This window comes from Paraburkholderia mimosarum LMG 23256 = NBRC 106338 (assembly GCF_000739815.1).
Classification (GTDB): Bacteria; Pseudomonadota; Gammaproteobacteria; order Burkholderiales; family Burkholderiaceae; genus Paraburkholderia; species Paraburkholderia mimosarum.
Genome location: NZ_BBJJ01000017.1, coordinates 1 through 111,692 on the forward strand (window position 1 = coordinate 1; position 111,692 = coordinate 111,692).

The 111,692-nt window shown below is 65.8% G+C and carries 108 protein-coding genes, 5 tRNA genes and 1 pseudogene (1 of these 114 running past the window's edge); 51 read left to right on the forward strand and 63 right to left on the reverse strand.

Going from position 1 to position 111,692, the window contains the following annotated elements; all coding sequences use genetic code 11:
• The coding region (locus BMI01S_RS42570) for a hypothetical protein (RefSeq protein WP_042289629.1) at positions 1-270 on the forward strand (270 nt) is incomplete at its 5' end.
• A 93-nt stretch (positions 271-363) separates the two neighbouring features.
• On the opposite strand, the gene BMI01S_RS14490 is transcribed toward BMI01S_RS42570, so the two are convergent.
• Positions 364-594 carry a tyrosine-type recombinase/integrase gene (locus BMI01S_RS14490; protein ID WP_028214503.1) on the reverse strand — a complete coding sequence of 77 codons (231 nt, stop codon included), beginning with the start codon at positions 592-594 and terminating at the stop codon, positions 364-366.
• A 386-nt stretch (positions 595-980) separates the two neighbouring features.
• Here BMI01S_RS14490 and BMI01S_RS38995 point away from each other — a divergent pair, with 386 nt between their 5' ends.
• Positions 981-1,283 carry a VF_A0006 family four-cysteine protein gene (locus BMI01S_RS38995; protein WP_081723445.1) on the forward strand — a complete coding sequence of 101 codons (303 nt, stop codon included), beginning with the start codon at positions 981-983 and terminating at the stop codon, positions 1,281-1,283.
• Between the two features lie 977 nt (positions 1,284-2,260).
• On the opposite strand, the gene tnpC is transcribed toward BMI01S_RS38995, so the two are convergent.
• The 7 genes and pseudogenes from tnpC to BMI01S_RS14520 form a co-directional block, all read right to left on the reverse strand.
• Entirely contained in the window at positions 2,261-3,793 is a 1,533-nt protein-coding gene (gene tnpC, locus BMI01S_RS14495) for an IS66 family transposase (protein WP_028231336.1), read from the reverse strand.
• Positions 3,794-3,855: 62 nt separating this feature from the next.
• Positions 3,856-4,212, reverse strand: coding sequence for an IS66 family insertion sequence element accessory protein TnpB (gene tnpB / locus BMI01S_RS14500; protein WP_154671284.1), 357 nt, complete (start codon positions 4,210-4,212; stop codon positions 3,856-3,858).
• Positions 4,188-4,580, reverse strand: coding sequence for an IS66-like element accessory protein TnpA (gene tnpA / locus BMI01S_RS14505; RefSeq protein WP_036045259.1), 393 nt, complete (start codon positions 4,578-4,580; stop codon positions 4,188-4,190). The genes tnpB and tnpA overlap by 25 nt, the downstream gene beginning before the upstream one ends.
• Before the next feature lie 1,290 nt (positions 4,581-5,870).
• Positions 5,871-6,004 (reverse strand): annotated as a pseudogene (locus BMI01S_RS42990) (IS3 family transposase); the annotation flags it as partial.
• An 820-nt stretch (positions 6,005-6,824) separates the two neighbouring features.
• Positions 6,825-7,289, reverse strand: coding sequence for a DUF2214 family protein (locus tag BMI01S_RS14510; RefSeq protein ID WP_028212962.1), 465 nt, complete (start codon positions 7,287-7,289; stop codon positions 6,825-6,827).
• 81 nt (positions 7,290-7,370) lie between these two features.
• The gene (locus tag BMI01S_RS14515; protein ID WP_028212961.1) at positions 7,371-8,354 is read right to left on the reverse strand and encodes a hypothetical protein; all 984 of its coding nucleotides are present in this window, start codon (positions 8,352-8,354) and stop codon (positions 7,371-7,373) included.
• Positions 8,355-8,557: 203 nt separating this feature from the next.
• Positions 8,558-9,622: a glycosyltransferase family 4 protein gene (locus BMI01S_RS14520; protein WP_028212960.1), complete on the reverse strand. Its 1,065-nt coding sequence runs from the start codon at positions 9,620-9,622 to the stop codon at positions 8,558-8,560.
• A gap of 778 nt (positions 9,623-10,400) precedes the next feature.
• Here BMI01S_RS14520 and BMI01S_RS14525 point away from each other — a divergent pair.
• Positions 10,401-12,236, forward strand: coding sequence for an ABC transporter ATP-binding protein (locus tag BMI01S_RS14525; RefSeq protein ID WP_028212959.1), 1,836 nt, complete (start codon positions 10,401-10,403; stop codon positions 12,234-12,236).
• A 112-nt stretch (positions 12,237-12,348) separates the two neighbouring features.
• On the opposite strand, the gene otsA is transcribed toward BMI01S_RS14525, so the two are convergent.
• Positions 12,349-13,779 (reverse strand): alpha,alpha-trehalose-phosphate synthase (UDP-forming), encoded by a 1,431-nt coding sequence (otsA, locus tag BMI01S_RS14530; RefSeq protein ID WP_042289638.1) that lies wholly within the window; start codon positions 13,777-13,779, stop codon positions 12,349-12,351.
• Positions 13,780-13,894: 115 nt separating this feature from the next.
• The gene (otsB, locus tag BMI01S_RS14535; RefSeq protein WP_028212958.1) at positions 13,895-14,647 is read right to left on the reverse strand and encodes a trehalose-phosphatase; all 753 of its coding nucleotides are present in this window, start codon (positions 14,645-14,647) and stop codon (positions 13,895-13,897) included.
• Positions 14,648-15,011: 364 nt separating this feature from the next.
• Between otsB and BMI01S_RS14540 the strand changes: the two genes are divergently transcribed.
• The 3 genes from BMI01S_RS14540 to BMI01S_RS14550 all read left to right on the forward strand — a co-directional run bounded on the left by BMI01S_RS14540 (position 15,012) and on the right by BMI01S_RS14550 (position 17,192).
• Entirely contained in the window at positions 15,012-15,662 is a 651-nt protein-coding gene (locus BMI01S_RS14540; protein WP_407669027.1) for an SCO family protein, read from the forward strand.
• Between the two features lie 79 nt (positions 15,663-15,741).
• Positions 15,742-16,209, forward strand: a complete 468-nt coding sequence (locus BMI01S_RS14545) for a copper chaperone PCu(A)C (protein WP_028212956.1) — start codon at positions 15,742-15,744, stop codon at positions 16,207-16,209.
• Positions 16,210-16,307: 98 nt separating this feature from the next.
• Positions 16,308-17,192 carry a cytochrome c oxidase assembly protein gene (locus BMI01S_RS14550; RefSeq protein WP_042289697.1) on the forward strand — a complete coding sequence of 295 codons (885 nt, stop codon included), beginning with the start codon at positions 16,308-16,310 and terminating at the stop codon, positions 17,190-17,192.
• Between the two features lie 35 nt (positions 17,193-17,227).
• Here BMI01S_RS14550 and BMI01S_RS14555 read toward each other — a convergent pair whose 3' ends face one another.
• The 6 genes from BMI01S_RS14555 to pgsA all read right to left on the reverse strand — a co-directional run bounded on the left by BMI01S_RS14555 (position 17,228) and on the right by pgsA (position 19,414).
• Positions 17,228-17,716 (reverse strand): GNAT family N-acetyltransferase, encoded by a 489-nt coding sequence (locus tag BMI01S_RS14555; RefSeq protein WP_036019622.1) that lies wholly within the window; start codon positions 17,714-17,716, stop codon positions 17,228-17,230.
• A gap of 70 nt (positions 17,717-17,786) precedes the next feature.
• Positions 17,787-18,059 (reverse strand): DUF2164 domain-containing protein, encoded by a 273-nt coding sequence (locus BMI01S_RS14560; RefSeq protein WP_028212953.1) that lies wholly within the window; start codon positions 18,057-18,059, stop codon positions 17,787-17,789.
• A gap of 124 nt (positions 18,060-18,183) precedes the next feature.
• Positions 18,184-18,257 (reverse strand) — tRNA-Cys (locus BMI01S_RS14565).
• Positions 18,258-18,387: 130 nt separating this feature from the next.
• Positions 18,388-18,463, reverse strand: a tRNA-Gly gene (locus BMI01S_RS14570).
• A 67-nt stretch (positions 18,464-18,530) separates the two neighbouring features.
• A tRNA-Gly gene (locus tag BMI01S_RS14575) sits at positions 18,531-18,606 on the reverse strand.
• A gap of 217 nt (positions 18,607-18,823) precedes the next feature.
• Positions 18,824-19,414: a CDP-diacylglycerol--glycerol-3-phosphate 3-phosphatidyltransferase gene (gene pgsA, locus BMI01S_RS14580; protein ID WP_028212952.1), complete on the reverse strand. Its 591-nt coding sequence runs from the start codon at positions 19,412-19,414 to the stop codon at positions 18,824-18,826.
• On the opposite strand from pgsA, the gene BMI01S_RS40805 reads away from it, so the two are divergent.
• Positions 19,404-19,580, forward strand: coding sequence for a hypothetical protein (locus BMI01S_RS40805; RefSeq protein WP_154671285.1), 177 nt, complete (start codon positions 19,404-19,406; stop codon positions 19,578-19,580). The two genes, pgsA and BMI01S_RS40805, sit on opposite strands and share 11 nt — an antisense overlap.
• Here BMI01S_RS40805 and uvrC read toward each other — a convergent pair.
• Positions 19,545-21,785, reverse strand: coding sequence for an excinuclease ABC subunit UvrC (gene uvrC, locus BMI01S_RS14585; RefSeq protein ID WP_028212951.1), 2,241 nt, complete (start codon positions 21,783-21,785; stop codon positions 19,545-19,547). The genes BMI01S_RS40805 and uvrC overlap by 36 nt on opposite strands.
• A 223-nt stretch (positions 21,786-22,008) precedes the next feature.
• Here uvrC and earP point away from each other — a divergent pair, with 223 nt between their 5' ends.
• From earP to BMI01S_RS14605, 4 genes are all read left to right on the forward strand, one after another.
• Positions 22,009-23,208, forward strand: coding sequence for an elongation factor P maturation arginine rhamnosyltransferase EarP (gene earP, locus BMI01S_RS14590; protein ID WP_028231339.1), 1,200 nt, complete (start codon positions 22,009-22,011; stop codon positions 23,206-23,208).
• 234 nt (positions 23,209-23,442) lie between these two features.
• The gene (gene efp / locus BMI01S_RS14595) at positions 23,443-24,000 is read left to right on the forward strand and encodes an elongation factor P (RefSeq protein ID WP_028212949.1); all 558 of its coding nucleotides are present in this window, start codon (positions 23,443-23,445) and stop codon (positions 23,998-24,000) included.
• Between the two features lie 251 nt (positions 24,001-24,251).
• Entirely contained in the window at positions 24,252-24,461 is a 210-nt protein-coding gene (locus tag BMI01S_RS14600; RefSeq protein ID WP_028212948.1) for a CsbD family protein, read from the forward strand.
• Positions 24,462-24,792: 331 nt separating this feature from the next.
• Entirely contained in the window at positions 24,793-26,178 is a 1,386-nt protein-coding gene (locus BMI01S_RS14605; RefSeq protein ID WP_028212947.1) for a sigma-54-dependent transcriptional regulator, read from the forward strand.
• Positions 26,179-26,260: 82 nt separating this feature from the next.
• Here the strand turns inward: BMI01S_RS14605 and nagZ are convergent, their stop codons facing one another.
• From nagZ to BMI01S_RS14715, 22 genes are all read right to left on the reverse strand, one after another.
• Positions 26,261-27,301 carry a beta-N-acetylhexosaminidase gene (gene nagZ, locus BMI01S_RS14610; RefSeq protein WP_028212946.1) on the reverse strand — a complete coding sequence of 347 codons (1,041 nt, stop codon included), beginning with the start codon at positions 27,299-27,301 and terminating at the stop codon, positions 26,261-26,263.
• A 44-nt stretch (positions 27,302-27,345) separates the two neighbouring features.
• Positions 27,346-27,756: a holo-ACP synthase gene (gene acpS, locus BMI01S_RS14615; protein ID WP_028212945.1), complete on the reverse strand. Its 411-nt coding sequence runs from the start codon at positions 27,754-27,756 to the stop codon at positions 27,346-27,348.
• Positions 27,757-27,829: 73 nt separating this feature from the next.
• Positions 27,830-28,594 (reverse strand): pyridoxine 5'-phosphate synthase, encoded by a 765-nt coding sequence (gene pdxJ / locus BMI01S_RS14620; RefSeq protein WP_028212944.1) that lies wholly within the window; start codon positions 28,592-28,594, stop codon positions 27,830-27,832.
• Positions 28,591-29,619: a DNA repair protein RecO gene (gene recO, locus BMI01S_RS14625; protein ID WP_036019583.1), complete on the reverse strand. Its 1,029-nt coding sequence runs from the start codon at positions 29,617-29,619 to the stop codon at positions 28,591-28,593. Before recO ends, pdxJ begins: the two co-directional genes overlap by 4 nt.
• An 18-nt stretch (positions 29,620-29,637) precedes the next feature.
• Positions 29,638-30,543: a GTPase Era gene (gene era, locus BMI01S_RS14630; RefSeq protein ID WP_028212942.1), complete on the reverse strand. Its 906-nt coding sequence runs from the start codon at positions 30,541-30,543 to the stop codon at positions 29,638-29,640.
• 54 nt (positions 30,544-30,597) lie between these two features.
• Positions 30,598-31,770, reverse strand: coding sequence for a ribonuclease III (gene rnc / locus BMI01S_RS14635; RefSeq protein ID WP_028212941.1), 1,173 nt, complete (start codon positions 31,768-31,770; stop codon positions 30,598-30,600).
• Between the two features lie 240 nt (positions 31,771-32,010).
• Positions 32,011-32,904, reverse strand: coding sequence for a signal peptidase I (lepB, locus tag BMI01S_RS14640; RefSeq protein ID WP_028212940.1), 894 nt, complete (start codon positions 32,902-32,904; stop codon positions 32,011-32,013).
• A 21-nt stretch (positions 32,905-32,925) separates the two neighbouring features.
• On the reverse strand, positions 32,926-34,719 hold the full coding sequence (lepA, locus tag BMI01S_RS14645) for a translation elongation factor 4 (RefSeq protein WP_028212939.1): 1,794 nt from the start codon (positions 34,717-34,719) through the stop codon (positions 32,926-32,928).
• Between the two features lie 175 nt (positions 34,720-34,894).
• Positions 34,895-35,218: a glutaredoxin family protein gene (locus BMI01S_RS14650; RefSeq protein ID WP_042289652.1), complete on the reverse strand. Its 324-nt coding sequence runs from the start codon at positions 35,216-35,218 to the stop codon at positions 34,895-34,897.
• A 17-nt stretch (positions 35,219-35,235) separates the two neighbouring features.
• Positions 35,236-36,768 carry a DegQ family serine endoprotease gene (locus BMI01S_RS14655; RefSeq protein WP_028212938.1) on the reverse strand — a complete coding sequence of 511 codons (1,533 nt, stop codon included), beginning with the start codon at positions 36,766-36,768 and terminating at the stop codon, positions 35,236-35,238.
• A 22-nt stretch (positions 36,769-36,790) separates the two neighbouring features.
• Complete coding sequence (locus BMI01S_RS14660; protein ID WP_028212937.1) at positions 36,791-37,855, reverse strand: MucB/RseB C-terminal domain-containing protein; 1,065 nt, start codon at positions 37,853-37,855, stop codon at positions 36,791-36,793.
• 5 nt (positions 37,856-37,860) lie between these two features.
• Positions 37,861-38,511, reverse strand: coding sequence for a sigma-E factor negative regulatory protein (locus BMI01S_RS14665; RefSeq protein ID WP_028212936.1), 651 nt, complete (start codon positions 38,509-38,511; stop codon positions 37,861-37,863).
• Positions 38,512-38,603: 92 nt separating this feature from the next.
• A complete protein-coding gene (gene rpoE / locus BMI01S_RS14670; protein ID WP_027795258.1) occupies positions 38,604-39,203 on the reverse strand; it encodes an RNA polymerase sigma factor RpoE in 600 nt (199 codons plus the stop codon).
• Positions 39,204-39,315: 112 nt separating this feature from the next.
• On the reverse strand, positions 39,316-39,690 hold the full coding sequence (locus tag BMI01S_RS14675; protein WP_051381434.1) for a hypothetical protein: 375 nt from the start codon (positions 39,688-39,690) through the stop codon (positions 39,316-39,318).
• A gap of 119 nt (positions 39,691-39,809) precedes the next feature.
• Positions 39,810-41,051 (reverse strand): beta-ketoacyl-ACP synthase II, encoded by a 1,242-nt coding sequence (fabF, locus tag BMI01S_RS14680; protein ID WP_028212934.1) that lies wholly within the window; start codon positions 41,049-41,051, stop codon positions 39,810-39,812.
• A gap of 192 nt (positions 41,052-41,243) precedes the next feature.
• Entirely contained in the window at positions 41,244-41,483 is a 240-nt protein-coding gene (acpP, locus tag BMI01S_RS14685; RefSeq protein ID WP_004197638.1) for an acyl carrier protein, read from the reverse strand.
• A gap of 169 nt (positions 41,484-41,652) precedes the next feature.
• Positions 41,653-42,402: a 3-oxoacyl-ACP reductase FabG gene (gene fabG, locus BMI01S_RS14690; RefSeq protein WP_028212933.1), complete on the reverse strand. Its 750-nt coding sequence runs from the start codon at positions 42,400-42,402 to the stop codon at positions 41,653-41,655.
• Between the two features lie 34 nt (positions 42,403-42,436).
• Complete coding sequence (fabD, locus tag BMI01S_RS14695; protein ID WP_028212932.1) at positions 42,437-43,375, reverse strand: ACP S-malonyltransferase; 939 nt, start codon at positions 43,373-43,375, stop codon at positions 42,437-42,439.
• Between the two features lie 126 nt (positions 43,376-43,501).
• On the reverse strand, positions 43,502-44,491 hold the full coding sequence (locus BMI01S_RS14700; protein ID WP_028212931.1) for a beta-ketoacyl-ACP synthase III: 990 nt from the start codon (positions 44,489-44,491) through the stop codon (positions 43,502-43,504).
• Positions 44,491-45,630 carry a phosphate acyltransferase PlsX gene (gene plsX / locus BMI01S_RS14705; protein WP_028212930.1) on the reverse strand — a complete coding sequence of 380 codons (1,140 nt, stop codon included), beginning with the start codon at positions 45,628-45,630 and terminating at the stop codon, positions 44,491-44,493. Before plsX ends, BMI01S_RS14700 begins: the two co-directional genes overlap by 1 nt.
• Positions 45,631-45,776: 146 nt before the next feature.
• On the reverse strand, positions 45,777-45,956 hold the full coding sequence (gene rpmF / locus BMI01S_RS14710; RefSeq protein WP_018441573.1) for a 50S ribosomal protein L32: 180 nt from the start codon (positions 45,954-45,956) through the stop codon (positions 45,777-45,779).
• A gap of 157 nt (positions 45,957-46,113) precedes the next feature.
• Positions 46,114-46,755 carry a DUF177 domain-containing protein gene (locus BMI01S_RS14715; RefSeq protein WP_028212929.1) on the reverse strand — a complete coding sequence of 214 codons (642 nt, stop codon included), beginning with the start codon at positions 46,753-46,755 and terminating at the stop codon, positions 46,114-46,116.
• A gap of 409 nt (positions 46,756-47,164) precedes the next feature.
• Here BMI01S_RS14715 and BMI01S_RS14720 point away from each other — a divergent pair, with 409 nt between their 5' ends.
• Together BMI01S_RS14720 and BMI01S_RS14725 are read left to right on the forward strand one after the other, a co-directional pair.
• Positions 47,165-47,803: a Maf-like protein gene (locus BMI01S_RS14720; protein WP_028212928.1), complete on the forward strand. Its 639-nt coding sequence runs from the start codon at positions 47,165-47,167 to the stop codon at positions 47,801-47,803.
• Complete coding sequence (locus BMI01S_RS14725; RefSeq protein WP_028212927.1) at positions 47,800-48,522, forward strand: SAM-dependent methyltransferase; 723 nt, start codon at positions 47,800-47,802, stop codon at positions 48,520-48,522. Before BMI01S_RS14720 ends, BMI01S_RS14725 begins: the two co-directional genes overlap by 4 nt.
• Positions 48,523-48,623: 101 nt before the next feature.
• On the opposite strand, the gene BMI01S_RS14730 is transcribed toward BMI01S_RS14725, so the two are convergent.
• Genes BMI01S_RS14730 through BMI01S_RS14745 form a run of 4 tightly spaced genes read right to left on the reverse strand, consistent with a single transcriptional unit; the run spans position 48,624 to position 51,824 of the window.
• Positions 48,624-49,628, reverse strand: coding sequence for a S49 family peptidase (locus BMI01S_RS14730; RefSeq protein WP_028212926.1), 1,005 nt, complete (start codon positions 49,626-49,628; stop codon positions 48,624-48,626).
• Between the two features lie 16 nt (positions 49,629-49,644).
• The gene (locus BMI01S_RS14735; protein ID WP_028231340.1) at positions 49,645-50,061 is read right to left on the reverse strand and encodes a Rieske (2Fe-2S) protein; all 417 of its coding nucleotides are present in this window, start codon (positions 50,059-50,061) and stop codon (positions 49,645-49,647) included.
• Positions 50,058-50,717 (reverse strand): HAD-IA family hydrolase, encoded by a 660-nt coding sequence (locus tag BMI01S_RS14740; protein ID WP_028212924.1) that lies wholly within the window; start codon positions 50,715-50,717, stop codon positions 50,058-50,060. Before BMI01S_RS14740 ends, BMI01S_RS14735 begins: the two co-directional genes overlap by 4 nt.
• A gap of 33 nt (positions 50,718-50,750) precedes the next feature.
• On the reverse strand, positions 50,751-51,824 hold the full coding sequence (locus BMI01S_RS14745; RefSeq protein WP_042289658.1) for an RluA family pseudouridine synthase: 1,074 nt from the start codon (positions 51,822-51,824) through the stop codon (positions 50,751-50,753).
• 847 nt (positions 51,825-52,671) lie between these two features.
• On the opposite strand from BMI01S_RS14745, the gene BMI01S_RS14750 reads away from it, so the two are divergent.
• The 6 genes from BMI01S_RS14750 (at position 52,672) to BMI01S_RS14775 (ending at position 60,138) form a co-directional block, all read left to right on the forward strand.
• On the forward strand, positions 52,672-55,941 hold the full coding sequence (locus BMI01S_RS14750) for an Rne/Rng family ribonuclease (protein WP_028231341.1): 3,270 nt from the start codon (positions 52,672-52,674) through the stop codon (positions 55,939-55,941).
• Positions 55,942-56,103: 162 nt separating this feature from the next.
• Complete coding sequence (moaA, locus tag BMI01S_RS14755; RefSeq protein WP_028212922.1) at positions 56,104-57,225, forward strand: GTP 3',8-cyclase MoaA; 1,122 nt, start codon at positions 56,104-56,106, stop codon at positions 57,223-57,225.
• Between the two features lie 15 nt (positions 57,226-57,240).
• Positions 57,241-57,864: a molybdenum cofactor guanylyltransferase MobA gene (mobA, locus tag BMI01S_RS14760; protein WP_028212921.1), complete on the forward strand. Its 624-nt coding sequence runs from the start codon at positions 57,241-57,243 to the stop codon at positions 57,862-57,864.
• 108 nt (positions 57,865-57,972) lie between these two features.
• The gene (gene moeA, locus BMI01S_RS14765) at positions 57,973-59,298 is read left to right on the forward strand and encodes a molybdopterin molybdotransferase MoeA (protein ID WP_028212920.1); all 1,326 of its coding nucleotides are present in this window, start codon (positions 57,973-57,975) and stop codon (positions 59,296-59,298) included.
• A gap of 67 nt (positions 59,299-59,365) precedes the next feature.
• A complete protein-coding gene (locus BMI01S_RS14770; RefSeq protein WP_028212919.1) occupies positions 59,366-59,641 on the forward strand; it encodes a hypothetical protein in 276 nt (91 codons plus the stop codon).
• Entirely contained in the window at positions 59,641-60,138 is a 498-nt protein-coding gene (locus tag BMI01S_RS14775) for a GNAT family N-acetyltransferase (protein ID WP_028212918.1), read from the forward strand. The genes BMI01S_RS14770 and BMI01S_RS14775 overlap by 1 nt, the downstream gene beginning before the upstream one ends.
• Positions 60,139-60,231: 93 nt before the next feature.
• Here BMI01S_RS14775 and rmuC read toward each other — a convergent pair whose 3' ends face one another.
• The 5 genes from rmuC to pncB all read right to left on the reverse strand — a co-directional run bounded on the left by rmuC (position 60,232) and on the right by pncB (position 66,240).
• A complete protein-coding gene (rmuC, locus tag BMI01S_RS14780; RefSeq protein WP_407669031.1) occupies positions 60,232-61,755 on the reverse strand; it encodes a DNA recombination protein RmuC in 1,524 nt (507 codons plus the stop codon).
• Between the two features lie 14 nt (positions 61,756-61,769).
• A complete protein-coding gene (locus tag BMI01S_RS14785; protein WP_028212917.1) occupies positions 61,770-62,759 on the reverse strand; it encodes a 2-hydroxyacid dehydrogenase in 990 nt (329 codons plus the stop codon).
• 92 nt (positions 62,760-62,851) lie between these two features.
• Positions 62,852-64,300: a sodium:proton antiporter gene (locus BMI01S_RS14790; protein WP_036045263.1), complete on the reverse strand. Its 1,449-nt coding sequence runs from the start codon at positions 64,298-64,300 to the stop codon at positions 62,852-62,854.
• Positions 64,290-64,952: a LutC/YkgG family protein gene (locus tag BMI01S_RS14795; RefSeq protein WP_028212915.1), complete on the reverse strand. Its 663-nt coding sequence runs from the start codon at positions 64,950-64,952 to the stop codon at positions 64,290-64,292. Before BMI01S_RS14795 ends, BMI01S_RS14790 begins: the two co-directional genes overlap by 11 nt.
• 52 nt (positions 64,953-65,004) lie before the next feature.
• A complete protein-coding gene (gene pncB, locus BMI01S_RS14800) occupies positions 65,005-66,240 on the reverse strand; it encodes a nicotinate phosphoribosyltransferase (RefSeq protein WP_042289665.1) in 1,236 nt (411 codons plus the stop codon).
• Between the two features lie 323 nt (positions 66,241-66,563).
• On the opposite strand from pncB, the gene fdxA reads away from it, so the two are divergent.
• From fdxA to BMI01S_RS14845, 10 genes are all read left to right on the forward strand, one after another.
• Positions 66,564-66,887: a ferredoxin FdxA gene (fdxA, locus tag BMI01S_RS14805; RefSeq protein ID WP_028212914.1), complete on the forward strand. Its 324-nt coding sequence runs from the start codon at positions 66,564-66,566 to the stop codon at positions 66,885-66,887.
• Between the two features lie 156 nt (positions 66,888-67,043).
• A tRNA-Asn gene (locus tag BMI01S_RS14810) sits at positions 67,044-67,119 on the forward strand.
• 82 nt (positions 67,120-67,201) lie between these two features.
• Positions 67,202-67,277 (forward strand) — tRNA-Asn (locus tag BMI01S_RS14815).
• Between the two features lie 160 nt (positions 67,278-67,437).
• Positions 67,438-67,710 (forward strand): CopG family ribbon-helix-helix protein, encoded by a 273-nt coding sequence (locus tag BMI01S_RS14820; RefSeq protein ID WP_028212913.1) that lies wholly within the window; start codon positions 67,438-67,440, stop codon positions 67,708-67,710.
• Positions 67,698-67,991 (forward strand): type II toxin-antitoxin system RelE/ParE family toxin, encoded by a 294-nt coding sequence (locus BMI01S_RS39005; protein WP_028231343.1) that lies wholly within the window; start codon positions 67,698-67,700, stop codon positions 67,989-67,991. The genes BMI01S_RS14820 and BMI01S_RS39005 overlap by 13 nt, the downstream gene beginning before the upstream one ends.
• A 94-nt stretch (positions 67,992-68,085) precedes the next feature.
• Entirely contained in the window at positions 68,086-68,586 is a 501-nt protein-coding gene (locus BMI01S_RS14825) for a CreA family protein (protein WP_028212912.1), read from the forward strand.
• A gap of 29 nt (positions 68,587-68,615) precedes the next feature.
• The gene (locus BMI01S_RS14830) at positions 68,616-69,563 is read left to right on the forward strand and encodes an AraC family transcriptional regulator (RefSeq protein WP_028212911.1); all 948 of its coding nucleotides are present in this window, start codon (positions 68,616-68,618) and stop codon (positions 69,561-69,563) included.
• 211 nt (positions 69,564-69,774) lie between these two features.
• Positions 69,775-70,494 (forward strand): AzlC family ABC transporter permease, encoded by a 720-nt coding sequence (locus BMI01S_RS14835; RefSeq protein WP_081716081.1) that lies wholly within the window; start codon positions 69,775-69,777, stop codon positions 70,492-70,494.
• Positions 70,491-70,814: an AzlD domain-containing protein gene (locus BMI01S_RS14840; RefSeq protein ID WP_028212910.1), complete on the forward strand. Its 324-nt coding sequence runs from the start codon at positions 70,491-70,493 to the stop codon at positions 70,812-70,814. The genes BMI01S_RS14835 and BMI01S_RS14840 overlap by 4 nt, the downstream gene beginning before the upstream one ends.
• Before the next feature lie 140 nt (positions 70,815-70,954).
• Positions 70,955-71,716, forward strand: coding sequence for a DUF4088 family protein (locus tag BMI01S_RS14845; protein ID WP_028212909.1), 762 nt, complete (start codon positions 70,955-70,957; stop codon positions 71,714-71,716).
• 117 nt (positions 71,717-71,833) lie between these two features.
• Here BMI01S_RS14845 and BMI01S_RS14850 read toward each other — a convergent pair whose 3' ends face one another.
• The gene (locus BMI01S_RS14850; RefSeq protein ID WP_028212908.1) at positions 71,834-73,969 is read right to left on the reverse strand and encodes an ATP-dependent helicase; all 2,136 of its coding nucleotides are present in this window, start codon (positions 73,967-73,969) and stop codon (positions 71,834-71,836) included.
• A 331-nt stretch (positions 73,970-74,300) separates the two neighbouring features.
• On the opposite strand from BMI01S_RS14850, the gene BMI01S_RS14855 reads away from it, so the two are divergent.
• The 4 genes from BMI01S_RS14855 to fumC all read left to right on the forward strand — a co-directional run bounded on the left by BMI01S_RS14855 (position 74,301) and on the right by fumC (position 79,775).
• Positions 74,301-74,522, forward strand: a complete 222-nt coding sequence (locus tag BMI01S_RS14855; RefSeq protein ID WP_028212907.1) for an RNA-binding S4 domain-containing protein — start codon at positions 74,301-74,303, stop codon at positions 74,520-74,522.
• Positions 74,523-74,691: 169 nt separating this feature from the next.
• The gene (locus BMI01S_RS14860; protein WP_028212906.1) at positions 74,692-76,101 is read left to right on the forward strand and encodes an MATE family efflux transporter; all 1,410 of its coding nucleotides are present in this window, start codon (positions 74,692-74,694) and stop codon (positions 76,099-76,101) included.
• A gap of 283 nt (positions 76,102-76,384) precedes the next feature.
• Positions 76,385-78,094 (forward strand): phospholipase D family protein, encoded by a 1,710-nt coding sequence (locus BMI01S_RS14865; protein WP_081716078.1) that lies wholly within the window; start codon positions 76,385-76,387, stop codon positions 78,092-78,094.
• Between the two features lie 292 nt (positions 78,095-78,386).
• A complete protein-coding gene (fumC, locus tag BMI01S_RS14870) occupies positions 78,387-79,775 on the forward strand; it encodes a class II fumarate hydratase (RefSeq protein WP_028212904.1) in 1,389 nt (462 codons plus the stop codon).
• 87 nt (positions 79,776-79,862) lie between these two features.
• Here fumC and BMI01S_RS14875 read toward each other — a convergent pair whose 3' ends face one another.
• The 3 genes from BMI01S_RS14875 to BMI01S_RS14885 all read right to left on the reverse strand — a co-directional run bounded on the left by BMI01S_RS14875 (position 79,863) and on the right by BMI01S_RS14885 (position 81,897).
• Complete coding sequence (locus BMI01S_RS14875) at positions 79,863-80,366, reverse strand: acyl-CoA thioesterase (protein ID WP_407669032.1); 504 nt, start codon at positions 80,364-80,366, stop codon at positions 79,863-79,865.
• A gap of 142 nt (positions 80,367-80,508) precedes the next feature.
• On the reverse strand, positions 80,509-81,576 hold the full coding sequence (locus BMI01S_RS14880; protein ID WP_042289674.1) for a GlxA family transcriptional regulator: 1,068 nt from the start codon (positions 81,574-81,576) through the stop codon (positions 80,509-80,511).
• Between the two features lie 87 nt (positions 81,577-81,663).
• Positions 81,664-81,897, reverse strand: coding sequence for a hypothetical protein (locus BMI01S_RS14885; protein ID WP_036019577.1), 234 nt, complete (start codon positions 81,895-81,897; stop codon positions 81,664-81,666).
• A gap of 109 nt (positions 81,898-82,006) precedes the next feature.
• Here BMI01S_RS14885 and BMI01S_RS14890 point away from each other — a divergent pair, with 109 nt between their 5' ends.
• Positions 82,007-82,729 (forward strand): ArsR/SmtB family transcription factor, encoded by a 723-nt coding sequence (locus BMI01S_RS14890; protein WP_028212902.1) that lies wholly within the window; start codon positions 82,007-82,009, stop codon positions 82,727-82,729.
• A 262-nt stretch (positions 82,730-82,991) separates the two neighbouring features.
• Positions 82,992-85,655: a DUF6600 domain-containing protein gene (locus BMI01S_RS14895; RefSeq protein ID WP_028231344.1), complete on the forward strand. Its 2,664-nt coding sequence runs from the start codon at positions 82,992-82,994 to the stop codon at positions 85,653-85,655.
• A gap of 98 nt (positions 85,656-85,753) precedes the next feature.
• On the opposite strand, the gene BMI01S_RS14900 is transcribed toward BMI01S_RS14895, so the two are convergent.
• Complete coding sequence (locus BMI01S_RS14900; protein ID WP_028212900.1) at positions 85,754-86,725, reverse strand: thymidylate synthase; 972 nt, start codon at positions 86,723-86,725, stop codon at positions 85,754-85,756.
• A gap of 302 nt (positions 86,726-87,027) precedes the next feature.
• Positions 87,028-88,413, reverse strand: a complete 1,386-nt coding sequence (locus tag BMI01S_RS14905; RefSeq protein ID WP_028212899.1) for a sigma-54 dependent transcriptional regulator — start codon at positions 88,411-88,413, stop codon at positions 87,028-87,030.
• Between the two features lie 548 nt (positions 88,414-88,961).
• Between BMI01S_RS14905 and BMI01S_RS14910 the strand changes: the two genes are divergently transcribed.
• The 9 genes from BMI01S_RS14910 (at position 88,962) to BMI01S_RS14950 (ending at position 98,056) form a co-directional block, all read left to right on the forward strand.
• Positions 88,962-89,567: a hypothetical protein gene (locus tag BMI01S_RS14910; RefSeq protein WP_042289680.1), complete on the forward strand. Its 606-nt coding sequence runs from the start codon at positions 88,962-88,964 to the stop codon at positions 89,565-89,567.
• Between the two features lie 123 nt (positions 89,568-89,690).
• Complete coding sequence (locus tag BMI01S_RS14915; RefSeq protein WP_028212897.1) at positions 89,691-90,200, forward strand: hypothetical protein; 510 nt, start codon at positions 89,691-89,693, stop codon at positions 90,198-90,200.
• On the forward strand, positions 90,197-90,838 hold the full coding sequence (locus BMI01S_RS14920) for a hypothetical protein (RefSeq protein WP_028212896.1): 642 nt from the start codon (positions 90,197-90,199) through the stop codon (positions 90,836-90,838). The genes BMI01S_RS14915 and BMI01S_RS14920 overlap by 4 nt, the downstream gene beginning before the upstream one ends.
• 27 nt (positions 90,839-90,865) lie before the next feature.
• Positions 90,866-92,449: a hypothetical protein gene (locus BMI01S_RS14925; RefSeq protein WP_028212895.1), complete on the forward strand. Its 1,584-nt coding sequence runs from the start codon at positions 90,866-90,868 to the stop codon at positions 92,447-92,449.
• Positions 92,450-92,572: 123 nt separating this feature from the next.
• Positions 92,573-93,292, forward strand: coding sequence for a C39 family peptidase (locus BMI01S_RS14930; RefSeq protein ID WP_028212894.1), 720 nt, complete (start codon positions 92,573-92,575; stop codon positions 93,290-93,292).
• Positions 93,293-93,305: 13 nt separating this feature from the next.
• The gene (locus tag BMI01S_RS14935; RefSeq protein WP_028231345.1) at positions 93,306-94,262 is read left to right on the forward strand and encodes a hypothetical protein; all 957 of its coding nucleotides are present in this window, start codon (positions 93,306-93,308) and stop codon (positions 94,260-94,262) included.
• A 150-nt stretch (positions 94,263-94,412) separates the two neighbouring features.
• Positions 94,413-95,894 carry a hypothetical protein gene (locus BMI01S_RS14940; protein ID WP_154671288.1) on the forward strand — a complete coding sequence of 494 codons (1,482 nt, stop codon included), beginning with the start codon at positions 94,413-94,415 and terminating at the stop codon, positions 95,892-95,894.
• Between the two features lie 16 nt (positions 95,895-95,910).
• Positions 95,911-97,440, forward strand: coding sequence for a sigma-54-dependent transcriptional regulator (locus BMI01S_RS14945; protein WP_028231346.1), 1,530 nt, complete (start codon positions 95,911-95,913; stop codon positions 97,438-97,440).
• Positions 97,441-97,558: 118 nt separating this feature from the next.
• A complete protein-coding gene (locus BMI01S_RS14950; RefSeq protein WP_028212890.1) occupies positions 97,559-98,056 on the forward strand; it encodes a dihydrofolate reductase in 498 nt (165 codons plus the stop codon).
• A 107-nt stretch (positions 98,057-98,163) separates the two neighbouring features.
• Here BMI01S_RS14950 and pmbA read toward each other — a convergent pair whose 3' ends face one another.
• A complete protein-coding gene (pmbA, locus tag BMI01S_RS14955; RefSeq protein ID WP_028212889.1) occupies positions 98,164-99,534 on the reverse strand; it encodes a metalloprotease PmbA in 1,371 nt (456 codons plus the stop codon).
• Between the two features lie 266 nt (positions 99,535-99,800).
• Between pmbA and yjgA the strand changes: the two genes are divergently transcribed.
• Positions 99,801-100,415 (forward strand): ribosome biogenesis factor YjgA, encoded by a 615-nt coding sequence (yjgA, locus tag BMI01S_RS14960; protein ID WP_272945665.1) that lies wholly within the window; start codon positions 99,801-99,803, stop codon positions 100,413-100,415.
• Positions 100,402-101,025, forward strand: a complete 624-nt coding sequence (mog, locus tag BMI01S_RS14965) for a molybdopterin adenylyltransferase (protein ID WP_036019575.1) — start codon at positions 100,402-100,404, stop codon at positions 101,023-101,025. Before yjgA ends, mog begins: the two co-directional genes overlap by 14 nt.
• Before the next feature lie 69 nt (positions 101,026-101,094).
• On the opposite strand, the gene orn is transcribed toward mog, so the two are convergent.
• Positions 101,095-101,754, reverse strand: a complete 660-nt coding sequence (gene orn / locus BMI01S_RS14970; protein ID WP_028212886.1) for an oligoribonuclease — start codon at positions 101,752-101,754, stop codon at positions 101,095-101,097.
• Positions 101,755-101,866: 112 nt separating this feature from the next.
• On the opposite strand from orn, the gene BMI01S_RS14975 reads away from it, so the two are divergent.
• Genes BMI01S_RS14975 through BMI01S_RS14985 form a run of 3 tightly spaced genes read left to right on the forward strand, consistent with a single transcriptional unit; the run spans position 101,867 to position 104,434 of the window.
• Positions 101,867-103,144: a M48 family metallopeptidase gene (locus BMI01S_RS14975; protein WP_028212885.1), complete on the forward strand. Its 1,278-nt coding sequence runs from the start codon at positions 101,867-101,869 to the stop codon at positions 103,142-103,144.
• Positions 103,141-104,082 (forward strand): ribosome small subunit-dependent GTPase A, encoded by a 942-nt coding sequence (gene rsgA, locus BMI01S_RS14980; protein WP_028212884.1) that lies wholly within the window; start codon positions 103,141-103,143, stop codon positions 104,080-104,082. Before BMI01S_RS14975 ends, rsgA begins: the two co-directional genes overlap by 4 nt.
• A 28-nt stretch (positions 104,083-104,110) precedes the next feature.
• Positions 104,111-104,434 carry a putative signal transducing protein gene (locus tag BMI01S_RS14985; RefSeq protein WP_028212883.1) on the forward strand — a complete coding sequence of 108 codons (324 nt, stop codon included), beginning with the start codon at positions 104,111-104,113 and terminating at the stop codon, positions 104,432-104,434.
• A gap of 79 nt (positions 104,435-104,513) precedes the next feature.
• On the opposite strand, the gene BMI01S_RS14990 is transcribed toward BMI01S_RS14985, so the two are convergent.
• From BMI01S_RS14990 to rpsP, 6 genes are all read right to left on the reverse strand, one after another.
• Positions 104,514-105,452 carry a CobD/CbiB family protein gene (locus tag BMI01S_RS14990; RefSeq protein WP_028212882.1) on the reverse strand — a complete coding sequence of 313 codons (939 nt, stop codon included), beginning with the start codon at positions 105,450-105,452 and terminating at the stop codon, positions 104,514-104,516.
• Positions 105,453-105,621: 169 nt separating this feature from the next.
• Positions 105,622-106,374, reverse strand: a complete 753-nt coding sequence (locus BMI01S_RS14995) for a CoA pyrophosphatase (RefSeq protein WP_028212881.1) — start codon at positions 106,372-106,374, stop codon at positions 105,622-105,624.
• Positions 106,375-106,461: 87 nt separating this feature from the next.
• Positions 106,462-106,857, reverse strand: coding sequence for a 50S ribosomal protein L19 (gene rplS / locus BMI01S_RS15000; RefSeq protein ID WP_028206741.1), 396 nt, complete (start codon positions 106,855-106,857; stop codon positions 106,462-106,464).
• A 159-nt stretch (positions 106,858-107,016) separates the two neighbouring features.
• Positions 107,017-107,784: a tRNA (guanosine(37)-N1)-methyltransferase TrmD gene (gene trmD, locus BMI01S_RS15005; RefSeq protein WP_028212880.1), complete on the reverse strand. Its 768-nt coding sequence runs from the start codon at positions 107,782-107,784 to the stop codon at positions 107,017-107,019.
• A gap of 68 nt (positions 107,785-107,852) precedes the next feature.
• The gene (gene rimM / locus BMI01S_RS15010; RefSeq protein WP_028212879.1) at positions 107,853-108,605 is read right to left on the reverse strand and encodes a ribosome maturation factor RimM; all 753 of its coding nucleotides are present in this window, start codon (positions 108,603-108,605) and stop codon (positions 107,853-107,855) included.
• Positions 108,606-108,708: 103 nt separating this feature from the next.
• Positions 108,709-108,972, reverse strand: a complete 264-nt coding sequence (rpsP, locus tag BMI01S_RS15015) for a 30S ribosomal protein S16 (protein ID WP_028206744.1) — start codon at positions 108,970-108,972, stop codon at positions 108,709-108,711.
• Between the two features lie 239 nt (positions 108,973-109,211).
• On the opposite strand from rpsP, the gene BMI01S_RS15020 reads away from it, so the two are divergent.
• Positions 109,212-110,372: a PQQ-dependent sugar dehydrogenase gene (locus tag BMI01S_RS15020; RefSeq protein ID WP_420329977.1), complete on the forward strand. Its 1,161-nt coding sequence runs from the start codon at positions 109,212-109,214 to the stop codon at positions 110,370-110,372.
• Between the two features lie 170 nt (positions 110,373-110,542).
• Complete coding sequence (locus BMI01S_RS15025; RefSeq protein ID WP_028212877.1) at positions 110,543-111,016, forward strand: NINE protein; 474 nt, start codon at positions 110,543-110,545, stop codon at positions 111,014-111,016.
• Positions 111,017-111,034: 18 nt separating this feature from the next.
• Here BMI01S_RS15025 and BMI01S_RS15030 read toward each other — a convergent pair whose 3' ends face one another.
• On the reverse strand, positions 111,035-111,692 hold the 3' portion of the coding sequence (locus BMI01S_RS15030; protein ID WP_028212876.1) for a PA0069 family radical SAM protein. 503 nt of this gene lie beyond the right edge of the window; the window shows 658 of its 1,161 coding nt (coding positions 504-1,161); its start codon lies beyond the right edge, outside the window — the gene reads right to left on this strand; it ends in the stop codon at positions 111,035-111,037.

Consider the following 111,692-nt stretch of genomic DNA (forward strand, 5'->3'; position numbering starts at 1 on the left):
ACGCTTAGATCGCTGCCCGCGCTTCTGGACTACGCTGATGGATCGCGCCGCAGGATACTGTGTGTCGCGATGCAGTTGCTGTGGATGGCGGACGGAGACGCGAGGTCAGACGAGGAGCATGCCGATTTTGCGCAGGCTATGATCGCGCGAAGGCAACGCGGCGAGCCGGGATGCCCCGCTGCGACAAGTTCGCTAGCGCATCATCTCGACCACCTCCCACGCTTGAAGGTGCGTATAGCGCTGCAGCATCCGGATATCTTTGTGGCCTGAGACCACCGATATGTGAATCGGGCTAAGAGACAATAGGGCGTAACGCGCGATGGCTGTGTACCGAAGGTCATGGAACCGCATATCGCGAAATCTTCAGTTTGCGCACGAGCCGAAGGCGCGTTCGATCACCTCGGCGGACATCAAGCCCTCCCCACGCTTCAGACGATCCGGCGCGGCTGCGCGGCTGTCGCGAGCGGCATCGCGCGGTAAACCGTTTTTGCTCGCATGGAGGCGCGCAACTTTTTTCGACCAGTCGATATCGGCCCACTTGAGCGCTGCTATCTCGCAATACCGCATTGCGGTCGCCAGCGCGAACTCGTTCATGTGGCGGAACTGCCCGAGGTTGCCAAGAGAGAGTCACGGACTACGGAGTTCTGCCGCGTCATAATCCGAACTGGTTGCCGCCCGCGCCCGCGATCAGCACAACCCTTGTTCCTACACAAGCCTTCCTGTTAGCGGTGCATCGATTTTGTCACCGTTGCAACAATAATGTGCCAATCTGCGGTAGCTTGGCGTTCTGACAAACCCCCAACCTTGCTGCACTTGGCTTGGGCCACGCGAACTAAATGTCTCAGCGACCGGTCAGAAGCAATACCCATCCGATGCACATCGGTCAGCAGTCGGCCACAACCGGTCGATCGACAGCGATTCAGGCATCGCTGTCGATCCATTACTGCCCGCCGTGATGTCCGTGAGTCTCGGCCACAATCATGCTCAAACTCGCCTATCTGTTTGTCTCCATCACGCTCGCCGCCCCGCTCTCGACCCCTGTGTACGGTAGTGATAATCCAGACTACGATCAATGCATCCTGCGTTCGTTGGGAAACAGTCAGAGCAGCTTTGCGGCACAACAAATCAGCAACTCTTGCAACGCGCTTTACAGAAACGGTGCCATGCTGTTGCCCCGCGAAAGAGCGTATCACCTGTGTGTCCTGCAAAATGTGCAAACCGTGAGAGGAGCATTTGCGGTCAACGAGATACTGCATGCATGCCGACGTCAAAATCGCATGTAGGACTGACATCGTTGACGATTGCAGCACGTGACATTCGCACGATCTTAATGTTGATCGCGTTCATTGCACTTGCCCCGTCGAGACGTGACGTGACGCTCGCGTAAACTGCCGCTTCCCGAAAATGCCAAGGTCTGCTTCATGTCATAGAATCAAACCGCCGGCGCGCTACGGTGCTCCGGCTGAGCATGGCGCATCATGAGGGGTCTTCCGGCGAAGCTCCGACAATTGACGCAATGCGCCCGAGCGCAACGTCAAGCGCACTTCTAATCCAATGACGGCTTCGGGGGCTCGTTGGCGTTTGCAGTCAGCAAGGATCAGTACGTCATACGGCCCGTTGTTACGCACGTGCGACGATCGCAGACGTTCGTCGGGAATATCCAGTATTCGTTTCTTCGAGGATCGGATCGGGACATCGTATAGAGTTCTCATTGGATTCGACGCCGAAGGAAGTCTCGCTGGAAGCCTCCGAGAAAGAACTGGGGTGCCTTTGCGTCGGCAGTGAACTATCTACCGAGTAATATTAAGAGTAATGTCTCGCGTCTGACAGGTTAACAACGGCGTACAGACTTGAATGGAAACGGAAGACTGCTTTATAACCGCGTTAGTCCGACATTCAACCGTAACACCGTAGGAAATCGGCATAGTCGGCTGCTTGTAGGCGACGTACGGCCCCGGTGTTGCCTTACACCACGCATCCGGTGAATTCGTGAACACGCTCATGTTCCCGCGTATGCTCGATGTGATCCAAAGAGCAGTGGGGATGTCAACGGTTGACGCGTATTTAGCGCTTACCGGCGACGGAGCCACGATTGCAACCTGTTCACAGTTGCACTGTATGGTGCGGTCGGGTATTCCCTGTGGCAAAACGGCAGGTGCAGCAGATCCTGACACTGCATATACGACTTGAAAAATACTTGATTTTCTATCGATTTTCGTAAGCACCCGGTGAAGGCATCCCCGGGCGTCCTCGCCGTAAATCAAACGGCGGCAGGCGCCCAGCGATGCGGTAGAAGCGCGGCGATGTCGTCGGCTCGATGGGTGGGCAATCGATTGAGGACGTCGTTCAAATAGACGTAGGGATCATGGCCGTTGAGCTGCGCGGATCGAATCAGGCTCATGATCGCCGCAGCGCGTTCTCCAGCGCGCAACGAACCGGCAAACAACCAGTTCGACCGACTGATGGCCCAAGGACGGATCTGGTTCTCGAGCCAGTTGTTATCAATGGGCACGTGCCCGTCGTCCAGATAACGCGTGAACGCCTCCCAGCGCCTGAGGCTGTAGTCGAGCGCTTTGGCGATCGCCGATCCCTCGGAGACGAGTTTGCGTTGGGCGAGCATCCATTGATGTAACGCATCGGCGATCGGCCGAGCGCGCTCCTGGCGCACTTCCCGTCGGTGATCAGACGTGATCTCTGCAACATCGCGCTCGACCGCGTAAAGTTCGCCGAAGTATTTCAGCGCCTGCTCGGCGATTGCACTCTTGTTGCTGGCGTGCAGCTCAAAGAACTTGCGTCTTGCATGGGCAACACATGCGATCTCGGTGATGCCCAACTCAAATCCGGCCTTGTAGCCGCTATGATCGTCACAAACCAGCTTGCCGCGCCAGTTGCCGAGGAACTTGCGAGCATGTTCGCCCGCGCGGCTATCGGCGAACTCGTAGACGACGGCGCGCACGTCGGCGAACTGCGTCGTCGCGTATGCCCATACATACGCACGCTGCGTCTTTCCTTTGCCGGGAACGAGCATTTGCACCGGCGTCTCGTCGGCGTGCAGCACATCGTGCTGGAGAAGCACTTCGCGAAGCGCGTCGACCAGCGGCTGTAATCGCACGCCGCATGTGCCGACCCACTCACCGAGCGTTGACTGGGGGATGGCCAGACCCGCGCGTTCAAAGATGCGTTCTTGACGGTACAGCGGTAAGTGATCGCCGTACTTGGCGACCAACACTTGGGCGAGCAACCCGACGGTGGGAATGCCCTTGTCGATCACATGGGGAGGAACGGGTGCCTGAATCAGCGTCTCGCACGCCTTGCAGGCCCATTTACCGCGGATGTGACGCTCAACCGTGAACACGCCGGGCGTATAGTCCAGCTTCTCGCTGATGTCCTCGCCGATCCGCACACGCTGGCAGCCGCAGGCACAGGTGATGTCGTCGGGTTCATGGTGGATGTCGGTACGCGGCAAGTGTGCCGGTAACGGCGCACGCTTGGGCTGCTGGCGCTGCTTGTCCTCAGGCGTATTCGACTGCAGCTGCTCGAGCTCAACTTCGAGTGCGGCCAGGTCGGCGTCGATGGCTTCGTTGAGCAAGCTCATCTGCTCGACGTTCAGTTGCTCGCTGCGTTTGCCGAAATGCAGGCGCCTGAGCGTAGCAATCTCGTGCGTGAGCTGGTCGATACGCGTCTGGCGGTAGCGCAGTTCCCGCTCGTTCTCGCCAACCTGAGCCATCAACTGCGCAGCCAGCGTGCGCAGTTCGTCGGGACTCATGGCGTCGAGATTGGCGGATAGGTTCATGCGGGCAGTCTGCCAGAACCCACCGCGCCTCGGAAGCAAGCCAGTTTACGGCTTTAGGGACATTACACGACCGTGATCGCGTGATCGTGGGCAAGCGTGCGCCAGGGCAGCCCCATCACCAGCGCCTGCAATTGCTCGGGATTGAGCGCGGTGGCGATCATCAGCTCCCCATTCGTCCAGACGAACCGCCCCTTGTTCAGACGCCGAGCGGCCAGCCAGATACCCAAACCGTCATAGACGAGCACCTTCATCCGCGTCGAGTTCTTGTTGGCGAACAAATACGCGTGATGCGGGCGCGCCGCGCCGAAGACCTTGACGACACGCGCGAGGATCGTCTCCGTGCCGGCGCGCATATCCAGCGGTTCGGTCGCCAGCCAAATCGCCTCGATGCGAATCACCGCAGCCAGCCTTGCAGCCATGCGCCGCAGTCGCCCGCGGCCGACAACGGCCAACGCACCGTGATCGTCGTCGCCCCACGGCGCACTTCCACCTCGATTGCGCCGGACGCTGGCGCGGCACTCAGAGGCGCAGGGAGTTGCAACGGAACAAATTCAGCCGGCGACACATCGGTTGAATGGCTTGCTTGCGTACCGCCTTGGCGCTTGGCTTGCCGGGTAATCCAACTGCGGACCAAATTGGCATTGAGACGGTAGTGCAGCGCTACCGCTGCGATCGACACGTGCGGCTGCATCGCCGCACGCATCACTTCCGCCTTGAATTCTTTGCTATGCCGGCGGCGCCGAACCGGCTGCACCGCGCCTTCGGGATTCGTTGCGAGTTCTTCCATCGTGTACACGTGTCCATTAAAAGTTAATGGACACGATGCTCGCGTTAGAACACTTGGGCTTCAAGGTGCCTTTGCCGGGTGCTTACCGATTTTCACAAGCATCTCCTATAGAAGTGTCAGTGCGGCGTCCGAGACACGAGTGAACTGCTCGGGATATGTCTTCGCCGATCAACCGCGTGACTTTTCCGCACAGTGGCCAGCACGGATCGAGTTCGAGCGAATGCTCTTCGCACGACGCATGGCATGACAGCGCCTCCTGCGGCGACGCGTTGACGCTAGACGTACTCGCGATCGATACGTGGACTCGGCATACATTGGCGACGCTGCGCCGGGCAGCGAGGTCCTCAAGCTCGGTTTCGAGCCGAGCGATCTGCCGGTTAAGCACTCGATCTCGAGTTCCCTGTCGGCCATGTCCCGCAGCAACCGCTCGATCTCACCCTCCGTTCGGCAAGCGACGCGCCAGGCCTGAAGCGCGCGGACACCCTCAGGGAGATGCGCGCCGTTCGACATGAGGCGCAGTTTGCGAGGCCTCAGCGCGGTACAACATCGACAGCGCCGCAGTGCGGCGCGGTTGCCGCCAGCCGATGCCCTCAAGCAATATCGACAAGTTGACTGGAGGTCGGGAAAACCTTCCGCCACAGGTCTGCGGCCTGATGAAACTCCCTCGCTCCAACCGTTTCGTGAGAGTCTAGAGCCCTGCTTTCTCAGTTATCCAAAGTATTCTCACGAGATCGCCGCCGGCGCACACCTTAGATGAAGACGTTGCCGTCCAGCGGGTATCTCAGCGTCGACAATACCGTCGACTCTAACCGCTTCCCGGCCGATCCGAACTTCGATTGAACCAGCGGGCACAGCTGGCATCACGATCGGAGGCTCCGGCAGACGCACGAGGTTCATTGACCGATGATGCCTCCCTCACGATCATCACCGAAACGAGTCGCACCGCCTCGGCTTGCTGTTCAGCCAGATACCGGCGTCGCCCCGTAACTACACGCTCGCGTTCAAGACGTTCTCTCGGGTCAATCTGGGGATTGACACCCTTGGCTCGGAAGCTTCCATCGCGATGGCGATGGCGACGTCGGAATGGCGGATTATGGTTCGTGCGACATTTAGGGCTGCCAGGCGCTCGGATCTGACAAAGTGGTGCCCGTCACTTCGAAAACATGGGCAGCAATTTGATGCCGATCCCTGTGGCTGTCTACGACGGCAGCCGCGAGCCGCTTACCTTTGGATGCAGAGAATTCGGACTAACGTTGCCCGCGAATTTCGTATGCGCTAACTGTGACTTTATTATGCCGCTGTGCGGGCGTGGCAGTTTTGTTCAAATTGCACTGGACTGACGTAGCTCAATGTCGAGTGCAGACGCCCGTGATTGTAGAAGCGCAACAGTCGATCAACTCTTCCATCGCTTCGCGGCGCAACGCGCTGACCGTGAATATGCGCCCGCTTCAGCACCGAACGTCAAACGGTTGCGACTGTTGTCGATTGATCTCGACCATATCGAAGGAGGCACGTCACCGACCTGATGGCTGACGGTGACGGACGCCTCTGATCCTCTACCACTGTCACGGCGACGCCCGCCCGTAACCCGCCCACGACGGCACCCCGCATCGACTACCGGGTCATTGGCATCAGACGTGCCCATTCCATATTTGTTTCGGCCGTAATGTGCACACGCGAACGCAACTCGGGGTTCGCTCCGGCAATCGCCATGATCGCCATTCCCCGAGCTTGCGCGCCTCCTCGTCAGTGAACGGGATATTGGAATGTTCCCTGCCTAGTTTGGTCCTCCGCTGGAACTGGCGATGTTGCTCGCCGTTGCTGCACCCTGGCTGCGACCGGTACATACGGCGTCTTGTCAACAAAGTATCCGTTTTGATCGAGCGTGATGAACTGGCCCTCACGAACCCCATAGACGGTCGGCTTCTGTCCAGCGCTCGCTTTTGCCAGCTTTGCGGCGCGCAGAAGCGAAATGTTCAGGTTCGCGGCGAATCTTGGCCCCCGCGCTCCAGGCGTATCAATTCGATTTGGGAACATGTTTGCGGGCATGGCGCACGCTTTACGAGACCCCGCTCCTTGTCTATGAAGGCTTTGATGGCGGCGGTTTGGACGAAGTACTTCGCATAAAAGGCCTCGTTGCGCAAGCAACGAGGCCTTTTAGTTTGCGGGGGCAAGCACCTGCTCGCCATGGGAGCGGGCTGGTCGGTAGATTCCCCAAGGTCCCCCGACCGACCGAACCTCTCACTACTCGCCGCCCATGTCGAGCCCGACACCGCGCGCCATGCCCGTTGCGGCGAAGACCATCACGACAACCAGGAGCGTCTGCCACCGGCCGATACGGGCATACTTCGCCGCCCCGGTCAAATCGGGCACGTCGCCCCGGCGCACAGCGAGCCGCCAGCGCAGCAGCGCCATCATCGGTGCGATCTCCAGCAGAAAGATCAGGACAAGCGCCCCCATCTTCACGTGAAAGAGCGGCTCGTGGAGGTAGTACGCGGCACCCTTCTCGAAGCCGCCGAACGCTCGCATCGCGCCAGTCACGATCAGCACGAGCGCGGAGCCGCCCCAGCCATTGTCGGCGCTGAAAATCACGGGCAGGTCCTCGGTGGAGGTGCAGCGGCGCAGCCCGCGCGTGCGGCGCAGAATCGAGGCGAGCGCAAATCCGAAGGCAAGCAGGTGAATGGCGGCGAGCAACCAGCGTGTGAGCATTGCGACTCCTTCGGGTGAACGACAGGAACGGCAAGCAACGGTAAACACTCGAGCACGGACGCAGCGAAGGCGGCCCGTGCGTCAGACCTGCCTCAGCGCCGCGTCGAGTGCGCGCGCGGCGGTGCGGTCGCCTTCGGAAGCGAGGCGCGCGAGAAACACAGTCTGTCGGTTGTGGCCCGCCGCAGCCGGCGAGTCCCACAGCAATTCGATCTTCGGCCGACGCGCGGCCCCGTCCCGGTGCGGCGACGCTGACGATGCCGCCGCCGCACGCGGCTCAGTGGCCGTGGCCGGCTCGGGCGTCGCCGCGGACGGCTCCGATCCCTGCGCACTGGAGTCCGCGGGAAGCAAAGCCGGTTCCGGTTCGACACCGGGTTCGCTGACACGAGGCGCGCGCCCAGGATCTTCGGTCGGCGCCGGTGCGGCGAACCCCGTTGACCCGGACGCAAGCCCCCCTCCCGGCGCTGCGCCTGGCTGCCCCCCCGAGAGCCAGCGAACCGACAACTCGCGCGCATCGTACTGACCAACCTTGCGGCTCTCCCGCCAGACAACCGTGGTGCGGGTGGCGACGTCAATCGAAACGGCAAAGCGCCCGATCGCGAATCGACGTGCCGCGATGTTCGTGCGCCAGAGCGCGCGCGGCCGGCAGATCCATACCACGGCCGCATAGAGCGCCGGCGCGGCAACGAGCCAGCCGTTGGTGTCCGCCGCCGCGTGGAAGGTGCGCCGCCAGCCGGCGGTCCAGACGAACATGCCGATCGAGCCGATCGCAAACAGGAACCCGAGCGTGCCGAAAAAGCGCAGCGCCTGACGCAGCCACTGCGGCAGCGGGTGAAACGGCCGCTCGACGCGCGCCTTGGCGCCCGGCAGCACGATGAGCAGAAACAGGAAGATGAGGTTCAGGCACGCCGCCGGCGACGAAGCCATGCCTTCGAGCGCGGCGAGGAAGTTCATCTGCGCCATCGAATGCAGCCAGCGCGCCAGGATCACGAGCCCGATCGCGCGCAGCGCGAAGAGCGTCCCGGCACCGGGTACGGTGGCCGTGGGCGTCGGTCGGGTTCTCGCCAAGTGGGGTCTCCTGCTGAGGTCTGTCACTGTCGTCGTCGCGTGCGCCGCGGATTTTACGGCACGGCCATTATAGGGACATTAAGCAAACGCCTCACTCGCCGGCGCCAAACGTGACAGCGCCCCGGTGCACGGGCACCGGGGCGCTGGGCAAACGCGGAGAAAACCGGACGCGCCGCAGCACGCCCGCTTTCTGTACAACAACCTTAGCCGGCGGCGACTTCGCGCAGCACGGTGCGGCGCTTCTGGCGCAGCAGTTCTTCGTACACGGCAACGTAGTTGCGCGCCATCACCTTCGACGAGAAGCGCGATTCGAACGCGGCGCGGACCTTCTCGCGCGGCAGCGTCGACAGGCGCTTGATCGCCGCGACAGCGCTGATTTCGTCTTCGACGACGAAGCCCGAGACGCCATTGTCGATGACTTCGGGCACCGAGCCGCGCTTGAACGCGATGACCGGCGTACCGCAGGCCATGGCTTCGATCATGACGAGGCCAAAGGGCTCCGGCCAGTCGATCGGGAACACCAGCGCATGCGCGTTGCCGAGGAACTCGCGCTTTTCGTGCTCGCCGATTTCGCCGATGTACTCGACGTGCGGCAGCGCCATCAGCGGCTTGATGACTTCTTCGTAGTAGGCGCGGTCGGCCTTGTCGATCTTGGCGGCGACCTTGAGCTTCATGCCTGCCTGCCCGGCGATGCGGATCGCCCGGTCAAGGCCCTTCTCCGGCGAGACGCGGCCGAGGAAAGCGAGGTAGCCCGGCTCGACGTTCGGGATCGGCGTGAGCACGTCCTCCGGCAGGCCGTGGTAGACGGTCTGCTGCCAGTTGGCTTGCGGCAGCGGAATACGCTGGTTGTCCGAAATCGAGACGACCGGCACGTCGTTGAACGCGTTGAACACCGGCTGCAGTTCCGGCAGGTCCAGACGGCCGTGCATGGTCGTCACGAACGGCACCGGCTGGCGCTGGAACAGCGAGAACGGGTAGTAGTCGATGTGGAAATGCAGCACGTCGAACTCGTCCGCGCGGCGGCGAACTTCTTCGAGCAGCAGCATGTGCGGAGCCATCACGTCGCGAATCGTCGGGTCGAGGCGCAGCGCCTGCGGCCAAAACGCTTCGAGCTTTGCCGAGGTGACCGAATCGCCGCTTGCGAACAGCGTGACATCGTGGCCCTGTTCGACCAGCGCTTCGGTCAGGTAGGAGACCACCCGTTCCGTGCCGCCGTACAGCTTGGGAGGAACCGCCTCGTGCAACGGAGCGATTTGAGCGATTCGCATAGTGGTGAACTCCTTCCTCGTAATAAATCGGGCAATAGACTGCAAATTTGACAATCGACCTATGCAGGCTGCGGCTTTCTTGTCGCCACGCGCCATCCAGGCGTTCCATACCGCTAACCGCACCGGAAATCCGGAATAGACCCGACGCAGTTGTGAAGCGACAAGAGCGCACACGCGGCGGTTCAGGCGGTAAACGCGCAGGGCTCGCGGCCGTTGACACAAAAGCTGTCAAATTCCCTACGCAGTTGGAGTCGGCATTATCCCGGCTCAGGGAAAATACCGGTCCGATCATTTCAAAGTCTTTACCTTGTTACAAACGGGAAACACTCCGCAACCCCTTGTTTTCCAAGACAGTTCTAGATTGGGTGCTGCGTCGCGGAAAACAACTGCGGGCGTTTGTCGCAACTCGACTGACCGCGGCCTTCCCGAATGTTCCCGTCTTTTCCCGTATGTAACCGGCGAGGCTCGCTTGCAGATGAGAAGTGCGGGCAGTGCGCCTTTCGGAAGGCAAACCGCCATTCTATCTCTAAAAGGGTCCGGGATTCGTGCTGAACCTCTGCCGCAACAGCATCGCCGCAACCGGTGTCCCGGGCGCTGTTGTCGCGATATGATGCGCGTCCGCCGGGCATAGGCGGTGCGCTTCGCGCATGGGGTGTTTACAATGCGGTAAATCCGCCTCCGTTGCCGCGCGCTCAAACCGTTCGTCGCCGTAGCGCGCCTCCTTTCTTCCTTTGAACTTGCACGGACGAAGTTCCGTCAGACCGACCACCCCGATCAATTGGAACATCTGACCATCGCCCAGCGTAACGCCCACAACGCAAAGCTCGCGAGCTATGCGCGGCGGCCGCTCGCGTTCCTTTTCCGCTACATCAAACGCCACCCGTTCGCCCACACTGTCGTGCTCGCCAGCGTGTTCGCGGCCGTGGGGTGCGCGCTGGCTTCGCAGTACGCCATCAAGCATCTGATCGACGTGCTCGGCGCCGGGCGCCACCATCCGGGGCCGCTGTGGACCGCATTCGCCATCCTGGTCGGACTGATCGCCGCCGACAACCTGCTGTGGCGGGTCGGCGGCTGGTTTGCCGCCCACACCTTCGTCGCCGTCACGGGCGACCTGCGGCGCGATCTGTTCCAGTATCTGAGCGGACACTCGCCCACCTACTACTCGGAAAAGCAGCCCGGCACGCTCGCAAGCCGCATCACCGCGACTTCCAACGCCGTCTACACGGCCGAGAACACCACCGCCTGGAACGTGCTGCCGCCTTGCATCGCGGTGGCGGGCGCCATCGTCATGATCATCGCGGTCAATCCGTTGATGGCGGGGGGCCTCCTGTTCTGCTCGGCAGTGCTCTCGGTGATCCTCTTCAAGCTTGCCGGGCGCGGCTCGTCGCGCCACCACACGTTCGCCTCGAAAGCGGCCGCGGTGGACGGCGAACTCGTCGACGTGATCGGCAACATGGCGCTCGTGCGCGCCTTCGGCATGACGTTGCGCGAGCAAAAGCGCTTCGGCTCGACCGTCAAGGCCGAGCTCGACGCGCGCCGCTCGAGCCTGCTCTACCTCGAAAAGCTGCGCCTCCTGCACGCCGTGATCACGGCCATGCTGTCGGCCGGCCTGCTGGGCTGGGCGCTGTGGCTGTGGGATCAGGGCAAGGCGACGTCGGGCGACATCGTGCTCGTGAGTTCGCTGGGCTTCACGATCCTGCACGGCACGCGCGATCTCGCCGTGGCGCTGGTGGACGTCACGCAGCACGTGGCGCGACTCGCCGAAGCCGTGCAGACGCTGCTCGAGCCGCACGGCATGCCCGATCGCGACGACGCCACGGAACTCGTGGCCCAGGGCGGCCGCGTCGATTTCGAGGGCGTGACTTTCGCTTATCCGCACCGCAAGCCGATCCTCGACCACTTCGACCTGCGCATCGAGGCCGGCCAGCGCGTGGGCCTCATCGGCAAGTCGGGTGCGGGCAAGACCACGGTGCTCGCGCTGCTCCAGCATTTCTACGAGTCCCAGGGCGGCGCCATCAAGATCGACGGCCAGGACATCTCGCACGTGACCCAGGACAGCCTGCGCCAGGCCATCGCGCTCGTGCCGCAGGACATTTCGCTTCTGCACCGCACGATCTACGAGAACATCGCCTACGGGCGCCCCGAAGCGAGCCGCGAAGAGGTGCTCACCGCGGCCCGCGAGGCGCGCTGCGCCGAATTCATCGAAGCGATGCCCGAAGGCTACGACACGATCGTGGGCGACCGCGGCGTCAAGCTGTCGGGCGGCCAGCGCCAGCGCGTCGCGATCGCTCGCGCGATTCTCAAGAATTCGCCGATTCTGCTGCTCGACGAAGCCACCTCGGCGCTCGACAGCGCCTCCGAAGAGGCCATCCAGCAGGCGCTCGACCGGCTGATGGTGGGCCGCACGGTGATCGCGATCGCGCACCGCCTCTCCACGCTGCACAACTTCGACCGCATCATCGTGATGAGCGCGGGCAAGGTCATCGACGACGGCAGCCCGGAAGAGCTGCGCAACCGCCCGGGCCTCTATCGCGACCTCCTCGCGAAGCAGTACGGCAAGGCGTCGACGCTGCATCTCGGCAACAAGAAGGCCGACGAAAAGCACGTGGCGTGACACGCGCGCGCGCCCTCGCCCGCTTCGCTTTGCCAGAGACGTAAAAAAAGCCGCTTCGGTCTATCGACTGAAGCGGCTTTTTTCGCCCTCGTAGCGAGCGCGGCGCCGGCGCTCAGCCCTGCGCGCGCGCCAGCGGGGGCGACGCCACGCCTTGCCGCAGGCTGACCTGGCCCAGGTCGCGCATGAAGCGGTCGCGCCACACCGAAACGTTGTTCTCGCGCAGCTGGGCCATCATGTCCCGATAGCGCGCGACACGCTCGGCGAGCGGCATCGAGAGCGCGGCGTTGAGCGCGTCGGCCATGCCGTCGATATCGAGCGGATTGACGATCAGCGCGCCGGACAGCTCCTGCGCCGCGCCGGCAAAGCGCGAGAGCACGAGCACGCCGGGATCTTCAGGATCCTGTGCCGAGACGTATTCCTTCGCGACGAGGTTCATGCCGTCGCGCAGCGGCGTCACGTAGCCCACATTCGAGGCCCGGAACAACGCGGCCAGCACCGCGCGCTCGTACTGGCGGTGGATGTACCAGATCGGCGTCCAGTCGAGTTCCGCATAGCGGCCGTTGATGCGCCCCGACTCGGCCTCGAGGCGCAGCCGGATGTCCTGATAGGCGTGCAGGTCGGCGCGCGTGGGCGGCGCGATCTGGACGAACGAGACGTTGTTGCGCTGCGCCGGCGCGTGGTCGAGCAGGCGCTCGAAGGCCCGAAAGCGTTCGACGAGCCCCTTCGAGTAGTCGAGCCGATCCACGCTCATGATGACCTTGCGACCGTGCAGCGTGGCCTTGAGCGTGCGCACCGGCTTGCCGCGTTCGCCCGCCTTGGCGAGCTCCGCGATTTCGTCGGGATACACGCCGATCGGGTAATCGCCCGCGCACAGCGTCTGCCCGAACGCCTCGATGCGCGTGAGTCCGTCGGGCTGCATGACGGTCGTGCCGCCCGCCTCGTTCACGATGTAGTCGCAAAACGCGCGCAGATCGGGCCTGGTCTGGAAACCGAGCAGATCGAAGGAACAGAGCGCCTCGACCAGCTCGCGGTGCGGCGGCACCGCCAGCAACACCTGCGAGGCGGGAAACGGAATATGCAGGAAGAAGCCGATGCGATTCTTCACCCCCGCCGCGCGCAGCGCCTGGGCGAAAGGAATCAGATGATAGTCGTGGACCCAGATCACGTCGTCTTCGCGCAGGAGCGGCACCAGCTGCTGCGCGAGCCACGCGTTCACGCGGCTATAGCCCTCGTATTCGTGGCGGTCGTACTGCACGAGATCGGCGCGGTAATGGAACGCGGGCCAAAGCGTGGCGTTCGAGAAACCGCGATAGTACTGGTCGTAGTCGCGCCGCAACAGGCCGATGGTCGCGAAGGTGACGGGCCCGCGCTCCTCGAGCGCGATCTGCGGCTGGCCCGACGTGAGCACTTCGCCGCTCCAGCCGAACCACATGCCGCCGGTTTCCTTGAGCGCATCGTACACACCGACCGCGAGGCCGCCCGCGGCCGGACCGCCTTCGGAAATCGGCGCGACGCGGTTCGACACGATGATCAATCGGCTCATGAGGTGCGGGGTCCGTGCAGGGAATCAGGAAAGTATGGTGGGCGCGAGGCCACGCCCGAATCGGCCCATCGCGACAGGCAATCAACGCGCGGGACAAGGCGAAGCATGCGTGCGGTCACCGGGCGCCCGGCATGGCCGCGACGAGCGACGCGAGCCAGCCGATCAGCGCCTCGACCGAGTCGATGCGCGTCTGTGCGATGGTATCGCCGCCGCCGACCTTGATCGACAGGCCGCCCAGCGCATTCACGACGGCAAAGCCTTTCTCGTCGGTCAGGTCGTCGCCGGCGAACACCGCGCGGCGGCCCGCGAACGGAGGCTCGTCGAGGAAGGCGCGCAGCGCGCGGCCCTTGTCGACGTCCTTGGGCTTGATTTCGTAGACCATCTTGCCCGGCTGCAGCACATAGGCTTCGGCGTAGTCGGCGGCGAGGCGCTCGGTCGCGGCGCGCGCGGTGCCCTCGTGCTCGGGCGCATTGCGGTAGTGCAGCGCGAGCGACGCGCCCTTGATCTCGAGCAGCATGCCCGTATGCGTGCGTACCACCTCTGCGAGCACCTGCTCCATGTGCAGCAGGCGCTGGTCGTTGAACCCGACACGCTGGGTATCGCCGTTGGCGTCGCGCCGCTCGGCGCCGTGCAGGCCAGCCACGGGCAGATCGGGCATGCGCAGAAAGCCATCGATGCTGTCGATGCCGCGCCCCGAGACGATCGCCACCGCGCCATGCGTCGCGCGGCGCAGTTGGCGTAGCAGCGCGAGCATGTCGGGACGGACGAGCACGCCATCGGGCGTGGGCGCGAGATCGACGAGCGTACCGTCGAAATCGAAGAAAAATGCCGTCTGTTCAGGCGGCAGGACTGCCGGGAGTGCATGCATTGCGTTCTGTTCACCCATCGGCCCATGGCCGGGTATGCCCCCGGCAGGACTGCGCCGAGGGAAAGTGTGCGAATCTTACCGCGCCTTTGGGCGATTATCGAGAAAGTAAGGGGCCAAGCCGCGTGCGCGGCGGGCCTCGAGCTCGTATTGCCTGGTTCCCGCCGTGATATGAACGCCCCACACCGCCACGACGCTGGATAGCATCGGTCGTCTCCTCCGATGCGGCAAATCGACGCGAACGGCGCCCACGCCGGAGCGCAGCCGGCAGCGCGAATCCAGTTTTGCTACAGTCGCAGCGACAAGCCGCGCCCTGTCGCAAGAAAGAGCGCGGCCACCGCAACCCCTCGAGTCGACGAGACAGTCTTTGTCCAACCCGTTCGCGCCTTCGAGTAGCACATTACGCGCCCGCTTCGGCTGCGCGTTACGAAGCCTGCGGCACGCGGCGATCGTGGCGGGGGCGCTGCTGCTCGTCGCCTGTTCCCGTTCGGGCGAGCCCTGGCAGCTGATGAACGTGAGCGGCCATCTGCCCGACCTCGACTTCGCGCTCACGGCCGACAATGGCCAGCCCGTGACGGGCGCCAGCTTCCGCGGACGCACGACGCTCGTCTACTTCGGCTATACGCACTGCCCGGACGTCTGCCCGGAAACGATGGCGCGCCTGATCCAGGTCGTCGCAAAACTGGGCGCCGATGCGCAGAACGTGCGCATACTCTTCATCAGCGTCGACCCGGCGCGCGACACACCGCAGGCGTTGCACACTTATGTGGGCGCATTCGATACCCAGCATGCGCTCGGTCTGACCGGCACCGAAGCCGAAATCGAGTCGCTCGCGAGACGCTACCGTGTGGCGTACCAGATGGAAAAGCGCGAAGCCGACGGCAGCTATGAAGTTACGCACAGCTCGGCCGTCTATGTGTTCGACGCGCAGGGCCATGCGCGACTGCTCGCCACCGACCACGACACCGCAGACGCGATCGCACATGACCTGCGCCGCGTCATAAACGACACGGCATGAACGCATGCTGCCGTGCCGGTCCAATCTTCGAGTGCCGTTCACAACGGTATTCGAAACCGCAACCTCAACAGGAAACCTCATGACGAAGAACCTCAAATCGCTCACCGTCACGCTCGGCTACGCGCTCAGCATTTTCGGCTCGCTTGCCGCCTTCGCGCCGGCCGCGCACGCCGCCGCGGGCGCATTGAGCGCGCAGGACGCCTGGGTGCGCTGGCTGCCCGGCGATCTGCCGGCCGCGGGCTATGTGACGCTGAAGAACGACGGCGACCAGCCGATCGATCTCGTGGGGGTATCGAGCGACGCTTACGGCATGGTCATGCTGCATCAGACGGTCTCGAACGGCTCGACGCAGAAGATGGTCATGGTGCACAAGGCGACGGTGCCCGCACACGGCACGCTTGCGGTCGCACCGGGCGGCTACCACCTGATGCTGGAAAAGGCAAAGCACAAGATCGCGCCGGGGGATACGGTCAACGTGAAGCTGGAGTTCTCGGACGGCGAAACGCTCGACACGCCGTTCACGGTCAAGTCGCCCTCCGGGCAGTAAGGCCGCAGATCTAGTGCAGTAACGGATCGCGCGCGCATCATCTGTCGTTGCGCGCGCAAGCATGTTGAATCCGCGATGAGGCCGCCGCCATGCTCGCGATGACCCTGCTGTACTGGCTCCAACCCTGGGAGCCATCGCCGACTGTCATGATCGCTACGCTGCTCACGGCGGTGCTGTTCGTGCGCGGCAAGCGGCACGCGCGGGTATCGCTCACGCGCCAGATCTCATTCTGGTTCGGGCTCGGTGCGCTTTACGTCGCACTGCATACGCGGCTCGACTACTTCTTCGAGCATGAGTTCTTCATGCATCGCGGGCAGCACCTGGTGCTGCACCACGTGGGTCCGTTCTTCATCGCGCTGGCGTATCCCGGCGCGGCGCTGCGCGCTGGCGTCCCGTTCAAGTGGCGACAGCGCTTCGTGCGGCCCGCGCTCGAAGCGCTGCCCGTGCGCGTGGCGCTCGACATCGTCATGCATCCCGTCATCGCGGTGACGCTCTTCGTCGGGCTCATTTACTTCTGGCTCTTTTCGCCGATCCACTTCATCGCGATGCTCGACTGGCGTCTCTACCGCGTCATGAACTGGAGCATGGTGATCGACGGGCTGCTGTTCTGGTGGCTCGTGCTCGACTCGCGCCCCGCGCCGCCCGCTCGCCTCTCGCCGGGCAAGCGCGTGCTGGTCGTGATCGCGGCGATTCCGCCGCAGATCGTGCTCGGCGCACTCATCTTCTTCACGACGCGCGAGCTTTATCCCGTCTATTCGATCTGCGGCCGCGCATTTACCTGGCTCTCGCCCATGCGCGATCAGCAGATCGGCGGCCTGCTGCTCTGGATTCCGGGGTCGATGATGAGCGTGGTCGGCGCGCTGGTCGCGCTGCGCCACTGGATGCGCCTATCCGCGCGCGGACGTTTGAAGCCGGGGCAACGTTCCGGCGGGCGCCCCGAAGACCGCGCGCAACGCAAGGAACGACGCACGCAGCGCACTTAGAGCGCTTCGCAGGGTGCCGCCGGGCCTCACGCCTTTCAAGCGGAGCGCATCCACACGTGCGGAATGCCGTCCTCTTCGTGAATCTCGCCGACAGGCGCGAAACCGAACGCCCCGTAGAACTTCTGCAGATGCGCCTGGGCGTGCAGGCGCATCTGCACGTGCGGCCATTGGCGCGCGATCTGCGCGATGGCGCGTTCGAGCAGCGCATTGCCGAGCTTGATACCGCGATGGTTCTGCGATGTCACCACGCGGCCGATGCGCACGTCCGCGTCATCGGCGTCGGGGAGCAGCACACGCAGATAGCCGGCGAGTTCGCGCACACCATTGCGCTCGCCCCAGGCGAACAGATGCCAGGCGTCCAGGTCGAGGCCGTCGATGTCGCCATACACGCAGTGCTGCTCGACGACGAAGGCGTCGGAGCGCAACTTGAGCATGGCGTAGACTTCGCGTGCATCGAGCGCCTCGAAGGGTTTCCATTGCCAGTCGAATTGAGGAAGCGGCAAGGCGGGGGACTGCAAGGTCATGGTCGGTGATTCCGTCAACATCGCGAATGAAAAGATTATGCCGCGCGATGCGCGCACGACCAACCCGTGGTCACTTGCGCCGGCGCGGCTGCGCGTACTTGCGCCAGTACTGGAACGGCTCTTCGTGCAGATCGATATCCAGATCGACGATGCGCGCCTGCATGCTCTCCTGCGCATCGGCAATTGCCTTGTTGTAGACCGCCGGTGCGATCTCTTCGAGAAAAAAGCCCAACAGCGCGCCCGCCGCGACGTTGCCGATCGGCTCCTCCATGTTGGCGTCGAAATAGCGCTGGATGGAGGCGACCGCCTCGGTGCGCGCGTCTTCTGGAAGTTCGATGGGCATAGCGGCCATCCGCAGAGGGGGATTTCCGGCTATTGTGCGCCACACGCATTGCGTGCAGCCGTCGGTGCCGCAAAGCCAGCGCGCAAAAGCAAAAGCCACCCGAAGGTGGCTTTTGCTTTGCATCTGGAGGCGCGAGCCGGAGTCGAACCGGCCTACACGGCTTTGCAGGCCGCTGCATAACCGCTTTGCTATCGCGCCAGAAGCGGACTGACCGAACTGGAGGCAAACTGCTTGTGCCCACAACGACCGGACAGATTTGATTCGATGGCCTGATACGTTGATCAAGACCTGCCAAACAAAAAGGGAAGCGCTGCTTCCCCGTGGCATCTGGAGCGGGAGACGAGTCTCGAACTCGCGACCTCAACCTTGGCAAGGTTGCGCTCTACCAACTGAGCTACTCCCGCATATGTCCTGCTTTTTACTGCTTCAACACTTCGTTTTCAAACTGCTAAAACGACGCGCCTTAAAATCTGGAGCGGGAGACGAGTCTCGAACTCGCGACCTCAACCTTGGCAAGGTTGCGCTCTACCAACTGAGCTACTCCCGCATTTTTCTGCCTGACTTCGCCGATGATTCGCTCGATTTTCGCTCAACCATCAGCGTGTGACGCTCATCTTCGGCGATTTCCACTGCATCTGCTTATTTGCTACTGCGTCGTGCAGCGGAGAAGTGAGATTATGTATAACCCGCAGAATCGTGTCAACCCCCTCGGTAGATCTTTTTGGAAAAAGACGCAGGCGGTTTGCACGACACAGCGACACAGATTAAAGGCTTCCCCGCTCGCGGATCTGCGGCCACGCGAGCTTCATGTAGTAGAGCATCGACCAGATCGTGAGGAACGCGGCCACGTAGATGAGCCACGCGCCCCATACGCGCGAATCGAACAGCGTCACGCCGCCGAGCGTGAGCGGTGCATAGAACAGCAGCATGGGAATCGCGACCATCTGGCATGCCGTCTTGAACTTGCCGAGCGAATTCACGGCCACGCTCTTCGACGCGCCGATCTGCGCCATCCATTCGCGCAGCGCCGAGATGGCGATCTCGCGGCCGACGATCACGAGCGCGATGACGGCGTCGAGCCGCTGCAGATGCACGAGCACGAGCAGCGCCGCGGTCACCATGAGCTTGTCCGCGACGGGATCGAGAAACGCGCCGAACGACGAAGTCTGATTCCACTTGCGCGCGAGAAAACCGTCGAACCAGTCGGTGAGCGCGGCCAGCACGAAGATCAGCATCGCCAATGTGTTCTGCTGCATCGGGGAAAGCAACGTCTGCGGCAGATAGAACACGCCGACCACGAGCGGAATCAGCACGATCCGCAGCCAGGTCAGGAGAATCGGAATATTGAACGGCATCGGCTGGCGCTATCTGTCGGGGAAGATGCAATTATGGGAGATGCAATTGTGCCGTGTCGCCGCACCTGCCACAAGCAAACGTAAGGAACGGCCCGCGCCTGCCTTCGGCCCGGCCGGCGCGGCGCCCGCATCAATGAAGCTGCTGGTAGATCTGTTCGGCCAGTGAGCGCGAGATGCCCTCCACGCTCGCCAGGTCCTCCACGCTGGCCGCCATCACGCCGCGCAGGCCGCCAAAGCGCGCGAGCAGGCGCTGGCGACGCTTGGCGCCCACGCCTTCCAGTTCCTCCAGCCGCGACGTCTGACGCGTCTTGCCGCGCTTCGCGCGCATGCCCGTGATGGCGAAGCGGTGCGCCTCGTCACGGATCTGCGCGACGAGCATGAGCGCCGCGCTTTCCTTGCCGAGTTCGAGCGGCGCGCGGCCGTCGGCGAACACGAGCGTCTCGAGACCCACCTTGCGCCCCTCGCCTTTCGCCACGCCCACCAGCATCGCCGGATCCAGACCCAGTTCGGTGAACACCTGGCGCGCGATCTCGACCTGGCCCTTGCCGCCGTCGATCAAAACGATGTTGGGCAGCGTGCCGACCGGCGGCGCGGCTTCAGGAGCTTCGACGGATTCTGCGGCCTCGCCGGTGTCAGCGAGTGCGTTCGGGTCGGCGGGATCGGGCGCCGGCACCGAGGCCACCGGCGCCTCGGCTTCGGCGCGCGCCGCTTGCGCGACCATCTTCTCGTAGCGGCGCGTGAGCACCTGGCGCATCGCCGCGTAGTCGTCGCCGGGCGTGATGCCCGTGATGTTGTAGCGCCGGTATTCGGCGGACTGCATCTTGTGATGGTGATAGACCACGCATGATGCCTGGGTCGCTTCGCCCATCGTATGGCTGATGTCGAAGCACTCGATGCGCAGATGCGCGAGATCGTCGAGTTCGAGCCCGAGCAATTGCGCGAGCGTGCGCGTGCGGGCCTGCTGCGAGCCCTGCTCCGAGAGCAGGCGAGCGAGCGCGAGCCGCGCGTTCTGCTCGGCCATGGCGAGCCACGCGCGCTTCTGGCCTTGCGGCTGGCGCAGCAGCGTGACCTTGTGACCCGCCTGCTCGCTGAGCACATCGACGAGTTCGCGGTTCGCCGGCGGATGGCTCACCACCAGCACGGGCGGCACGCGATTGCCGAAGTAGTGCTGCGCAATGAAGGCGTCGAGCACTTCGGATTCGATGCCGGGCGCGCGCTTGCTGCGCGCATCGGCCTGCGCCTCGGCCACGGGCGCATCGGAGTCGCCATCGTCTGCCATTTCGTCGGCGGCGGCGAGATCGGCCGCGATGGCGAGGGGATCCGGCGCGAGCGCCTCGGCGTCGTGCGGCGCGTCGGCCGCCGATTCATCGTTCGCCTCGTCGATGAAATCCTCCACCGTCTTGCGGGCAAGCGAAGGCAGCGACTTCAGCGCGCTTGCGGCGACCACGGTCTCGCTGTCGATCTCCTCGGCAACGCCGCCCTCCTCGTCCGTCAGCGCGCGCTCCACATGCGCCGGGAAATAGGCCTTGTCGCCCAGATGCCGGCCGCCGCGCACCATTGCGAGATTGACGCAAACGCGCCCGCCCAGCGCGACCACGGCAAGAATGTCCACGTCGCTCTCGCTACCCGTTTCGATGGCCTGCTGATGCAGCACGGTCGAAAGCGAACTCATCTGGTTGCGCACGGCCGCAGCCTGCTCGAACTTCAGCTCGGAGGCGAACGCGTGCATCTTCGTCTCCAGTTCCTTCATGACCTCGTTCTGACGGCCGAGCAGAAAGCGCGATGCGTTGCTCACGTCGCGCGCGTAGTCTTCTTCGCTGATCGCGCGCACGCAAGGCGCCGTACAGCGGCCGATCTGATGCAGCAGGCAAGGCCGCGTGCGATTGTTGAACACCGAATCCTCGCAGGTGCGCAACTGGAACACGCGCTGCAGGATGTGGATGCTCTCGCGCACGGCCGAGGCGCTCGGAAACGGCCCGAAGTACTGGTTGTTGCGATCGACCGCGCCGCGGTAGTACGCCATGCGCGGGAATTTGTGGCCCGTGATCTTGAGGAACGGATACGACTTGTCGTCGCGAAAGAGGATGTTGTAGCGCGGCGTGAGCGCCTTGATGAGATTGTTCTCGAGCAGCAGCGCCTCGGCCTCGGAGCGCGTGACGGTGGTTTCGATGCGCGCAATGCGCGTGATCATCATCGCGATGCGCGGCGAAAGCTGCGTCTTGGTGAAATAGCTCGACACGCGCTTTTTCAGGTCGCGCGCCTTGCCGACATACAGCACCGCGCCTTGCGCGTCGTAGTAGCGATAGACGCCGGGCAGATGCGGCAACTGCGCGAGCGTCTTTTTCGGGTCGAAAACGTCGGTCTCGGTCATCCAGTTTCGGGGACGGGCGATGCGTCGATGTAAGGTGAGCGAGGGGATGCGGAGATGGCCGGGCGCGCCGCGCTCGCGACGCATTCAAGGCTCTGTCCTAGAATCGCAAGTTTAGATCATTCCATGCTGCAACGAAGGGGCCCCGAAGCTGAGGGTCCCGCGCCCGCCTTCGGGACGGCGAACGCGAGTCTTCGTTGCGCGACTCTACGCTCACTGGCTCCCCATGACAGAAGCCCGCTCCTCCTCCGCGGCCGCTCCAACCGGCACAGCCGAAGCGGGCGTCGCCTGCGACATTTTTTGCGCCGTCATCGACAATTTCGGCGACATCGGCGTGTGCTGGCGCCTCGCGCGCCAGCTCGCGCACGAGCACGGCTGGCAGGTGCGCCTCTTCGTCGACGACCTGCACGCCTTCCACAAGCTCTGCCCGGCGCTCGATACCAGCCGCGCGACGCAATCCGTGGAAGGCGTGCTCATCGAGCACTGGCACGAGCCCGAACACGCGGGCGACACGCTGCAGATCGCCGATGTCGTGATCGAGGCGTTCGCGTGCGAGTTGCCGCCCGTCTATGTCGCCGCGATGGCCGAGCGCGGCCGCAAGCCCGTCTGGCTCAACCTCGAATACCTGAGCGCCGAAGACTGGGTGGCCGACTTTCACCTGCGGCCCTCGCCGCACCCGCGCTACGCGCTCGCCAAGCACTTCTTCTTTCCCGGGCTCGGGCCCGGCACGGGCGGCGTGCTCAAGGAGCGCACGCTCGACGCCTCGCGCGCCGACTTCGAGCGCTCGCCGCAGACCCGCGCCGCATGGTGGCGGCACGCCACCGGCGGCCCGCCACCGGCGCCGGAAGCCACGGTGATCTCGCTTTTCGCCTATGAAAATCTTGCCGTCGCCCCCCTGCTCGAGCAGTGGCGCGATGGGGCCAGGCCGGTTGTCTTGCTCGTTCCGGAGGGTCGCATTTCGGGCGCGCTCGCGCGTTTTTTCGGAATGCCCGCGTTCGGCGCGGGTTCGCAGGCCACGCGCGGCGCGCTGCGCGCGCACGCGCTCGCGTTCACCGAGCAACGCGGCTATGACCCGCTGCTCTGGGCGAGCGACCTGAACTTCGTGCGCGGCGAGGACTCGTTCGTGCGCGCGCAATGGGCGGCGCGACCTTTCGTCTGGCACATCTACCCGCAAGCCGATGACGCCCATCTGCCGAAGCTGGACGCCGCGCTGGCACACTACGGCCGCACCTTGCCCGAAGCGCCGCGCGCCGCGCTCGAACGCTTCTGGCATGCGTGGAACGGTCGCGGGATCCCCGATTGGGCCGATTTCTTGCAGCACCTGCCTGCCTACGCGGCTCGCGCGAAGGCGTGGGCCGGCGAACTCGCCCAGGTTGGCGATCTGGCCGCAAACCTAGCCGAATTCGCAAAAAGTCAGTTAAAATAAGCGGTTATCCGGCGGCAGCCGTCTCAAGCGGCATGAAAACAGCAGCGAGCAGAAGCAACGCCCGGCAACGCCCGGCAACGCCAGGAGCAGTGCTTCTGATCTCGGCGCCCCACCAGGTGCGCGAAGGTCAGCGCATCAAAGAGGGTCGCACCGTACGAATCCGCGAATCCGCTTGCGACGTTTGCCGTCGCGCACACTCGAAGTCATTTAATCTGGACAGGACAGTTTTTTATTATGAAAACCGCACAGGAACTCCGCGTCGGCAACGTCGTGATGATCGGTAACGACGCGATGGTCGTGCAAAAGGCCGAATACAACAAGTCGGGCCGCAACGCCGCCGTCGTGAAGATGAAGTTCAAGAACCTGCTGACCGGCGCAGGCATGGAAACCGTGTACAAGGCGGACGACAAGTTCGACGTCGTGGTGCTCGACCGCAAGGAAGTGACCTACTCGTACTTCGCCGACCCGATGTACGTGTTCATGGACGCCGACTACAACCAGTACGAAGTCGAAGGCGAGATGATGGGCGACGCCCTCAACTACCTCCAGGACGGCATGGCCTGCGAAGTCGTGTTCTACAACGACAAGGCCATCTCGGTCGAACTGCCGACCGTGCTCGTGCGCGAAATCATCTACACGGAACCTGCCGTCAAGGGCGATACGTCGTCGGGCAAGGTCCTGAAGACTGCCAAGCTCAACACCGGCTTCGAACTGCAAGTGCCGCTCTTCTGCAATATCGGCGACAAGATCGAAATCGACACGCGCACGAACGAGTACCGCAGCCGCGCCTGAAGCATCTCGCGCGAACTGCAGGCGGACCCGCTGAGAAAGCGCCCCTCGGGGCGCTTTTCTTTTTTTGCCGAACGTGTATGTTTGACAGTGTCGCGGAAAACCTTACCGGTTATGCGGGACGAATTGCCCACTTGCCGACTTCGACGCGCCAGTGCGATGCAAACCGGTCAGAGTGACCTCCGCGGCATGGTTTCTGCTACTGGAAGGGAAACGTGCGTTCCACGCTCTTTCCCCTAACCAGGAGAAGCACGATGAATAACGACATTGCTGAAGGCAAGTGGAAGCAGTTGGTCGGCAAGGCCAAGGCGGCATGGGGCGAGTTGACGGACGACGAACTCGCGCGAACGGAAGGCCATGCAGATCGACTCGCCGGGCTGATCCAGGAACGTTACGGCAAGACGCGTGACGAGGCGGAACTGGAAGTGCGCCGCTGGTTCGACGCGCACGGGCCGCGCGGCTGACGCGCCGTCGGCACGGGCGATACGTGCGCCCACTTGCAGGCAAACAGGGGGTTTTGCGGCACGCCAGAGCGCCATGCGCCTAGTGGCTGCGCCGCCGTTCGGCCGCCGGCGCTCTTCTGCCCGGCAATGCCGTCGCGCCCCTCCGCTGGCGCGGTACAACTGGGAGGACCGGAACCTGAACATCCTGCTTCGAGACACCTGCGTGATCTCGATGAAAACTTTCGCATCGTGCCGCGCTCCCGCGCGCCGCGCGGTTGCCTCCCGGGGCGAGCGCGCTAACCCGCGCGCGCAACGCCGGCGCGACTGCGCTCATCCGTAAGCCGCTACCGCCATGCCACATGCACTGATTGTCGAAGACGATCCCAACAGCCTCTCAGGTCTCTCTGCGATCCTGTCGGCTGACGGCTTCTCCGTCGACACTGCCGCCACACTCGCCGAAGCGCGCGCCGCGCTCTCGCGTTTCATTCCCGACGTCGTGCTCGTCGACCTCAACCTGCCAGACGGCGGCGGACTCGACCTGCTGCATCACTTGCCCGCGCAGCCGCCAGGCGGCGCGCTGCCCGTGATCGTGATGACGGGCAACGCCACGGTCGAAAGTGCAATCGAGGGCCTGCGCCACGGCATCTGGGACTATCTGCTCAAGCCCGTCAACATTCCGCGGCTGCGCAGTCTGCTCGCGCGCATTCCGCGTCCGTACGAGCTGAGCGAGGAAGTGCGCACGCTGCGGGCCACGCTGCGCCGGATGGGCCACTTCGGGCCGATGATCGGCCGCAGCAGCGCGATCCAGCAGGTCTACGACGCTCTGGAACAGCTCGCGCCCACCGAAGCGGCGCTGCTCGTGCATGGCGAGGTCGGCACCGGCAAGGAAATCACTGCGCGTACGCTGCATCAGCTGAGTCGGCGCCGCAAGGGGCCGTTCATCGTTTGCGACACGCGCTCGCTCGCTGCGGAGGCCGCCGCCGGCCGGCCGCTCGCGAGCGTGCTGTTCGGGCATGAGCGCGGCGCTTTCAACGGGGCGGAACAGCGCGAACCGGGCCTCGTGGATCTGGCGAGCGGCGGCACGCTGTTCATCGACGAGCTTACCGAACTGCCGCGCGACCACCAGGAAACATTGTTGCGCGCGCTCGACTCGCAAACCTTCATGCGCGTTGGCGGCAAAAAAGTGGTGGGCACGGATTTCCGCCTGGTCGCCGGCACCCGTGCGATCCCGCGCGAAGCCGTCCAGCAGGGCGCGCTGCACGACGGCCTATGGATGCGCCTCGATGCCGCGGCGATTGCGCTGCCGCCGCTGCGTGAACGCGACGACGACGCCGCCCTGATCGCGGCCGCGTGCGTCGACGAACTCAACCAGGAGGCGCAAGCGCACGGCCTGCCCGGCGCGACGCGGCTCATCGCCCCTTCGTTTGTCCGCGAATGCCTCGCGTATGACTGGCCCGGCAACGTGCGCGAACTGCACGAGCGCGTGCGGCGCGCCTGGCATGCCTCCGGCGAGGTGCTCGAAACCCTTGAGGCGGAGGAAACCAGCGGCGCAGGGCACCGCGATATGAACGGCGGTCGCGTGCAGGTGACCGTGGGCACGCCGCTCGCCGACGTGGAAGAGATGCTGATCCGCGCGACGCTCGACGCCGTGGGCGGCACGCGGCATCGCGCTGCATCCCTGCTCGGCATCAGCCCCAAGACGCTCTACAACAAGCTGCAGCGTATGCGTCTGAACTGACTGCGCCGCGCACCGCCAGGCCACATAGAAAGCTGCCCTTTGTTTTCGAAGGGCAGCTTTTTTGATTTCCGCGGCTTCGCGGTCAGGGCAGAACGCTGCGCAACAATGCCTGGGCTTCGAGGTACGCCGGGTCCGCGATCATTTTGTCCCAGCGCTGCGCCTTGCCGCGCGCGCGCATGCGCTTGATGCGCTGACTCGAAAGCCTGGCGGAGCGCCGCGGCTCGGCACTGCGCAGCGCGTCGAGGACTTTTTCGGCCTCGTGCGGCTGGTTGCAGATCAGCACCATGTCGCACCCTGCTTCGAGTGCGGCGCGTGCGCCCTCGGTGAGCGTGCCGCCCTGGCGCGCGGCTTCCATCGAGAGATCGTCGCTGAAGATCGCGCCCGTGAAACGCAGCCGCTTGCGCAGGATCTCCTCGACCCAGATGCGCGAGAAGCCCGCGGGTTTCGAATCGACCTTCGGATAGATGACATGCCCCGGCATCACCGCCGTCAGGGCAAGGCCGAGCCAGTCGTACGGCAGCGCGTCTTCGCCGAGAATCGATTCGAGCGGGCGCTCGTCCACGGGCACTGCGACGTGCGAGTCCGCCGTCGCGAAGCCGTGCCCGGGGAAGTGCTTGCCGCAGTTGGCCATGCCCGCGAGCGCGAGCCCGTGGTTGAGGCTCTTGGCGAGCAGCGTGACGACGCGCGGGTCGCGGTGGAACGCGCGGTCGCCCACGACCTTCGACTGGCCATAGCCGAGATCGAGCACGGGCGTAAAGGAGAGATCGATGCCACAGGCGCGCAGCTCGCTTGCGAGGATGTAGCCCACCGCGGTCGCGACCTTGGTGGCGAGCAGCACGTCCTTGTCCCACAGCGCACCGAGCCGCCCCATGGCCGGCAGCACCGTGAAGCCGTCGGTGCGAAAGCGCTGGACGCGGCCGCCCTCGTGGTCGACGGCGATCAGCAGGTCCTCGCGCACCGCGCGAATCGCATCGGTGAGCGCGACGAGCTGCGCCCGGTTTTCGAAGTGGCGCGCAAACAGGATCACGCCGCCCGTCATCGGGTGCGCGAGGCGGCGCACGTCGTCGTCGTTCAGCGCGGTGCCGACCACGTCGAGCATTACTGGCCCGGAAATATTCTTCATCGATGAGTTTTGCGTTGATGCCGCGCAGCGCACGGCGATGGATATCAGCCTTTGACTGTGACGTTCACTTCGGCGATCACGAACGACACCGCGTAGTCATGCTCGTCGGTGATGCTCACGCGCGCCGTGATGCCGCGCTCGTCGAGCCACTGCGCCAGCGCGCCCGAAGCGACGATCACGGGGCGGCCGCTGGGCTCGTTCAGTGTTTGCATGGCGCGCCAGGTCATCGGCATGCGCATGCCGAGGCCGATCGCTTTCGAGAACGCCTCTTTCGCGGAAAACCGCGTGCTGAGGTAGGCGAGGCCCCGCGCCTCCGAGCGCGCCTTGCGCGCCTCGTAGACGGCGAGTTCGTCGGGGCCCAGCACGCGCGGCGCGAAGCGCCCGTGGGTCCGTTCCATGACTGCCGCCACGCGGCTCACCTGGATGATGTCGGTGCCGATACCGTAAATCGCCATGAGATTCCCGTCGATGGATGTCGATTGCGTGAGCGCAACGCGCGAATCACTGAGACGCGATCCGCAAATCCGCTCAGACGCGCGCGCCGAGGCGCGCCGCGACCATGATCGCCTTCATTTCGCGCACCGCATTCTCCCAGCCAGCGAAGATTGCGTGCGCAACGATCGCATGGCCGATATTCAGCTCGACAATACCGTCGATGGCGGCGATCTGCTGCACGTTCGTGTAGTGCAGGCCGTGCCCGGCATTCACCTTGAGCCCGAGACTGTTGCCACAGTTCACGCCCGCGACCACGCGCTCGAATTCGCGCTCCTGCTCGCCGGCATCGTGCGCCTCGGCATAGCGGCCCGTGTGCAGTTCGATCACGGGCGCGCCCGTTTCGTGCGCCGCGCGGATCTGCGTTTCGTCGGCGTCGATGAAGAGTGAAACGCGGCAGCCCGCATCGGCGAGCTGACGACAGGCGGCGGCAACCGCGTCGAAGTGGCCGGCAACGTCGAGGCCGCCTTCGGTCGTCAGCTCCTGGCGTTTTTCAGGCACGAGGCAGACGTCGTGCGGCTTGATCTCGCACGCGATGTCGAGCATCTCGGCCGTGACCGCGCACTCGAGGTTCATGCGCGTTTTCAGTTGCGGGCGCAGCGCACGCACATCGGCGTCGACGATATGGCGGCGATCCTCGCGCAGATGCAGCGTGATCGCGTCGGCGCCCGCCTCTTCGGCGAGCAGCGCGGCGCGGATCGGATCGGGATAAGCGGTGCCGCGCGCGTTGCGCAGCGTGGCGACGTGGTCGATGTTGACGCCGAGGTCGATCACGTTGGGCGAAGTGAGAAAGAAGCTCATAGGTTCTGCAGGTCGATCAGAATCTGGCGCGTCGCGAGCGGCGTGCCGCCAAGGTAGGTGTTCAGCAGAAAGCGCATGAGCGCCTTGCTCTGCGCAACCGTCTGGGGTCGATGGTAATCGTCCTCTTCCATGTCGAGCAACGTCTGTCCCGAAAGCAGGGGCCATTGGGCGGGCCACTCGTGGGAGGCTTCGCGTACACCGCGTTCAGGATCGAATACATAGCGACCCTCGGCGACCACCGTCTTGCGGTTCACGGTGCGATTGAGCGCGAGCGCGTAGCCCGCTTCGCGCAGCAGCACGCGCTCGAACGAGCGGAGCACCTGCACGGGCGGCTCGTCGTGCGCAAGGCGCGTGAGCGTCACGACGTAGTGACGAAAGAGCTCGGGATGCGGGTCTTCGCGCGCGATGAACTTCACGAGCAGCTCGTTCACGTAGAAGCCGCAAAGCAGCGCGTCGCCGGTCAGCGGCAACATGCCGCCCACCCATTCGGCGCCCGTGAGCGTGCGAACTTCGCCCTTGCCGGTCCACGATAGCGCGAGCGGCTGGAAGGTTTGCAGCACGCCGCGCAACGCCGAGTGCGGCCGCTTCGCGCCCTTCGCGACGAGCGCGACGCGGCCGTGATCGCGCGAGAGCACGTCGATGATTAGGCTCGTTTCGCGGTACGGATAGCTGTGCAGCACGAACGCCGGCTGCTCGGCGATGCGGTAATCGGGGGCCGTGCTGCGCGAGGCGCGCGGCAGTTGCGAGCGCGCGGTCGTCTTGCGGCTGTTGGGTGATTCGGTGTGCGCCTGGGCGTGGCCTTCGAGCGTGGCGTCGGCGCCTTCCGTCATGGTGTCGCGGGTTGCGGCGACTTTCGTCGCCTTCGAACTGCGCCTCGTGGTCTCGGTGCTTTTAGCGCTCGTCGTGCGCGCGCGCCGCGTACTGCGGGAACCGGACGGTTCGCCGGGAGCGAACGCCTCGCCGGCCTGCGCTTCGTCGTGCGCGGGCCGGTCGTCGTGCAGGGTTCCGGCTGCGCCGTCACTCATACGCGGTGCCCGTCGTGCTTACTCGTAACCGTAGGCGCGCAGCCCGGCTTCGTTGTCGGCCCAGCCGCTCTTCACCTTCACGAAGGTTTCGAGGTACACGGGACCGTCGAAGAGCTTCTCCATGTCGAGGCGCGCCTCGGTGCTGATCTGCTTGAGCTTGCTGCCCTTCTGGCCAATGACCATCGCCTTCTGCGTGTCGCGCTCGACGAGGATCGTCGCGAAGACGCGGCGCAGCCGGCCTTCCTGCTCGAACTTGTCGATCAGCACGGTGCTCGTGTACGGCAATTCGTCGCCGGTCCAGCGGAACACCTTCTCGCGCAGGATTTCGGCGGCGAGAAAGCGCTCGCTGCGGTCGGTCAGATCGTCTTCGCCGTAGATCGGCTCGCCTTCGGGCAGATACGCCTTGAGCGTGTCGAGCAGGCGCTTGATGTCCTCGGGGTGCTTCGCCGAGAGCGGCACGATCTCGCGGAATTCGCGCAAGCCCTGGATCTGCTGGATGAACGGATAAAGCGTGTCCTTGTCGTTCACGCGGTCGATCTTGTTCGCGATCAGGATCGTCGGCGCTTTGGGCGGAATCAGGTCGAGCACCTTCTGGTCGTCGGGGCCGAACTTGCCGGCTTCGATCACGAACAGCACGGCATCGACCGAGCTGAGCGTGGAGGTCACCGCGCGGTTCAGCGAGCGGTTCAGCGCCGTGCTGTGGCGCGTCTGGAAACCGGGCGTGTCGACGAAGATGTACTGCGCGTCGTCGATCGTGTTGATGCCGGTGATGCGATGGCGCGTCGTTTGCGCCTTGCGCGACGTGATGCTGATCTTCTGGCCGACCAGCGCGTTCATCAGCGTCGATTTGCCGACGTTCGGACGGCCGACGATCGCGACCATGCCGCAACGGAAACCGGCAGGAGTGGAAGTGGGAGCGTTCATGATCGGACCGGGATAGGAAAACAGGAGGCGCGCTCGCCGCGCGCCTGGGTGGGTTCAGTGGCCGGCATCGGCCGCGCGCACAGGAATGGCCGCAGCGGCCTCGGCGTGCGCATCGGCGTCGGTGCTGGCGGCGCCGGTGGGAGCGGCGTGCGTGCGCTCGACATGGCGCAGCGCCGAATCTGCCTTCGCCGCCGGCGAGCGGTGGCCGATGGAGCCGGCGCTGGGCACGGCGTCGAAACCGGCGGCCTTGTCGGCGGGCTTCTCGCTCGCTCTTTCTGAACCGCGCTCAGCCTTCTCTCCGGACCTTTCAGCCGGCTTATCCTTCTCCGCCAGGCGCTCTTGCACATGATGCGCTGCACGAATCACCGCGAGCGGGGCGCCTTCGGCAACCGCTGGCTGCGAGGGGCGCTCCGCGCGCGCCGCGGCGCGTTCGCGGCGCTCGGGCGCACGCAGATCGAGCGCGCCCTGCACGCCCGTCACGCCCGGGACGACCTCGGGTTCCGCCTTCGGGGCACGCGCGCCCTTGGACCGGCGCGGCTTGGCGACCAGCGCAGGCGCCGCGGCCATGACCTCGTCGAGCGCCTTCTTCGCCGCAGCCTGTTCGGCCGCGCGGCGGCTCGCGCCCGAACCCGACACCTTCACATCGAGCTTGGGCACCGTGCATTCGACTTCGAACTGCTGATTGTGCGCCGCACCATGCGTGGCGACGACCGTGTAGGTCGGCAGCGCGATCTTGTGGCCCTGCAGGTATTCCTGCAGCAGCGTCTTGGAATCCTTGCCGAGCGTGCGCGGATCGATGTGGTCGAGTATCGGCACGTACAGGCGCTTGATGACGGTCTGGGCGGCGTCGAAGCCCCCGTCGAGGAAAATCGCGCCGAAGATCGCTTCGAGCGCATCGGCGAGGATCGACGGGCGGCGGAAGCCGCCGCTGCGCAGCTCGCCCTCGCCCAGGCGCAGGCCATCGGCAATATTGAGGGCCTGAGCAATCTCGTAGAGCGACTGCTGCTTGACCAGATTTGCGCGCACGCGCGAGAGGTCTCCCTCGTCCAGCTTGCCAAAACGTTGGAACAATAGGGCGGCCACCGCGCAATTCAGAACCGAATCACCAAGGAATTCGAGGCGTTCGTTATGCGTGGCACTGTGACTGCGGTGGGTCAAAGCCTGGCGCAACAATTCCGCATTACGAAATTCATAGCGCAAACGGCTTTCCAGCGGAGATAGGGGCATGGGGAGAGTATAACGCGCCCGCCGCCCCCGGCGAAAACAGGGGCGGCGGACGAAAAACCATGATGAAGCGACGTTACCGGGGGTTCTTCAAGTAGCGCGCGAAGATGCGATGCGCGTGAATCGGGCGAGACGCACGTTCACGGTCGCGATTATCGTTGCTGCTTCTATCGCTTTGCCGTGCGCCATCTTCGCCGCGATGTGCGTGCCCATCATGTAGATGACACGCACGTCACGCGTGTATCAATTGAACGAACCGATGCGCCGCAGGTTGCTGAAGTTCATCCAGATGAAGAACGCGCGGCCCACGATGTTGGCGTCGGGCACGAAGCCCCAGTAGCGGCTGTCCGCGCTGTTGTCGCGGTTGTCGCCCATCATGAAGTAATTGCCCGGCGGCACCTTGCAGATCACGCCGCGCGCGTTGTACTGGCAGTTGTCGCGATACGGATAGTCCTCCGCGCCCACGATGAACGGCGGCACCGCGGGGTTGTTGAGGATATTGTTCTTGCGGCCGAAAAGGTCCTGCGTGAACTGCTTCGCGTAACCGATGCGCTCTTCGTCGAAGTAATCCCCCACCGGCGTTTCGGGCACGGGCTTGCCGTTGATCGTGAGCTGCTTGTCCTGATAGGCGACCACGTCGCCCGGCAGTCCGATCACGCGCTTGATGTAGTCGACCGACTCGTCTTTCGGATAACGGAACACGACCACGTCGCCGCGCTCGAGCGGGCGGCCCCGGGTGATCTTCGTGTTCGTGATCGGCAGGCGGATACCGTAGTCGAACTTGTTCACGAGGATGAAGTCGCCCACGAGCAGCGTCGGCACCATCGAGCCCGACGGAATCTTGAACGGCTCCACGACGAACGAGCGCACGAAGAACACGATCAGGATGACGGGAAAGAAGCTCGCCGTGTACTCGAGCCACCACGGCTGGCGCAGCTTTTCGTTGCGCAGGTGCTGACGCGTGGCAGGCGCGTTTTCATCGGCGAAGCGCTCGCCGATACGTTCCTGCTGCCGGTCGAACTCCTCGACCGCCGCATCGGCGGCGAGGCGCCGGCGCGGCATGAAAACCAGTTTGTCTGCAACCCACGCAACGCCCGTCAAAATGACGAGCACAAAAAGAATCAGCGCAAAATTCATGTAGAGGTCCGTTGTTCTGGCTTATTTGTCTTCGACGCGCAGAATCGCGAGGAAGGCCTCCTGCGGAATTTCCACGGAACCGACCTGCTTCATCCGCTTCTTGCCTTCTTTCTGCTTTTCGAGCAGTTTCTTCTTGCGCGTGATGTCGCCGCCGTAGCACTTGGCGAGCACGTTCTTGCGCAGCGCCTTGATGTTCTCGCGCGCGATGATGTGCGCACCGATCGCGGCCTGAATGGCCACGTCGTACATCTGGCGCGGAATGATCTCGCGCATCTTCGCCGCCACTTCGCGGCCGCGGTACTGCGACTGCGAACGGTGCACGATGATCGACAGCGCATCGACCTTGTCGCCGTTGATGAGCATGTCGACCTTCACGACGTCCGAGCTGCGGTACTCCTTGAACTCGTAGTCCATCGACGCATAGCCGCGCGACACCGACTTTAGCCGATCGAAGAAGTCCAGCACGATTTCCGCCATCGGAATTTCGTACGTGAGCTGCACCTGGCGGCCGTGGTACTGCATGTTGATCTGGTTGCCACGCTTCTGCGTACAGAGCGTAATAACCGAACCCACGTACTCTTGCGGCATGTACAGGTTCACGGTCACGATCGGCTCGCGGACCTCTGCGATCTTCGAGGGCTCCGGCATCTTCGCCGGGTTCTCGACCTTGATCGTGCTGCCGTCCGCCTGCACGACCTCGTACACTACGGTCGGCGCCGTGGTGATGAGGTCCATGTCGAACTCGCGCTCCAGACGCTCCTGCACGATTTCCATGTGCAGCAGGCCGAGGAAGCCGCAGCGGAAGCCGAAGCCCAGCGCCTGCGAAACTTCCGGCTCGTATTGCAGCGAGGCGTCGTTGAGCTTGAGCTTTTCGAGCGACTCGCGCAGCGCGTCGTACTGGTTCGCCTCGACCGGATAGAGGCCCGCGAACACCTGCGGCTTCACTTCCTTGAAGCCCGGCAGCGGCTCGGGCGCCGGCCTCGTGGCGAGCGTGACGGTGTCGCCCACCTTCGTCGCAGCGAGTTCCTTGATGCCCGCGATGATGAAGCCCACCTGCCCCGCCGAGAGCTGGTCGAGGTTGCGCGACTTCGGCGAGAACACGCCGACATGCTCGACCGGATACTGCGCGCCGGTGGCCATCAGCTTGATCTTGTCCTTCGGACGCAGCGTGCCGTTGACGATACGCACGAGCATGACGACGCCGACGTAGTTGTCGAACCACGAATCGATGATCAGTGCCTGCAGCGGCGCTTCCGGGTCGCCCTTGGGCGGGGGCACCCTGGCGATGAGCGCTTCGAGCACGTCATCCACGCCGAGACCGGTCTTCGCGCTGCAGCGCGTGGCGTCGGTCGCGTCGATGCCAATCACGTCCTCGATCTCTTCGATGGCGTTTTCGGGGTTCGCGGCGGGCAGGTCGATCTTGTTGAGCACCGGCACGACTTCCACGCCGAGTTCGATCGCCGTGTAGCAGTTCGCCACCGTCTGCGCCTCGACGCCCTGGCTCGCGTCCACCACGAGCAGCGCGCCTTCGCACGCGGAGAGCGAACGGCTGACTTCGTACGAGAAGTCGACGTGCCCCGGCGTGTCGATCAGGTTCAGGTTGTAGACCTTGCCGTCTCGCGCCTTGTAGGAAAGCGCAGCGGTCTGCGCCTTGATGGTGATGCCGCGCTCGCGCTCGAGATCCATCGAGTCGAGCACCTGCGATTCCATCTCGCGGTCGGACAGGCCACCGCAGAGCTGGATGATGCGATCGGCGAGCGTCGACTTGCCATGGTCGATGTGCGCAATGATCGAGAAATTACGAATATGATCCATTCAGTGCCGATCAAGCGAAAAAGGCGCGCCCCAACGATAGCTGGGCACGCCTCGTAAATAGATGAAAAACCGAACTATTTTAGCCGAAAAGGGGTCCCACGGGCGAACCGTCCGCTGATCCAACGGATGTGTCATGCCGTGCGGGTGGCGCCTGGCGGCGTGCCGGGCAACGGTTTCACGCTGCAGCCGGCGGAGTCGGCGATAGATTCGGTGCGTCGATACCGAGACCGAGCATGGCACGCACGCGCGCTTCGTCGAGCCGGTAGTGACACACCTCGACGCCATCGCACAGGAGCACCGGCACGAGTTCGTCGTAGCGCGCCTGCAGTTCGGGGGCGGTATCGATATCGACGATGTCGAGCCGCGCGCCCGCCGCGGCGGCGAGCGGTTCGAGCGCCGCGCGCATTTCCTCGCACAGGTGGCACCACGCGCGGCCGTACAGAACGAAATGGGCACTGGCGCGGGCCAGCGCGCCGTCAGCCGCTCCCGAAGTCCGCATGGGTCCCGGCATCGGCGTTACTTCTGGCCCTGCGCGCGCGGGCGCACCGGAACGAACTGTGTGTTGTCGCCGCGCCGCACGAGCACCGCCACCATCTTTTGCGGGTCGAGGTGCGCGGTCACTTCCTGGAACTGCTTCGCGCTCGTGATATCCGTGTCGCCCACGCGCAGGATGATGTCGCCCTTCTGGAGGCCAGCGCGCGCCGCCGGACCGTCCACCGAATCGACCATCGCGCCACCCTTGATCTTCATCTGGGCGAGCTGGTCGGCCGGGATATCGACCACCGCGAGACCGAGCGAGTTCGATGCGCGCGGCTTGGGCTCGGGCGCCTTCTTCAGGTCGGCCTTCGTGCTCTTGTCGGTCTGCATTTCGGCGATCGTGATCGGCAGTTCACGCGTCGCGCCCTTGCGCCAGATCGTGATGGTCGCCTTGGTGCCCGGCTTCGTGTCACCGACCATGCGTGGCAGGTCGGTCGCTGCCTCGACATTCGCGCCGTTGAACTTCTGGATGATGTCGCCCGGCTGGATGCCCGCCTTGTCGGCGGGGCCGCCCGGCTCGACGCTGGACACGAGCGCGCCTTGCGCCTTCGGCAAGCCCAGCGAGTCGGCCACGTCCTTCGTCACCTCGCCGATCGCCACGGCGATGCGGCCGCGCGTGACCTTGCCCGTCGACTTCAGCTGATCCGCCACGCGCATCGCTTCGTCGATCGGAATCGCGAACGAGATGCCCATGAAGCCGCCCGTGCGGCTGTAGATCTGCGAGTTGATGCCGATCACCTCGCCTTGCATGTTGATGAGCGGACCGCCCGAGTTGCCGGGATTCACGGCCACGTCGGTCTGGATGAAGGGCAAATAGTCGCCGGTGTCGCGGCCCTTGGCGCTCACGATGCCGGCCGTCACGGTATTTTCGAGGCCGAACGGCGAGCCGATCGCCACGACCCACTCGCCCACGCGCACCTTGTTCGAATCGCCCATCGTCACCGCCGGGAGATTCGAGGCCTGGATCTTCACGACAGCCACGTCGGTGCGATCATCCACGCCGATCAGCTTCGCCTTGAACTCGCGCTTGTCGGTGAGCGTGACGTAGATGCTGTCCGCGTCGTCGATCACGTGTGCATTGGTCATGACATAACCGTCGCTCGACAGGATGAACCCGGAGCCAACGCCGCTGTTCTGTTCGGAGTCGTTGCCGCTGTCCGGGCCGGAGTCCGATCCGCCGCCCTGGCCACCTTGTCCGCCGCCGCCCTGCCCCCCCTGGCCGCCACGCGGCGACTGGCCGCCCTGCGGCCCCTGCGGAAGTGGAATGCCAAAGAAGCGGCGGAAGAACTCCGACATGTCGCCGTTATCCATGCCCGGCGGGAGGCCTCGCTGGGCTGTCGACACGCGCGTGGTGGTGCGGATATTGACGACCGACGGCCCCACCTTGTCCACGAGGTCGGCGAAGTCGGGCAAATTCGCGGCCGGCGCCGCCGATGCCACGTGCGGCGTGAACGGCAGGCAAACCGCCACGACCGCGGCCGCGAAAAATTTGCGCAGCGGGAGAATCGTCATATCGAAGTCAGCCGAAGGAAAGTTACCTGGGAGCCTTGTATTCTATGGCAGACGCGAACTGCTGCAACGTGCTCTGGGGCACTTCCCCGAGCAACGTGATGAAGTAGTCGCCATTGCGCTTCACGAGCACATGAGTGGCGCCGCTGCTGCCCGAGCCTTCCTTGCGGCTGTTGTTCTTGACCGGTTCGACGAAAACCGAAAGCGTGGAAAGTCCATCGGAGAACACGGCCTGATCGACGGCGATAGGCGGATCGCTCGCGTCGCGTGCCGCCATGGGCCGGCGCACTTCGCGAATTCTGGCGAATCCCGGCACGGCCTGCCCGAACGACCAGCCCGCCGCTTCCATATCGACCGTCTGGAGCGGCGGACGCACCACGGTCCAGCCCGCGATGTTGCGCATGCCGTTCACGATGGGGGTCTTGTCGACGGGGCCGCCAATGCGGACCTGCGTAAACGCCAGTTGCTGAAGCACCTGGCCATTCGACGGATCGAGCATCTGGGAACGCAGCAGCAGACCGGTTTTGGCGTCGGCCCACAGCTTGTAGGCGAAGCGGAAATTGTCCTTCGGATCGAGTTCGACCACCTGGCTGTCGAGGCCCGCCACCCGATCGGTGCCGAGCATCTTCGGCTCGTAGACGGTCAGCACCTGGTCGCCGCTCGTGGAAAGCAGCGCCGGGAAAGCATCCTTGTTCTGGCGCTTTTCCACGACGAGCAATTTGCGCTCGGGCACGAACGTGAAGAGATCGTCGTTGTGACGCAGCATCGTGCGGGGCTTGCCGTCGAGGCTCTCCAGTTTCTCGAATTCGCCGTCCGTCTTCGACGCGTAGTGCATGATGCGCGAAGACTGCACGAACTCGCCGCGCTGGTAGACGAAAGTGCCTTCGTAATTCTGTTGCTGGGAGGCTTGCTGGATGCGGTCGAGCCACTGCGCGGCAGCCCGGCGCGCCCCGGCGGCATCGGCCGCCGACGCGCCTTGCGCGTGGGCGCGCGGGGCGACAGACAGAGCGGTGAACATCATGGCTGCGCAGCACAGGAAAGCCGGCAACCGCCCCCAGATCGTGTTGTTATTCAACCGCAATGTCTGCATCAAACTTATTGGCCTTGCGTGGTGAGAGCGGCCGAACGGATATATGGCGTGGAATCCGAAATGACCGGCTGCTGAGCGAATTGCTGATGTGCCTGAAGATATTCGTCGAGGCGTGCGTCGCGGATGATATTGCCGTCCTGACCGCCCGTGGCCACCGCCGGCGTGGCGTTCATCGCCACGCGCTGCATGGCGTCGCCCTGCGACTGCACGGCGGCGATTTGCGGCGCGCCTGCCATGCCCACACCGCGCATTTGCGGCATGACGATCCACGTGAGCGTGGCGGCTGCGGCAGCCACGGCCAACGAAGGCATCACGCGGCGGCGCAGCGCCAGAATGCGGCCCACCCGCTCATTGCGCCCAGCCCTCGCGCCTTGCGGCTGCGCAAGCGCGGCAGGCGCGAGCAGATGCGGCTCGGCGTCGAAGCGCGCGGCGAAACCCGTCATGAAGGCGCGGCTCGCGGCCTGACTGAGGGCCAGATCGTCCGAACGCAGCACGTCGCCGATCAGGTGGTACTCCGACCAGGCGGCGCGGCCTTCGCCGTCGAGTTCAAGAAAATTTCCGTTCAGATGCTCCCCGGCCGACCCTTCGCCGTCGACGAAGGCGGACAGACGCTCGCCGCGCGAGCTTGATACCGATTGCATCGAGACCGAACCCATGATGCTCCCCATTCCCTAAACAGACGTCCCTGGTGACACCAACATTATCTGGTGAATCGCGTCGCCGCCCGGGGCGGAGCTGGTGGTTGTTCTTACCAGCGCTTGCCTTCCGGAGTGTCCAGCAGCGGACGCAATTTTGCCGCAATGGCTTCCCGTGCGCGGAAAATTCTCGATCTGACCGTGCCGATGGGGCAACCCATCATCTCGGCAATTTCCTCGTAGCTCAGGCCTTCAATTTCCCGAAGCGTAATGGCGGTGCGCAACTCTTCCGGTAAAACCGCCATCGCAGCATTGACCGTCTGCGCGATCTGCTTGCTCATCAACATCGACTCGGGCGTGTTGATATCCCTTAGTTGATCGGCGTCCGAGAAAGTTTCCGCTTCTTCTGCGTCCGCTTCGGTGGAAGTTGGGGCGCGTCTTCCCTGCGTCGCAAGGTAGTTCTTTGCCGTATTGACGGCAATCCGGTACAACCACGTATAGAAAGCCGATTCGCCACGAAACTGCGGAAGCGCCCGGTAAGCCTTGATGAAGGCGTCCTGGGCCACGTCCTCGACCTCGGCGGGGTCCCGCACGAGGCGCGAGATCAGCCGGATGATCTTGCGGTGGTATTTCGAGACCAGGAGCTCGAACGCGGCTTTGTCGCCTTTTTGCACGCGCTCGACCAGAACCTGATCAATTTCTTTTTCGCTCACCTGAAAAATCCGTTAGCACATGGAGTAGACGTGGGGGCACCATTGTAGCGTCCTCGCCACGGTCCCACGTTACACGAGTAACAGCCGTTACAAGCGTTACAGCAAGGCACCTTCAGCGGCCGGCCGCGCTGCGGGCGCGCACGGCGAGCGCGCGAAAGGCTCCTCGCGCAATGGCGTCGGCAGCGATGAGCACTGTCGTGCGACGGGCGCCCTGCTCCACGACGAGGGCCAACAGCCATGCACCCCATTGCGAGGCACCGGCAAGACGGCCCGTTGCGAGGCAGGCGCCGTCGCGGGCATAAGCCGCAAGAAAATCCGGCCCGATTTCGAGGAACGCGGGCTGACTGCGACGCCACGCCGCAGCCGCGAGCGCGCCGGTCGCGAAGAACGCCAACGTGAGCGGCAAGGCGCGCCAGGCGCCGAGCCATGGGGCAAGCGCCGTCTGGACGGCGGCCGTGGCCAGGCCCAGGCTCGCGGCAACAAGCACTTGCAGCGCGAGGGAAGGACGCAGGGGAAGAAGCGGCGCGCTCGTGCGCCGCGAGGGGAAACCAGGAGGAAGGCGGCCGGCCGGAGAATCCGGCGCGGCCGCTGTCGCGTCGTACGCGATCAAGCGTGGCGCTTGAAAACGAGCGTGCCGTTGGTGCCGCCGAACCCGAACGAGTTCTTCAGCGCGACGTCGATCTTCATGTCCCGCGCGGTGTTCGCGCAGTAGTCCAGGTCACACTCGGGATCCTGGTTGAAGATGTTGATCGTCGGCGGCGAGACCTGGTTGTGCACGGCGAGTACCGTGAACACCGACTCCAGACCACCCGCGCCACCCAGCAGGTGGCCCGTCATCGACTTGGTCGAGTTCACGACGATGTCCTTCGCGTGATCGCCGAATGCGCGCTTGATCGCCGTGGTTTCGGCGATGTCGCCGAGCGGCGTCGAGGTGCCGTGAGCGTTGACCCAGTTCACTTCGTTCGCGTTGACGCCGGCGTTGCGCATTGCGTACTGCATGCAGCGGCGCGCGCCGTCGCCGTCTTCGAGCGGAGCAGTCATGTGGTACGCATCGCCGCTCATGCCATAGCCGCCGATTTCCGCGTAGATCCTGGCGCCGCGCGCCTTCGCGTGCTCGTACTCTTCGAGGACCATGACGCCTGCGCCCTCACCCAGCACGAAGCCGTCGCGATCCTTGTCCCAGGGACGGCTGGCCGTTGCGGGATCGTCATTGCGCTGCGAGAGCGCACGCGCGGCAGCAAAGCCACCGATGCCGAGCGGCGAGACGGTCGATTCCGCGCCGCCGGCGATCATCACGTCGCAGTCGCCGTATTCGATCAGACGCGAAGCTTCGCCGATGCAGTGCAGGCCGGTCGTGCAGGCCGTGACCATGGCGAGGTTCGGGCCCTTGAGGCCGTACTTGATCGACAGATGGCCCGAGATCATGTTGATGATCGAGGCCGGCACGAAGAACGGCGAAATACGGCGCGGACCGCGGTTGAGCAGTTCGGTTTGCGTGACTTCGATCATCGGCAGCCCGCCGATGCCCGAGCCGACGTTCACGCCGATCCGCTCGGCGTTCGCTTCAGTGACCTCGAGGCCGCTGTCCTTGATCGCCTGCATGCCCGCGGCAATGCCGTAATGGATGAACGTATCCATATGGCGCGCTTCTTTCGCCGGCATGTAGTCTTCGACGTTGAAGCCCTTCACCTCGCCGGCGAAGCGAGTCGAGAAGTTCGTAGCGTCGAACTTCGTGATGTTTGCGATGCCGGACTTCCCGGCGACCAGATTGGCCCAGCCGTCGGCAACATTATTGCCAACAGGCGAAATCAGCCCCAGGCCTGTAACAACAACTCGTCGACGGCTCACGGTAACCCCTTTTCCATAGATGACAAAAACAAAAGCCACAGAGGCCACAGGAAATGCTCCTGTGAGCCCTGTGGCTAGTTGACCGGCAAATGCCCCGCAGCGACTGCGGCAGGCGTACGCGGTTTCACGGGCGAGCCTCCTCGCGGGCCGTCAGCGCGCACGCGGCGTGCGCGGCCCGGGCAGGAAACAGGCTTAGGCCTTGACGTTCGCGCGAGCGTAGTCGATCGCTTGCTGGACCGTCGTGATCTTCTCGGCTTCCTCGTCCGGGATTTCCATGCCGAATTCGTCTTCGAGGGCCATCACCAGTTCGACGGTGTCGAGCGAGTCGGCGCCCAGGTCGTTCACGAACGAAGCCTCGTTCTTGATTTCAGCTTCGGCGACGCCCAGTTGTTCGGCGACGATCTTCTTGACGCGCTGTTCGATGTTGTCCATTACCCCTCCAAGGGAAAAAAGTTAGCTCATGAATGCGAGTGCGCGCATTTTATCAGGTTTGACCTGGCAGAAAAGCGGCGCTCAAAGTTCCGGAATAGCTCTCGCGCGAAGGCGTCCGTGCAAGGTTTTGCATCAAACGCATCAAGGCGCGGATAGTACCTGAATCCGGTTAAGACATGTACATGCCGCCGTTCACGTGCAGCGTCGTGCCCGTGATATAGGCCGCCTGGGGCGACGCGAGAAACGCGACCGCATGCGCGATGTCGTCCGGGCTGCCGAGACGGCCCAGCGGAATCTGCTGCTTGAGTGCGGCCTGCTGTTCGGCCGGCAGGTCCTTCGTCATGTCGGTGTCGATGAAGCCCGGCGCGACGCAGTTCACGGTGATGCCGCGGCTGCCAATCTCGCGTGCCAGCGCGCGCGTCATGCCCGCCACGCCGGCCTTCGCGGCGGCATAGTTGGCCTGGCCCGGGTTGCCCGAGGAGCCCACCACCGAGGTGATGTTGATGATGCGGCCCGTGCGCGCCTTCATCATCGGGCGTAGCACGGCGCGAGAGAGGCGAAACACCGACTTCAGGTTCGTGTCGATGACCGAATCCCACTCGTCGTCCTTCATGCGCATCGCCAGGTTGTCCTGCGTGATGCCCGCATTGTTGACGAGGATCGCGAGACCGCCAAATTCCTTGACCGTTGCGTCGATGAGCGCTTCTGCCGCAGCGGCATCGTTCACGTTGAGAACGGCGCCGCGGCCCTTCACGCCCGCTTCTTCGAAGGCGGCCGAGATGGCTTGCGCGCCGGCTTCGCTCGTCGCGGTGCCGATCACCGTCGCACCCTGGCGCGCCAGTTCGAGCGCAATCGCACGGCCGATGCCGCGCGACGCGCCGGTCACGATCGCGGCTTGATTGTCGAGAGTCTTTTCCATCGTTCGAATCCGTTAGCGGTAGTGGCTTATGCGCTTATGCGTTCAGAAGCGCGAGCGTTTCTTCGAGCGACTTCGGGTCGAGCACCGAGGCGCCCGCGAGATTGCCGTCGATACGCTTGGTGAGGCCCGCAAGCACCTTGCCCGGACCGCATTCGATCACATGCGAGGCGCCCTGCGCCGCAATCGCCTTCACGCATTCGACCCAGCGCACGGGGCCGGCGGCCTGGCGCACCAGCGCGTCGCGAATCTTTGCGGGATCGGTTTCGAAGGCCACGTCGACGTTGTTCACCACCGGAATCTGCGGCGCATTGAGCGTAACGCCCGCGAGGTACTCGCGCAGCTGGTCCGAGGCGGGCTTGAGCAGCGACGAATGAAACGGCGCGGAAACCGGCAGCGGCAGCGCGCGCTTGGCGCCCTTGCCCTTGGCGATTTCGCAGGCCTTCTCGACCGCGCCCTTGTGACCCGCGATCACGACCTGCGCCGGCGCGTTGAAGTTCACGGCTTCGACCACGCCGCCGCTCGCCGCGGCCGCTTCGACGCAAACGGCGCGCACGGCGTCGTCGTCGAGGCCGAGCACGGCAGCCATGCCGCCTTCGCCGACCGGCACCGCGCCTTGCATCGCCTGCGCGCGAAAGCGCACGAGCGGCACGGCGTCGCGGAACGCGAGCACGCCAGCGGCGACGAGCGCCGTATATTCACCGAGGCTGTGGCCCGCGACGATCGCCGGCGCCGGGCCGCCCGCCTGTTGCCACGCGCGGTACACGGCGTAGGCGGCCGTGAGCATGACCGGCTGCGTGTTGGTGGTGAGATTGAGCTCTTCTGCCGGGCCCTCGGCGATCAGCTTGCCAAGATCCTGGTCGAGCGCGTCGGACGCTTCTTGCAGCGTCTCGCGCACGACGGCGTTATCGGCGAAAGCGTCGAGCATGCCGACGGCCTGGGAGCCCTGCCCGGGAAAAACGAACGCGAATTTCATAACGTCCCCAAATTCGATTAAAACCGGCGGGCGATGCGCTCGGATGGACCGCTGCCGGCCGCGCACATACCGAATGTCATGTGCGTGCGGCCTGACCGCGGGAGCGCGAAAGCCCGCTCCGGAAGATTAGAAGCGGATGACCGAGGCGCCCCAGGTGAAGCCGCCGCCCACGCCTTCGATCAGCACGTTGTGGCCGCGCTTGATGCGGCCGTCGCGCACAGCGATGTCCAAAGCGAGCGGAATCGAAGCCGCCGACGTGTTGCCGTGCTCGCCAACCGTCACCACCATGCGCTCGGCGGGCAGGCCGAGCTTGCGGCAGGTGCCCTGCATGATGCGGATGTTGGCCTGGTGCGGAATGAGCCAGTCGATCTGGTCGGCGGTGAGCTGCGCCTTCTCGATTGCCTCGATCGCGACCTTTTCGAGCACGTTCACGGCGAGCTTGAACACGGCCTGGCCGTCCATGTGCAGGAACGCGTTGCCCGCGATCACACCGCCGTTGACGTGACCCGGCGTGCACAGGATATGCGCGTAGCTGCCGTCGGCGTGCAGCGCGCTCGAGAGCACGCCCGGTTCGTCCGACGCCTGGAGCACGACCGCGCCCGCGCCGTCGCCGAACAGCACGCAGGTGGTGCGGTCGTTGAAATCGAGAATGCGCGAGAAGGTTTCCGCGCCGACCACGAGCGCCGTGCGGTGCTGGCCGCTGCGGATCAGGCTGTCGGCCACCGAAACGGCGTACGCGAAGCCCGCGCACACGGCCTGCACGTCGAACGCCGCGCCGTGATTGCGGATGCCGAGCTTGTTCTGCAACAGGCAAGCCGTGCTCGGAAACACGAAATCGGGCGTGGAAGTGGCGACGATGATGAGGTCGATCGTCTGGGGATCGACATCGGCGGCCGCGATCGCGCGCTGCGACGCCGCAAGCGCGAGGTCGCTCGTCGTGACGTCGGGTGCGGCGAAGTGGCGCGCGTGGATGCCCGTGCGGGCCACGATCCACTCGTCGCTCGTCTCGACGCCTTTCGCGGCGAGCCGCGTGGCCAGTTCCTGGTTGGTGACGCGATCAGGCGGCAGGTAGCTGCCCGTGCCGATCACGCGGGAATAGAGAGTCGATTGAGCCATTATGCCTTCGAGGATGATGCGGCGCCGGGCGGTAAATCGCCCGCCGCCTGGCTGGGCGCGCTGGTCGCCGCCCCGGCTTGTGCGGCTTGCATGTTCTGGGCGCCGCCGGACTCGCCTGCCGCCTGTTCGAGCGAACCGGCGTTTTCTTCCATGGCGCGCGCGAGGCGCTCCAGGACGCCATTTTTGACGGCATCATACCCGCGATTGATCGCACACTCAAACGCGTAGGCATCGGCCGAGCCGTGGCTCTTGATGACGAGACTCTTCAAGCCGAGCAGCGCGGCGCCGTTGTACTGGCGATGATCGACGCGCTTTTTGAAGCGCATGAGCACGGGCAGCGCGGCGAGCGCCATGAGCTTCGTGAGCCACGAGCGGCCGAACTCTTCCTTGATCATGTCGTTGAGCATCTGCGCGAGGCCCTCCGACGTCTTGAGCGCGACATTCCCAACGAAACCGTCACAGACGATGACGTCGACGGTGCCCTTGTAAATGTCGTTGCCTTCGACGTTGCCGCGGAAATTCAGCGTGCTCGCGCGCAGGAGTTCCCCCGCGCGCTTGATGGTCTCGTTGCCTTTGATGACTTCTTCGCCGATGTTCAGGAGCCCGATCGTTGGACGATCTTTGCCCTCGAGCGCGGCCACGAGCGCGTGCCCCATCTCCGCGAACTGCAGCAGATGCTGCGGCTCGCAGTCGACGTTCGCGCCAAGGTCGAGCATCGTCGTGTAGCCGCGCGGGTTCGGAAGTGCGAACGCGATGGCGGGGCGTTCGATGCCGGGAAGCGTCTTGAGCACATAGCGCGACACGGCCATGAGCGCGCCCGTGTTGCCGGCGGAAATGCAGGCTTGCGCCTCGCCCTCTTTCACGCGATTGAGTGCGACACGCATGGACGAGTCTTTCTTCTTTCGCAGGGCGACTTCGACCGGATCGTCCATCTCGACGACCTCGGTGGCGGGCACGACGGTAAGCGCGGGATGGTCCGCCGCCTTCAGCTTCTTCAACTGGGCGCGGACCGCCGACTCGACGCCCACGAGCATGAGATGCGCGTCGGGGTGCGAGCGGACGAAATGGACTGCGGCAGGCACCGTCACGGACGGGCCGTGGTCGCCTCCCATGCAATCTATCGTGAGCTTAACAGTCATGGAATGCGACGAATTTCAGGCACAAAAAAGCGGCAGTAGAATGCCGCCTTTTTTGCCGAGCCGAAATATGGTCAAGCGAACGGAATCGTCAGATGTTGCGCGGTGTCGCCCCTTGCGGGTCGATACTGCGCCACACGCTGAAACGATTAATCGTTCTTGGTCTTGACGACTTTCTTGCCGCGGTAGTAGCCGTTCGGGCTGATGTGGTGACGCAGATGCACTTCACCGGTGCTCGGCTCGACGGCCAGCGGCGCGCCCGTGAGGAAATCGTGCGAGCGGTGCATACCGCGCTTCGACGGCGACTTCTTGTTTTGTTGAACTGCCATGATAACTCCTGAAAATTTTCCGAATTCTAACACAGCCCGATCCGGCCGCCGCCACCCTGGGGGTGGCCGGACTCCGGGCTCAGGCCCACGCGTCTGGTACTGCCCGCCCCGTACAGTTGCCTAACGTTACGAACCAGGTTACGAACCAGGTTTCCCGTTAGTGCTTGTTGCCGGGACCGTCCTTCCTGAGCGATTCGAGCGCCGCAAACGGGTTCACGCGCTCTTCCGACTCGATTTCCTGCTCTGGCACGTCATCCACGGAATCCACGCCGTCTGCGCCATCGGCACCCGAGGCGAGACTTTCGTGCACTTCCGGACAGACTTCGTGCTTCGGCACCAGCGGCAGCGAGAGCAACAGCTCCTCTTCGATCAAGTCGACGAGATCGAAATGGCGCGAGCCCACGATCACTTCGACTTCATCGTCGTCGAGCGGAAACTCGTCCGCCTCTTCTTCCGTCTGGACGATACGGAAGGTCGCATCCGCATTGAATGCCTGCTCGTAGGGAGCGAGGCACCGTTGGCAGTTCAACCATGCGCTGCCGTGAACCACGAGCTGCAGGTATGGTTGCGGCGCCTCGGCGCCGTCGTCCTGCAATTCTTGCCGCGTCGAACCCGCAGCCTGCCAGGTGAACGCAGTGTCGCGATCTGGCGCCTCGACCGGGACTTCGTTTAACATGCGCGGCAGTTGCGAGAGACGCACGGCACCCGCTGCCTCGCGCCCGCTGCGCGCGAATTCGAAGATATCGAGGTCGCGCGGATTCAGACCAGCGCCAGCAGACTTGTCCAGATGTTCGGTCATGTGCGCTCTCCTGCTTCAAGTCATGCTTCAAGGCTTGCGGCCGGAATGCGGCGCGAAAGCCGGGATGGCTCCCAGCGAACCAGCCCGATCCAACCCTTTACCGGCCATCGGCACGCAGCACCGCCAGCAAGGTCTTCCGAACCGCGGCGCCGCAAAAACGGCGCGCAGACAAAAGACGTGCGACGAGAGCGTACCAATGAAAAGCCCAAAATCATATCGCCTTTATCTTTGCGAGTCAAACACTTAAGCTCGCGTACGAAAGTGCCTGTATGGTGCCTGTTCAGCCGGGGTTTCGCGCCCTTCTCATGAAGCGCTGCGGCGAATCCGCTCCGTTCCACAGCCGCTATCAACACGGGCCTTCCCGCGCCACAGCCACCATCACCACCGATTCCCCTATTGCCAATCGACCATGCAGGATTCCCCTTCACAGGCCCCGCGTACGGGCCGCCCCGCTCTCATCCTCGCCTCGAGCTCGCGGTACCGGCGCGAGTTGCTTGAACGTCTGCGCGTTCCGTTTGACACGGTCGTGCCCGACATCGAAGAAACACCGCTGCCCGGCGAAACGCCCGAGGCGACCGCGCTGCGCCTCGCCGCCGCGAAAGCGTGTGCCGCAGCCGCTGCGCTTCCCGCTGGCGCTAGCCGCGCGCTGGTGATTGGCTCAGATCAAGTAGCCACTTTCGATGGCCAGCAGATCGGCAAGCCCGGCACGCACGAGCGCGCGCTCGCCCAGTTGCAGGCCATGCGCGGCCGCGAAGTGTTGTTCCATAGTGCCCTGAGCCTGCTCGACACCGCTACTGGCCAAACGGATACCGTCGACGTCGTCACGAAAGTGCGCTTTCGCGAGCTGCCCGACGCCGCGCTCGAAGCCTATCTGCGCGCCGAAACGCCGTATGACTGCGCGGGCAGCGCGAAATCGGAAGGCCTCGGCATCGCGCTGCTGGAGGCGATCGAGTCGGACGACCCCACCGCCCTGATCGGCCTGCCGCTCATCGCGCTCACGCGCATGCTGCTCGCCGCGGGCTATCCGCTTCTGGAGGCACACGCATGACGACCGGCACGCTCTATCTGGTCCCGAACACGCTCGGCGAAGGCGACGACGACGCGCTCAACGCCGTGCTCCCCGCGCCGGTGCGCGAACGCGCGGGCACGCTTGCAAGTTATATCGGCGAAAACGCGAAAACGACGCGCGCCTTTCTCAAGCGCGTGGGCACCACGCGGCCGATTCAGGAAATCGAGATCCGCGAACTGAATGTGAATACGCCGGCGGGCGAAATCGACAAGCTGCTGGCGCCGCTGCTCGCGGGCGTCGACACAGGACTCGTTTCCGAAGCGGGCGTGCCCGCTGTCGCCGATCCAGGGGCCCTGCTCGTGCGGCGCGCGCATGAACGCGGCATCAAGGTCGTGCCGCTCGTGGGCCCGAGCTCGATCCTGCTGGCGCTCATGGCGTCGGGCCTCAACGGCCAGAGTTTCGCGTTTCACGGTTATCTGCCCGTCGATGCCAACGAGCGCGTGAAGAAGCTGCGCGATCTGGAGCAGACTTCGCGCAAGGCCAGGCAGACGCAGATCTTTATCGAAACGCCCTACCGTAACCGCACGCTGCTCGACGCGTTACTCGCGACCTGCGCGCCGTCCACGCTGGTTTGCGTCGCCGCCGATCTCACGTTGCCCACGGAGACGATCGTGAGCCGCGCCGTGTCCGACTGGAAAAGAAAGCCTGCGCCCGAGCTGCACAAGCGGCCGGCGATTTTCCTTCTGCTCGCGAACTAAGCATCGATCGCCGGCCAGCAAACCGGCCGCTGCGCGTTCACGCAGCGGTCGGTTTTTCCTTGGCGAGCATCAACCCGCAAACGTGCCAGACGTGTTGCCGTTCAGTGAACCGCCAGCTTCGCGCCCATCAACAGCGAACGCACGGCCGCCGAGCCGATATTCGCGCCGACACGCTTCGCGACGCGGTCGGTAAGGCTTTGCTTGACGGTGTAATCGACGACGTTCGACGCCTTGATCACCTCGCGCGCCACGTAGTCGGTATCGCCGTAACCATCCGCGAGACCCAGTTCCACGCTCTTCTGACCGGTCCAGAAGAGGCCCGAGAAGAGCTCTGGCGAGTCCTTCAGACGCTTGCCGCGGCCGGCTTTCACGGCATCGATGAACTGCTGGTGGATCTGGTCGAGCATGGCCTGGGCATGCGCGTCCATTTTCGGCGTGTCGGGCGAGAAGGGATCGAAAAAGCCCTTGTTTTCGCCCGAGGTACGCAGGCGACGCTGGATGCCGAGCTTGTCCATGAGCCCGGTGAAGCCGAAGCCGTCCATCAGCACGCCGATCGACCCCACGATGCTCGCCTTGTTGACGTAGATCTTGTCGGCGGCGGCCGCGACGTAATAACCGCCCGACGCGCACATGTCACCAACCACCACATACAGCGGGATGGCCGGGTACTTCGTGCGCAGACGGCGAATCTCGTCGTTGATAATGCCAGCCTGCACCGGGCTGCCGCCGGGGCTGTCGATGTGGAGGATCACGCCCGCGGTGCCGTCGTCGTCGAACGCGCTATCGAGCGCGCTGATGATGTCGTCGGCGTTGGCCTGGGTGTCGGAGCCGATTTCGCCGTCGAGCGTAACGAGCGCCGTGTGACGTCCTTCGCTCTCCAGGCGAGCGCCCGAAATATCGAGAACGGCCCACGCGATCACCACGAAGACGGCGAGAAATGCGAAGCGGAAGAAGATCCGCCAGCGCCGCGCCGCGCGCTGCTCGGTGATCGCCGCAAGCGCGATGCGCTCCAGCGCCTCGCGCTCCCAGCCGGGCGCAGGCGCGCGAGGGTCTGACGAAGCCGCGCGAGGCGCTTCGTTTGGATCAGGGGTCAGATTGTCGGCCATGCGAGCGGAAGAATGGTCAAGAGACGGAGGAGCCTGGATGGGGACGCAGATCGTCGTCCGGCAGCCAGAATACCGCACGCCCCTCCGGCGTGTCGCGTTCCTCGACGCGAACGGGGCGCAAACGCCCGCCGCGGCACGGTCCGCCCACGCACTTGCCCGTGTCGGGCTGGTAGATCGCGCCGTGCGTGGCGCACATCAGATAGAGCCCCGACGACTCGAAGAACTGGCCCTCGACCCAGTCGAGCTCCATCGGCACGTGCGCGCATCGGTTCAGGTAGCCATATACCTCGCCGCCATAGCGCACGAAGAACACCACGGCGTCACCGCCCGCGTAGGTCGCGTTCATGCGCCAACCCGCGCCGCCCTCGGCGAGTTCGGCGGCCCCGCACACGCGCACCGGCTCGTGCGTCGACGCTACCGGCGCCGTGCTCATGCGTTCACCCGCAGCCAGCCGGCGAGCGCGGCGACGTCCTGCGCGACGAAGCGCGGCTCGAGCTTTTCGAGTGCGCCAAGGGCATGTGCGCCATACGCCACGCCGATGGCGGCCGCGCCCGCATTGATCGCCATCTGCAGGTCGTGCGTCGTGTCACCGATCATCACCGTGCGGCCAAGATCCTGCCCCAGCTCGCGTGTGAGCTCCTGGAGCATGGCCGGGTGCGGCTTCGAAAAGGTCTCGTCGGCGCAGCGGGTGCCGTCGAAGAGGCTCGTGAGCCGCGCATCCGCCAGCGCGCGGTTCAGCCCCACGCGGCTCTTGCCCGTCGCAACGGCCAGCAGGTAGCCGGTGTCGCGCAGCTCCGTCAGCATCTCGCGCACGCCCGCGAAAAGCTCGGTTTGCTGGTCCTTCAGCAGGTAGTGAATGCGGTAGCGCTCGACTAGCCGCGGGTAATCCGCGGGATCGAGCGTCGGTGCGGCGATCTGCAGCGCATCCCGCAGCCCGAGGCCGATTACATAGCTGGCCGCCTCGTCGCCGGGCACGGGCAGGCCGAGGTCGCGGCACGCCGCCTGGATGCTGCGCGTGATGTGGGCGGTCGAGTCCATCAAGGTGCCGTCCCAGTCGAACACAATCAGGTCAAATAACTCTCGAGCCATGCAGGACTTCTCCAAACGCTGTTGTATTCGGTGTTAGTCGGGTCGGGCCGCGTCAGGTCGGGCCGCGTCAGGTCGGGTCCCGCTGGGTGAGGCCGCGTCGGCTGACGCGCCTTCCTCGCGCTGAGCGCGCAGCGCCTCGACAAAGGCGCGGCAGTCGGCCGGCAACGGTGCCTCGAACTGCAACGGCACGCCCGTAATCGGATGAGCGAGCTTGAGCCGATGCGCATGCAAAAACATGCGCTTGATGCCCGGTTGCGCCCCATTGCGCGCCAGCGCCTTGTTGAGCGCGAAGTCGCCGTACTTGGCATCGCCGACGATCGGCAGCCCGAGGTGCGCGAGGTGCACGCGGATCTGATGGGTTCGGCCCGTCTTGAGTTCGGCCTCGAGCAGCGCGTAGCCTGGCCAGCGCTCGACAAGATTGAACACGGTATGCGACGCCAGGCCATCGGGCTGCACCCGCACGCGGCGCTCGCCTTCCGGGGTCAGATACTTGTGAAGCGGCTCCTTCACGGCGCGCCGGCGGCCCCAGTCGCTCGCCCATTCGCCGTGGACGCAGGCGAAATAGCGCTTGTCCGTCTGGCTGTCGCGCATCTGCGCATGTAGCCCGACGAGCGCCGCGCGTTTCTTGGCGAGCATGAGCACGCCCGAGGTTTCGCGATCGAGGCGGTGCACGAGTTCTAGAAAGCGGCCTTGGGGGCGCGCCTCGCGCAGTTGCTCGATCACGCCGAACGCCACGCCGCTGCCGCCGTGCACGGCTACGCCGGCGGGCTTGTCGATGACGAGCAGCGCGTCGTCCTCATAAAGCACGGGAAACTGGGCGGCCGGCACAGGCGCAGCGCCGGCCGGGGCATTCGACTGCGAGGTGCGAATGGGCGGCACGCGCACGACGTCGCCTTCCACGAGCCGGTATTGCGCGTCGATTCGGCCCTTGTTCACCCGCACTTCCCCGCTGCGCAAGATGCGGTAGATGTGACTCTTCGGCACGCCTTTGCAGACGCGCACAAGGAAATTGTCGATGCGCTGACCGGCCGCGCCCTCGTCGATTTCGACGAACGAAACCTGGTCGCTTGCGACCTGATTCTGGGATGTTTTGCCTAACCCTTTCATTCTGAATATAATTTGCCCAGCGCCGACGCAATGGTAGGCCGAATGGCCCTGACCAGACAGCCAGATGTTCTGTGAACCACCCTATGGACACCAAGGGGGTTATCCTGGACTTGGACCACGCGGCGAGCGCAGGCTGCAAGCGATAAACCATTATTTTACTTGCGCCCGGGGCTGGTTGCTCACCCCGCCTGATGAGAAGCAACGAGTTGCACGCACGGAATCCCGCACCGGCAGGGACGGCGCCCACAGGCACGTTCGGTTAGGGACGGTTCCGACGGTTAAGGAACATTGGTATAAAGAATTTATCCGGCGCGTCCCGCCGCGCGGTCGAAGTGACCGCCGCGGGAGGCGCTGGTGGCGAAAATACGGCGAGCGCCCGAAGCGTCCCGGCAACGTGCGGGACACGGCGACGTCAAAAGTGACGAGACACCCGAGGGGGAAGACGGGCGTTCCTGAGAAGCTTCCCGTGCGCGGCCCTGATTTCATGCTTGAGGCCGCAAACCTGATCCAGTCGCAAGCGCGCGCGGTTCGCCGCTGCGGCCGGCGCCTGTTGCGGCCGTTGCCGTGGCACAGCCATCAGGTGGTTCGGAAGCGCAGGAAAACCGTGCCCTCCGCGGCACGTCTCTTCGCTCATTGAAGACGTATTTCGCATGTGCCCACGCGGCCCGTCCATGGCAACGCAACGCCGGACCGGTGCCCAAAAAAGGCAATTCTCCCCGCCATCGTTCCTGCTCCAGCGTGCTTGTGACAACACAATAAGGCGCGGCTCGCCGCTGCCCGTACCGTGCTGCCTGGCGTCGTCGCCGCGCACCGTGCGGCTCGCGCGTGAACGCACTGGAGTCGTTCAATGAAACGAATGCTGTTCAACGCGACACAGCAGGAAGAACTGCGTGTCGCTATTGTCGATGGACAGAAGCTGATCGACATCGACATCGAAACCGCCGGGCGCGAACAGCGCAAAGGCAATATCTACAAAGGGATCGTCACCCGCATCGAGCCTTCGCTCGAAGCGTGTTTCGTCAACTACGGCGAAGACCGCCACGGCTTCCTGCCGTTCAAGGAAGTCGCGCGCCAGTACTTCCGCGAAGGCGTGGACATGCGCGGCGCGCGCATCCAGGACGCCCTCAAGGAAGGCCAGGAACTCATCGTCCAGGTCGAGAAGGAAGAGCGCGGCAACAAGGGTGCCGCGCTCACCACCTTCATCTCGCTCGCCGGCCGCTACCTCGTCCTCATGCCGAACAACCCGCGCGGCGGCGGCGTCTCGCGCCGCATCGAGGGCGACGACCGTCAGGAGCTGCGCGAAACCATGGCGCAGCTGCAACTGCCGGACGGCATGAGCATCATCGCGCGCACGGCCGGCATCGGCCGCTCCGCCGAAGAGCTCCAGTGGGACTTGAACTACCTGCTGCAACTGTGGCACGCCATCGAAGCCGCGTCGCAGGCCGGCCAGTCCGGTCAGCCAATGCTGATCTACCTGGAATCGAGCCTCGTCATTCGCGCGATTCGCGACTACTTCCAGCCCGACATCGGCGAAATCCTCATCGACACCACCGAGATCTATGACCAGGCACGCGCCTTCATGGATATCGTGATGCCGGACAATGTCAACAAGGTGAAGCGGTATCACGACGACGTACCGCTCTTCTCGCGCTTCCAGATCGAGCACCAGATCGAGACCGCGTACTCGCGCACGGTGCCGCTGCCTTCGGGCGGCGCGATCGTGATCGACCACACCGAGGCGCTCGTCGCCATCGACGTGAACTCGGCGCGCGCCACCAAGGGCGCCGACATCGAGGAAACCGCCGCGCGCACCAACCTCGAAGCCGCCGACGAAGTGGCACGCCAGCTGCGTCTGCGCGACCTGGGCGGCCTGATCGTGATCGATTTCATCGACATGGAGTCGGCCAAGAGCCAGCGCGAAGTCGAGCAGCGCCTCAAAGACGCGCTGCGTCACGACCGCGCGCGCGTGCAGATGGGCAAGATCTCGCGCTTCGGCCTGATGGAGCTGTCGCGCCAGCGCCTGCGCCCGGCGCTCTCCGAAGGCAGCCACGTCACCTGCCCGCGCTGCAACGGCACGGGTCATATCCGCGATACCGAATCGTCGGCGCTTCAGGTCCTGCGCATCATTCAGGAAGAGGCGATGAAGGAACACACCGCGGCCATTCATTGCCAGGTGCCGGTCGAAGTGACCGCCTTCCTGCTCAACGAGAAGCGCGCGGAAATCAACAAGATCGAGTCGCGCTTCAAGGTCGGCGTCGTGCTGATCCCCAACAAGCACCTCGAAACGCCGCACTACAAGCTCGAGCGCCTGCGCCACGACGACGCGCGCCTCGACGACCCGCGCGCCTCGTGGAAGATGGCCGAGGAAGCGGCTCGCGAGCTCGAATCGGAAACCGGCTACAGCAAGCGCAGCGCCGAAGCCAAGCCCAAGCAGGAAGCCGCGGTGAAGGGCATCACGCCCGAGCGTCCGGCCCCGAGCGCACCGGTCAAGCCCGCGGAGAGCGCGCCCGTCGCTTCGCAAGTGGCCGTCACGCCCGCGGGCGGCGGCTTCTTCGGCTGGATCAAGCGCCTCTTTGGCGGCGCGCCCGCCGAGGCGCCCGTACCGGCACCGGTCGCACAGCCCGAAAAGACGGCTCGCCCGACCCGCGAAGCGCGCACCGAGCGCGGTGAAAAGACCGGCGGCGACCGCAACCGCAATCGCCGCCCCGGCGGCCGCGACGCCGCAGGCCGCGGCGAAGGCGCCGGCGGCACACGCACCGGCCAGCCAGCTGGCCGCCGCGAAGACCGCGAACCGCGCGAGCAACGTGAGCCGCGCGAACCTCGCGAGGCGCGCGAACCTCGCGAGGCGCGCGAACCCCGTGAGGCGCGCGAAGGCCGTGGCGCCCGCGAACCGCGCGAGCAACGTGAACCGCGTGAGGCCCGTGAAGCACGCGCCGAGCGCGAGCCGCGCGAGCAGCGTATCGAACGCGTCGAGCGCGGTCAGGACCGCAGCGAAGTGACGGCGGAAGGCGGTGCGGCGCGTGGCGAACGTCAGGAGCGCCAGGAACGCGGCGAGCGCCGCGAGCGTGGTGAGCGCGGCGAGCGCGGTGAACAGCGCCGCCGCCCGCAGGCCGAGGCCGCCGAAGCCCAGGAAGCGCGTCTCGACGCTGCATCGGCAGCCGCCGAAGGCGTGGAAGCCCCGCTGACGGAGTTGCCCGAAGGCGTGAGCGCCGGTGCCGATGAAGAAGGCGCACCGCGCGAAGGTGAGGAACGCCGCCGTCGCCGTCGCGGCCGCCGCGGCGGTCGCCGCGAGCGCGAGACGGAAGTCGCAGGCCTGACGCCGGATGAGCAGGCGCCGGCAGGCGACGAAGAAGCCGCGCCCGTGCAACCGGCCATCGAGCAGCCGGCTGTCGCGGCTCAGGTGCATGCAGCACCCGCCGTGCAAGCGCGCACCGAGGCAGTCGTCGAGCCCGCTGCCGTGACCACGCCGCCGGCGGCAGACGTCGTCGCCGAAGCGGGTCAGGTGAGCGCCGCAGCCGCAGCGACCACGCAGGTCGAAACGGCGGCGCCGGAAGCCACGCAAGCCGAGGCTCCGGCCGAGCCGGCCCCCGAAGCTGCGCCGGCGCCGGTCGAAACCGCGCCTGTAGTCGAGGCGAAGGCCGAGCAACCGGCTGAGCCTGCTGCCGCTGCAGAACCGACGGCACCTGCGGCTCCGGCCGAACCTGGCCGGACCGAACCTGACCGGACCGAACCTGACCGGACCGAAACCGCGCCCGTCGTGCGTGAAGACCGCGTGGAAGCCGCCGTGAGCCACGAGCCGGCGGCAACGCCAGTGGCTCATCCGGAGCCGGCACAGGCCGCACAGCCTGCAGTCGCGGCTGCCCCGGCGGTCGTCGCGATCACCGAACCGGCCGCCCAGCGCCCGGTTCAGGCCGCTCCGGCTTCTGACGACGCCCTCCGCGCGACGCTGGAATCGGTAGGCCTCGTCTGGGTCAACACCGACTCCGACAAGCTGCGTGCGGCCCAGCAAGCCTCCGCGCAGGTGTCGAAGCCCGCGCGCGTGCCGCGCGAGCGCAAGTCGCTGCCGCCTGTCGACAGCACGCCGATGCAGCAGGTCGAAACCACGCGCCAACCGTAAGCCCCGCTTGCGGCACAGGCCGCGCAGCCGGGCCTCGCGCCCGGCTGCCCCCCGAAAGCCCGCCCCTACCGGCGGGCTTTTTTTGATATATCAGCGTTGTCCCTTGTCTGTAGGCGATCGCCGGTTCGGCTAAAATCGAATCAACGCGAGAATGAAGAGTCCATGACACGACGCATCATCCCTGTTGCAGACGTCCGTTCGTTGCCGCCCGACATCCCCCGGCCGGCAACGGCGTCCGTACGCGCGCCTTCTGGTGCGCTCGCCGATGCGCTCGGGCGGCCGCTGCGCGACCTGCGCATCTCGGTCACGGACCGCTGCAATTTCCGTTGCGTCTACTGCATGCCGCGCGCCGTGTTCGACAAGGATTACCCTTTCCTGCCGCATTCCGCGCTTCTTTCGCTGGAAGAAATCGAGCGGGTCGCGCGGCTTTTCGTCGCGCAAGGCGTCACCAAGATCCGGCTAACGGGTGGTGAGCCGCTGCTGCGCAAGAACATCGAATTCCTGATCGAGCGGCTCGCCGCGCTGCGCACGCCCGAGGGCGAGGCGCTCGACATCACGCTCACTACCAATGGCTCGCTGCTTGCACGGAAGGCGCGCGCGCTGCGCGACGCGGGCCTCACGCGCGTGACGGTGAGCCTCGACGCCCTCGACGACGCCCTCTTTCGCCGCATGAACGACGCCGACTTCGCCGTGGCCGACGTGCTCGACGGCATCGCCGCGGCGCAGGCCGTCGGTCTCGCGCCGATCAAGGTGAACATGGTCGTCAAGCGCGGCACGAACGACGGCGAGATCGTCCCGCTCGCGCGGCATTTCCGCGGCACGGACGTGACCCTGCGCTTCATCGAGTACATGGACGTGGGCACCTCAAACGGCTGGAACATGGCCGAAGTGCTGCCGTCGGCGGAGGTCGTCGCGCGCATTTCCGAACACTGGCCACTCGTGCCGCTGGAGCCGCACAACGCCGCCGAAACGGCGCAGCGCTGGGGCTACGCGGATGGCGCAGGCGAGATCGGCGCGATTTCCAGCGTGACGCGCGCGTTCTGCGGCGACTGCACGCGCGCGCGCCTCTCGACGGAGGGGAAGCTGTATCTGTGTCTCTTCGCCTCGATGGGCTACGACCTGCGCGCGCTGCTGCGCAACGGCGCGACTGACATGGCGATCAGCGACGCGATCGCGCGAATCTGGCAAGGCCGTGCGGACCGCTACTCGCAGTTGCGCGGCAGCGCCCAGGCAAGCGCCACCACCGACGAGCGCCGCATCGAAATGTCCTATATCGGCGGCTGAGAAGCCATGAAGCCGATGAGCGCCGTCTCCATTCCAGCTGCATCGATTACCGGCCTCGTCCTCGCGGGCGGCCGCGGCCAGCGCATGGGCGGCGCGGACAAGGGCCTGCAGATACTGCACGGCAAGCCGCTCGTGGCGCTCGTTCTCGCGCGCCTCGCGCCGCAGGTGGACAGGGTCGTCATCAGTGCAAATCGCAACTGCGACGCCTATGCGGCGCTCGGCGCGCCATGGCAAGCGGATGTATGCGCCGATACGCTGCCTGACTTCCCCGGCCCGCTCGCCGGGCTCCTCGCCGGCCTGCGCGCGGCGCGCACGGAGTGGCTGCTCACGGCGCCGTGCGACTCGCCGTGGCTGCCTGCCGACCTCGCAGAGCGGCTGGGCACTGCCGCGCTCGCCGAACGCGCCGACATCGTGACGGCCACCACGACGAACGCCGAAGGCGTCGTCTCGATGCATCCCGTATTCGCGCTCGTTCGCACTTCACTCGCGGACGATCTCGCCGCTTACCTCGACGCCGGCGGACGCAAGGTGCGTGCGTGGTACGCGCGCCACACGGCCGCCGAAGTCGCCTTTGCCGATGAACGCGCGTTTTACAATATCAATTCCTTACAGGAACTGGCCGAACTCGAACGCGCCTGAACCGCAATCGGGTGGCGCCCGGCCAGCCGCCATTCCCGGCACGCGGCCGGCATACCCGCCTGGACGATCGCCGCACACGCCGTGCGGGCGCGACGCTTCCCCCACTCGATGACCACGCTTAACCATCCGTCCGGCACCGCCGGGTGCATCAGCCAGTACGATCCGCAAGCTTTGCCCGTCAGCGCCGCACAGGCCATCGTGCTGCAGTGGGTGACGCCGCTCGCGGCGAGCGAGCGCGTGCCCCTGCGGCATGCGCTCGCTCGCGTGCTGGCCGAAGACGTGATCTCGCCCATCGACGTCCCCGCGCACGACAACGCCGCCATGGACGGCTACGCGTTCGACGGCGCGGCGCTGGCTGCGGCCGGCGCATCGGGCGACGGCGCCCCGGCCCGGCTCACGCTCGCGGTGTGCGGCAAGGCATTCGCCGGCCATCCCTACACGGGCGGCGTCGCCGCGGGTACTTGCGTGCGCATCATGACGGGCGCCCCGATGCCCGCGGGCTGCGACACCGTCGTGCCGCAAGAACGCGTCGAGACGCATGGCGAAGCGATCACGTTCGACGCCAACGCCGTCACGCGCGGCGCGAATGCCCGCCGCAAGGGCGAGGACCTCGCGTGCGGCGGCGTGGCGCTTGCGGCCGGCCGCTTGCTGCGCGCTTCCGACATCGGCTTGCTGGCCTCGCTCGGCCTCGTCGAGGCGAACGTCAGGCGGCGCCTGCGCGTCGCCTACTTCTCGACCGGCGACGAATTGCGCTCGCCCGGCGAGCCGCTCGACCCCGGCTGCATCTACGACAGCAACCGCTACGCGCTCGGCGCGATGCTCCAGCGCCTGAACGTCGAGCCGATCGACCTGGGCGTCGTGCGCGATGACCCTGCCGCGCTGGCCGCCACGCTGAAGCTCGCAGCCGAAACCGCCGATGTCGTGCTAACCTCCGGCGGCGTCTCGGTCGGCGAAGCCGATTTCACGCGCACCCAGTTGCAGGCGCTGGGCGACGTCTCCTTCTGGGGTCTCGCCATGCGCCCCGGCCGCCCGCTCGCGTTCGGCCGCATCTGGTCGGGCGGTCGCCCCGGCGCGGGCCGCGCGGCGCTCCTGTTCGGCCTGCCCGGCAACCCGGTCGCGACGATGGTCTCGTTCTATCAGATCGTGCGCCCCGCCCTCATGGCGATGGCGGGTGCGAGCCCTCAGCCAGTGCCGCTCGTGCCGGCGCTCTGCGATCAGTCGATCAGGAAGCGCCCTGGCCGCACCGAATTCCAGCGCGGCCTCGCGCGCCGTGACGCCAGCGGCCATTGGCGAGTCACGCCGACGGGCTCGCAAAGCTCGGGCGCGCTCAGCACGATGAGCGAGGCGAACTGCTTCATCGTGCTTGCCCACGAGGCCGGGGACCTCGATGCCGGCGACGCCGTCGACATCATGCTGTTCGATGGACTCGTCTAGCACAGCGGCGCGTCAGACGCCAACAATCGTATCCACACGTCCACACCTGCAAAACGGACCGACTACTATGAAAAAACAGATTTCGTTCATCGCTGCGGGACAGACCGCCAAGGCGCTCATCCTCGTCTATCTGACCTTCAGCGTGCCGATCGTGCTGCTCGGCGTGCTCGTGGCGTTCGTGCGCTATGGGTCGGTTGAGCTCTCCACCATCTTCAGCGCGCTGCTGCTCAATGCGATCGTCGGCTTCATCCTGCTGTGGATCGCGTGCCATGCCTATAACTGGGTCGCGTCGCGCTTCGGCGGCATCGAGATCCACCTCTCCGACGTACCCGAGGAAGCCTGATGGCCGCGACGATCCGCGCCGCCACGCCTGCCGACGTCGGCGCCATGCATGCGCTGATGTATGAGCTCGCCGAATTCGAGAAGCTCACGCATTTGTTCACGGGCACGGCCGAAGGGCTCGCCGATGCCCTCTTTGGCACGCGCCCCGCCGCCGAAGCGCTGGTGGCGGAAGATGCCGGCCGCATCGTCGGCTACGCGCTCTTCTTTCACAACTATTCGACTTTCCTGAGCCGCCGCGGCCTTTATCTCGAAGACCTCTACGTGCAACCCTCGCAACGCGGCAGCGGTCTCGGCACGGCGATGCTGCGCGCGCTCGCAGCCATTGCTGTCGAACGCGGCTGCGCCCGCTTCGAGTGGACCGTGCTCGATTGGAACACGCCGGCCATCGGCTTTTACGAGAAGCTCGGTGCCACCGTGCTGCCGGACTGGCGCGTCGTACGCATGACCGGCGATGCGCTCGAAAAGCTCGCCGCGCCCGGCGAGCCGGTGATCGGCTGAGCGCGGCCCGCACGCAACGCACAGGCTCCAACGCGAACGGGCCGCCTGCATATCATGCAGGCGGCCCGTTGTGCTTCAGCAAAGCAGCGCCAGTCACTCGTCGCCGAATCCTCCTTCGCTTCCGGCTTCACCACCGCTTTCACCGTTGCTCTGCACGTCGCCAAGCAGGGTTGCCGCGGCTTCCCCCGGCAACGCCTCCACGTCGCGCAGCTTGCGGTTCATCGCGCGCGTGCGCACTTGCGCCGCCTCGATCGAACGCGTGACGGTTTCGAGCTGCGACTTGGTGCGCGCGAGCACGTCGCCGAATTTGCCGAACTCCGTCTTCACGGCGCCGAGCACCTGCCACACTTCGCTCGAGCGCCGCTCGATCGCGAGCGTGCGGAAACCCATCTGCAGGCTGTTGAGGAGCGCCGTGAGCGTGGTCGGCCCCGCCACGCTCACCCGGCAGTCGCGCTGCAGGACATCGGTCAGGCCGGGACGGCGCAGGATCTCCGCGTAAAGCCCTTCGGTCGGCAGGAATAGCAACGCAAAGTCGGTCGTGTGCGGCGGCGCGATGTATTTCTCTGCGATCGTGCGCGCCTCCGCGCGAATGCGCAGTTCCAGCGCGCGCCCCGCTTCCTCGATCGCCAGCACGTCCGCGCGCTCCTGCGCATCGACGAGACGCTCGTAGTCCTCGCGCGGGAACTTGGCATCGATCGGCAGCCAGACCGGCTCCCCTCCTTCCGCGCCGCTTGCGCCCGTCATGCCGCGCCCGGGCAGACGAATCGCGAACTCCACGCGCTCGCTGCTCTTCGGCACCGTCGCCACGTTCTTCGCATACTGGTCAGGCGTGAGCATCTGTTCGAGCAACGCTTCGAGCTGCACCTCGCCCCACGTGCCGCGCGTTTTCACGTTCGTGAGCACCTTCTTCAGGTCTCCGACGCCCGCCGCCAGCGTCTGCATTTCGCCGAGCCCCCGATGCACCTGCTCCAGTCGATCGGAGACGAGCTTGAACGACTCGCCAAGCCGCTGTTCGAGCGTCGCGTGCAGCTTCTCGTCGACGGTGCGGCGCATTTCCTCGAGCTTCGCCGCATTGTTCGCTTCGATGTCCTTCAGGCGCTGCTCGAGCGTCGCGCGCACTTCGGCGAGGCGCCGGTCGTTGGCTTCGGTCAACTGCGCGAGCTGCTGCGTGAGCAAGGTGCCGAAGTGGCGCAGCGCGGCGCCCTGCTCGTCGCGCGCCTGCTGGGCCTGCAGATGCAGGCTTTGGCGTACGGCATCGAGCTGCTGCGTGTTGGTCGCCGTGAGCTTGGCGAGCTGCTGCGCGAAGCCGTCGATCTGGCCGTTCTGCACCGTGGCGATGCTGGCAAGCTGCGCCGCCAGCGCCTGCTGCACCTGCGCGAAGCCGCTGCCGAACTCGCTGCGCGAGCTCTGCGCCGTGCGCGCCATTTCATTGCGCAACTCGCGTTCGATGCGCTCGGCAGCACGTGCCTGCGTATCGGTCGAGGCCGCGAGACGGTCGCTCAGCTGATCGAGCGCGTCGAGCGTGGCCTCGCCGTCGCCGTCCCCACGACGGGCGCGCAGCAGCGCGACGAGCGTCACGACGAACGCGATCGCCAGCGCGGTGAGCGCCAGCGACATGACTGCGAGCTCACTCATGTACGCGCTTTCCCCTGCACCCCGGGGTTGATCGGATTGGGCGGCCGCCCCGCGCGCGGGCCTTCGCCGAGCGCGGCGATCAGGTTGTCGGCGGCGAGATTCGCCATGGCGCGGCGCGTGGCTTCGCTCGCGCTCGCGATGTGCGGCGTGAGCACGACGTTCTCCACTTCGAGCAGCGCCGGATGCACGCTGGGCTCGCCCTCGAATACGTCGAGCCCCGCCGAGGCGATCTGGCGCGTGCGCAGCGCATGCGCCAACGCCGCGTCGTCGACGATGCCGCCGCGCGCGATGTTGGTGAGCGTCGCGGTGGGCTTCATCTGCGCAAGCTCCGCGGCGCCGATCGTGTGATGGTTCTCCGGCGTGTAGGGCAGCACGAGCACGACGTGGTCGGCCGCCTTGAGCAGCGCTTCCTTGGAGAGATATTCGGCGTTCAGTTCGGCCTCGATCTCAGGCGCGACGCGCGAGCGGTTGTGATACACGACGCGCATGTCGAAGCCGCGTGCACGGCGCGCGAGCGCCTGGCCGATACGCCCCATGCCGATGATGCCGAGCGTCGAGCCATGGATGTCCGAGCCGAGAAACGCGTCGAACGACCATTTGCCCCACTTGCCCGCGCGCAGGAAGTGCTCGGATTCCGTTACGCGGCGCGCGGCCGCCATCATCAGCGCCCAGCCGAAGTCGGCCGTGGTCTCGTTGAGCACGTCGGGCGTGTTGGTGCCGAGCACATGGGCTGCGTTGAACGCGGCCATGTCGAAGTTGTTGTAGCCCACCGCCATGTTCGCAACCACACGCAGACGCGGCGCGGCCGCGAGCGTGGCCGCGCCGATCGGGTCGCCTGCCGTGAGGGCACCGTCCTTGTCGGCGAGACGCTCGTTGAGCGCCTCCGGCGACAGTGCGTCGCCGTTGTTCCAGTCCACGTCGAAATACTGCTTGAGCCGATCGATCACGTCGGGAAAGATCGGGCGCGCCACGAGAATCTTTTGCATTGTTGCTCTCCACACTTCAGTCGTTCTGTCCGGATGTCCGTCATTGTTGCGCTTGACGGGGGACTCGGGGAAGTCTTGCGAACGTCCCGCGGCTAGACGAAAAAGAGCCAGGTCGCCGCGAGAAAGACCGGCACGAGCAGCACCGCCGACCAGCCAAGATAGCCGAAGAAACCCGGCATGCGCACGCCGCGCGACTGCGCGATCGCCTTGACCATGAAGTTCGGCGCGTTGCCGATATAGGTGAGCGCGCCCATCCAGACCGCCCCTGCCGAGATCGCGGCCAGCGTTTTCGCGCCGCCCGACATGAGCGCTTCGGCGTCGCCGCCCGCGAGATTGAAGAACACGAGGTAGGTGGGCGCGTTATCGAGAAACGACGAGAGCAGACCCGTCGCCCAGAAGTACATCGCTTCGTTGGGACGGCCGGGCGCGTCGTTCACGAGCCGGATCAGCGCGGCGAACGCACCCGCGTCGCCCGCGCGCAGCATCGCGATGACGGGCGTGATCGTCACGAAAATGCCTGCGAAGAGCTTCGCCACCTCGACGATCGGCGCCCATTCGAAGCCGTTGTCGGCGCGCGCCGCTTTCGACGTGAAAGCGAGCGAAACCAGTGCGAGCGCAACGAGACCCGTATCGCGCACGAGGTTCTGCAACTGCAGATGCGCGCCCGCGACTTCGAACACGATGCCCGGACGCCACATGCCGCTCATCAGCACGAGCGCGACGAGCAGCGCGAGCAGCACGAAGTTCGCCTTGCCGCCGACCGATAGCGCGCCCGTGTCCGGCGTCGGGTCCAGACGCGCCGCGTGCGCCTCGCCGCGGCGGGTGAAGTACCAGGTGTCGAGCACGTAAAAGACCGCGAGCAGCAAGCCGCAGACGAACAGCATGGGGAGCGCGAGATGTTGCGCAGTCCAGAAGAATCCCACGCCATTGAGGAAGCCGAGGAAGAGCGGCGGGTCGCCGAGCGGCGTGAGAAGACCGCCCGCATTCGCGACGAGAAAGATGAAGAACACGACGACGTGCACGTTGTGCCGCCGGTTGTCGTTCGCGCGCAGCAGCGGGCGGATCAGCAGCATCGCAGCGCCCGTCGTGCCCATCACGCTCGCGAGCAACGTGCCCAGCGCGAGGATCGCCGTGTTGGTGCGCGGCGATCCGTGCAGATTCCCATATACGCAGATGCCGCCCGCGATCGTATAGAGCGCACCGAGCAAGACGATGAACGGGGCATATTCGTCGACGACGGCGTGCACGAAGAGCGGATACGCCGCGTCGAAACCATGCGTGGCCGCGAACGGCAGCAGGAATGCCAGCGCCCACGCCGCCGAAATCTTGCCGAAGTGGCGATGCCAGAATGCGCCCGCGAACATCGGGAAGAACGCAATCGAGAGCAGCATGCCGGCGAAGGGCAGCGCCCAGGCGGCGCTGAGCGAGGCGCCGTCGAAGCCCGCTGCGTGTGCGTTCGTGACGGGCAACGCCAGCGCGGCGAAGGCCGCCGCTGCGGGTTTGCTGACAAGTTTGACTACCACCGATCCCTTACGCGCCATGCACGACGATCACATGGACGCGATAGGGCCCGTGCGCCCCAAGAACGATGGTCTGTTCGATGTCGCCGGTGCGCGAAGGCCCGGAGACGAAATTGACCGCGCGTGGCAGCTCGCCGCGTTCGGCGCGCATCAGTGCAAAGGCGTCCTCGTGGCCCGCGACGATGCGCGAAGCGGGCACGACGGCGATGTGCGTCTCGGGCAGCAGCGCGCCCGATGCCCACGTTTGCGGACTGGAAAGCAGCACCAGCGTGCCGGTTTCGGCCGTGGCGCAAAAGCACCCTGTGAGGCCGACGAGATCGCGATCTTCGGGCTTGCGGCACTGAACGGCGAGGCCCGCGCCGGCCCAGTCGAAGGCTTCGAGCGTTTGCCATGCGACGGCCTGCATCGGCAAGCCGTGGCCGGCGAGATAGCGTTGCGCGGCAGCGGGAACGTCGGCGAACTGCTGGACTTCGTCGACGGTGCTCGACATCTTGCGCGCCTCGGCCACGAAGCGCGCAACGAGGTCGCCTTCGAGCGGCGGCCTCGGGCCTTCGGGATGCCGCGCGAGGTAGTCGGCAACGGCTTCCCGCTCGTGCGCCGCGGGCGTGGGCTCGCGTCCCTGCGCGGCGCGAATGCGCGCGAGTATGCTGCGGCGGGCGGCCGACGTGTCCATGAACGTCCTTGTCGAAAGAGAGGAAAGGCGACGCGCCGATTATACCGGCGCGTTACCCGGCACTTCGCGCGTGCACGGCACCTTCTTGATTGCCGGCACACTCTTCCTCAACGGGCTGCTCGATGCCGAACACCTGGCGCAGATAGGCAAGATACGCCCTGTCGTCGCACATGTTCTTGCCCGGCGAATCGGAGAGCTTGGCGACGGGCTGACCATTGCAGCGAACCATCTTGATGACGATCTGCAGCGGCTGATAGCCGAGATCGTTGGTGAGGTTCGTGCCCACGCCGAACGCGAGGCGGCAACGCCCGCGAAAGCGCTCGTAGAGGCTCAGCACCTTGGGAATATCGAGCGCGTCCGAGAAGATCATCGTCTTCGTGCGCGGGTCGCAGCGGTTGTCCTCGTAATGCTTGAGCAGGCGCTCGCCCCAGTCGAACGGATCGCCCGAGTCGTGGCGCGCGCCGTCGAAGAGCTTGCAGAAGTACATGTCGAAATCGCGCAGGAAGGCCCGCATGCCGTAGACATCCGAAAGCGCGATGCCGAGATCGCCGCGATACTCCTTCGCCCACACCTCGAAGCCGTAGATCTGCGAGTCGCGCAGACGCGGCCCGAGCGCCTGGCATGCCTGCAGGTACTCGTGCGCCATGGTGCCGAGCGGCGTGAGGTTGTGCTTCATCGCGTAGTACACGTTGCTCGTGCCGGCGAACTGCTCGCCCAGGTCTTCCTTGAGCGTGAGGATCACCTCCTCGTGCCAGCGCTTCGAGAAGCGGCGCCGCGTCCCGTAGTCGGCGATCTTGCAATCGGCGAATTCGGGCTTTGCGCCGAGCAGCTCGATCTTGTGGCGCAGGCGCTCACGCCCCTCCTCGTACTGCGGGTGATGCTGCGTGTTGCGGAAATACACCTCGTTGACGATGGCGAGCACGGGGATCTCGAAGAGAATCGTGTGCAGCCACGGCCCCTCGATTTCGATGTCGATCTCGCCGTTGCCCTTGGGCGATGGCGTGACCGAGATGTACTTTTCGTTCAGATGGAAGAGCGCGAGGAAGTCGATGAAGTCGCTCTTGATGAAGCGCATCTTGCGCAGATAGTCGAGCTCGGGCTCCGCGAAGCGCAGCCGGCAAAGCTTCTGGATCTCGCCGCGGATCTCGTCGACGTAGGGAACCAGATCGACGTTGGGCGTGCGGCAGCGGAAGCGGTACTCCACGTTGGCCGCGGGAAAATGATGCAGCACCACTTGCATCATCGTGAATTTGTACAGGTCGGTATCGAGCAGCGAAGTAATGATCATGATGAGCCAGCCGGACTGCGATCGGATAGCGCCCGCGAAATGGGAACCGGACGCGGCACAGGGTTCGGGCCTGACAGCGGCTTTCGGGTGGCGGGCACCAGCGGTGCGCCCATGTTACCCGAACACCTGCGCGCCCCGCGTGCCGGCCCGCACGCCCCTTGCGAGCAAAGGTGAAATGTCGCGGATCACCGGGTCTTATAAACTAATCACGAAACGATCTAAGGACGGGTGCGGGCGTCTGGTAGGGCGAATTCCTCATCAGTTACAATACCGCTTTTGGCGAATCGCCACCCACGATACAAAAGCTTGCAGGAGCTGCCTGAATGACTCACGTTGTGACCGAAAGCTGCATCAAGTGCCGCTATACCGACTGCGTCGATGTGTGCCCGGTGGACTGCTTTCGCGAAGGTCCCAACTTCCTCGCGATTGACCCGGACGAGTGCATCGACTGCGCCGTGTGCGTCGCCGAATGCCCGGTGAACGCCATCTACGCCGAAGAGGACGTGCCAGGCGACCAGCAAGCCTTCATCGAACTCAACGCCGACCTGGCGAAGGGCTGGCCGAGCATCACCAAGACCAAGGCCCCGCTGCCGGAAGCCGACGAGTTCAAGGACGTGAAAGACAAGCTCGCGCTTCTTGCACGTTAATTGCGCGCTAAGGGCTTGTTCGGGGTAGCGTTCTGTCACTTGGCGGACCAGTTCCCCAATCACCCCGCAGACAGCGAATTGCCCCTTGTGACATAGCGAGAGGGTGTTGACAGGCTCAGCCATACCCCATAGAATCTCGTTCTCTGCTTTTGTTGATCCCCGATAGCTCAGTCGGTAGAGCGCCGGACTGTTAATCCGTAGGTCCCTGGTTCGAGCCCAGGTCGGGGAGCCAAGATTCGCAAAAGCCCGTTCGTGTTGATCACCGCGCACAACGGGTTTTTTTATGACGTAAAGCGTTGTAGCTGTATTGCTGTTCCCCGATAGCTCAGTCGGTAGAGCGCCGGACTGTTAATCCGTAGGTCCCTGGTTCGAGCCCAGGTCGGGGAGCCAAAATATCGAGGGGTTGCGTGTCGCACGCAACCCCTTTTTCTTTTGCTGTGCACCTTTCGCACACCCCCTGTTCGGCGTCAGTCCAGCACGGGGCCTTGCGTCACGCCGGGCGCCCTGCTGGTGTAGTATCACCAGGTGATACCCAGCCGCAGGAACCGTCATGGCCACGTCCATCAAGCTCGACGAAGACCTCAAGGACCGCGTCCAGCACATCGCCGGTTTGCAGCACCGCTCGCCGCATGCCGTGATGCGGGAAGCCATCGCGCAGTACGTCGAACGCGAAGAGACACGCGAACGCTTCAAGCAGGAAGCGCTCGCTTCCTGGCAGCATTTCAGGGAAACCGGCCGCCACTTGAACGGTGACGAGGTGCGCACGTGGCTGGATAGCTGGGGAACGGACGACGAGAAGCCGGTGCCCGGGTGCCACGATTGATCGTCGCCGAGCGCGCCGTTGGAGGCTTGGAGCGCTGCCGGCGATTTCCCTCTCGCAAAACCCCTGAAGCTGCACGAAGCGCAGCTCAGGTCATCGCCGGGCAGTTCCTCCGTCTCGAAAAGACTCCCGCTATTGGACGCCCACTGGGCGGCTCGCCCGAACTGCGCGATCTTGTGATCCCCTTCGGAGATTCGGGTTACGTGGCACTGTACCTGCATGACGCTGAAGATGACGCCGTGTACGTTCTCGCGTTCCGTCATCAGCGGGAGGCCGGGTATTAGCCCTGCGAGCCCTGCGCATGACGTTTTCGCGGTCTTGCCGTCGCCTTCGCCTCCCTCCCCGATAATGTCGCTACGCCCATCTTTGGGAATCCGCATGAAATCCAACCGCCTTGCCGTCCTCCTTGCACGTCCGCTCCTCGGCTGCGCGAGCCTCGTTGCGTTCGTCGCCGGTGCCGCCGCCCATGCCGAGCAGATCGGCAGCGTGAATACCAACTTCCGCGTGACCGGCTCGGACAAGGTCGTCGTCGAGGCCTACGACGACCCACAGGTCCAAGGCGTCACCTGCTATGTGTCGCGCGCACGCACGGGCGGCGTAAAGGGCACGCTCGGCATTGCGGAAGACCCGACAGAGGCGTCGATCGCCTGCCGCCAGGTCGGGCCGATCTCGTTTTCCGGGCCGCTCAAGCAGCAGGCCGATGTCTTCAACGAGCGCATGTCGTTTCTCTTCAAGACGCTGCACGTCGTGCGCGTGGTCGACGCGAAACGCAACGCGCTCGTCTATTTGACCTACAGCGACCGCGTGGTGAGCGGCAGCGCGAAGAACAGCGTCACCGCGGTGCCGGTGCCGGCTGGCACGGCAATCCCGCTGCGCTAGACTGGGCGTCCTGCGCAGGATTTCTCGCCATGACCGACTCGCGTTTCCGGGATTCCGCCCGCTACTGGCGCACGCCGTTGCTGCCCGGCGCGGACCTCGTCACGGCCGAATACAACGAGCACGCATTCGCGCCCCACTGGCACGAGGCCTACACGATTCCTGTGATAGAGGGCGGCGCGGAGTGCTATCGCTATCGCGGCTCGCAGCATGTCGCCGCGGCGGGCACCGTGCCGGTCATCAATCCGGGCGAGCTGCATACGGGCTCGCGCGCCGTCGACGAAGGCTGGAGCTATCGGGTGATGTACGTGCCCGTCGATTTCCTGCATGAACTCGCCGTTGACATCGCCGGGCGCGCGCAGCCGCTGCCGTGGTTCGATACCGAGGTGATCCACGATCTCGATCTCGCGCACCGGCTCTCTCGTGCCCACCGCCTGCTCGAAGCCGACGCCGGGCGTCGACGCAACGTGGCCGTGGCGGAACCTGCCGTGGCCGCGCGGCCGAAAGACGTGGCGGCGCTTCACCCTTGCTCGCGCGCGGCCGCTCCAGCGGCGCGCTCAGCGCCTTGCCCTGATCTGCTCGCCGTGGAAGGCGCCCTGCTCGATGCCCTCTCCACGCTCCTGTCACGCTACGGCCGCACGCGCGAGGCGGCGCTCAGCCACGGCCCCGACGACCCGCGCATCGAGACGATGAAGGCACTGCTCGCCGCCGATCTCGCCACGCCGCTGCGCGTGGCCGATCTCGCACTGGCGGTCGGCCTCTCGCCGTTTCACGCCACACGGCTTTTCACGCAGGCGACCGGGCTGCCGCCGCACGCGTGGCGCACACAGTTGCGTCTGCAACGCGCATTGGGGCCGCTGCGAGAAGGCGCCACGGTCGCCGACGTCGCCGTGGCAAGCGGCTTCACCGACCAGAGTCATTTCACGCGACACTTTCGCCGCATGTTCGGCGTGCCGCCGGGGCGCTGGCAGTCGTCCTGACGCACGCCGCTCGCGCACGCCGCTCGCGCACGCCGTCTCGCGCACGCCGCTGGCGCGCAGCCGCAAGAACGTACAAGCCACGCGCACGGGCGCCCGCTATCCTGTCCCCTTGCATCAGGAGGACAGTTTGACCACGCAATCCAACGCGCGGCCCAGGCCGCATCCGAAGCGAGCCGCGGAATTCGTCGCCGGCGCGCGCGACACGATTCCCATGATGATCGGCGCCGCGCCCTTCGGCGTGATTTTCGGCACGCTCGTCACCTCGGGCCCGCTTTCGCCCTGGCACGGCCAGTTCATGTCGCTCGCCGTGTTCGCCGGCTCCGCGCAGTTCATCGCGCTCGGGCTCATCGCCTCGCACGCGAGCTTCGCCGTGATTCTCGCCACCACGTTCATCGTGAACCTGCGGCACGTGCTGTACAGCGCCACGCTCGCGCCTTACGTCGCGCACCTCCCGCTGCGCTGGCGCCTCGTGCTCGGCGGCGTGCTCACCGACGAGGTCTTCGCCGTCGCGTGGGCGCATTTTCGCCGCCACCCGCCCGGCAACGATGTCTCGCCGTGGCATTTCCTCGGCTCGGGCATTTCGATGTACCTGAACTGGCAGCTCTGGACCGCGGCCGGCCTGCTGTTCGGCGCGGCGTTCCCGGGCCTCCAGTCTCTCGGGCTCGATTTCGCGATGGTGGCGACCTTCATCGCCATCGTCGTGCCGCAGCTCGTCGCCCTGCGCTATCTCGCCGCCGCGGCGACGGCGGGCGCGCTCGCCTTCTTCTGGCAGGACTGGCCGTACAAGCTCGGGCTGCTCGGCGCGGTGCTCGCGGGCGTGGTCGTCGGTGTCGTCCTCTCGCGCCCCGGCTCGCCGCGCGGCGCCCGCGAGTCCGCTGAAAGCTCCCGCAAACCACCCACCGTTCGGCGCACAGCAGGAGCCAGGCAATGAACTACGTCGTCCTGATCCTCGGCATGGCCCTGATCACGTGGCTCGTGCGCACCGCCGTATTCGTGCTCGGCGAACGGCTCGTCTTCCCGCCGCTCGTGCGCACCGCGCTCGGCTTCGTGCCGGTCACCGTGCTCACGGCCATCATCGTGCCGATGGCCGTCTCGCCTCATGGTCACGGCGCCGAGCTGACGTGGCGCAACCCGCAGCTCGTCGGCGCGCTCGCGGCGATCGTCGTGAGCGCGCTCACGAAGCGCCCGCTCCTCACGATCGCGGTCGGGCTCGGCGTGTTTTTCCTCTGGCAAGGCGTCGTCCTGCGCTAGCGCCTCGCTGCCCCCCTCGGCCCTTGCGCTCAAGTTTTACCCCGCCCCGCCGATAAACCCGTCGAGGCCCGCTGTGGCAGGCCCGTGCTCGAACGGCGAGAGCGCGCGAGTAGGGATAAGGATTACACCGGGGCAACCACATGGGGCAAATCACCCTCAAACTGAAGGACGAAACGCTTGCGTCGCTGCGCAAGGACTTCGACGCGTTCCTGCGCGTCTCGCTCAAGCTCGACCCGCAGTTCGCCACGCCGGAATTCGAGGATTACCTGCGCGCGAAGCTGCTCGACAACATGACGCCGCTCACGGAGCACGCGGTGCAGCGGCTTCTGCAGGGCGGCCAGTACGCATGGGCGAAGCGCACGCTCGACAAGGAGTTTCCCGAGGTCGTCTCGATCCTGCTGTGTCAGGCCGGCGAATTCGGCTTCGGCTTCGCCTCGCGCCCCGAGTGGACGCCCGACGAGCTATCGAAGCAGTGCCGCGACTGGGCGGCGGCCATCGTGACGGAAGCCCAGGGCGAGGACTCGCTGATCGATCCGCTCGCGGCGCAGATCAAGTCGAGCGTGCAGGACATCCAGGCGCTCGAGGAATCGATGCAGACACCTGCGTGGCGGCTTGCGGAATCGCTGCGCCAGCGTGTGTACGAAGCGAAGATCGGCTGCGAGCAGGCGAGCGGCAGCGCGGCGCGCGAGCGTCTGGGCGAACTGCGCGGGCTGTTGCGGCTCGGCATCACGCATGGCGCGTTCCAGAAACAGGAAGCGCAGCAGATCATGGAGTATTTGCGGCTGCTCAAGCCCGAGATCTTCGTCGACGAACCCGACGACGTGTTCACGCGTCTTGCCGCCTGGCTGCGCAACTTCTTCACGCCGCCGCCGCGCAGCACCGCGCGCGAGCAGTCGCGCTGAGCGCCGGCGCGCCCGCGAGAAAAAGGCGGGCGCTCACTCCGGCGCCCCGCTGAACGTCCAGCACGGCGTGCCCCCGCGCGGCGCGCCGCCTCTCGTGCCCGCTTCGGCGGGCCCCCGCTAGTCCCACATCTTCCTGAGCTTCGCGGCGATCTCGACCTTCGCCTGTGCGGCGGCGGCAAGTCCCGCCGCGCTCGGCGCGCTCGCCACGGGCGCGGGCGGCCACGCGCGCGATTCGAACAGCGGCAGCATGGGCGTGGCGATGAAGCGCGTGCGCGACGCCCACACGTGCCGGTCGCCCGACGCCACCTGGTTGTGCACATAGAAACGCTGCGGCACGACGATGTGCAAATCCTCCTTCGCGCGTGTCATTGCGACATAGAGCAGACGCCGCTCCTCTTCCAGCTCCTCGTCGCTGCCCGCGCCGAGATCCGACGGAATGCAGCCGTCCACGCCGTTGAGCACGAACACGTTGCGCCACTCCTGCCCTTTCGCGGAGTGGATGGTCGAGAGGATCAGATAGTCCTCGTCGAGCAACGGGTCGGCGGATTCGGCGCTCGTGGCGTCGGGCGGATCGAGCGTGAGTTCGGTGAGAAAGCGCTCGCGCGAGGCATAAGTGCTCGCAATGCTCTCCATCTGCAGCAGATCGGCGTGGCGCACCTGGGCGTCTTCGTGATTGCGCTCCAGATGCGGCTCGTACCAGCGCCGCACGCGCTCGAACTCGGCGGGCCACGGCGTCGAGCGCATGCAAAGGCTGTCGATCAGCGCGGCGAACGCGGGCCAGTCCTCGGCCGCGCGCGGGGGCGGCGCGAAGGCGGCGAGCGCCTCGGCGGCGCGATATGCGCCCGTGCAGGCGGACACCTGGTCGAGCAGGCGCGCCGCGTTGGCGGGCCCGACGCCGGGCAGCAACTGTGTCACGCGAAAGCCCGCCACGCGGTCGAGCGGATTCTCGGCCCAGCGCAACACCGCCAGCACGTCCTTCACATGGGCGGCATCGAGAAAGCGCAGCCCGCCGAACTTCACGAACGGAATGTTGCGCCGCGCGAGCTCGATTTCCAGCGTCGCGCTGTGATGCGCGGCGCGAAACAGCACCGCCTGCTGCTTGAGCTTCATCCCCGCCTCGCGCGCTTCGAGAATCTGCTCGACGACGTAGCGCGCCTGGGTGGCCTCGTCGGCGACCGTGACGAGGCGCGGGCGCTGCTGCGAGGCGCGGTCGGTCCACAGGTTCTTCGTGAAGCGCTCGGCGGCGGCATCGATCACGGCGTTCGAGGCCGCGAGGATCGGCTCCGTCGAGCGATAGTTGCGCTCTAGCGTGACCTGGCGCGCGGGCGGATCGAACTGTGCCGGGAAGTCGAGGATGTTGCGCACGGTCGCGCCGCGAAACGAGTAGATCGCCTGAGCATCGTCGCCGACCACGGTGAGGCCCCGGCCATCGGGCTTGAGCGCAAGGAGAATCGAGGCCTGCAGGCGATTGGTGTCCTGGTATTCGTCGACGAGGATATGGTCGAAGCGGCCGGCCAGATCGGCGGCGATGGCCGGCTCGGCGGCCATGTGCGCCCAGTAGAGCAGCAAGTCGTCGTAGTCGAGGACATTCTGCTTCTGCTTGGCGCCCACGTAGGCGGCGAACAGCGCGCGCAGCTGCGGCTCCCATTCGAGGCACCACGAAAACGAGCGATTGAGCACGTTGGCGAGCGAGTCGCCCGTGTTGACCGCGCGCGAGTAGATCGCAAGACACGTCGATTTCGACGGAAAGCGCTTTTCCTTCGCCGAGAAACCCAGTTCGTGGCGCACGAGGTTCATGAGATCGGCGGAGTCCTCGCGATCGTTGATCGTGAACGCCGGCGAGAGGCCGATGTGATCCGCGTATTCGCGCAACAGGCGCGCTCCCACGCCGTGAAACGTGCCTGCCCAGGTGAGGCCCTGCGCGAGCGCGGCGGCCGCGCCCGGCGCACCGGCGGCAATGCGCGCCACGCGCCGCGTCATCTCCTGCGCGGCGCGGCGCGAGAACGTGAGGAGCAGGATGCGGTGCGGGTCGGCCCCGTTGACGATCAGATGCGCGACGCGGTGAGCCAGCGTATTCGTCTTGCCCGAGCCCGCGCCCGCGATCACGAGCAGCGGCCCCGGCAACGCCGAGCCCGGCGCATAGCCCGCTTCGCCGCCGTGCTCGACGGCCTCGCGCTGCGCTTCGTTGAGCTTTGCGAGCCATGCGGAAACGGCGTTGGCCGCATCGGCGCCCGATTGGACAACATCGTCCAGGGCGACGGAGACTGAGGAGGGATCGGCAACGGAAACAGTGGACACGGCGGACGCGGGGAGATGAACGTGGCGAATCGAAGGGGAGCGACGCATACTGTATATCCATACACCTCGGATCGGCAAGCGCCTGATTATGCAGCGATCTGGCGGGATTTAGGGACAGCGCGGCAGCGCCTGCTGCCCCCGACGCCGCCGCGCCAGGCTACCCGCAGAGCCCAGCGCCCGCGGTCGACGCCGCCAGTACCAGCAGCCGCGTATCGCGGGGGCTCGCCATCGCTTATGATGCTCACCGCTTCGCGCGCTTGCCGCGCGCCCGAATTTCCAGACCGCCATGCCCAACATCGATTTCACCCTGACCGGCGACTACGTCGAACTGCACAACCTCCTGAAGATCACAGGTCTCGCCGATAGCGGCGGCTCGGCCAAGCAGATCGTCGCCTCGGGCGCCGTGAAGGTCGACGGCGAAGTCGAGCTGCGCAAGACGTGCAAGATCCGCGCGGGCCAGGCCGTGCTGCTGGGCGATACTCGCATCGCCATCAAGGCGGCTGAGTGAGGCACCTACAGAGGCACCGCGGGAGCCTCGACCGGACTTGCGCCCAGACGCCAGCTATGCACCATATTTGAGCATTCGGATCGACAAGGCCGCTGTCTAGCAATAAGCTTTCACTTTCGACAGACAAACCAGGCCGTGCGGCGCGACCCATTCGCGCCGCTTGCTTTTCATGACTCGAGCCACGCTCTCCCGACGCGCCGTTTCCGCGCCCCCCACGCTGCGCCGCCACGCCGCCGACACCGCCCGCCTCGCCGCGCCCCTCGCGATCGCCCAGCTCTCGCAAATGGCGATGAGCGTCACCGACACGGTGCTGCTCGGCTCGCTCGGCGCCGACGCGCTCGCCGCGGGCGGCCTCGGCGCCAATCTGTTCTTCGTCGTGGTGACGGTGCTGCAAGGCGTGCTGACCTCGGTGAGCGTGAGCGTCGCGCAGGCGCGCGGCGCCGACAACGAAAGCCAGGTGCCGCACATCTACTGGACCGGCTTCGCGCTTTCCCTGCTGCTCTCGCTGCCGGCCTTCGCGCTGCTCTCGTTTGCCGAGCCGATCCTGCGCGCGCTCGGCGAGCCGACGCTGCTCGCCCACCACATCGGCGAATACACGGCCGTGCTGCGCTGGGGCGCGCCCGCGAGCCTGATCGGCGTGGGGCTCATGCGCTCGTTCCTGCCCGCCATCGGCGCGGCGCGACGGCTTCTCTGGGTGTCGGTTGCGTGCGTGTTCATCAACGGCTTTCTCAACTACGGGCTGATCCACGGCATGTGGAGCCTGCCGCGCCTCGGCTTTCTCGGCTCGGCGGTCGCGACGACGATCACGGTGTGGCTCACCGCCTTCGTGCTGATGGCGCTGCTGCACCTGCGGCCGTCGCACCAGCATTTCGTCATTGCGCGCCGGCCCACGGCGCCGCTGATGGGCGAGCTATTCACGATCGGCTGGCCGGTCGCGATCACCTACGCCGTGGAGGCGACGCTCTTTCTCGCCACCGGCCTGCTCGCCGGCCTGCTCGGAGAGACGCCGCTCGCCGCGCACCAGATCGCGCTTAACGTCGCCTCCGTCACCTTCATGGTGCCGCTCGCGATCGGTCAGGCGGCCAACGTGCGCGTGGGTTACTGGGCCGGCGCGGGCGCGCCGCGCGCCGCACGCCATGCGGGTTTCGTCGCGCTGGGGCTAGGCGTGGGTTTCATGTCGCTCTCGGCGCTCGTGATGGTGCTCGCGCCGCACTGGATCGTCGGGCTCTACCTGCATCTCGACGATCCGGCCAACGCCCACACGGTCGGGCTCGCCGCCACGCTGCTCGGCGTCGCGGCCATCTTCCAGATCGTCGACGGCGCGCAAACCGTGGGCTCGGGCTGCCTGCGCGGTCTGAAGGACACGCGCGTGCCCATGCTCGCGGCCACGCTCGGCTACTGGGGCATCGGCTTTCCGCTCGGTTACGCACTCGCGTTCCGCTTCGGTCTCGGTGCACTCGGACTCTGGTGGGGCCTTGCGGCGGGGCTCGCCAGCGTCGCCGTGCTCATGACGTGGCGCTTTCATCGCATGAGCCAGCACGTGCTGGCCCCCGCCGCCAATGCGAACCGCGTGGAGTGAAGCGTCCGCTCGGCGGCGCGCCCTGCCGGTTCGATAGTGCGCACGCAGAGCCAGGCCTCGGCGCGATGCCCGGCAAGCGCGAGTTCTTGCCGCTTGCCGCCCTGCCGGGCGTTGCCCCGGTTGGCAAAGCGGCGCGGCGTGCGCGATAAACACAGGCTCGAACTGCCTCCGCCATGCGTCCCCAGCGCGCCTTATCGCTTCGGCCCGAAAATTGCGGTAGCAGCATGTTCGCCTGCGCAAGTCCCGCGAGCGGCTTCCCGTAAATACTTCGTGAAGCCGTGCAATGAAAGCGAACCATAACGCCCCACGCGGCGTGCCGCTTTGGAGGATCCGCTTGCCCGTGCATCCTGCCCCGTCCGAAGCCGTTACCCGACGCTCGGCCTCGCCGCCGATGCTGGCCCGGTTCGCGCTCGCTTGCCTCGCGCTCGTCGCGGGCTGCGCAACACGGCCGCCCGCCACCGACTATCCGCGTGAAACGAGCGCCGCGCTGACTGCGGCCGAAGCGGCAGCCACGCCGCTCGGTGCCGCGCTAGCCGCACCCGAAGCCGCGCATCCCGGCCAATCCGGCTTTCGCCTGCTGGCCACCGGGACCGACTCGCTGCAAATGCGCGTCGCGCTCGGGCGCGCGGCGACGAAGACACTCGATATGCAGTACTACGTCGCCAACGAAGACACCACCGGCAAGCTGCTGCTCGGCTCGGCGCTTCACGCGGCCGATCGCGGCGTGCGCGTGCGCATGCTCGTCGACGACCTGAATTTCCACGACATCGACCGCCTGATGGCCGCGCTCAACAGCCATCCCAACATCCAGATCCGCGTGTTCAATCCGTACGGCAGCACGGGCGAGTCGATGTACCTGCGCACGCGCAACTTCTTCACGAACGTCGACCAGTTCACGCGCCGCATGCACAACAAGGCGACGATCGCGGACAACGAGATGGCGATCGTCGGCGGCCGCAATCTCGGCGACGAATATTTCAGCGCCAGCCCGACGATCGACTTCCGCGATCTCGACGTGCTCTCGGCCGGGCCGGTCGCGCAAAGCGTTTCGGCAAGCTTCGACGAGTACTGGAACAGCCCGGTCTCCTACCCCTTGAACGTGCTCAATCATCAGAAGTTCGCGCCGCACGATCTGGACACCGCGCGCGACGACCTGCGCAAGCACTGGCGCGAGAGCGCCGAGCCGTACAACGCCAAGCCGCTCAACGCCACGCCGCTCGCGCAGCAGATCGCGGAGAACGGCCTCGGGCTCGTCTGGGCGAAATGGACGTTCGTGGCCGACTCGCCCGGCAAGATCGCAGGCGCCGAGCAAGGCCAGCTCGGCGACGCCATGAAGGCGCTGCTCGAGCGCATCCATCAGGCTCACAGCAGCGTGCTGGTCTTTTCGCCCTACTTCGTGCCGCACGAGGCGGGCGTCGAGACGCTTCGGGCGCTGACCGCGCGCGGCGTGCGCGTGGCGATCCTGACCAACTCGCTCGCCGCCACCGACGCCGTGGCCGTCCAGGCAGGCTACAGCCCGTACCGGGTGCCGCTGCTCAGGGCCGGCGTCGAACTCTATGAGTTCGGGCCGCGACAGTTCGAGCACACGGACGAGCGGCCCTTAGGCGTTGTCGGTTCGCGCTCGCGCGCGAGCCTGCACGCAAAAGCTTATGTGATCGACGAGAGCACCCTCGTGATCGGCTCGCTCAACCTCGATCCGCGCTCGGCGAGGCTCAACACCGAACTCGCGCTCACGATCGAAAGCGCGGCCATCGCTCACGACGTGGCCGGCCTGTTCAAGCGCGCCACCTCGCCGGAAGTGAGCTACCGCGTGACGCTCGCGACGCCCGCGCAGCGCGCGCAACTCACCGGCACGCCCGTCAATTCGCCGCTCGTCTGGACCGACGAGGAGGACGGCATGCTCCGCACCTTCAACGTCGACCCTGGTGCGGGTTTCTACAGGAATGTCCTAACCGGGCTATTCTTGCTGTTGCCGGTCGACAGCCAGTTGTGAACGCGCCGTGAGCGCTGTCCGCCGCGCGAGCCGTCGGTGAGTCGTACCGTCCGCCGTCGGGCGAGCCGCGAAGCCGTCTTCATCGCTCTGTTGCCTTGCGGCAGCCGGGCATGCACTTTCATCGCGTTCGTCTCGTCTGGCGCCGCGCCGGCGAGCCCGGCCACCACGCGCAACCGAACCCGTCACGAAAGCGGCGCCTTCGCATGCCGTGCGAGAGCAGCGAAAGCACGAGCAAGCCGCGCCGCCTCAATCACCGGAGCATCAAATGACCGCAAGCAACGAAAACGTCCGCATGGAACGCGACACGTTCGGCGAAATCGCCGTGCCCGCCCAGCAGCTTTGGGGCGCGCAAACGCAGCGATCGCTGCAGAACTTCCGCATCTCCACCGAAAAGCAGTCGCCGGAACTCATCACCGCGCTCGCCACCATCAAGCGCGCCGCAGCCGAGGTGAACCTCTCGCTAGGCGTGCTCGACGAGACCAAAGCGCGCGCGATCGTGCAGGCCGCTGACGAGATCATCGCGGGCAAGCATCCGGGCGAATTCCCGCTCGCCGTGTGGCAAACGGGCTCCGGCACGCAGACCAACATGAACCTCAACGAGGTGATCGCCAACCGCGCGAGCGAGATTCTGGGCGGCGAGCGCGGCGAGGCGCGCAAGGTGCATCCGAACGACGACGTCAACCGCGGCCAGTCGTCCAACGACGTGTTCCCGACCGCGATGCACGTGGCGGCCGCCTACGGCATCGTCAAGCATCTGCTGCCCGCGCTGAAAACGCTGCGCGATACGCTCGACGGCAAGGCGAAGGCGTTCGCCGGCATCGTGAAGATCGGCCGCACGCACTTGCAGGACGCCACGCCGCTCACGCTGGGCCAGGAGTTCTCGGGCTACGTCGCACAGCTCGATCACGGTATCAGGCACGTGGAATCGGCGCTACCGCATCTCTACGAGCTCGCGCAAGGCGGTACGGCCGTGGGCACCGGGCTCAACGCGCATCCGCAGTTCGCGCAGAAGGTGGCGGAAACCATCGCGAAGCTCACGGGCTTGCCCTTCGTCACCGCGCCCAACAAGTTCGAGGTGATGGCCGCCGCCGACGCGCTGGTGTTCGCTCACGGCGCGCTCAAGACCGTGGCCGCGAGCCTCATGAAGATCGCCAACGATATTCGCTGGCTCGCGAGCGGCCCGCGCTGCGGCCTGGGCGAGCTGTCGATTCCCGAGAACGAGCCGGGCAGCTCGATCATGCCGGGCAAGGTGAATCCTACGCAGTCCGAAGCGGTGACGATGCTCTGCTGCCAGGTGTTCGGCAACGACGTGGCCGTGAACATGGGCGGCGCGAGCGGCAACTTCGAATTGAACGTATTCCGCCCGATGATCGCGCACAACGTGCTGCAGTCGATCCGTCTGCTCGCCGACGGCGCCCTCAGCTTCAACGATCACTGCGCCGTGGGCATCGAGCCGAACCGCGCGCGCATCGACACGCTCCTCAACGAGTCGCTCATGCTCGTGACGGCGCTCAATCCGCACATCGGCTACGACAAGGCCGCGCAGATCGCGAAGAAGGCGCACAAGGAAGGCACCACGCTCAAGGCCGCCGCGCTCGCGCTCGGTCACGTGACCGAACAGCAGTTCGACGAGTGGGTGAAGCCGGGCGACATGGTGGGCAACACCGGCAAACCAGCCTGATTCGAAAGACCGGAAAGCAGAACGGGCGGCGAGGTTCACACCTTCGCCGCCCGTTTGTTCACGCCGCCTGGAAATGAGGCATGCGCCTCACACCTGCCCTTTCGCCACTTCCTCGGGCTTGAGTTCGACGATGGCATCGAGCGCGTCGCGCACGTCGAGCGCGTATTTGGCAAGACGCTTCTGCTCGTCCGTTTCCGGCACGAACGGCGGCACGGGAATCGGGTTGCCGTTTTCGTCGACGGCCACGAACACGATCAGACAGTCGGTGGTGAGGCGCAGCTGGCCGCTCTTCGGGTCGCCGGCGTGCACGGTGATGTGGATGTGCATCGATGTGCGCCCCGTGGCGACCACGCGCGCGCGCAGTTCGACCATGTTGCCGACGAGTATCGGGCGGCGAAAGCGGATGTTGCCCACGCTCACCGTCACGCAATAGCGGCCGGACCAGACGGCGGCGCACGCATAGGCCGTTTCGTCGATCCATTTCATCAGCGCACCGCCGTGCACTTTGCCGCCGAAGTTGACCGAGGTCGGCTCGGCGAGAAAACGGAACGTCGTTTCCGAACGGTCCAGCGGCTGGGCAGGCATCTTCATCTCGGCTTGGCTCATGGCGATTCCCGCTTGGGCGGCTCGTTTCGTGGGGTATGGAGGCGTCGATTATACGAGGGCAATAAGACAAACGCTGGCGTCTGCAAACGGCCGTAACCGCCTCAGGAAAACAGCCTGACGCGCCTCGTCAATTCGCAGCGAACCGCGCCCGATAATCGAGCGGAAGCACGCCGTAGTGCCGCTCGAACGCGCGCCGCAGGTTCTGCTCGGTCCCGAAGCCGCAGTCGGCCGCGATGCGCTTGAGCGGCCGGCGCGACTGCACGAGGGCGTGCGCGGCGGCCTCCACGCGCATGGCCGAGACCGTGCGCGCCGGCGTGCGCCCCACCGCCTCGACATAGCGGCGCGCGAAGGTGCGCGGGCTCATGCGCGCTTCCTCGGCAAGACGCTCGACGTTCAGCTCGCCGCGCAGGTTCGCGGCCATCCAGCCATGCAGCGCGTCGAACTCGCCGCCGGCGGTGTCCTGCGCCGTTAGCGCCTCGCTGAACTGCGACTGGCCGCCCGGCCGCTTCATGAACACGACGAGGCGGCGCGCCGCCTGCATGGCAACGGCATGGCCGCAGTCCTCTTCGATCAGCGCGAGCGCGAGATCGATGCCCGCCGACACGCCCGCCGAGGTCCAGACCACGCGCGCGTCACGCTCGTCGCGAATGAAAATCGGCTCGGGATCGACCTCGACGCGCGGGAAGCGCCGCGCGAGCTGCGCCGCGTTGCGCCAGTGCGTGGCGGCGCGCCGGCCGTCGAGCATACCCGCTGCGGCGAGATAGAACGCGCCCGTGCAGACGGACGCGACGCGGCGCGCATATGGCGCGGCAGCCGCGATCCACGCGACGAGTTCCGGTTGCAGTTCGGTCGTGTCGCCGATGGGCACGCCCGGCACGATCAGCGTATCGATCGTGGCCGGATCGAGCGTGTCGAGCCGCTCGGTGACGACGGGCAGGCCCGCGAAGGTCGGCAGCACGCCGCCCGCCACCGAGGCGAGCGTCGTGCGGTAGGCGCATGGCGCGCTGGCTGGCGCGCGATTCGTGCTGCGCGAGCCGCAAACGCCGCTTGCTGCACGCATCGCCAGTTCCGCGCGCCAGAACGCCTCGACGGGGCCGCAGGCATCGAGCAGCACGAGTTCAGGGGCGACGGCGAACACGACATGGCGTGCGGCATGGCGTGCGGCAGCGGCATGGGGCGAAGTGTGAGATGACATGGCGGCAAAGTCGATGCGAACGGGACGTTTGCATGATTCCACGCGGGCGTCTGGCAGTCACGTCAAACCGGCATCAAATCCTGCCAGTCACTTGTGGAAGGCGACGCCCTCGTCGACCGTGCCGTACATCGTGATGCCGCTCGCGCCGCTCGACGGCGCCAAGCCGCCTTGCGCGCAGGCCACGCACAAGGACGCGAGCGCGGCGGCGACGAAAAGACCCAGGAAGCGTTTCATGAAGGGAAAGCAACGTGAAAGATCCGATTCTAGCGCGGCGCCGGGCGCGCCGCCGTACGGATGCAGGCGGATCACCTCCAGTGCCACGCGGCTGCAATCGACGCTTCATGCCAGGCTGAAACGTCGATGGCGCTGTTCCTCTACAGTAGCCGTGTGGGCGGCATCTGCTGCCATCGCAAGCCATGAAGGAGCCGCCATGAACCTCCCCGCCACTGATGCATCGAGTCACTTCCCGGGACTCGCTCGCGTTGCCGCGCTACTCGCCGATCCGGGGCGCGCCGCCATGCTGTGGGCGCTCATGGACGGCAGCGCGCGACCCGCCGGCGAACTCACGATGATCGCGGGCCTTTCGCCTTCGGCGGCGAGCGGCCACCTCGCGCGCCTCACCGAAGGCGGACTGCTCGCGCTCGACGTGCGCGGCCGGCATCGCTACTACCGGATCGCCACGCCCGAGGTCGCTGCGACGATCGAGGCGCTCATGAATGTCGCGCACGCCGCCAACGCCACCAGCGCTCAACGACCCGAGCCGCGTTCCGTGCGCACGGTGCCGCTTGAGATGCGCCATGCGCGTACATGCTACGACCACATGGCGGGCGAGGTTGCCGTGCAGGTGTTCGAGCGCCTCGTGGGAAGCGGCCTGCTCCTGCGTGACGGCGACACGCTCGAAGCCACGCCCGAGGGCGCGGCGCGCCTCGCGACCTGGGGCGTGGACGTCGCTGCGCTGCGCGCGCGCCGGCGGCGCTTCGCCTGCACCTGCCTCGACTGGAGCGAGCGCAGACCGCATCTGGGCGGCGCGCTCGGCGCGGCGCTGCTCGATTCGTGGACGCTCAGCGGCTGGATCGAACGCACCAACCGCCCGCGCGTGCTGCGCATCACCCCAAAGGGACAAGGCGAGTTCGACGCGCTCGCAGGCGTGTAGTGCGCTCGTCGAACCAGGCCAACCGGCTGACGAATACCCGCGAGGATCGCCGTTGCCGGGCGCAAAAAACCGGCGTTTCAATCGCAGTCACACGTTCTGTTACATATGGTGCATAAGCCCTAACAAATCCATGCGCATGGAAACAATCCCCGCAGATACAGTGCCCTGCATGGGACGCCGCAAATTCGCCGGCGCTCCGTGCCCTGCAAGGGTGGCCCGACCACACGCCAAAGCGCCTGGTCCCGCCGACAGGAGAACGAACATGACAACGCGCACGCCTACGATCACCCAGTTTCGCCGCACCTCCCGCCGCACACTGTTCGCGCTTGCCGCGCTCGCCGCGCTGAACCTCGCGGCCGCGCCCGCGATCTTTGCACAGGCCGCGCCGCCCGAAGGGGCGACCGCGACGGGCGGCGATCCACCGAGCCGCGTCGCGCGTCTGGACTACATGGCGGGGGCCGTGACCACGGAGCCGGCGGGCGCGAGCGACTGGTCGTACGCACAGCTCAATCGGCCGCTCACGACGGGCGACCAGCTCTGGAACGACGCGAACGGGCGCTCGGAACTGCACATCGGCTCGACGGCCGTGCGCCTCGGCGCGCAGACGAGCCTCGACGTCCTCAACCTCGACGATCAGACCGCCCAGCTCAAAGTCGCGCAAGGCACGCTTTCCACGCGCGTGCGCGACGTTCCGGCCGGCACCTCGTATGAAATCGACACGCCCAACCTCGCGCTCGGCGTGACGAGCCCCGGCGACTATCGCGTGGACGTCGCCCCTGACGGCAGCACCACGACGGTCACCGTGCGCAGCGGCAACGTGACTGTCTACGGCGAAAACGGCCAGATCCCAATGACGGCCGGCCAGCAAATCCGTTTTTCCGGCACCGATCTGCAGCAGGTGACGAGCGACGAAGCGCCGCCGCCGGACGCCTTCGATCAATGGGCGCTCGCGCGCGATGCGGCCGCGGACCGCTCGGTCTCGGCGCGCTATGTCTCGCGCGATGTGCCCGGCTACCAGGACCTAGACAACAACGGCACCTGGCGCAGCGACCCGCAGTACGGCGAAGTCTGGACGCCGAATTCGGTGCCCGCGGGCTGGGCGCCGTATCACGACGGCCACTGGGTCTGGCAGGCACCGTGGGGCTGGACCTGGGTCGATGACGCCCCATGGGGCTTCGCGCCTTACCACTATGGGCGCTGGGCCTACGTCGACGATTCGTGGGCGTGGGTGCCGGGACCGCTCGTCGAGAGCGCGCCGCCCGTCTATGCGCCGGCGCTGGTCGCGTTCGTGGGCGGCGGAGACGGCGGCCCCGACTGGAGCGTGAACCTCGCGGTGGGCGGCGTCGCGGCCGCGGGCGTCGCCTGGTTCGCGCTCGGGCCGGGAGAGCCGTGGCACCCGCACTGGGGCGGCTGGAGCCCGCACTACTACGACCGCGTGAACCAGACCGTCGTCATCAACAATTACCGGCGCGACGTCAACATCACGAACATCAACGTTCACAACACCACCTATGTGAACTATCGCGCGCCGGGCGCGGTGACGGCCGTGCCCGCTACCGCCTTCGTCCATGGCCAGCCGGTGTCGCGCTTCGCCCAGCGTGTGGATCCGCAGCAATGGCGCCATGCGCGCATCGAGCCCGGCACGCCGGGCATCGCACCGGTCAAGGGGAGCTTCGGGCCGAACATGCGGCGCGCCGACTACAGGCCGCCCGCAGTGCTCAATCAGCGCCAGGTCGTCGCCACGCGCGCGCCGGTCGCGCCGCCCGCATTCCACGACAACCTGGCGCAGCGGTTCGCCCATGCGGGCGGTACCGTGCCGGGCGCGGGGGCGCCCGTGGTGCGTGTCTCGTCGCCGTCGCACGCATCGTTTTCACCGTTCTCCCCGGCCTCGCGGGGTGTGGAACCCGTCCAGAACGTGCGCGTGGTACCGCCGCATTCGCCGGTCCTTGGCGCGGCTGGCAGGCCAGCTAACGACGCGCAGGCGCAGGCGGGCCGGACCGCTGGATTCCCCCGTTCGCCGGCCGGCGCGCCGCAATCCGCGGCACCGGCCGCCAATGCGATGCCGCGCGGCCCCGAACGTGGCCAGCCTGGCGCGCCGCCCGCCGCCGCGCAGGAACATGGTGTGCCTCGCCCACCGCAGTTCGCCGGCCGTCCGGAAGGCGGCATACCTGCCGCGGGCCAGCCCGCTCAGCAAGTGCTGAACGGCGCGCGCGGCGAAGCCCACCAGCCATCGTGGACGCAGCCGCACACGCCGATGGCTATGCGTGGCCAGCCGGGCGCTAATGAGGCGAGCCGCCCGCCCGCGATCGCGATGCAGCAGCCGCGTGATCTGGCACGCGCGCAAGCGCAACCTCAGGCGCAGCCGCAGCAACCGCAGCAACGGATGCCCGAGCCCGGCACCGCGCAACACGTTCCGCCGATGCCGCCGCAAGCGCAAGCCCGGCCGGCGCCGCAGGCCGAGGCGCGCGCCGGGTTCCGTCCCCAGGCGCAGCCCGATGCTCAGCCGCAACAGCGTGCGGAGTTCCACCCGCAACCGCAGCCACAGCCGCAGCAACGCGTCGAGGCTCGCCCGCAGCCTCAGCCGCAAGCTCAGCCGCAGCCACGCCCGGAATTCCACCCGCAGCCGCAACCGCAACCGCGCGCCGAGGTCCGCCCGCAGCCGCAACCGCAGCCACGCGCGGAATTCCATCCACAGCCGCAGCCCCAACCGCAGCCCCGTGCGGAATTCCATCCACAGCCGCAGCCCCAACCGCAGCCACGCCCGGAATTCCATCCACAGCCGCAACCCCAACCGCAGCCCCGTGCGGAATTCCACCCGCAGCCGCAACCCCAACCCCAACCGCGTCCGCAGCCGCAACCGCAACCTGCGGCTCATCCGCAGGAGCGCGCGAGCGGTGGCAATCACGACGATCGCCACCACGGCTGAGCTGATCGCCGCGCCAACAACGACAAAGCCCGCGAACGTCGCCGTTCGCGGGCTTTGTCATGGCGCCGACACTTCAAACGCCGACGGCTGCTGCCGCCTCACACCGCCATGGGTGCGGTGAGTGGCTCGTGATGCCGATAGTCGACGAGCGAGAAGTCGGAGGGCTCGACCTTGTCGAGCCACTCCGGCTCGTAGATTCCGGTCTTCGCGTACTCGGGCACACGCTCCGAGATGGCGAGGCGTGGGCTCTCGTAGGGCTCGCGGCGCAATTGCTCGTTGAGCATGTCGAGCTGGTTCTCGTAGATGTGCGCGTCGCCGATGAAATACGTGAACCAGCGCGGCGTATAGCCCGTCAGCCGGCCCACGAGATGGAGCAGGACCGCCCCCTCCGTGAGGTTGAACGGCGTGCCCAGACCCACGTCGTTGCTGCGGATGTAGAGGCACAGCGAGATTTCACGCTTCGTCGGATTCGGCAGGAACTGGTACAGCAGATGGCAGGCCGGCAGCGCAATCTCCTCGAGCACCGCCGGATTCCAGGCGTGAAACAAGATGCGTCGGTCAGCGGGGTTGCTCATGATCGTATCGAGACACTGGCGTAGCTGGTCGATCGCCTTATAGAGCAACACTTTTTGCCGGCCGTCCTCGCTGAACTGCGCCACTTGCGCGTAGCCGCGCGATTGCGCGTCGGCGAGCTGCGCCGCCGCATCTGCGTCCAGCACCTTGTAGGCGGGCCAGCGGCGCCACTGCACGCCGTAGACCTCGCCCAGGTCGTCCGTGCCCTCGCGGTACGGATTGGCGAGCCACTGGGCGTTCTCGTTCGCGTTGGCGTCCCACACCTTGCAGCCGAGCGCGCGGAAATCCGCGGCGCTGCGCGAGGCGCGCAAAAACCCGATCAGTTCGCCCACGGCCGATTTGAACGCCAGCTTCTTCGTCGTGACCGCCGGGAAGCCCGCTTGCAGATCGAAACGCAGCATTGCGCCCGGCTGGCTGATCGTGCGGATGCCGGTGCGGTTTTCCTGCCAGGTGCCGGTGTCGAGAATCGAGCGGACGAGCTCGAGATACTGTTTCATGCGCGCTTCCCTCGTCGGACGGCTGGCGCCCGGTTCGGATTCAGGATGGAAAAACAGGATTTTACCCGTCGCGCGCGACCTGGGTCGGACGCGCCAAAAGCGCGCGGTCATGCGGTCACGGGAACCCGGCGCGAACGCCCGCGGGACGGGCTATCGGCAGGCTGGAACGAGCTGGCGCAGAAGCGGAGGGAAGCGAAGCGAGGAACGAAGCGTGACAGCAAAACCCAGCGGAACCGGGCGGCGAGAGCGACGCCACGCGCTCAGTGCACGCCGCACTGATGCGCCGCCCCTGGCGCCCAGCGTCAACGGCCCGAGGCCAGGCCGCCCGGGTGCGGTGCGAGCGGCTCGCTTTCCATGTGGCGCATGCCGTGCGCGCAGAGAAGCCGGTAAAGGGTCACGCGCGAGATGCCGAGCTCGTGGGCGGCATCGCCAAGACGTCCGCGGTGACGCAGGAGCGCAAGCTCGATCGCCTGCCGCTCGGCGGCCTCGCGCGCCTGGGCAAGCGACACGGGCACCACCTCGACATAGTCGCCGAGTTCCAGATCGCGCGCCGTGATGGCGCGGCCTTCCGACATCACGATCGCGCGCCGCACGCGGTTGATGAGTTCACGCACGTTGCCGGGCCAGCTGTAGTTGTGCAGGGCCGCGATGGCGTCGGGCGAAAAGCCGCGAAGACGCCGGCCGCCGTCCTTCTTGAAGCGCTCGAGCATGTGCCGCGCGAGCAGTTCGATATCTTTTCCGCGCGCGCGCAGCGGCGGTTCGTCGATCTGCAATACGCACAGGCGGTGATACAAATCCTGGCGAAAGCGCCCTTCCACCATCGCCGCGCGCATATCGACGTGGGTGGCCGAAATGATGCGCACATCCACCGGAATCGACTGATGGCCGCCAAGGCGCTCGATCTTGCCTTCCTGCAGGAAGCGCAGCAGGCTCGCCTGGCTTTCCATGGGCAGGTCGCCGATCTCGTCGAGAAAGAGCGTGCCGCCGTTGGCCGCTTCGACGCGCCCGATCTTGCGCTGACTCGCGCCCGTGAACGCGCCGCGTTCGTAGCCGAACAGTTCGGATTGCAGCAGATGCGGCGGAATCGCGCCGCAGTTGATCGGCACGAAGGGTGCGTTGCGGCGCGACGACCGCTCGTGGATCGCCACGGCCGTGAGCTCCTTGCCCGTGCCCGACTCGCCCGAGATGAACACCGGTGCGTCGGTCATGGCGACCTTGCGGATCGAGCGGAAGAGCGCGAGCATCGCCTCGCACGAGCCGACCATTTCGCCTTCGGCGCCGCCCGTGGTGTCGTTGGAGGCCAGTTCGCCGAGCGAGACCATGCCATAAGCATGGCCGACCGAATCGACGATGCGGTCACCGTTCCACGGGACCGTTACGTAATCGAAACAGTAATCTCGCACGAGCCGGCGCAGCGTGGCATCCTGGAGCTGGCCGGTCGTGGTCGCCGCGACCCAGCCCACGTTGGGCAGCGTGAGGCACGGCTCGAACGAGCCGATCTCGTGCAGATGGAATTCACTGGAAAGGTCGAGCAGCCCCCCCGCGGGCATACCGGCACGGAACGCGCGCCGCGCGTCGCGTGCGTTACCGACGATCTCCACCTGCCAGCCACGCTCGTGGAACCGCTCGTTCAACACTTCGACCGGTTTTCGCGTCACGTACACCAATTGCCGCGTTGCAGGTTCCATTATTCAGATCCTCTTGCCAACACCATCGTTTGCGAATGACGGCACGCACCTGAATGTACAGACACGCAGCAAAAAGCGGCTTTCGCGTACCTGCAAAACAGTGAACGCGCATGCTTTTGCTGACAGTGAATCCCCGAGTTGTGGCGTGTGTGTCAACCTGCCCACGTGTGGGCCTTTTCTTATAGGTATTACGGCTTTTTCTGAAGCTTACTATAGCCTCATGGGAATTGGATAGGTTTTATGCGGATGGAATGACTCGGGGACGGATGGAAGTGTTTCCATCTCAATCCTGCCATTTTGTGAGCACAGAAATAATAACGAATGTTTCCATTCCGTGAATCTGCGACGCACCGGGCTCGCAAACGTTCTCGTTTGAAACCCTCCAGCATTGCCACGCAGGTTTAAACCTCCTGACGTTTCAGCACTGAAACATTTTGGCGAATATCTGCGATTCAAAATCTGCAGAAAATAGCGCGGCTCGAAGCGTATCAATGGATTGCGAGCGATGGCACACGTTTCGCTAAATGTCTCGCATCAGGAGATACGCCATGCGACTCATCACCCAGCAGGTCCGGCGCAGTGTCATTGGTTTGCGCAGCGCATGCGCCGCCATGCTCTTGCCCGCCGCCCTCTTCGTCGTTTCGCCCGCCGCGCTGGCGCAGTCGATCGACGAAGCGCCGGCCGCGCAGTTCGCTCGGGATTCCGCACCGCTCGCGCTCGCCAGCGTCTCGCGCACCGCCCCGGATGTCGTTCCTGCAACATCCGCCGCGCTCGTGCCGGCCACCCTCGAAACCAATGCGCAGACGAATACCCCGACGAATGTCCCGACTGCGGCCAGCACGCCCGACACGGACACGACGAACGCCGCGGAGGACAACGCCGCGCCAACCGCCAGCCTGCATGCGGCCGCCGACCCGGTTGCCTCTGGCGACGACGTTTCCTTCGCCGGCGCCGGACCGCTCGACGACCAGACGCTTGCGCGCCAGCGCGGCGGCGCGGTCGGAATGGTGATGGTGGCCGCCACGCCGCAACTGATGCGCGGCAACAACAGCGTGACGCTCTGGGACGAGATTGCGCCGCCTGCGCCGCTCCCGATTCCCGTCGACGCCACGCAGAACGCGCAGGGCAACGTCGCGAGCTACACGAGAAAGTAACGATGAGATAGCACCCGCGCCGCAGGGCGGCGCGGCGTCCGGTGCGCGGCACAACGACGCTGCGCCCGGACAAGGGACGGGCGGGGCGCCCATGCGCCGGCTTTCGTCCAGGAGGAGACCAGAATGACCGTACGGACCGTACGCAACGCGACGCGCGGCGCGAGCCGCCGCCCGCTCCAGGTGGCCGCCGCCCTGTGCGCACTCCTGGCCTCGGGCGTCACGGCTAGCGTGGCCGCCCAGCAGGTCACGAACCCGGGCGACATCATCGTCGAACGCGACATCACACCGCGCAGTGCTTTCGACAACGTGCCGAAGAGCCAGGACCCGGTGCTGGTGCGCGCCACCACCTTCCCCAAGAACAGTTACGACCCCGCAATCGCGACGCTCGTCAGCGATACGGACCTCACCAACGCGCACGGCTCGAGCGGCGTCAACGCGAACGGCGCGTTGAGCGCCCAAAACGCCGGCGTCCAAGCGCTCACGCGCATTCTCACCGGCAGCGCCACGGGCGCCAATACGGCGGCGGGACCGGGCGCGAGCGCGGGTGTCGGCGGCGGCATCGGCGGCACGATTTCCTCGACGGTCACTGGCGCGCTCGCTCCGCTCACGGGCGCCATGGGAGGCATGAAATGAGCCGTTCGATCCAGACGCCGCGCGCCTGGCGCGCTGCACTTCGCGCCGCACTTCCCGCGGCGCTCGCCTGCGCCGCAGCGCTTGGCTTTGCCGGCGTCGCGCACGCCCAGGCGACGGTAGGCGCGACGGCGGTCATTGCCCCGGGCGCCGCAACCTCGACAACCGGCGCGCTCGCGGTGAACGAAACGGCCGGCGTCGACAACGCGCAGGCCAACCAGCTGACGATCACGACGGGCACCGTGGCCATCAACCTGAACGGCGACCAGCAGCTCGCGAGCATCACAGCGCGGCTCAAGAACGCGAGCGCGACGATAGGTGCGGGAGCTTTTGCGAACACGAACGGCGCAATGATGGTGAATCAGTCGGCGGGCGTGGGCAATGTCCAGCGCAACACTGCTCTCATCGGCAGTGGTGCGATTGGTGTGGTGGCGGTCTCGGACGGCGAACTGTCCGCTGCCGCCGCCAGGAACGGCAGTCAGGGGCAATCGGCCCAGGTAGGGGGTATTCGTGAGGTACGCATCGACGGTGCGGCATTCAGGAATGCGACGGGCCTCGTGCAGGTGAACCAGACGGCCGGCGCCGGCAACGCTACGGCGAACAGTTTTGTGCTCCGTCCCCCGGCGGGCACTCTTTTTTAACTGACCACTCAGTATCGGAGCGAAATCATGAAGCGCACCCTAATAGCAGCGGCAGTTCTTGCGTCGGCGGCAGGTTCCGCTTACGCAGTTCCATCGAACATGGCGTATCTTTTCAACGCCACGAGCGTGCACGAAGGTGTCGGTGTCGAAGGGTTTGTCCTGCTGTTCGGCTGCGTCTCCGTGTCGAGCACGGCCGGCGCGGTCATCAACAACAACCAGACGACCAGCGGCGGCACGCTCCTTCCGCAAGCGCAGAGCTACACGAGCGGCAAGGTCACGACGACGTTCAACGACTACAACATCAGCGCAAAAGGGTCGGGCAACAATTCCTTCTGGAACTACTCGAACTCGCGCCACTCGAGCACGTCTTCCGAGTCGAGCAGTTCGTCCTACACGCATGACGTGAATGCCTCGACCACGAAGAGCTCGTCGAGCAATTCGAGCTTTGGCAAGACGTTCAATGCGGGCATCAGCGGCAACTATCACGTCGCGACCGACAGCGGCAACGCAAGCGCCTCGACGACCTCCAACACCTTTAGCGACACGGGCAGCGCCGGCATCTCGACGAGTTACAGCAGCCAGGGGAACAACACGTCCACGAAGTCGCAGAGCAGTAATGGCAACCTCCAGGGCAGCGCAACGTGGGCGCACAGCGGCGACTCCAAAAACGGCAGCGCAAGCTTCAGCCTCAGCGGCTCGGAAGGCACGTCGCACACCAGGACCAACACGCACAACAACACCGACACGACGAACGTCGGCGCCGCATGGAACGCGAACAACACGAAGAACACGAGCAGCACGTCGTCCAACGCCAATTCCGCCTATGCCGACGGCACGGGCAGCGCACAGCTCTCGGTTAGCGTGAACGGCACGAGCTCGAAGACGAAGAACTCGTCGGACACCTACGCGCATACGTACAGCACCACGACCACGAGCGCGGAAACGCATAGCCATTCGTCCTCGCACAGCTCGAGCTCGAGCAGCGGCTGGGGCTACAACGTGAACGACACGCTCAACACGGTCGACGAGCACACCACGGGCTCGGTCACGCAGCACATCAACACGCAGCAGGCGGGCACGCTCGATGCCAGGACGGGCAACGGCGCCGCAACCGGCGTGACGGGCAACCTCGGCGTGAACATCGCGGAAGGCATCAACAACGCGCAAAGCAACGATGTCGCGCTCGCTTCCGTCGATATGGGCAACGTCTTCGGCAACGCGCAGATCTTCAACACGCAGGCATCCACCGGTCATGCCCACGTGAAGAACTTCAATCTGAACGCGTCGGTCGGCGACGGCTCGCTCGCGAACGTCTCGGGCAACGTCGGCGTGAACGTCGCATCGGGTATCGGCAACGCGCAAAACAACAGCCTTGCCGGCTCGGTGACGACCGCGAAGCCGGGGTCCGCCTCGACGGTCGCGATGGTCGCGACGGATAACAACGTGCAAACCGCGGCAATGAGCGCCACCGGCCAGTTCCAGGGCACGGCCAGCCTCGGCGCCAATACGCTCACCGGCGCGCAAGGCAACATCGGCGTGAACATTGCCGGCGGCATCGGCAACCTGCAGCACAACGGCCTGGCCATCGCCGCAATGAACAACGGCCACTAGGCACGACTCGCAGCACAGCAGGAACTGGGCTCGTCCCAGCGGCTAGACAGGCAATACCTCGAGAAGTACCGCGCGCCGGCTGCACCGCCGCAGCCGGCGCGTCATCAGGAGCAGGAGACAACCATGTCCGGGCCCGTATCGACCCCGGCGTCAAGGATGTTTGCCGTCGCGCTGTTGCTCTCGGGCAGCGCGGCCCTCGTGCCTGCGCACGCGCAGTCGACGCTCGACGCGACCCACCTCATCGGCGTGCCGGTGAAGCTTCCGGTCCATTCGATGCGGGACCTTCGCTATCGCAGCATCGTCAGCCAGCAGTTCGACTACAGCTGCGGCGCCGCCGCGCTCGCCACGCTGCTCAAGTACGGCTACGGCATCGACATCCCCGAACCGGAGCTGATCCGCCAGATGATGGTGTTCTCCACGCCCGAGGTGGTCGTCAAGAACGGCTTCTCCATGCTCGACATGAAGAAGTTCGTCGAGACGATCGGCTTGCGCGGCCGCGGCTTTCGCGTCAACACCGACGCGCTCTACCACCTGCAGATTCCCGTGCTGGTGCTCATGAACATCAATGGCTATGAGCACTTCGTGATCGTCAAGCACGCCGAGAACGGCCGCATCTTCATCGCGGACCCCGCGCTCGGCAACCGTATCGTCGCCGAAGACGACTTTGCGAAGACATGGAACGGCCTCGTCTTCGCGGTGCTCGGCAAACCGTTCCTGGAGGACTCTCCGCTGTTGCAGAACAACGAGTCGCTCGCGCTCAAGCTGCGCGAAAACGCCTTGCTCAACGGCACGGCGGCGACACCCTTCTTCGAATACGGCCTCGATAAGGCCGTCATGTTCTGAAGTCCCAAGAGTCATGAACCGCAACCTCTCACAGTGTGGCATCGCGGTAGCTGTCTCCGCGCTCGCCTGCGCTTTATCGAGCGGTGCGCAAGCGGCCGAAAGCATCGGCTTGCCGCAGCCGGTGCCGGCGTTCCTCTCGAACGCCGATGGACAGGCGCAGGGCATCCGCTGCGAAGCCGTCGGCGACGACGTGCTCGCGCATCAGACCGGCAAATATGCCGGCAGCGACATGATTTCGGGGTTCGTTCTGAACCTGCTTTCTCAATGGCAATTGCCCAACGGCGCGACGGCAGTTGCGCAAGGCGCGCTCGCGGTCGCCCAGAACACAGCGAACCAGGTGAGCGCGCAGGTCAAGACGCTGGCAACCGTGATCGATCCGACGCCGGGCGGGACCCCGAGCGTCAGCCATGGCAGCAATGTCGGCAATGTCAGCAATGTCGGCAATGTCGGCAATGTCACCAATGTCGGCAATGCCGGCAATGCCGGCAATGTCGGCAATGTCGGCAATGGCACAGGCAGCGGCGCCAACCCGAATGCGACGGCCACCGGCGGCCAGAACGTCTCGGTCAACGGCGTCTCGCAGATCACCCAGGTGGCCGGCAATGGCAATGCGGGCGCCAACGCCGCGACCATCGCCTATGACAACAACGCGCCGCAGGTTCCCACCCTGCCGGGCGCCAGCAACCAGCCGAGTGCGTCGGCTTCGAACGTCAACGGCAGCATCAAGGCAGGGATCTCGTTCGGCAGTAACGGCGTCAACGTGAAGCTGCAAACGCCGGCGGGCATCGCCACGCAAAGCATCGTGCCGGGCAATGCGCAGCAGGCCGGCGCGATCGCCCAGCTACTCCAGGTCGCAGGCAATAACCAGCAGGTCGCCAACCAGTTGCAACTGAGTCTGCAAACGCAGCAGATGACGTCGCAAATGATCCGGCAGTCCGGCGTATTACAGGCTCTGCGAAATCTCCACTAACCGAGCGCTCATGTACGGGCGAGGAGACCACCACGCGGGCAACGGTCCCGCGAGAGAAGCAGCAAATCGAATGAGGAGCATCGACGTGCGCGGGTATGGAACCGGGGGGTTCCGCCAGGCGCACGAGCCGGGGGAAGAAGAATGAGGATGATGTCGAGGACGGCGGCGCCGCACGTGAGGCTGGCCGCTATTCCAGCAGCAGTCATGCTGTTCGCGCTCGCGCAATCCGCCCATGCGCAGGCGCTACAAAGCCAGTCAATCGAAGAACGGCTGAATACACTCATGCGCGTAGTCGACGAGCAGCAGCGGCAGATCCAGTCACTCGAGCGCCAGGTGACGAATCTCGAAATGGCGCAGCGCGGGCGCGGCATGCCAGGCGCGCTCGCGGCATCGGACCCAACGGTCGCCGAGCAGCCCGGCGCCGACGGTCTGCCGGTGCCCTTGCCGCCGCTCGCCCAGGCGCTGCCGGGCGCAACGGCGCCGGGCGCGCTCACCGGCACCGCCACGGGCGTGCCGGTGAACCCGCCCTCGCCCGAGGCTGGAACGACCAGCGGCGCGACCGGCACGGCGGCCGCGAGCGGCCCGCAGCAGGGCGCGCCCGTGGGCGTCAACGCGGGCGCCAATCCCAACGCCAGTCCGACCGTCGGCGAGACGCAGAAGAGCGCCGAGCCGAGCCGCACGCAAGCCGAAGAGGCCGTCGTGCAGCGCGAGCACGCGCCGCTCTTCGACCACCGGCTCACGCTGGACTGGGGTATCAGCGACACCTACTACGATCGCAGGCAGCTGCAGCTCTCGGGCTTCCTCGCGCTCGACGCGATTTTCCTCGGCAACATCAATCTGGGGCAGACCAAGTCGCACCAGATCACAGCCGACCTGGACACGCGCTACGGCCTCACCGACCGCATGAGCGTGGATGTGGACGTACCTTACGTGTACCGGCGCAGCAACTTCATCGTGGGCGGCGCGGGCGGCTCGGCGAGCACGCTTTCGGATGCCACGGTCACCTCGAACGACATCGGCGACGTGAACTTCGGGATCTACTATCAGTTCCTGAAGGAAACCAACAGCATGCCCGACGTGGTGGGCAGCCTGCGCGTGAAGACGCCGACCGGCACTTCGCCGTTCGGCATCAAGGTGCAGCAGATCACGCCCGACAACACCAATCTCGTCGCACCCAGCAAGCTGCCCACGGGCACGGGCTTCTGGAACGTCACGGCGGGCCTCTCGGTGCTCAAGACCTACGACCCGGTGGTGCTGTTCGGCAGCTTCTCGTACACGTACAACATTTCGCGCTCGTTCGCCGACATCTCCTCGGTGATCGGCCAGGTCGAGCCAGCCGAAGTGAAGCTCGGCGACATCATCCAGTTCGGCGGCGGCGTCGCGCTCGCGTTCTCGGACAAGGATTCGGCCAGCATCTCGTACACCATGGCGATCGAGCCGCAGTCGAAGACCAGGGCGCCGGGCGGTTCCTGGACCGGCGTGCCGGGCAGCGAGACGACCGCCTCGGTGCTCAACTTCGGCCTGAACCACGTGGTCAACAAACACCTGACGATCAACGGCGCGGTTTCCGTCGGCCTCACGCCCGACGCGCCGAACTTCGTCGTCGGTGTGCGTTTCCCTTACACCTTCTAATGACATGAGGCCGATCGTGCGCGAATCCTCTCATCTGGGCGCCACCGTGACACCGTTCGCCGGCGCAGGCCAGCGGCTCGCCGTGACCGGCCCCCCAGTTTCGGGCGACGCGCCCGACGCGGTTCGCGCGCGCGACGCGAAGCCCGAGGCCGCATTCGAGCGCACGCTGCTGTATATCGCACGCGCCCCGGACCCGCTGCTCGGCGCGTACCTGAAGAGCCGCGGCTGGGAACTCGCGGTAGCCCGCACGGCCCACGAGGCCTCGCGCCTCGTGAAGCCGGAGGCGGCGTATGCGGGCATCGTCGATCTCACGGGCTTCGCGCCGCGCGAGTTCGCGGGGCTCGAAGCGGTGCTGCGCCTGCAACAGGTGGGCTGGATCGCGCTCACCGACGACTCGCGCCTCGCCGACGCCGACGTGCGGCGCCTGATCCGCCACTACTGCTTCGACTACGTGCACGTGCCGGTCTCGCACGCCACGCTCGACTATCTCGTGGGCCACGCGTTCGGCATGGTGTCGCTGTGCGATCTCGGTGCATCGGGCGCCGGGGCCGCGAGCCCGGACGAAGACGAGATGGTGGGCACCTGCGAAGCGATGCAGCAGCTCTTTCGCACGATCCGCAAGGTGGCCAATACCGACGCCACCGTGTTCATCTCGGGCGAATCGGGCACCGGCAAGGAACTCACCGCGCTCGCGATCCACGAGCGCTCGCCGCGGCGCAAGGCGCCCTTCGTGCCGATCAATTGCGGCGCGATCCCGCACCATCTTCTGCAATCCGAACTATTCGGCTATGAGCGCGGCGCGTTCACGGGTGCGAACCAGCGCAAGATCGGGCGCGTCGAATCGGCCAACGGCGGCACGCTCTTTCTCGACGAAATCGGCGACCTGCCCATGGAAAGCCAGGCGAGCCTGCTGCGCTTTTTGCAGGAAGGCAAGATCGAGCGCCTTGGCGGCCACGAGCAGATTCCGGTGGACGTGCGCATCATCTCGGCCACCCACGTCGATCTCGAAGCGGCGATGCGCGACGGGCATTTTCGCGCCGACCTCTTTCACCGGCTGTGCGTGCTGCGCGTGGACGAGCCGCCGCTGCGCGCGCGCGGCAAGGACATCGAGATACTCGCGCACCACGTGCTCCACAAATTCAAGCAGGACAGCGCGCGCCGCATACGGGGATTCACGCCCGACGCGATCGAGGCCATGTACAACTACAACTGGCCGGGCAACGTGCGCGAGCTCATCAACCGCGTGCGGCGCGCGATCGTCATGGCCGAGAGCAAGCTGATCTCCGCCGAGGATCTCGATCTCGCGCACTTCACCGCGCAGCAGACGGTGACCCTCGCGCAGGCGCGCGAAGCCGCCGAGCGGCGCGCAATCGAGGCGGCGCTGCTGCGGCACCGGCACCGGCTCACCGAGGCCGCGGCCGATCTCGGCATCTCGCGCGTGACGCTCTACCGCCTCATGGGCACGCACGGCCTGCGCGACGAGAAGACGTTTTTTGGCGGCGAAGCGGAAAACCAGGCGGAATTGCCGCCGGAAGGGCGGGAGTGAAGCGCGCACTGCGCGAGAAGTGCGATGAGGAGGCGCGCCGGGGCGACCGGCGCGCTCAGGTAGAATCGCTGCAATCGGCTTGCAAGCTCGGCCCCCACTCCGCACCGCTAACCCATCGATGACGACGCTCACCCTCATCGTCGCTCGCGCCCGCAATGGCGTGATCGGCCGCGACAACACGCTGCCCTGGCGGCTCCCCGAAGATCTCGCGTTTTTCAAGCGCACCACCATGGGCGCCCCTATCATCATGGGCCGCAAGACGCACGAATCGATCGGCCGCGCCTTGCCGGGTCGTCGCAACATCGTCGTGACGCGCGACGCGGGCAAGCGCTTTCCCGGCTGCGACACGGCCACGAGCCTCGACGAGGCGCTCGCACTCGCCGCGCAGGATCAGGCGCCCGAGGCGTTCCTGATCGGCGGCGCGCAACTCTACGGCGAAGGGCTTGAGCTCGCACATGAACTCGTGGTGACGGAAATCGCCGCCGATTTCGAGGGCGACGCCACCTTCCCCGCGCCTGATCCCGCCGTCTGGCGCGAGACGTCGCGCGAGACGCTGCACGCGAATGCGCCGAACGACTTCGATTTCGCGTTCGTGCGCTACGTGCGACGGACCTGAGCAGCCTGTGTGAGCAAACAGCGCCCCAGAAGCAAAACGGCACGCGAGGCGTGCCGTTTTCATTTGAAGCGAACTACAGGAACGAAGCGAACTACAGGAACGGCGGCTTACTGCCCCGCCACCGTCATCCTCTCGATCAGCACCGAGCCCGTCTGACGCGTGCCGCGCGCGAGCGTATCCGCGCCCACGGCGACGATGTGGTGGAACATCTCCTGCAGCGTGGACGCCACCGTGATTTCCTCCACCGGGTACTGGATCTTGCCGTTCTCGACCCAGAAGCCCGACGCGCCGCGCGAATAGTCGCCCGTCACGAAGTTCACGCCCTGTCCCATCAGCTCGGTCAGCAGAAGCCCCGTGCCGAGCTTTCTGAGCATCGCCTCGAAGTCGTCCTCGGGCTTTGTCAGCGAGCTCTGCAACTGCAGATTGTGCGAGCCGCCCGCGTTGCCCGTCGTCTGCATGCCGAGCTTGCGCGCCGAATAGGACGAGAGGAAGTAGCCCTGCACGATGCCGTCTTTCACGACTTCGCGGCGCTGGGTGCGCACGCCCTCTTCGTCGAACGGCGCGCTGCCGGCCGCGCGCGGCACGTGCGGGTCCTCGACGATCTGGATGTGCGGCGCGAACACGGGCTTGCCGAGGCTGTCGACGAGGAACGAGGTCTTGCGATAGAGCGCGCCGCCGCTCACCGCCTGCACGAACGCGCCGAGCAGGCCGGCGGCGAGCGGCGCCTCGAACAGCACCGGCACCTTGCGCGTGTCGAGGCTGCGCGCGTTCAGGCGCGACAGCGCGCGCTCCGCGGCGTAGCGCCCGACCGCTTCGGGCGAGGCCAGCTCGGCCGCGCTGCGCCGCGACGTGTACCAGTCGTCGCGCTGCATGTTGCGGCCTTCGCCCGCGATGGGCGCGCACGAGACGTAGTGGCGGGAGTACGGGTAGCCGTGCAGGAAGCCGCCCGAAGTCGCGAGCACGAACTGCGAATGCTGCGCCGAGACGCTCGCGCCTTCGGAATTCTTCACGCGCGGATCGACGGCGAACGCGGCGTCCTCGGCGCGGCGCGCGATCTCCACGGCCTCGTCGGCAGAGAGATTCCACGGGTGGTAGAGATCGAGATCGCGCGGCGCGGTTTCGAGCAGCTCGCGCTCGGCGAGGCCCGCGCAGTCGTCGTCGGCAGTGAAGCGCGCGATGTTGTACGCCGCGGCCACGGTGTCCTTGAGCGCCTGCGGCGTAAAGTCGGAGGTGCTCGCGTTGCCGCGCTTGTTGCCGATATAGACGGTCACGCCGACCATCTTGTCGCGGTTGTGCTCGATCGTCTCGACTTCGCCGCGCCGCACCGAGACGGACAAGCCGTCGCCTTCGGAAATCTCGGTCGCGGCGTCGCTCGCGCCTAGCGTCCTGGCGTGCCGAAGGATGTCGGAGGCGATCTCCTTGAGTTCGTCCTGGGTATGCGGGAAAAAGCGTTGCCGGGCTTCGATGTCTGCTGCCATTGTCGTTACGGTCCGGTTCTGGGCCGGTTCGGCCCGCTGGTGTCGTGTTTCGCTGGTGCCGCCGCTGGTGCTGCTTCGGTTGTCACATCAGGTGCTTCGCAGCGCGCTGCGTTCGCGAAACGCATCCCGCGATCATAGCAAGGTATGCGAACGGGCATCACAGGCGCTTTCGTCGCTTGTGCGATGCGCCGAACATCCTTCCCGGGCGCCCAGGCGCGCCGCCTTGCAGCCCGAGCCGCACGCCCGCGCACGCTACAATACGCCCCATGAAACGTAAAACCCGCATTCAACCGATGAACGACGCTGTCGCCGACCAGGACGACAACGGTTACGACCGCCCGAGCAAGTCGCAGCTCAAGCGCGAAATGGAAGCGCTCCAGGAACTGGGCCAGGCGCTCGTGGAGCTGCCGAAGGACGCGCTCAAGCGCATGCCGATGACCGAAGACCTCGCCGACGCCGTGCACGAGTGCCGCCGCATCACCGACCACGAAGGCAAGCGCCGCCAGCTCCAGTACGTGGGTCGCATGATGCGCGGCCTGACGGAAGCGGAAGTCGCCGCGCTGCGCACGAAGCTCGACGAGCACCGCGGCGTGAACAAGGCCGCGACGGCGCGCCTGCACTGGATCGAGCGCACCCGTGAAAAGCTGCTCGCCAGCGACGACGCGCTCACCGAATTCATCCGCCAGCACCCCGCCGCCGATGCGCAGGAAGGCCGCACGCTGATCCGCAACGCGCGCCGCGAGCAGGAGCAAAGCAAGCCGCCCAGGTACTTCCGCGAGCTGTTCCAGTGGATCAAGGACACGAGCGCCCAGGGCCCCGGCGAAAGTGAAGACCACGAAAACGAGCGTGCCGACGAGGACCGCGAAGATGACGAAGCCTGAGCGCAGCCATCCCGACGAACTGGTGATCGGCCTCGTGTCGGTCAGCGACCGCGCGACGAGCGGGGTTTACGAGGACAAGGGCATTCCCTCGCTGATGGAGTGGCTGGCCAGCGTGCTGAAAACGCCCTGGCGCGCCGAAACACGCCTGATCCACGACGACGCGGCGACGATCTCCGCCACGCTGACCGCGCTCGTGGACGGCCTGGGCTGCGACCTCGTGCTGACCACGGGCGGCACCGGCCCCGCGCGCCGCGACGTCACGCCCGAGGCCACGCTCGCGGTGGCGACGAAGGAAATGCCGGGCTTCGGCGAGCAGATGCGCCAGATCAGCCTGAATTTCGTGCCGACGGCGATTTTGTCGCGCCAGGTGGCCGTGATCCGCGAAAACGACGACCACGCGGCGCTGATCATCAACCTGCCGGGGCAGCCGAAGTCGATCAAGGAAACGCTGGAAGGCCTGCGCGACGATCAGGGCGCGGTGAAGGTGCCGGGCATTTTCGCCGCCGTGCCGTATTGCATCGACCTGATCGGCGGGCCGTATATCGAAACCGATCCGAACGTCGTGGCGGCGTTCCGGCCAAAGAGCGCGCAGCGAGCGCCGCGCGCGTAACACTCAGATATCCCTGCTGCGATCCTGCAACACGGCGCCATCAGGCGCCGTCGCGCTTTGCGGCGCCGATCAGAGCGCCGGACCGGCCTCGCCCGCGCCCACGTCCGGCATGATGCCGGGCGCGGCCACGAGGAAGTGCTCGCGGTAGTACTTGAGCTCGTCGATCGACTCGTGAATATCGGCAAGCGCCGTGTGCATCGCGCGCTTCTGGAAGCCCTTGTAGATGGTCGGCTGCCAGCGGCGGCACAGTTCCTTGAGCGTGCTCACATCGAGATTGCGGTAATGGAAAAAACGCTCGAGCGTGGGCATCCAGCGCGCCATGAAGCGGCGGTCCTGACAGATCGAGTTGCCGCACATCGGCGACTTGCCGGGCGGCACGTATTGCGAAAGAAACGCGATGATCTGCTCGGTCGCGGATTCCTCGGTGACGGTCGAGGCGCGCACGCGTTCCGTGAGCCCCGAGCGGCCGTGCGTATTGCGATTCCATTCGTCCATGCGGTCGAGCACCGCCTCCGGCTGGTGAATTGCCAGCACCGGGCCTTCCACGAGCTTGTCGAGCGTCGAATTCGTCACCACCACGGCGATCTCGATGATGCGGTCGTTGTCGGGATCGAGCCCTGTCATTTCCATGTCGAGCCAGATCAGGTTCATGTCGGTGCGCTCGATAATCGGCGCGCCGCCGTTTTGGCCAGCCTGGCCCGTCTGGCCGGCAGAGGTGATGTCAGTCATGAAAGGCAACCCGGAGAGCGTTGGAAGCGCGGCGCGTGCGCGGCATCGAGAGGATGCGATGCCCGGCCGGCGAGAACATATAATTGTCGCATAGATACCACGGACCTCCTGGATGCCTAATCTGTCCCCCTCCCCGGCGCTGTACTTCAGCGCGCTGTTCGTCGTGGCCGTGCTTGCGATGGTTGCGACCAAGCTCTGGCTCGCGTCGCGCCAGATCCGCTTCGTGGCCGCCCACCGCGGCGCGGTGCCTGCGCAGTTCACCGCCACCATCCCGCTCGCCGCTCACCAGCGCGCCGCCGACTACACGATCGCCCGCACGCGTCTCGGCATGATCGAAATCGTGCTCGGCGCGGTCGTGCTGATCGGGCTCACGCTGCTCGGCGGCATTCAGGCCCTCGATCTCGGCATCTCGGACGCGCTCGGGCGCGACTACGTGGGCCAGATCGCGCTCGTCGGGGCCGTACTTGCGGTTTCCGGCGCGATCGAGTTGCCGCTCGACTACTACCGCCAGTTCGTGATCGAGGAGCGCTTCGGCTTCAACCGCATGACGAAGCGCATCTTCATCGTCGACCGCATCAAGGGGCTCCTGCTCGGCGCCGCGTTCGGCATCCCGCTCCTCTTCGTCGTGCTCTGGCTCATGAAGCAGGCGGGCAGCTTTTGGTGGCTCTGGACATGGGGCGTCTGGGTCGCGTTCCAGATGCTCGTGCTGGTGCTCTACCCCAGCTTCATCGCGCCGCTCTTCAACAAGTTCGAACCGCTGCGCGACGAAGCGCTGCGCTCGCGCATCGAGGCGCTCATGCAGCGCTGCGGCTTTGCGGCCAAGGGCCTCTTCGTGATGGACGGCAGCCGCCGCTCCGCGCACGGCAACGCCTACTTCACGGGCTTTGGCGCGTCCAAGCGCATCGTCTTCTTCGATACGCTGCTCGCGCGCCTCTCGGGCAGCGAGATCGAGGCCGTGCTCGCGCACGAGCTGGGCCACTTCAAGCGCCGCCATGTCATCAAGCGCATGCTCGTCACGTTCGCGATCAGCCTCGCGCTGCTGGCGCTGCTCGGCTGGCTCTCGCAGCGCGTGTGGTTCTATGAGGGCCTCGGCGTGCGTCCTTCGCTCCTCGGCGGTAACGAAGGGCTCGCGCTCGTGCTGTTCTTCCTCGCCGTACCCGTGTTCCTGTTCTTCGTCACGCCGCTTGGCAGCCTCTCCTCGCGCAAGCACGAGTTCGAGGCCGACGCCTTCGCCGCCACGCAGACCGACGCGCAGCATCTCGTCAATGCGCTCGTGAAGCTCTACGAGGACAACGCATCGACGCTCACGCCCGACCCGCTCTATACCGCGTTCTACTACTCGCATCCGCCGGCATCGCAGCGGATCGACCGACTGCTCGCCCACGCATGAACCGGCGTGCAACGAAAGCCGCCGGCGCTGCGAAGAGCGCGGGTGCCACGCTGCACGGCGTGGTGATCGCCGCGCACGGGCGCCACTATCTCGTCGCCCCCGACGGCGGCGGCGCACATCTGCAGTGCTTCCCGCGCGGCAAGAAGAGCGAAGTGGCGGTGGGCGATCGCGTCGAGTACCAGTCGACTTCCGCGGATCAGGGCGTGATCGTCGCGATCGGCGAGCGGCGCAACCTGCTCTATCGCTCCGATCAGTTCAAGTCGAAGCTCTTCGCGGCTAACCTCGACCAGCTGCTGATCGTGCTCGCCACCGAGCCCCACTTCAGCGAAGACCTGCTCGGGCGCGCGCTCGTGGCCGCCGAGGCCAACGATCTCAAGCCGCTCATCGTGCTCAACAAGATCGACGTCGAGGCCGCGTTGCCGCTCGCCCGGGCGCGGCTCGAACGGTATCGCGCGCTCGGCTATACGGTGCTGGAGCTTTCCGTGAAAGGCCGGCCGCAGGAAGCCCGCGAGACGCTCGCCGAGCATCTGCACGGGCATCAGACGATCCTGCTCGGCCAGTCGGGCATGGGCAAGTCGACGCTCGTGAACCTGCTGATCCCCGACGCCGAAGCGGCCACGCGCGAGATCTCCACGGCGCTCAACAGCGGCCGCCACACCACGACGTTCACGCGGCTCTACCGCTTGCCCGAGGGTGGCGCGCTGATCGATTCGCCGGGCTTCCAGGAGTTCGGCCTCTATCACCTCACCGAAGGCAAGCTCGAGCGCGCGTTCCCCGAGTTCCGGCCGCTGCTTGCGCACTGCCGCTTCTACAACTGCCATCATCTGCACGAGCCGGGCTGCGCGATTCTCGAAGCCATCGACGACGGCCGCATCGCGCCCGAACGCCAGGCGCTCTATGCGCAGCTCATGCATGAGATCAGCCAGGTCGTGCGCTGACGCGCCGCTCTCTCAGGCCCCACGCCCCATGCTCAAGCTCGTGCGCGCGCCAAACCTGCTGATCGCCCAGCACTGGATGAACATCCTCGCCACGGCGGGCGTGCCCTGCGAGCTGCACAACCGCTATCTGAGCGGCGCGATGGGCGAGATCCCCGCGGAGCAGTGCGCGCCCGAGCTATGGCTCGTGGACGAGCGCGACGAGAAGCTCGCGCGGCGCTTGCTCGACGAAGCGGTGAACGGACCGCCGCCCGGCGCGCCCGCGTGGCGCTGCGCGCGTTGCGGCGAGACGCTCGAAGCGCAGTTCACCGTGTGCTGGAATTGCGGACGCGAGCGCGACGTGCGCGACGAATGACACAGCGCATACGCCGTCGAATGCAAACGGGCCGCTAAAAGCGGCCCGTTTGCTTATGTGCGGCTCGGCGTTCCGGCGCTCAGAACCAGACGGCGATGGTCAGCATGAGCAGCAGGATCATCCACAGGATCACGGCGCGCCACACGAGGCCCACGGCCGATTGCAGCGTGCGCGGCGTGCAGTCGTCGCCAACCGTGTACGGATCGCCCTCGCCCGGCTGCGCGAGCACATCGACGCTCGACTGCTCGGCAAGCGGCCCCGAGAGACGCGCGCCCAGCGCGCCGCTGCCGGTGGCGAGCAGCACGCCTTCGTTGGTATTGGGCCACTCATTGGTGCGGTTGCGCCAAGCGTAGATCGCATCTTCGAAGTTGCCGACGATCGCAAAGCCCAGCGACGTGAGCCGCGCCGGCACCCAGTCGATTACGAAGAACACTTGCTGCGCGAAGTCGGAGAACGCCTCGGTGCGGTCCTCGGCGGGGCGCGCCCACTCGCGTGCGAGATATTCGGCAATGCGGTACAGCACGGCGCCTGCGGGCCCGATCGGCACGAGAAACCAGAAGAACACGCCGAACACATGCCGATGCGAGGCGACCACCGCGTGAATGAGCGTATGGCGCACGATCTCGCTCACGGGCATGTCGACGGCCTCGATGCCGGTCCATTCCTGGAGAATTTCACGTGCGCGCGGCACGTCGTCGTTGTTCAGCGCGAGATGAATGTCGGTGAAATAGTGGCTGAACTGGCGAAAACCGAGCGTGAAGTACACCACCACGACGTTCCACAGGAACGCCAGCACGAAGCTGATGTGGTAGAGCACGTAGTAGACGAGTGCCGTGGCGAGGGTCCACGGCAGCACGACCACGAGCCACGCGATGAGCCCATGCTTTTGCTTGCCGGCGTCGAAGCCGTGCGCGGCCCATTCCGCATTGAGGCGCACGAGCGCCATGACGGGATTATTGGGCGACAGCGCCCGCACCTGCTCGATGACGAGGGCCAGCAATACGGAGAAGAAGGTCATGCGACACGCCGTGCAAATCGGGTTGCGAAAGGGTTGAAGGCTTTTTCGAAAATTGTTGCAACGATATCACAGGGCCAGATGTGCCTGACCATCGGCGGCACTTTCGGCGGCAAACTCGCAACAGTGCATGACAGCGCTTGCACGCGGCGCCTGGGGTTGCCCTGGGGTTTTATGCGAGCAGGAAACGATAGAAGTTGCGCAGCATGCCGGCCGTCGCGCCCCAGATGAAGTGCGTGGCGCTCACGCCGGATGTGGCATCCCGGTCCAGCGCATCCCGGTCCAGCGCATTCCGGTCCGGCGCATTTCGGTCTGGCGCATTTCGGTCTGGATAGGGCATGGCGTAAAAGCGCCGCTCGCCGCCTTCCCAGCGGAACACCCTCACCTGGTGATGCACCGGGTTCATCAGAAAGCTCAGCGGCACCTCGAAGATGCTCGCGACTTCGAGCGAGTCGGCGGCGAGACTGAACGGCTCGTGGACGAGGCCGACCACGGGTGTCACCCTGAAGCCGGTTCCGGTCAGGTAGTCGGGCAATGCGCCCAGCACCTCGACACGCGCGGGGTCGAGGTTCACTTCTTCCTGCGCCTCGCGCAGCGCAGCGGCGATGGGCGTGGGGTCCGACGGCTCGCGGCTGCCGCCCGGAAAGCTGACCTGCCCCGCATGATTGCTGAGATTGTCGGCGCGCTGCGTGAGCAGGACGGTCAAACCGCTCTGACGCAGGGCGATGGGGATCAGCACGGCCGCCTCGCGCGGGTCGCGCAGGTCGGCCAGACGGGCTTCCTGCGGTTCGGGATCCCACGCCAGACGCTGCTCGAAGCGCATGCGCAGGCCGGCGGGAGTCAGGCGCTCCGCGGCGACCTGGGGAAGGTTCGCACCCGTCGATTCTATCGGCAGGCTTTCGGGTTCAAATACTGGACGGATCAACGGGCGTCTCGGATTGCACGTACACGAGATTATTTTGAGGCCAAAAAGCAAAAAAGCACCCCGAGGGGTGCTTTTTTCTTACAGCTTTTACGCCTGGTCGGCCGGAGCAGCTGCGCGGTCTTTCGACACGAGCTTTTCCTTGATACGTGCCTTCTTGCCCGACAGGTTGCGCAGGTAGTACAGCTTCGCGCGACGCACGTCGCCGCGACGCTTCACCACGATGCTGGCCAGCAGCGGCGAGTACGTCTGGAACGTACGCTCGACACCTTCGCCCGACGAGATCTTGCGCACGATGAACGACGAGTTCAGGCCGCGGTTACGCTTCGCGATCACGACGCCTTCGTATGCCTGAACGCGCTTGCGGTTACCTTCAACCACGTTCACGTTGACGATCACCGTATCGCCGGGGGCGAATTCGGGGATGGTCTTCTCGCCCAGCACGCGCTGGATTTCTTCCTGCTCGAGTTTTTCGATGAGATTCATGGATTGCTCCTTATGCCATCTTGTCGGCGTTCGTACCTGTGCCCGAGTTCGCTAGAAACCCGGCAACTACGGCCCCGATAGAGGATGGATTCACAACTGGCGCCGTTCACGCATGAAGCGGCACCGCCTTGACGCCCCGCGTCGCGCACGCCCGAAGCATTACGCTTCGTTCGCGCCCTTCGCGAGACTAGCGAGCCACGCCTCATCGGCACGGCTCAACATCTTGTTCTTTCTGGCCCGCTCGATCAGATCGGGCCGCTTGTTCCACGTGTTGCGCAACGCCTCGCGGCGGCGCCACTGCTCGATTTCCGCATGATGGCCGCCTAGCAGCACATCGGGCACCCGCACGCCATCGTATTCCTCAGGGCGCGTGTAATGCGGACAGTCGAGCAAACCGTCGACGAAGCTGTCCTGCACCGCCGAGAGCGCGTCGCCCAGCACACCGGGCAGATTGCGCACCACGGCGTCCATCAAGGCCATCGCGGGCAATTCGCCCCCCGAGAGCACGAAGTCGCCGAGGCTCACTTCTTCGTCCACGCAGCGGTCGACGAGACGCTGATCGATCGCTTCATAGCGGCCGCACAGCATCACGAGACCCGGCTCCTGCGCGAACCGCATGACGCGTTCGTGCGTGAGCGGCTTGCCTTGCGGCGACATCAGCAGCACGCGCGGGGCGCTGACGCCCTGCTCCGCCTGCGCGGCTTTCGCCGCGCCGATCGCCGCTTCGAGCGGCTTGGCCAGCATGACCATGCCAGGGCCGCCGCCGTAAGGACGGTCGTCGATCGTGCGATAGTTGTCGGTCGTGAAATCGCGCGGATTCCACGTGCGCAACGTGTAACGCTGCTGCTTCGCCGCCCGGCTCGTGATGCCCCAGTCGGTCAGCGCACGGAACATCTCGGGAAAGAGCGTAACGACATCGAATTGCATCGCTCTCTCCGTTCAGCGAAATTTAATCAAGGCGCGCGGCGTTCCCATAGTGCTGCCGCCGTGTTGCTCTAGTAGTCGGCTTCCCAGTCGACGACGATACGTTTCGCCGCCAGGTCCACCGTTTTCACGAACACGCCGACAAAGGGAATCAGACGCTCGCCGGTAGCCGGCTTGCCGTCCTTGTCCACCGACGGGTACGTCACGCGCAACACCGACTGCGCGCCGTTGTCGATCAGGTCGGCGACCTTGCCGAGCTCGATGCCCGCCTCGTTGGCGACGTCGAGGCCGATCAGGTCGACCCAGTAATACTCATCGGCGGCGGGCGCCGGGAATTCGGCCCGGCTCACGTACACGCGCGCGCCGCGCAACAGCAACGCGGCGTCGCGGTCGGCCACGCCCGAAAGCTGGCCGACGACGCTGTCGCCGTGAACCTTGGCGCTCACGCGCAGCGCGGAATGACGCTCGCGATGCGCCTGGCCTTCGCGGCCCTTGAGCAGCCACCAGCGTTTGGCCGAAAGCAGAGCCCTGCCGTCCTGCGCGTGCGGCGCGATCTTCAGCCAGCCCTTGAGGCCATAGGCGTCGATCACGGCGCCGACTTCGACGGCGTCGGCGGGCCAGCTCGACCCGGTTTCGGCGCGCAACCCTTCGGCGGCGCCGGCAACCTTCGCGGCGCTCTCGCGCGCGGGCTTGCGCACGAACGCGCCAAAGGAAGGCGCGCCGCGGGTCGCGGCCTTTCCGGCTTCGCCGGCCACAGCTTTGGGCGCCCCGCCTTCCGACGCGTCGTTCGCCTCTACGGCAGATTTGGCGTCATGCGCGGACATCGGCACCCCCTGCGACCAGCTTGATATCGCACACGCCGATCATGCAGCGCGTACGCGGTGACAACAGACTGAAAAGACGCTTGAAAAAACCGCTTGAAAAGACTTAAGCAGCCGGCGCAGCGGCGGCGGTCTTTTGCGCTTCCTTCACGAGGCGCTCGACGGCCGGCGACATTTGCGCGCCGTTTTCCTTCCAGTACGTCACGCGATCTTGAGCGATGCGCAGCGTTTCACCCTTCGTAGCGACCGGGTTGTAGAAGCCCACGCGCTCGATGAAACGGCCGTCGCGACGGTTGCGCGAATCGGTGGCGACGATGTTGTAGAACGGGCGCTTCTTCGAGCCGCCGCGTGCCAGACGGATGATGACCATACTAAAATCCTTGAAAACCGGGGGTTCGGGACTACTGAAACGTGCGATTATAGCCCGAAACTGGAGGCATAACAAACACTTAACGGGAAATTGCGCGCGCCCGCGCGGAAAGCGGCGGGAGACGACGGCAAACATGCGGTCCAACTGCGGCCCATGCCCAGCACGGGCGGGCCTTGGAGCGAATTTTGGCGACTTTTGGACAACTCGTGCAATGGCTGTGTCTCCGGAAGGGCGCGGGCGTGCCTGTTAGCGCTCCTTTTTCGGTACTCCCCGCCCCGGCCAGGCGGCAAGGCCTTGTCGCTGCATGGCTCGCCTTTACCGCCGTCCTGCTCGCTGCGCCGCTCGCCTATGCGGCGCTTCCCATCGACCGCATCAAGCTCCCGCCGGGCTTTCACATCGAAGTGCTCACCGCCGACGTGCCCGCCGCGCGCGAAATGGCGCTATCGGGCAACGGTATTCTCTATGTGGGGAGCTTTCAGGGCGACGTCTACGCGCTCGAGTTGAAGAACGGCAAGGTCGGCAAGCGCCATGTCGTAGCCTCCGGGCTCACGATGCCTGTCGGTGTGGCGTGGCACAACGGTGCGCTCTATATCTCGGCGGTTTCGTCGATCGTGCGCCTCGACGACATCGACCATCGCCTCGACAATCCGCCCAAGGCCGTCGTCGTCACGGATGCCCTGCCGGCCGAGCGCCACCACGGCTGGAAATTCATCGCGTTCGGCCCCGACGGCAAGCTCTATGTGCCGCAAGGCGCGCCGTGCAACGTCTGCCTCCCGGCAAGCGACCCCCAGCGCATGCATTTCGCGATGATCGGCCGCATGGATGCCGACGGCTCCCACTACGAGACTATCGCGCGCGGCGTGCGCAACTCGGTTGGCTTCGCCTGGCATCCGCAGACGCACGAGCTTTGGTTCACCGACAACGGCCGCGACCTGCTCGGCGACGACGTCCCCGACGACGAGCTCAATCGCCTCTCGCACACGGGCGAGGACTTCGGCTTTCCCTATTGCCACGGTGGCAATGTGGCCGACCCCGAGTTCGGCGCGGGCCATCCGTGCAGCGGCTTCACGCCCCCGGTCGCCCGGCTCGGCGCGCACGTCGCGTCGCTCGGCATGCGCTTCTATAGCGGCCCGATGTTCCCGGCCGACTACGCGAACAGCATCTTCATCGCCGAGCACGGCTCGTGGAATCGCAGCAAGAAGATCGGCTACCGCGTGGTGCGCGTGAGCGCCAACCCGGACGGCACGAACGCCCGGCAAGAAGTGTTCGCGCAAGGCTGGCTCAACGCCGACGAGACCCAGTGGGGCCGGCCCGCCGATGTACTGCCGCTGACCGACGGCTCGCTCCTGATCAGCGACGACTATGCAGGCGCGATCTATCGCGTGACTTACAGCAAATAAGGCCCGTGCGCGGCGGGGCGCTCAGGCACTGGTACTGGCACTGGTAGGGTGCCGTACATGAGCGAGCGCTCGTGCTGCAAGCGGGGCGTGCGGCATACAATGCGCGGCGGCCTGTGTGCGATGACGCTATGCGCCCATGACGGCCGAACGACCACGTCTCGCTCTTGCCCATGTCCAATCCAAAGAACCCAGCACGCTTTCGCTCCAAGACGCTCACGGCCGCGCTCGCCTTCCTGCTTGGCAGCCTCGGCGCACACCGCTTCTATTTGTATGGCCCGCGCGACGTGTGGGGATGGGCCCACCTGTTCGGCACGCTCATTGGCATTCCCGGCGTGATGTTGCTCGCCGCGACCGAACGCGCATCGATTCCCGGCTGGGTGCTCGCCATGATCGGCGCCGTGTCGGTGCTCTCGGCCTTTCTAGCGGCGATCGTCTACGGCCTGCGCCCCGACAACAGATGGGACGCACAGTTCAACGCATCGTTCGTGGAGAAAGGCCAGACGAGCCGCTCGGGCTGGACGGTGATCTTCGTCGTGATCTTCTCTTTGCTGATCGGCGCGTTCCTGTTGATGACGGGCCTCGCGCTCTCCTTCCAGACGTACTTCGAATCCCAGGTCGAAGCCGCGAAGGCGATATCGCAGTAAGCCTCGCGACCCACTCGCTCAGAACAAGTCGAGCTGCGGTTTTTCGCTCACCGCTTTCACCGCTCGAGCCTGCACGAACGCCGACATGTCGAGAATGCCGTGGCGCCGCTCGTTGAGCCCGAGCCGCCGCACGGCATTGTGAAAGCGCTGCTTGAGCAGATCGGCCCAGAGCCCCGTGCCCTTCATGCGCTGCGAGAACGCCGACTCGTAGTCCTTGCCGCCGCGCATGTCGCGCACGCGGCTCATCACGCGCTCGGCACGCTGCGCAAAGTGCGCCGCCAGCCAGTCCTGGAAGAGCGGCGCGACTTCCCATGGCAGGCGCAGCACGATGTAGCTAGCGCTCGTGGCGCCAGCCTCGGCGCAGGCTTCGAGCACGCGCTCCATGTCGGGCTCGGTCACGAACGGGATCACCGGCGCGATGCTCACGCCCACCGGCACGCCCGCTTCGGCCAATGTGCGGATCGTGCGCAGCCGTCGCGCCGGCGTGGCCGCGCGCGGTTCGAGCGAACGCGCGAGTTCGGCGTCGAGCGTGGTGATCGTGATCGCGGCCATGAACTGCTTGCGCGCGGCCATCGGCGCGAGCAGGTCGAGATCGCGCTCGATCAGCGAGGACTTCGTGATGGCCGCGAACGGATGCTGGCGCTCGGCCAGCACCTCGACCACGCGCCGCGTGATG

What these genes read in the sequence shown, in the direction of transcription:
- pgsA (WP_028212952.1), bottom strand. Translation starts at nt 19,414, where the DNA reads ATGCCGTTCAATATTCCGATTCTCCTGACCTGGCTGCGGATCGTGCTG.
- tnpC (WP_028231336.1), bottom strand. Translation starts at nt 3,793, where the DNA reads ATGAACCTATCCGCCAATCTCGACGCCATGAGTCCCGACGAACTGCGC.
- BMI01S_RS14785 (WP_028212917.1), bottom strand. Translation starts at nt 62,759, where the DNA reads ATGCAAAAGATTCTCGTGGCGCGCCCGATCTTTCCCGACGTGATCGAT.
- BMI01S_RS14845 (WP_028212909.1), top strand. Translation starts at nt 70,955, where the DNA reads ATGGGGCAAATCACCCTCAAACTGAAGGACGAAACGCTTGCGTCGCTG.
- mog (WP_036019575.1), top strand. Translation starts at nt 100,402, where the DNA reads ATGACGAAGCCTGAGCGCAGCCATCCCGACGAACTGGTGATCGGCCTC.
- era (WP_028212942.1), bottom strand. Translation starts at nt 30,543, where the DNA reads ATGAACGCTCCCACTTCCACTCCTGCCGGTTTCCGTTGCGGCATGGTC.
- BMI01S_RS14840 (WP_028212910.1), top strand. Translation starts at nt 70,491, where the DNA reads ATGAACTACGTCGTCCTGATCCTCGGCATGGCCCTGATCACGTGGCTC.
- BMI01S_RS14835 (WP_081716081.1), top strand. Translation starts at nt 69,775, where the DNA reads ATGATGATCGGCGCCGCGCCCTTCGGCGTGATTTTCGGCACGCTCGTC.
- rplS (WP_028206741.1), bottom strand. Translation starts at nt 106,857, where the DNA reads ATGAATCTCATCGAAAAACTCGAGCAGGAAGAAATCCAGCGCGTGCTG.
- BMI01S_RS14925 (WP_028212895.1), top strand. Translation starts at nt 90,866, where the DNA reads ATGAAGCGCACCCTAATAGCAGCGGCAGTTCTTGCGTCGGCGGCAGGT.
- BMI01S_RS14735 (WP_028231340.1), bottom strand. Translation starts at nt 50,061, where the DNA reads ATGAGCACGGCGCCGGTAGCGTCGACGCACGAGCCGGTGCGCGTGTGC.
- rsgA (WP_028212884.1), top strand. Translation starts at nt 103,141, where the DNA reads ATGAACCGGCGTGCAACGAAAGCCGCCGGCGCTGCGAAGAGCGCGGGT.
- rpsP (WP_028206744.1), bottom strand. Translation starts at nt 108,972, where the DNA reads ATGGTCATCATCCGTCTGGCACGCGGCGGCTCGAAGAAGCGCCCGTTC.
- fabG (WP_028212933.1), bottom strand. Translation starts at nt 42,402, where the DNA reads ATGGAAAAGACTCTCGACAATCAAGCCGCGATCGTGACCGGCGCGTCG.
- otsA (WP_042289638.1), bottom strand. Translation starts at nt 13,779, where the DNA reads ATGAGCCGATTGATCATCGTGTCGAACCGCGTCGCGCCGATTTCCGAA.
- tnpA (WP_036045259.1), bottom strand. Translation starts at nt 4,580, where the DNA reads ATGGAAGAACTCGCAACGAATCCCGAAGGCGCGGTGCAGCCGGTTCGG.
- BMI01S_RS14975 (WP_028212885.1), top strand. Translation starts at nt 101,867, where the DNA reads ATGCCTAATCTGTCCCCCTCCCCGGCGCTGTACTTCAGCGCGCTGTTC.
- BMI01S_RS14650 (WP_042289652.1), bottom strand. Translation starts at nt 35,218, where the DNA reads ATGCGGACTTCGGGAGCGGCTGACGGCGCGCTGGCCCGCGCCAGTGCC.
- BMI01S_RS14730 (WP_028212926.1), bottom strand. Translation starts at nt 49,628, where the DNA reads ATGGCCGACAATCTGACCCCTGATCCAAACGAAGCGCCTCGCGCGGCT.
- BMI01S_RS14880 (WP_042289674.1), bottom strand. Translation starts at nt 81,576, where the DNA reads ATGTCATCTCACACTTCGCCCCATGCCGCTGCCGCACGCCATGCCGCA.
- tnpB (WP_154671284.1), bottom strand. Translation starts at nt 4,212, where the DNA reads ATGGCTGCAAGGCTGGCTGCGGTGATTCGCATCGAGGCGATTTGGCTG.
- BMI01S_RS14740 (WP_028212924.1), bottom strand. Translation starts at nt 50,717, where the DNA reads ATGGCTCGAGAGTTATTTGACCTGATTGTGTTCGACTGGGACGGCACC.
- BMI01S_RS14725 (WP_028212927.1), top strand. Translation starts at nt 47,800, where the DNA reads ATGACGACCGGCACGCTCTATCTGGTCCCGAACACGCTCGGCGAAGGC.
- trmD (WP_028212880.1), bottom strand. Translation starts at nt 107,784, where the DNA reads ATGCAATTCGATGTCGTTACGCTCTTTCCCGAGATGTTCCGTGCGCTG.
- pdxJ (WP_028212944.1), bottom strand. Translation starts at nt 28,594, where the DNA reads ATGAGCTTCTTTCTCACTTCGCCCAACGTGATCGACCTCGGCGTCAAC.
- fdxA (WP_028212914.1), top strand. Translation starts at nt 66,564, where the DNA reads ATGACTCACGTTGTGACCGAAAGCTGCATCAAGTGCCGCTATACCGAC.
- BMI01S_RS14940 (WP_154671288.1), top strand. Translation starts at nt 94,413, where the DNA reads ATGTCGAGGACGGCGGCGCCGCACGTGAGGCTGGCCGCTATTCCAGCA.
- efp (WP_028212949.1), top strand. Translation starts at nt 23,443, where the DNA reads ATGAAAACCGCACAGGAACTCCGCGTCGGCAACGTCGTGATGATCGGT.
- BMI01S_RS14930 (WP_028212894.1), top strand. Translation starts at nt 92,573, where the DNA reads ATGTCCGGGCCCGTATCGACCCCGGCGTCAAGGATGTTTGCCGTCGCG.
- lepA (WP_028212939.1), bottom strand. Translation starts at nt 34,719, where the DNA reads ATGGATCATATTCGTAATTTCTCGATCATTGCGCACATCGACCATGGC.
- plsX (WP_028212930.1), bottom strand. Translation starts at nt 45,630, where the DNA reads ATGACTGTTAAGCTCACGATAGATTGCATGGGAGGCGACCACGGCCCG.
- BMI01S_RS14715 (WP_028212929.1), bottom strand. Translation starts at nt 46,755, where the DNA reads ATGACCGAACATCTGGACAAGTCTGCTGGCGCTGGTCTGAATCCGCGC.
- BMI01S_RS15025 (WP_028212877.1), top strand. Translation starts at nt 110,543, where the DNA reads ATGTCCAATCCAAAGAACCCAGCACGCTTTCGCTCCAAGACGCTCACG.
- BMI01S_RS14550 (WP_042289697.1), top strand. Translation starts at nt 16,308, where the DNA reads ATGACCCTGCTGTACTGGCTCCAACCCTGGGAGCCATCGCCGACTGTC.
- BMI01S_RS14910 (WP_042289680.1), top strand. Translation starts at nt 88,962, where the DNA reads ATGCGACTCATCACCCAGCAGGTCCGGCGCAGTGTCATTGGTTTGCGC.
- pmbA (WP_028212889.1), bottom strand. Translation starts at nt 99,534, where the DNA reads ATGGCAGCAGACATCGAAGCCCGGCAACGCTTTTTCCCGCATACCCAG.
- BMI01S_RS14825 (WP_028212912.1), top strand. Translation starts at nt 68,086, where the DNA reads ATGAAATCCAACCGCCTTGCCGTCCTCCTTGCACGTCCGCTCCTCGGC.
- rnc (WP_028212941.1), bottom strand. Translation starts at nt 31,770, where the DNA reads ATGCCCCTATCTCCGCTGGAAAGCCGTTTGCGCTATGAATTTCGTAAT.
- BMI01S_RS38995 (WP_081723445.1), top strand. Translation starts at nt 981, where the DNA reads ATGCTCAAACTCGCCTATCTGTTTGTCTCCATCACGCTCGCCGCCCCG.
- acpP (WP_004197638.1), bottom strand. Translation starts at nt 41,483, where the DNA reads ATGGACAACATCGAACAGCGCGTCAAGAAGATCGTCGCCGAACAACTG.
- moeA (WP_028212920.1), top strand. Translation starts at nt 57,973, where the DNA reads ATGACCACGCTTAACCATCCGTCCGGCACCGCCGGGTGCATCAGCCAG.
- fabD (WP_028212932.1), bottom strand. Translation starts at nt 43,375, where the DNA reads ATGAAATTCGCGTTCGTTTTTCCCGGGCAGGGCTCCCAGGCCGTCGGC.
- BMI01S_RS14770 (WP_028212919.1), top strand. Translation starts at nt 59,366, where the DNA reads ATGAAAAAACAGATTTCGTTCATCGCTGCGGGACAGACCGCCAAGGCG.
- BMI01S_RS14545 (WP_028212956.1), top strand. Translation starts at nt 15,742, where the DNA reads ATGACGAAGAACCTCAAATCGCTCACCGTCACGCTCGGCTACGCGCTC.
- BMI01S_RS14890 (WP_028212902.1), top strand. Translation starts at nt 82,007, where the DNA reads ATGAACCTCCCCGCCACTGATGCATCGAGTCACTTCCCGGGACTCGCT.
- BMI01S_RS14855 (WP_028212907.1), top strand. Translation starts at nt 74,301, where the DNA reads ATGCCCAACATCGATTTCACCCTGACCGGCGACTACGTCGAACTGCAC.
- BMI01S_RS14745 (WP_042289658.1), bottom strand. Translation starts at nt 51,824, where the DNA reads ATGAAAGGGTTAGGCAAAACATCCCAGAATCAGGTCGCAAGCGACCAG.
- recO (WP_036019583.1), bottom strand. Translation starts at nt 29,619, where the DNA reads ATGAGTGACGGCGCAGCCGGAACCCTGCACGACGACCGGCCCGCGCAC.
- BMI01S_RS14605 (WP_028212947.1), top strand. Translation starts at nt 24,793, where the DNA reads ATGCCACATGCACTGATTGTCGAAGACGATCCCAACAGCCTCTCAGGT.
- BMI01S_RS14510 (WP_028212962.1), bottom strand. Translation starts at nt 7,289, where the DNA reads ATGCTCACACGCTGGTTGCTCGCCGCCATTCACCTGCTTGCCTTCGGA.
- BMI01S_RS14490 (WP_028214503.1), bottom strand. Translation starts at nt 594, where the DNA reads ATGAACGAGTTCGCGCTGGCGACCGCAATGCGGTATTGCGAGATAGCA.
- BMI01S_RS14750 (WP_028231341.1), top strand. Translation starts at nt 52,672, where the DNA reads ATGAAACGAATGCTGTTCAACGCGACACAGCAGGAAGAACTGCGTGTC.
- uvrC (WP_028212951.1), bottom strand. Translation starts at nt 21,785, where the DNA reads ATGACCGAGACCGACGTTTTCGACCCGAAAAAGACGCTCGCGCAGTTG.
- mobA (WP_028212921.1), top strand. Translation starts at nt 57,241, where the DNA reads ATGAGCGCCGTCTCCATTCCAGCTGCATCGATTACCGGCCTCGTCCTC.
- BMI01S_RS14875 (WP_407669032.1), bottom strand. Translation starts at nt 80,366, where the DNA reads ATGAAGATGCCTGCCCAGCCGCTGGACCGTTCGGAAACGACGTTCCGT.
- BMI01S_RS14900 (WP_028212900.1), bottom strand. Translation starts at nt 86,725, where the DNA reads ATGAAACAGTATCTCGAGCTCGTCCGCTCGATTCTCGACACCGGCACC.
- BMI01S_RS14985 (WP_028212883.1), top strand. Translation starts at nt 104,111, where the DNA reads ATGCTCAAGCTCGTGCGCGCGCCAAACCTGCTGATCGCCCAGCACTGG.
- BMI01S_RS14895 (WP_028231344.1), top strand. Translation starts at nt 82,992, where the DNA reads ATGACAACGCGCACGCCTACGATCACCCAGTTTCGCCGCACCTCCCGC.
- BMI01S_RS14520 (WP_028212960.1), bottom strand. Translation starts at nt 9,622, where the DNA reads ATGCGAATCGCTCAAATCGCTCCGTTGCACGAGGCGGTTCCTCCCAAG.
- BMI01S_RS14820 (WP_028212913.1), top strand. Translation starts at nt 67,438, where the DNA reads ATGGCCACGTCCATCAAGCTCGACGAAGACCTCAAGGACCGCGTCCAG.
- BMI01S_RS14915 (WP_028212897.1), top strand. Translation starts at nt 89,691, where the DNA reads ATGACCGTACGGACCGTACGCAACGCGACGCGCGGCGCGAGCCGCCGC.
- nagZ (WP_028212946.1), bottom strand. Translation starts at nt 27,301, where the DNA reads ATGAAGAATATTTCCGGGCCAGTAATGCTCGACGTGGTCGGCACCGCG.
- BMI01S_RS14950 (WP_028212890.1), top strand. Translation starts at nt 97,559, where the DNA reads ATGACGACGCTCACCCTCATCGTCGCTCGCGCCCGCAATGGCGTGATC.
- BMI01S_RS14990 (WP_028212882.1), bottom strand. Translation starts at nt 105,452, where the DNA reads ATGACCTTCTTCTCCGTATTGCTGGCCCTCGTCATCGAGCAGGTGCGG.
- earP (WP_028231339.1), top strand. Translation starts at nt 22,009, where the DNA reads ATGACAGAAGCCCGCTCCTCCTCCGCGGCCGCTCCAACCGGCACAGCC.
- BMI01S_RS14560 (WP_028212953.1), bottom strand. Translation starts at nt 18,059, where the DNA reads ATGCCCATCGAACTTCCAGAAGACGCGCGCACCGAGGCGGTCGCCTCC.
- orn (WP_028212886.1), bottom strand. Translation starts at nt 101,754, where the DNA reads ATGACTGACATCACCTCTGCCGGCCAGACGGGCCAGGCTGGCCAAAAC.
- rimM (WP_028212879.1), bottom strand. Translation starts at nt 108,605, where the DNA reads ATGTCCGCGCATGACGCCAAATCTGCCGTAGAGGCGAACGACGCGTCG.
- BMI01S_RS14700 (WP_028212931.1), bottom strand. Translation starts at nt 44,491, where the DNA reads ATGGCTCAATCGACTCTCTATTCCCGCGTGATCGGCACGGGCAGCTAC.
- BMI01S_RS14935 (WP_028231345.1), top strand. Translation starts at nt 93,306, where the DNA reads ATGAACCGCAACCTCTCACAGTGTGGCATCGCGGTAGCTGTCTCCGCG.
- moaA (WP_028212922.1), top strand. Translation starts at nt 56,104, where the DNA reads ATGACACGACGCATCATCCCTGTTGCAGACGTCCGTTCGTTGCCGCCC.
- BMI01S_RS14905 (WP_028212899.1), bottom strand. Translation starts at nt 88,413, where the DNA reads ATGGAACCTGCAACGCGGCAATTGGTGTACGTGACGCGAAAACCGGTC.
- BMI01S_RS14920 (WP_028212896.1), top strand. Translation starts at nt 90,197, where the DNA reads ATGAGCCGTTCGATCCAGACGCCGCGCGCCTGGCGCGCTGCACTTCGC.
- BMI01S_RS14665 (WP_028212936.1), bottom strand. Translation starts at nt 38,511, where the DNA reads ATGGGTTCGGTCTCGATGCAATCGGTATCAAGCTCGCGCGGCGAGCGT.
- yjgA (WP_272945665.1), top strand. Translation starts at nt 99,801, where the DNA reads ATGAAACGTAAAACCCGCATTCAACCGATGAACGACGCTGTCGCCGAC.
- BMI01S_RS14795 (WP_028212915.1), bottom strand. Translation starts at nt 64,952, where the DNA reads ATGGACACGTCGGCCGCCCGCCGCAGCATACTCGCGCGCATTCGCGCC.
- BMI01S_RS14655 (WP_028212938.1), bottom strand. Translation starts at nt 36,768, where the DNA reads ATGACGATTCTCCCGCTGCGCAAATTTTTCGCGGCCGCGGTCGTGGCG.
- BMI01S_RS14865 (WP_081716078.1), top strand. Translation starts at nt 76,385, where the DNA reads ATGAAAGCGAACCATAACGCCCCACGCGGCGTGCCGCTTTGGAGGATC.
- otsB (WP_028212958.1), bottom strand. Translation starts at nt 14,647, where the DNA reads ATGCATGCACTCCCGGCAGTCCTGCCGCCTGAACAGACGGCATTTTTC.
- rpmF (WP_018441573.1), bottom strand. Translation starts at nt 45,956, where the DNA reads ATGGCAGTTCAACAAAACAAGAAGTCGCCGTCGAAGCGCGGTATGCAC.
- pncB (WP_042289665.1), bottom strand. Translation starts at nt 66,240, where the DNA reads ATGATCATTACTTCGCTGCTCGATACCGACCTGTACAAATTCACGATG.
- BMI01S_RS14555 (WP_036019622.1), bottom strand. Translation starts at nt 17,716, where the DNA reads ATGACCTTGCAGTCCCCCGCCTTGCCGCTTCCTCAATTCGACTGGCAA.
- BMI01S_RS14660 (WP_028212937.1), bottom strand. Translation starts at nt 37,855, where the DNA reads ATGCAGACATTGCGGTTGAATAACAACACGATCTGGGGGCGGTTGCCG.
- BMI01S_RS14720 (WP_028212928.1), top strand. Translation starts at nt 47,165, where the DNA reads ATGCAGGATTCCCCTTCACAGGCCCCGCGTACGGGCCGCCCCGCTCTC.
- BMI01S_RS14775 (WP_028212918.1), top strand. Translation starts at nt 59,641, where the DNA reads ATGGCCGCGACGATCCGCGCCGCCACGCCTGCCGACGTCGGCGCCATG.
- fumC (WP_028212904.1), top strand. Translation starts at nt 78,387, where the DNA reads ATGGAACGCGACACGTTCGGCGAAATCGCCGTGCCCGCCCAGCAGCTT.
- BMI01S_RS14830 (WP_028212911.1), top strand. Translation starts at nt 68,616, where the DNA reads ATGACCGACTCGCGTTTCCGGGATTCCGCCCGCTACTGGCGCACGCCG.
- rmuC (WP_407669031.1), bottom strand. Translation starts at nt 61,755, where the DNA reads ATGTCGCTGGCGCTCACCGCGCTGGCGATCGCGTTCGTCGTGACGCTC.
- BMI01S_RS14790 (WP_036045263.1), bottom strand. Translation starts at nt 64,300, where the DNA reads ATGGCGCGTAAGGGATCGGTGGTAGTCAAACTTGTCAGCAAACCCGCA.
- acpS (WP_028212945.1), bottom strand. Translation starts at nt 27,756, where the DNA reads ATGGCGATTTACGGTATCGGCACCGACATCATCCAGGTGAGCCGCGTG.
- BMI01S_RS14600 (WP_028212948.1), top strand. Translation starts at nt 24,252, where the DNA reads ATGAATAACGACATTGCTGAAGGCAAGTGGAAGCAGTTGGTCGGCAAG.
- BMI01S_RS14860 (WP_028212906.1), top strand. Translation starts at nt 74,692, where the DNA reads ATGACTCGAGCCACGCTCTCCCGACGCGCCGTTTCCGCGCCCCCCACG.
- lepB (WP_028212940.1), bottom strand. Translation starts at nt 32,904, where the DNA reads ATGAATTTTGCGCTGATTCTTTTTGTGCTCGTCATTTTGACGGGCGTT.